Below are 115,343 nucleotides of genomic sequence, written 5' to 3' on the forward strand. Positions count from 1 at the left end.
CTGATTCCTTCCCGAACTCAGAGGTGAAACGCTGCTGCGGCCACGATAGTTTAGGGGTTGCCCTACGCAAAAATAGCTCGATGCCAGGTTTATTATTCAGTTAAACCCCTCTAGCTTACATCATAGCTAGGGGGGTTTTGTTTTGACTGATTATTGAAAACTAACTTCTTATATGATGTCCGGGCAATCAACCATAATAAAGAAGAAGGGTACAGTACTAGAGCGATCGCCATGCCAAAACGAATCACAATCCCCCTTCAGTTGGTGGCTCCTGCAATGCTTGCCACAGATACGCTTGTTGCACATCATCCAGCAATGGTTCGATACCACCTTGATTCTGATTGCGCTGGTCTCCTAATGTCTGTGGACCAATGCGGTTATAGCCCCAAACCAACTCATAAATCCAGCTACGACTGTATCCCGTCGCTGTGGCTACTTCTGCGCTACACAATCCTTTGGCTAGTAACCAAATAATTTGATAATGTGTTCGCTCGACTGGTTCTTTCGCTTGGCGGTATCGGGGTATCGGATCTCCAACTCTTCGATCCTAAGATGCCCCTCGATTGTGGAATGGTCGTAAAGTAGCAGACTGGATTGCAGGGCTGATTGGTCGTCGTGTCAGTCGTCAGCGAGGATGGGAATATCTCAAGCAGATGCGCTACCGATTGCGAGTTCCTCGCCCTGAACATACTCAACCAAGTCCTATAGAACAAGAGGAATGGAAAAAAAATTTGGTCAACGAAGTCGAACAGATCAAACTGACAAACCCAGACTGCGACGTGGAAGTGTGGGCAATGGATGAACAGACGCTCCTTCGTCACTACCGCTTCGCTAACGTGTTGGACTCAAACCAGTGATTCGTCGTATTTGGGTTGATGAATTAGCAGTAGCGATTGCAAACGTCAACTAGCGATTTCAATGGTTGTGGTTGCATGGTTTTGTTCACCCCAAATCTGGGCAAACCTATTGGTGGATTTTACCCTATGTCAATATCCAATTGTTTACCCGCGGACTTCAGGATTTTGCTCGTCACTTTCATATTGGTAAAACCAAAAAACTTGTTCTGGTTTTAGATCAAGCCGGATGGCACATCAGCAAGCAAGTCTCTGTACCAGAGGGTATCCATCTATCATTTCTACCGTCCCACTCGCCAGAATTACAACCAGCAGAGCGCCTATGGACACTTACCAATGAACCAATTGCCAATCGTAGTTTTGAAAATTTGGATGAGGTTGAGGAGGCTTTATTTCAACGCTGTCGCCAAATCATTGACCGTTGTGATTTTATTCGCGGTTTGACCAATTTTTATTGGTGGTCTGAATTTACAGCTTAATTATGGGTAATTAGCCGGACATTATATTATACCAATTCACGAAAAATCTGATACAGATAAAGCATCAAGAATAAAATCCCAACCTGTAATAGAAGCAACAATTGATGTGTTTAACTTCTCCAAACGCTTCCAAATAAATTCTCTTAATTCATCCAAAGTTCCAAAGCTTTCCCAAGTTAAATGTCTTTTAACTTCCTTCCACAATCTCTCAATTGGATTAACTTGGGGTGAAGCTCGCCGGGTAGAGTATCTACCCGGCAGACTTCACGTGTATGTGGGGGTTGAAACAATAAAATTATATTCTCTGGGAGCTGAAGATGCTGACTAAAATGAAAAGCTCCATTATCTAACTGAATAATATGTATATCTTGAGCATAATTTGCAGAAAAATTTTCTAAAAATATATTAAAACAAGCTGTATTTAAATGGGATAACTCCCAGATGAAAAACTCTCCAGTTAATGGTTCTACTAATCCATATAAATAAAAATTCTCTCGTTTCCATTCCATGATGCCGATAGGTTTAACACCTTTAAAGGTAATTAATCTCCCCGCTTCAGTTTTCAATCCCACACGGCTCTCATCTTCACACCAATATTTGATTCTTCTATTTTTATCTATTGGTCGTATGACGTGTTTTTTAATTACATCTAGGTATTGTGGCAGTTTTTTTTAAACTCTGATTCTGCTTCAGTAGTATGTTTGATACCTACTGCTCGCGGCACTTTTAGTTTCGCTTTCATTTGATAACGTACTGTCTCGTGTACTACTTTATATGAAGCTTCTATCCCCTCCACTGCTTTTAACCATGTTCGTATTTCCTCATAACTTTTGAATCCCTGCGGCTCTTTAAGTTCTTCCAAAAGTTGCTCTCGAACGTCAGAGTTTATAATTGGTGGTCGTCCTGAACCCTTTTTTCTTGATCCGAGACTACTTATTCCCGACTCTGTATAAGCCTTTTACCATCTTTGTACCGTTACCCTTCCTCTACCCAACATAACAGCTAAATCCTGTATTGTCTTTACCTGTCCTGTTTTCAGCAAATACAAAGCTTGAATACGTTCTTTACCTAACGCTGTTTTTTGTTGTCTCAACAGATTATGTAATTCCTCTGCTGATTCCAATATTTCTACTTTAGTGATTCCAGCCATCTTTACTCGTTAATATTTAGTCCTCAATTATCTGTATCAGATTTTTAGTGAAATGGTATTAGACAAGGCCATCACTCTCAGAGAAGCCGCTCTGCGTCTACCGGGCGTCTTCCCTACGGAACGCTCCGCGAACGCAGTACCCGTAGAGTAAGTAGCCACTGCTCCGACTTCTCTAACTTCTCTATGTGTTCATCTGTGGTTGATTACTTCTTCTGTGTACCTCACTGAGGTGAGAACTACTATAATCACTAAATTTTCTTATTAAACAGAGTTACTCGGCTAACTAACTTCAGTAAAGCTTGCCATGGGTCATCCTTACTTGTTTTGAGTTATCTGGCATCTGTTCTAGGCTTTTGTCAGCAAAATGCTTGTCCATGAGAGCAGAGACTTGTACAGCCTGAATCCGGCTATAGCGGCTCTTGTCTGGCATAACTAGATTGGGCCCAGCTTTACAGTTTTTCATACAGCCAGTGCCTTTGATAGTTACTTGGTCTTCCAAACCGCGATCGCTCAAAGCTGCCTCTAGCGCTTGACAAACTGCTTTGCCACCACGTTTCATGCAATCAGACTTCTGACACACCAAAATTGTGGTCTTTGTCTTAGTTGGTTTTGCTTTGGCGTTATTGATTGATGTTATTTCCTGTGGGTGGTAACTGGTGGCGTTTGTGTGGTGGAGCGAACTTCTCCCACTTTCCCACTCTCTATGCGCTGCCATCACACGCTCAGCTTTTAGTGTAACCTTGCCATTTTTCAAGTCGTGCTTTTTTGTACCTGTAACTTGCAGCCAAGTGCCTGGTGGCAATCGCAAATCAAAAGCAGCCCGTAAATGTTTAGCTAATTTAATATAACATTCACCATCAATAGTCCCCAATAGCAAGCCTTTAAGCTTATAGCCATCCTTGATATCAAAATCGAGAAACCTTCCCTCAAAGCAAAATTCTGATACTTCCGTTGTGTAGGATTCACTCATGTTATTGACCTATTTTTAACTAAAATAAGTTATCTAGCCAGACAGTCTCAGCAACGGTAGCTGCGAATTAAAACTGTTGGTAGCGGCTCTGCCAGCAGTTTTCAAGAGTCCAAATCATGTCTTGACGAGAAACTGTAAATCGCTGCATCACACTCCAAAGTTGAATAGCCGCCACAGGACTGCCAATTTCAACTCTCAATGGCTGGTTAGTTTCACACCAACAGGGGATATTTAGCTCCTGTAAGCGTTGATAAACTTGCCACCGATCTGCCCAATGCACCTCTACAATGTGCTTTCTTTCTTTTTCTGAACTAGACGATTTCAAGAGAATTGCCCTCAAAGTGCAACAAACTTGCAGTAACTACTGCACCTCAACTCCTTATGTTTAAAAATTTTAGGAGTGTAGCCTCTTAAATAAGGATACCTTAAGTGCAAACAATTCTCAGTAACTTTTAAAAAAATCTGCTCTTTGTAGGGTGTGTGCTAAACGACATCACTTACTTTAAATTTTTCAACCTAAGCACCGCAGTAGCTTCTATCTTTGAAGTTTAGATTCGGATTCGACCTAACGCTCATTGCTACTCTGTATGGAAGTTGTCCACTCTCTAAGAAACCGTTTTGCGTCTACTAAATAGACGTTACAAGTAGAGAAACCCGCCCATGCAAGTGTCCTATAGAAACTCTGCCGCTACGACAACTCCGTCCAGTGTTTGGTTGCTTCGTAAAAGAAACTGAGTTTTTCATTAGCCCCGACCCAAAATGGATACTTAGTCTTCTATCTTCCCCTTGATACGTATGCATATTAAAGGGTATATGTCAAAGATAGTAGTAGGTATACACCGCTTGATGGGTGTATTATCCTACGGTAGTGGAGTAAACTTAAGAGTTTTAATAGCCTAAAACTCAAAATACTATGATAATTATTGGGCTTGCTTTCATTTTTAAAATGTTAAGATGTAAAGACTAAGCAGTTAAAAACTATAACTGCTAAAAAGCGAGGAGAACAATGTCTGAAACGCAAACTGTATTACGGAATTTTGGTCATGTTTATGACAATCCGGTGTTGCTGGATCATAGTGTAACTGCTCCAGTTACTGAAGGATTTAATGTTGTATTAGCTAGTTTCCAGGCACTATACTTGCAGTATCAAAAACATCATTTTGTTGTTGAAGGCTCAGAATTTTATCAGTTGCATCAGTTCTTTAACGAGAGTTACGAAGAAGTGCAAGGACATACCCATGAAATCGGGGAGCGATTGGATGGACTGGGTGGTGTACCAGTAGCTACTTTTAGTAAATTAGCAGAACTAACCTGTTTTGAGCAAGAAGCCGATGGCGTATATTCTTGCCGTCAGATGGTAGAAAATGACCTAGCCGCAGAACAAGCCATCATTGGTGTGATTCGCCGTCAAGCCGCTCAGGCAGAGAGTTTAGGAGACAGAGCTACACGTTATCTGTACGAAAAAATTCTGTTAAAGACTGAAGAAAGAGCTTTCCATTTAGCTCACTTTCTGGCTAAAGATAGCTTGACCTTGGCGTTTGTCCAACCAGCTCAAAATTAAAACTCTCAAATCTAGATTGGTCTACCCTAAACTGTAAGAAAAGTTGAAGGACTAAGCTTCTAAAAAAATCTAAAAAATGGCAGAGAGTATCATCGTTACTTCTCTGCCATTTTTAATCTAATGAAACATAATGACATAATTAATATTTAATGTTGCAAGTTTTTAGCAATTAGCCTAGTTAAGAACTATTATTATCTGTATTAATTTACTTGTCATGAATAGCCAAACTTATATGTAATAAAATAAATTACTGATTTTTGCAAATCTTCATCAATATAAATAGTAATTATTTGCAAAGACTTGAAAGCTTTTACGCTCATTTTTAAATAAAAGTAGACATCAAAATGGAGAGAAAGACAGAAATTAATTCTTAACTTCTTGTATTCACTAATTTCCAACGCCAGCCGCCTGGTAAGCAAAGCGCACTTGACCCACTCTTGTCTTGTAGTTGATGCTAAGCGAAGGGGAAAACAACCTTTTGGGGAATACAAAAGTGGAGAGTTGGGGTTCCACATTTTTTACTTATGTTTTCCTCTGTGCGTCTCAAACCTGTAAAACTTAATAATAAACAGCATCATCAGGGGTAAAGACCCTTAAAATAATCAGGATTTGTATTCTCGTACTCTAAGGCAACCACTATGCCCCGCCGTGACGACCTCCGGAAGATTCTACTATTAGGTTCTGGTCCAATTGTGATTGGACAAGCCTGTGAGTTTGACTACTCTGGCACCCAAGCCTGTAAAGCGCTGCGAGAAGAAGGCTATGAAGTTGTGCTGGTTAACTCTAACCCCGCGACGATTATGACCGACCCGGAAACGGCTGATCGCACCTACATTGAGCCGTTAACACCGGAATTGGTCGAAAAAGTCATCGCCAAAGAACGCCCCGATGCCTTGTTACCGACAATGGGAGGACAAACAGCTCTCAACCTTGCCGTTACCCTAGCCAAAAACGGGGTGTTAGAAAAGTACGGTGTCGAGTTAATTGGTGCTAAGCTACCAGCGATTGAGAAAGCTGAAGATAGGAAACTGTTTAACGAGGCAATGGCAAAGATTGGGGTGGCTGTGTGTCCCAGCGGCACAGCTTCAACTCTAGAAGAATCCAAGGTGATCGCACGCCAAATTGGCACTTATCCCTTGATTATTCGCCCTGCCTTCACAATGGGTGGTACTGGTGGTGGTATTGCCTATAACCAAGAAGAATTTGAAGAAATGGCACAGGTAGGTATAGATGCTAGTCCTGTTTCGCAAATTCTCATTGACCAGTCTCTACTGGGCTGGAAAGAATATGAACTGGAAGTGATGCGTGACCTTGCAGATAACGTCGTGATTATCTGCTCCATCGAAAACGTTGATCCTATGGGCATCCACACTGGGGACTCAATTACCGTCGCTCCCGCGCAAACCCTTACTGATAAAGAATATCAAAGACTGCGGGATATGGCAATTAAAATCATCCGTGAAATCGGGGTGGAAACCGGCGGTTCTAATATTCAGTTTGCTGTCAATCCCGTTACAGGCGATGTAGTGGTGATTGAAATGAACCCCCGTGTTTCTCGCAGTTCCGCTTTGTCTTCCAAAGCCACAGGTTTCCCCATTGCCAAAATGGCAGCAAAGCTAGCGGTGGGCTACACCCTGGATGAAATTAAAAATGACATTACAAAGAAAACTCCCGCATCCTTTGAGCCGACAATTGACTATGTAGTGACAAAAATCCCCCGCTTTGCCTTTGAAAAATTCCCTGGTTCTGAACCAGTGCTGACAACGCAAATGAAGTCAGTAGGAGAAGCAATGGCAATTGGGCGGACGTTCAACGAATCTTTCCAAAAGGCGCTGCGTTCCTTGGAAACCGGACGCGCTGGTTGGGGTTGCGACAAACCTGAAAAATTACCTAGTGGTGAACAAATTCGCGCCCAACTGCGGACACCTAATCCCGATCGCATCTTCGCTGTGCGTCATGCCTTACAGCTAGGGATAAATATTGAAGAAATCTACGAACTCACAGGCATTGACCCTTGGTTCTTGGATAAAATGCAGCAATTGCTGGATGTGGAGAAATTTCTCAAGCGGACACCCTTGCAGCAATTGACAAAAGAGCAACTTTATCAGGTGAAGCGGGACGGATTTAGCGATCGCCAGATTGCCTTTGCTACCAAAACCACTGAAGATGAAGTTCGCGCCTACCGCAAACAACTAGGAATCATCCCAGTTTATAAAACCGTGGACACTTGTGCTGCTGAGTTTGAAGCGTTTACTCCGTACCACTACTCTACCTATGAAGAAGAAACGGAGGTTTTGCCAGCAACCAAGCCAAAGGTGATGATTTTAGGTGGTGGCCCTAACCGCATTGGACAGGGAATTGAGTTTGACTATTGCTGTTGTCATGCCGCCTATGCATTAAAAGGGGCAGGGTTTGAGACGATTATGGTCAACTCTAACCCAGAGACAGTATCAACAGATTATGACACAAGCGATCGCCTCTACTTTGAGCCGTTGACTAAGGAAGATGTCCTTAACATCATCGAAACGGAAAATCCTGTAGGGATAATTATTCAGTTTGGAGGTCAAACACCGCTGAAGTTGGCTGTTCCCCTTGAGCAATTTCTGAGCAATGATAACTCAGGATTAAACACTAAAGTTTGGGGTACTTCGCCGGACTCTATCGACATGGCAGAAAATCGAGAGCGGTTTGAAAAGATTCTTAAAAAGTTGAATATTGCCCAGCCGGCTAATGGTATAGCTCGGAGTTACGAGGATGCGCTGATTGTCGCCCAACGCATTGGTTATCCGGTAGTAGTGCGTCCAAGTTATGTTTTAGGAGGACGAGCAATGGAAATCGTCTATTCCGATACAGAGTTGGAACGCTACATGACCTTTGCTGTACAGGTGGAGCCTGAGCATCCAATTTTGATTGATAAATTTTTGGAAAATGCTATTGAAGTCGATGTCGATGCGATCGCTGACCACACCGGGCGGGTAGTAATCGGCGGTATTATGGAGCACATTGAACAAGCAGGAATTCATTCAGGAGACTCTGCTTGCTCGTTACCTTCTATTTCCCTATCACCAGCGGTTCTCAATCAAATTCGCGCTTGGACAGTGCAGTTAGCTCAAGCTCTGTCAGTTGTGGGGTTGATGAATATCCAGTTTGCCGTGGTTGGTGCTCAAGGTTATTCTCCCCAAGTTTACATTTTAGAAGCTAACCCCCGCGCCTCACGCACAGTACCATTTGTGTCTAAGGCAACTGGCGTACAGCTAGCGAAACTAGCATCCTTAATTATGTCAGGTAAAACCTTAGAGGAACTCGGCTTTACCCAAGAAATTATTCCTTCTCACATTGCTGTCAAAGAAGCAGTATTACCGTTTAATAAATTCCCCGGAACTGATACAATATTGGGCCCAGAAATGCGCTCTACTGGCGAGGTCATGGGAATCGATAGCGACTTCGGGCGAGCATTTGCTAAAGCAGAAATGGGTGCTGGAGAGCGTTTACCCTTGACGGGAACCGTATTTGTATCAATGAGCGATCGCGACAAAACTCCTGCGGTTTCTGTAATCAAGGAGTTTATTGATTTAGGCTTTAAGGTCATGGCTACAGTTAATACACGCCGAGTTCTTCAGGAACATGGGTTAGATGTCGAGTTAGTACTGAAACTCCATGAAGGTCGTCCCCACGTTCTAGATGCGATCAAAAACCAGAAAATCCAACTCATCATCAACACACCTTCAGGCGAAGAAGCTCAGACCGATGCTAGGTTAATCCGCCGCACAGCCTTAGCTTACAAAATACCTATTATTACCACGATTGCCGGGGCGAAAGCCACCGTTGCCGCCATCCGTTCCCTACAAAATACGACTTTGGACGTAAAAGTCATCCAAGATTACTGCGCGAGCCTTTAGCGGTTCTCTGAAGATAGGGGACTCCGATCTGGAGGAGTAGAGTGGGGAAATGATTTTCAATATCTCTTTCTCCCTCTCTTTTTTCCTTTCCCAGTCCAGCCTCATTGCGAGAAAAATTAAGCAATTGTTACAAGAGAATCATTATAGTTATCATTGAGATATTTTAACAAATATGAGGAATTTGAGGAATTTTTCTTTATCTAGATATTCATTCAATCGGCTTCTAGGAAGTCTTGAGAGTAATATTGGTAGTGCATGAAGTAGGACAATCAGGAAATTCGAGAATACAAAATTTCCAAAAATCTCTCATAAATGTTACAATTATTAATACTTATCCAATAGAAAAATGTTTAACAAGCTACCTTTTATCTAACTGTAGATACTTGTGAAAACAGGAAAATAACTGTAACTTCTAGCAGTTAGTAGCCCTAATTTGATTATTATGAGCAGCCGAGTTTATCGGGCGCGTGAATTGCAAACCATAGCATGGTTCCCAGCCTGACTGGGTAGCACCCTCTAAAAGCATCTATCTGTTAATGACCCTACCGCCAAACCCATCATTACCAAAGAGTAGCGCCATGAAGACCGCTCAGACAGCCACAGACCTCGTGCGGACTTACCTGCGTGAGATTGGCCGTGTGCCACTCTTAACCCACGAGGAGGAGATTTGCTATGGCAAACAGGTGCAACGTTCAACCAACTTGCACGAATCAAGAGAATCTCTTGCCACTCAGTTAGGTCGTGAGCCGACTATAGAAGAGTGGGCAAGAGCAACAAAGCTAGAACCAGCAGAGTTGAATGAGGCGATCGCAGACGGTGAAATTGCCAAGCGCAAGATGGTAGAAGCCAATTTGCGGCTCGTGGTGTCCGTTGCCAAAAAGTACATTAAGCGCAACGTCGATTTACTGGACTTAATCCAGGAAGGCAGCATTGGTATGCAACGAGGTGTAGAAAAGTTTGACCCTACCAAAGGTTACAGATTTTCCACCTATGCCTATTGGTGGATACGGCAAGCCATAACACGTGCGATCGCCGAAAAAGCTCGCACCATTAGGTTACCTATCCATATTACTGAGAAATTGAATAAGATTAAAAAAGCACAGCGGCAATTGTCTCAAAAACTGGGACGCGCTCCCACTGCTGCTGAGTTAGCCCAAGAATTAGAATTGACCCCTAAGCAAGTCCGAGAGTACCTAGAAAAGGCACGTTTGCCATTATCTCTAGATTTACGGCTAGGAGATAACTACGATACCGAACTCGGAGAAATGTTAGAAGATCCAGGCGCTTCTCCAGAAGAGTTTGTCATGCAATCTTCCTTATCTTATGACTTAGAGCGCCTAATGGGCGATCTTACCCCACAGCAGAAGGAAGTGATTACATTACGCTTTGGGTTAATCGATGGACAAGCGCTAACTCTTGCCAAAATCGGTGAAATTCTGAACATCAGCCGAGAAAGAGTACGGCAAATCGAGCGGGAAGCCTTAACAAAACTTCGTAAGTCTAAAGCCAACATGGATGAATATTTGGCAAGTTAGTCATTAGTCATTTGTCCTTTGTTGTTAATTTGTTACATGGGACAAGTGACCAATGACCAATGGGTGAGAAAATACGCTGACTTTGGTACGGTTACACCGACTTCCAACATATAACTAGCCTGTTACATTAGTTGACAGGAAGACTAAAAACACCGCAGCCAATAGTGGTATTGAAGGAGGAAAAAAGTGAGTAACCCGTCTAATAAAGTATCAGAGTTTTTTAATAGCGAATCAGAAACTAGCAATTTCTTATGGCAATACGTTAAATCCTTAAGTCCAGAGACAGTTACCCAGCTATCTAAACCTACTTCCTCTGAAGTTTTTCAAGTGATGGAACGTAACATTGTAGGACTTTTGGGGAACCTGCCTCCAGAAAACTTTGGTGTTACTATTACTACCAATAGGGAAAGTCTTGGTCGGCTTCTTGCCTCCGCTATGATTAGTGGTTATTTCTTGCGTAACGCTGAACAGAGAATGGATTTTGAAATTGCTTTACAAGGTACTGAAACCAACAACAGCGAAATCGAATAAGCATGTCAGCATGTCAAGTTTAAAAATCATATTTCCCTAATTCAAGCTGCGGTGTCAACGGTAGTGAATGAAGTAATTGGTTCAATGAGAGGCTTATCTCCAAATGATTAATACAGGCGCGTGGATAAATTAACAGCGGTAGATAATAATTGCAATAAATACAAACTCGGCAGCGTGCAAACTAACCTGCCGAGTTTTGTTATTATTCAAAACTTAAGAATCAGAATTAAAGGCTTCCCCTCTGCTTTCTCATCTTCTCATCTTTGCGATTAACTATGAATGAAACCAGTTCTTTCCCACCCCATAAAATTATTGGTGTTGCCATAATTTGGAATGATCAAGAGCAAATTTTAATTGATCGCCGTCGTCCAGAAGGAACAATGGGCGGTTTGTGGGAATTTCCTGGTGGTAAAATTGAGCTTGGTGAAACAATTAAAGAGTGTATTCAACGAGAAATTGCCGAAGAACTGGGAATAGTGATTGAAGTAGGAGAGCATCTGATCACTATTGACCACAACTACACAGACTTACGCGTTACCCTGACAGTACATCACTGCCGTCATCTGACAGGTATTCCTCAACCTCTGGAATGTGACGAAATTCGCTGGGTAAACTTGGAAGAACTAGATAAATTTACTTTTCCCAAAGCAAATGTGCAAATTATCGCTGCCTTGAAGCAGAGTAAGTAAGTAGACAGAAACTACACTTACGGAAAATCATCTGGCTGATAGAGTATTTTTCAAGTAACGTAGGCGTAATTTACAAGTAACAATCTATTAATTGCATCAGGTAGAGTCCCGTAATTTTCTACAATGATCGCAGGGACTTTGATAAAAGGTGTCAGCAAACAAATGCCTAAAACCGTTGCCGACGTGATGAGCCGCGATCCGATTGTCGTTCGGGCGGAAACTCCACTGAATGAAGCTATCCAAATTCTTGCAGAACGTCACATCAGCGGGCTACCTGTTGTGGATGATGTTGGTAAATTAGTGGGCATTATCTCAGAAACCGACTTGATGTGGCAAGAAACTGGTGTTACTCCACCCGCATACATCATGTTTCTTGATAGCGTTATCTATTTAAAAAATCCTGCTGAATATGAGCGTGACTTGCACAAAGCACTAGGGCAAACCGTTGGGGAAGTGATGAGTCAAAACCCTGTTACCATTTCTCCTGACAAAACTTTAAAGGAAGCAGCTCAACTCATGCACGATCGCAGCGTTCACCGCTTACCAGTGCTTGACAGCGCGGGTCAAGTAATTGGTGTTCTTACCCGTGGTGATATTATTCGGGCAATGGCAGCCAGTCAAGATTAGTTATTTGTCTATCAAGAGTCATTTGTTAAGAGTCTAGAGTGTTTTACCCTTGACTCTTGATTGTTCGTTTTAACACCTTTGAAAATCAAGGATAACTAAATGAGTATTACACCTGAGTCTGTTAAGCAATTGCTCAGTTCTGTGGATTTGGGCGATCGCTTGCGTGCAGTTAATCAAATCCGCCAACTGGAACCAGCAATTGGTTTTGAATTGGTTCAAGGTGCGATTGGCGATAGCAATGCTCGTGTCCGCTACTCGGCGGTGAGTCAGATGGATACACTTGGGTCACAGAATTTACAGTTATCTTTGGATATATTGCGCGATCGCTTGCTCAATGACCCGGAACCTGATGTACAAGCAGCAGCAGCAGACTGTTTGGGCGCTCTTAAACTGCATGAAGCTTTTGAAGACATGCAGCAGCTCTACCACACAACCGGTGAGTGGCTAATACAATTTAGCATCATTGCTACGTTAGGAGAGTTAGGCGATCCACGAGCCTTTGAACTACTCAAACAGGCGCTCTCGTCAGACAATGAATTGGTACAAACTGCTGCTATTAGTTCTTTAGGTGAGTTAGGAGATGTACAAGCAGTTCCCCTATTGGCTCCCTACGCTACTAATCCAGATTGGCAAATCCGTTACAGAGTTGTACAAGCTTTGACTCATTTAAATAATGCAGAAGCCAAATCTATATTAAAAACTCTGACTGATGATCAAGTAGAAGCGATCGCAACTGAAGCTAAAAAGTCTTTGCAATCAGCTTAAGTCTGTTTTTTCAAGACTAAGCTGATAAGCACTCAGTTTTGTCCGCTCTTTTGACAAATCGGTATTAGATTCAGGCTAAAGATGATATTTTTCTGTCCTCCTAGTGATTAAACGGAAATAAGGAGATAAGTTAGTCTCAGACCAATACTTTCCCTTATGAGCACTTCTTATGTCTTTTGTGGTCTGGCAAAAGAGTAAGAGGTAATATTTCAGCCTTTCCCCTTAACCAAAAGGTATTGAATCCTCTCCAATCGTGGAGGGGTTTTTTATTAGACTTCTTCAATCGTCGGGTACTTTTACAGGAAGTTTATTGTTTTGTTCAATTCTTTCTTAAAAAATTTTAATTACTGAGTAAAGATAGAGTAAGATTCCAGATTTGCGTATCTTTTGTTACTCTAGCTCAAGAATTGTGTGTAACATAAAAATATCCTAATTCAGTAATTCTTCGCTCAGTATTCATATAGAACAATTCGGTAATAAAGATTGCGTGAATATCATACTCAAGTATATGCACTTAGGTAAATGCCCGATTAGTATACAAATTATAGATAGGAAATAAGCACAAAACTTTTTTACCTAGAACATTACTAATCAGAGAAAAGAGAGTCTAATGAAAAAATTTACTATTTTAGCAACAACACTTGCAGCATCAACTCTTAGCTTAAGTCTGTTTGGTGGTATATCTGAAGCTCAAGCCACTTCTTTAGTTCCAACAACAGAAGGGGAAATTCACTTAACAAACGTTGATTGTCTGGTTGGCGTAAACTGTATTGAAACCAATCTCTTGGGTTATTCAGTTACCAGTTTGCCATATGACACTGATGGTATAAACCCACAGTATGGTCTGAGCCGTTTGTTTGTTGACCAAAGAACTACTGCAAACAACTATGGATTTGGAATTACTTTCTTATCACAGGATGAAGGCACAAACCCTTCTTTAGAGGAATATTTCTTTCGTCCAATAGTTTATCTGGCTGACACATCAAATGCTCAACCGGAAGGTGTTCCCGCTGAAAATGGTCGATTGGAAGTTGGTCAATACAAGTTCGATTTCGCTAACATCATCGGAGAATTGGAACTAACATTCTTTGATACCGAACAAAACGGTACTACGATTCTGAAAAAGAATGGCGTAGATTTCCTAGTGCCAATTGCAGCGGGATCTAACGGTAATATTAGGAAAATAACCTTAACAGATGTGCAATCGTTTGAAGTACAACTAGGTAGTATTGGTGGTGCATTCAATCATGGCGATGGTGTTAGCTTACAAGCCCGTGTACCTGAACCAGGAGTAACTGTAAGCCTGGGTGCTTTAGCACTAACAGCTTTATTCGGCTTGCAAAAACGTAAAAAATCCTCACAAGCAGTTTAATCTTGACAAAATAATTAATTTTGGATTCAACTGCTCGTATAAAAACTTATCCAGGTTAGTGCATCTATATTTCAGGAAAATCCTTGTATTTCACTTTTCAATTGAGTAGATAATAAGAACTAACTACCGCAATTAGTTATTCTATCTACTCAATTTTTTTATATGGAAAATCAAGGTTACGTGGAAAATTCCTTATCAAATTTTAAGCACCAAATACTTGTGGCCAAGTTGTTACCAAAAAAACTACAACTGCTGCGATCGCTAACAACCCCTGAATCAAATTCCCAATTAATGATCCTACCACAATTCCTATACCTGCCTTAATTGCCAACCCGAATTCACGCCGATAAAAGTACTCACCAATAATTGCTCCTAAAAGCGGCCCTAGTAAAATACCTAATAATGGGCCCCCAAAAGGCAACGCTGGCAATAATCCCAAAAATCCCACCACTAAACCAATAATTGCGCCAATTTGCCCCCACTTACTAGCCCCTGCTTGTCTTGCTCCTATGTAGCTAGCTAAAAAGTCTACTCCTACACTGAGGAGTAAAACGATAATTGTTACTATTAGTGGTATTTTGATAGCCGCGAATGAACTACTAGCGATTCCCCAAATGATAATTGCTATTAAAATTAAACTACTGCCGGGAATAGCAGGAACCACAGCACCGATTATACCCACTACCATTACGGCAACTAATAACCAATAAATAATTTGCATAAAATTTTAAATTTCTAAGTCATCTAGCAAATTGCAACTAAGAGTTACTTATAAATTAAATCTCAAAGAGGTAAAACAACTCAAGTCTGTGATTATACATCGTGGGTGCATTAAGATTGTTAGCAGACTCATTCCTTTAGGGATTACTCTAAAAAAGCCTAAAATTCCATCACAAAACTGGTTTCTCTAAAATAAATTTTGCACATATATTGGTTCACCCCTTGACTTCGTATTAAAGGGAGCTTTGTATAGTCTCTATCTCAATCGGCTAAAATCCATCTGCGATCTCTCTCGACTAGTCTTGGTAATTGTTGGTTGTGGCGATTAATTCAGTTATTTGGGAGATGGAATTTACACTTCATAAATTAGAGCTAAGAGTAACAGCTAATTTATCAGCAATTCCTCTAATCCAGTTTTCATCTTGTTTAGTGTAACTGCGAGGAGCATTAGCTGCCAAGATTAGGACACCTTGATCGCCAATTGGTTGACAAATTACACCTTGAGTGTTTTCTGGCAAATAATCAAATTCAATTTTACCTGGATATACGTACAACGCAACTAAATAAATCGGTTTTTGTGTTTCTAATACCCGTTTTAAGATTGCTCCTGGCGTTACTTCAGATTTAGTACCCAGAATACCGCGACGCAACAAAACTTGACCTTGATAAAAGACTACCAGCGATCGCGTAACTGTATTAGTCAATAACAAATGAGACGCCCAGGCTAGTTCTGTTTTCACGGCTTCTGGTAAATCTGCGGCTAGCACAAAACCTTCTTCCCCAATTAGTTCTACAGCATCAGGCGATCGCGGCTGTACTTGTTGCCAAATTAAACCCGTCAAAACTAACACCGCACTCAAAATAACACCAACTACATCTCCCCGCGCTTGGGATTCGGTGAGTTCGGGTGTCAACAAACGGTTAATCAGCAAAAGTACAGCACCTAACCCACCAACGACAATGGGCAGACGCCGCAAAACTCTATTAGGATCAGGTTTAGCCATTGTGTTCAAGGGTTAAGGGTCATGAGTCAAGGGTCAAAAGTCAAGGGTCAAGATTTATTTTCTTTATCTCCCTCATCTTCTCCTGCTCCCATCTCCCCATCTCCCCATCTTCTCATTCCTCCCCTGGCTCAATAATCCGCTGGAAAAGATAACCAGTACCTCGTGCAGTGAGAATTAATTCTGGGTTGCTGGGGTCATCTTCTAACTTTGCCCGCAAACGGGAAATATGCACATCTACTACACGGGTATCTACATGGCGTTCTGGTGTGTAACCCCACACTTCCTGCAAAATTTCTGAACGGGAAAAAGCTTCTCCAGAGCGGCTTACTAACAACTCTAGTAAGCTAAACTCCATACCTGTCAACCGAATGCGCTCATCACCTTTATAGACTTGTCGCTTATTCGTATCTATTTTGATATTGCCAACATGGATTACGCCTGAACTAGGAATACCAGAAGCACTGTTTTTGTCCACCCGCCTTAGTACAGAGCGAATTCGGGCTTCTAGCTCCTTGGGAGAAAATGGTTTAACTACGTAGTCGTCAGCACCCAGTTCTAGCCCCGTGATGCGATCAGCTACATCCCCCAAGGCTGTTAGCATAATAATAGGGACATCAGATTCCTTTCGTAATTCTTGACACACACCGTAGCCATCTAGCTTTGGCATCATCACATCCAAAACTACTAGGTCAGGATCGGCTTTACGAAAAGTTTCCAAAGCCTCTTCTCCGTCGCCAGCCGTCACTACATCGTAGCCAATCATGGAAAGGCGCGTTTCCAAAATCCGGCGAATGCTGGCTTCGTCGTCTACCACCAGGATTTTTTCTTTATGACTTTCCAAGTTTATCAACGCTCCTTCACTAAAATTTTACATGATTAATTTTTAATACCATAATATTAAGATATCATTCCATCAATTGATTTGGAAAAAGCTCTAACTACTACTATTATTAGGTTCTAGTTTTCTCTAAGAATTAAATAATAATTAAGATTATTGAATAAGATTTAAGAATGCCAAAGCCAAAAACCTTTTACGTTTGTAACGATTGTGGGGCAGAATCGCCTCAGTGGTTTGGCAAGTGTCCAGCTTGCGGGACTTACAATTCTTTAGAAGAACAGATTGCTATCCAGTCTTCAGTAGATATACCCAGTCGAGGAGGAGTGAGTAGTTGGCACGCCACGCAGAATAATGGTAAATCTGCTGCCAAACCACCTAAAGCGCGAGCTTCTTTGACATTTGAGCAAATTAGTGATCGCCAAGTAACACGCTGGGAATCCGGTTATGGAGAACTGGATCGGGTGCTTGGTGGTGGAGTTGTTCCCGGTTCTATGGTGCTAATTGGTGGTGATCCGGGAATTGGTAAATCTACCTTACTACTGCAAGTATCAAATCAACTAGCACAAAAATACCGTATCCTCTACATTTCTGGAGAAGAATCAGGACAACAGATCAAATTAAGAGCTTCCCGCTTAGGGGTATCAAAACCGCTAGATGTGAATAGTAATGGAAATAGCAAAGTATTAGAAGATACTGTTCAAGTAGAAACATCTGAAAGTATAGGTGCAGATTTATATGTATTGCCAGAAACAGATTTAGAAGAAATTTTGCGGGAGATAGATTCTCTAAGACCTAATGTAGCGGTAATTGATAGTATTCAAACGATTTTCTTTCCGGCTTTGACTTCTGCGCCTGGTTCAGTGGCCCAGGTAAGAGAATGTACTGCGGCGTTGATGAAAGTGGCGAAGCACGAAGACATCACAATGTTGATTGTAGGACACGTCACCAAAGAAGGAGCGATCGCCGGGCCAAAAGTCTTAGAACACTTAGTTGATACAGTGTTGTATTTTGAAGGCGATCGCTTTGCCTCCCATCGGTTATTGCGGACAGTGAAAAATCGCTTTGGAGCAACTCACGAAATCGGCATCTTTGAAATGGTGGCACATGGACTGCGGGAAGTTGCCAACCCTTCAGAGTTGTTTTTAGGCAACCGCGACGATCCTGCGCCTGGTACTGCGATTGTTGTTGCTTGCGAAGGAACTCGCCCCATTGTTGTCGAGTTGCAGGCTCTTGTAAGCCCTACTAGTTACCCTTCCCCCCGTCGTGCTGGTACTGGCGTAGACTACAACCGCCTAGTGCAAATTCTTGCAGTGTTAGAAAAACGGGTGGGGATTCCCATGTCGAAATTAGATTCCTACGTCGCTTCTGCGGGTGGATTGAGTGTAGTAGAACCAGCGGTAGATTTAGGAGTAGCAATCGCCATCGTTGCTAGTTTCCGCGATCGCATTGTTGATCCAGGTACAGTGTTGATTGGTGAAGTCGGTTTAGGCGGACAAGTGCGCTCAGTGTCACAAATGGAACTGCGATTGAAAGAAGCAGCTAAATTAGGGTTTAAACGAGCGATCGTGCCAAAAGGGACAAAATTTCCTGACCTTAATATCGAGATTTTACCAGTATCCAAGGTAATAGATGCAATTATCGCCGCCATCCCTCATCAAGAATTGACAGACGACGATTTAGAACCTGATGAAGAGTGACCATAGCTTCCTTGTCGTCAGATATCGCCCTCGTCAAGCCATGAATGAGAATTTATCGAAAATCCTCACAGAGTTACGCTGCTACCTGGAGACACTATATGGTGAAAAGTTAGCGCAAATCATCTTCTATGGTTATCAAGCAAGGGGAGATGCGCGTCCAGACTCAGACATTGATGTATTAATTGTGTTAGAGAAACCTGTAGATGCTGTAACTGAAATTGAGTGTAGCAGTCAATTCGCATCCAGCAGAAAAACAGTGGCTTTTTCCGTAATCTTCGTCGGGATGGAATTGCTGTATGACACCTGAACAACAAGCACTACTTGATAAAGCTGTCAGGAGTTTACAAGCTGCAAAAGTTCTTAATCAAAATAATTTACCAGAGTTTGCTGCCGCTCGTGCTTATTACACTATGTTTTAGGCAAAATATCTGCTTGCCAAACACCGATATTTATGGTGTGCCAAAATAAATATCAGTAAAACTACGGTTTTGAATAATGGCGTGGAATCCAAAGCAGCAGTTATTTGGCGATCGCTACATTATCGAAACAGAATTGGGTAGGGGCGGAATTGGCATTACCTACCTCGCCAGAAACCAAAGTGATGAGTTGCGCGTAATCAAAACTCTTCTAGACAAGTTTTTTAATGACCCTAACTGGATACCGCACTGCAACAAGTTACGGCAAGACTTCCGCGATGAGGCTTTAAGACTGGCTTTGTGTCACCATCCTCATATTGTGCAGATAGAAAATGTCTTTGATGAAGGTAATTTTCCCTGCATGGCGATGGAGTATATCGAAGGGCAAGATTTAGGTAAGCGAATCACTGAAAACGGTTCGAGATATTGAAAGGTTGTGGCTTAGATGGTTCACTTTAGCGGGAGAATTAATTCCTGTACCCACAGAGGAAGCCCCTGCTGCAACTGAACGAGCTATAATTGCTGAACAAGAAACTACAGAAGCTAAACAAGAAGCAGCTCAAGCCAGACAAAAAGCAGAACAACTAGCAGAACGTTTGCGTCAGTTAGGCGTGAATCCTAATGAGCTGGATTAATTATTGTAACTTCAGGTAACTTTTTTTTATTGTCTTATAAACCTTTGTTACCAATTAAGTTTTGCAACGCTTATAAGAAACAGTTAATAAAGGCGAATTGGTCGAAATTATTCGATACACGGCATAATTTTCTGCTCTAGAGGAATCATCTGTACTGAAAACTTCAATAGCTGATACTGAGGTAGCTATCTAATAACAACATTGGCTTGCATAAAGGTTAATTTTTGAGAGCGATCGCATATTGAACACTTGAAATACATATAATATTTATCTTTGGAAGTCTATAGCGACTTCAGTTTTTTTAGGAAAATTACACTGTCACTTCGTTTTCTTCTGTTACAAAGCTTAGTGCTAATCAGGTTACTAGAGAAGAATATCGGCAGATTGCGAAAAGTGATGACTGAAGCACCCGCAGACATTACCGTAGACACTGGTTGTGTTTCGGCTGCTAAAATATTTAAATACAAGTAGTATAAAAACAACTACTTAAAGCAAAATTGTCTATTTGATCACATAACACCATTAACAGATTGTAGAAAAGTACATTCTTTTATCTTAAGAGTGGTGCTAACCTCGATTTTAGGGACGATACAAGCTTTTATCGGCTAGAGTTTCTATCTTTCAACAAACCAAATAATCTACTAACAAAATCGCAAGGAGTGCGATGAAATGTCCCAATCTCCTTTAACAAGACCAGAAATAGCTCCCGGAACTCTAATTGATAACCGCTATATTATCCAAAAACTTTTGGGACAGGGAGGACTGGGACGAACATACTTAGCGTTTGATACTCGTCGCTTTAATGAAGCTTGTGTTCTCAAGGAATTTGCTCCCATTGGCACAGGGGAAAATGGACTGGAAAAATCTCGCAATTTATTCAAAAGAGAGGCAAAAATTCTCCATCAGCTGCAACATTCTCAAATTCCCAGGTTTTTAGCTTGCTTTGAAGGAGATGGCCGGTTATTCCTAGTTCAAGAGTATGTTGACGGCAAAACATATTCTAGACTGCTGGGAGAACTTCAAAGCCAGGGAAGAACTTTCTCGCAAGAGGAAGTCATACAGTGGTTAAAGAATTTGTTGCCTGTTTTGGAATATGTACACCAGCACAACATCATCCATCGAGATATTTCTCCTGACAACATCATGTTACCTGATGGCAAAGATATGCCAGTGCTGATTGATTTCGGTGTAGGTAAACAAATTGCCGACCTGAATGAGGGGAAAAACTCTAATCAAGTGACTTTTGTTGGCAAAATGTCCCTTGTAGGTAAAGTTGGATATGCTCCTCGCGAGCAGATTAGCTTAGGTTTATGTTCTCCCTGTAGTGATCTTTATGCTTTGGGGGTAACAACCATTGTATTACTTACAGGTCGAGATCCATCTCTGCTAATGGATCAGTACTCCTTAGAGTGGAAATGGCGTTGCTATACCTATGTTAGCGATGCTTTTGCTCAAGTACTCGATCGCATGTTAGCAGATACGCCTAACAAGCGATACCAAACAGCTAGAGAAGTTCTCACCGATTTAAAGCATCTTGGAGAACTAGAAGTAGAAAGACCTACAGCGTTTGTTCATTTGTCTCCTACCGTATTTATTCCCGAATCTCAAACTAAGGCGACAATCCCGCAGTCTTACAGCCAATTTGGAGAAACAATATTTAGTGTGCCTGCTAGCCCGCAAATAGACCGAATTGAACAACAACCTTCAATCAGCCCAGCCTTTATCAAACGTTGTCAGCAAGCGTTAGCTTACCACATTGGGCCAATGGCAAATTTAGTTGTAGAAGAGACATTAGCTCAAAATCCTCAAATTTCATCTTACCAATTTGTTGAACTCATAGCTCAGGAGATTTCCAACTTTCAGGCAGCTTTTGAGTTAAAAAAAAGCCTACTATCATAGTGTATTTAGACCTCTAATTAATTTAGAGATAGTTTTGAATTTTTTAATTACCCGTATTACCCTGAGATCGCTTAATTCTTTTCATTGCCATTTCTAAACTTAACTGCATTCGTTTAAAAGCCTTAGCCAAATTACCGATTTCATCATTAGAGAACTGCTCAAATTCAACATCCATATGTCCTGTGCTGACTTCTTCAGCCACACGAGTTATACGTTTGAGAGGCCTAACAACTTGTCGATTTAAGAAAAAGTTGACTAACAGAATAGCTGCTATAAAAACAGTTGAAACAATTAAGATAATTACCAAAGAAGAGTAATTGGCTTTGTTGATAACTTTATTCGCTGGCACTGATATGATTTGAGCGCCTATAATGTCATTCAACTTCCATCCAAATCCATTAGCTGTGCCATAAAGAGCAATCATACTTTGAGGTGCAGCTTCAGGGGTGCTGTGACACACTAGGCAGCTTTCTTCACGAATTGGTAATGGACGAGCAATATAAAAGATATCTCCACCAGGAATTGAGCGAAATCCACTCGTTTCTTTGAGATTTGGTTTTTTGATGAAACTTTCTACAATTTCTGTTTCAAAACTATCAGCTTTATCCCGCAGATTAGTAGGATTTAGTGTTGCTTCTTTATAAAAGAAATCGCGGTAGTCTGCTGTTTTTCGCAAAATCTCAAACACTTCTCGTGCTGAGTATGCAGGCACACTTTGTGGTAAAAACTTAGTTGTCAGTTTATCAGCTAACTCAGGATTAACTTGAGTATTGGTATATTGACGAACAGAACTCATAGTTTCCATAAGCATGAGAGCTGTTGAGGCAATATCTTGTCTGGCATTCTGTCTGAGCAAAGAAGAAAGAGCCAAACCACTCAAGCTCAAACCAAATACCAGAATTACAAGTAGCAGAATTGTAAATTTTTGTCTCAAATTCAGATTGTTTAACATAATCCAAAATTACTTACAATTAAAATTAACATTCCCAAACGAGCTTAAAGTCATCGTTTACTCTTATATAATATAAGCAAAAAAGTAAGGTTTTTAGCGAAAAGTTTGCACGTCTGGGTAACAGGAGCGCAAAAATTTTTAAGACAGCGAAAAGCTGCAGTTGAGTTAAAACTATTAGAGTATATCTAAAATATATTCTTGATAATAACAAGATATTTTTACCAGCGAAATTGTTTTTTTGGATGTTTGTATAAATAGGAGGGCGAGTCGTCATAAAGGGATATCAGATTGAGCAATCGCCTTGATTTTGACTAAACTTTTTTTGTCATGTCTACCCTTCAGTAACTTTTGTCATTTTAATCCCTCTTAATACAGTATTGTTTATTTATGTCCAGTCACTTCTTTGCAAACTCTTGTTAAATATGAAAATTAATAAAAATATTCTTTAAGCAACTAGTTTCCTCAAGGCTACAGCAATCCTATTTAAGTTATCAATAACTTGTGTTGTATGTTCTAATCTAGTGCCAATATAAATATCAGCATTTGGCAAGTATTACTAATGGTGTGGAATCCAGGAAAGCCTTTATTTGGAGGGCGTTACATTATTGACAGTCAACTAGGCGAAGGGGGAATTGGCATTACTTATCTAGCCAGAAATCAACGGGATGAACTGCGAGTGATTAAAACCCTCAAAGAAGAAATCCTCAATCACCCCGCCTGGATACTCCACCGCAATAAATTACGGCAAGACTTCCGCGATGAAGCAGTTAGGCTTGCTGTGTGTCACCATCCCCATGTAGTGCAAATAGAAACCATCTTCGATGAAGGGAATTTGCCTTGTATGGTGATGGAATACATTAAAGGCGAAGACTTAGGCCAGCGTTTGAGGCGCATGGGGGTACTCTCAGAAGCAGAAGCGCTGCTGTACGTCCGACAAATTGGTGACGCTTTGACATTAGTTCACTCTAAAGGCTTGCTGCATAGAGATCTCAAGCCGCGCAACATCATGATCCGCATAGATAAATCAGAAGCAGTGCTGATAGACTTTGGTATTGCCAGAGAATTTATTCCCAATGTAATCCAAAGGCATACCGCATATCGCACTCCTGGTTTTGCTCCACCGGAACAATATGAATTGGAAGCGCCACGAGGAGAATACATTGATATCTATGCCCTAGCTGCTACCTTGTATAATTTGCTAACCGCAGTTGTGCCAACGAATGCAGATGACAGACGTCAAAACATTCGCCTAGAACCACCACAATATTTTAATCCCAAGATCAGCAATAGGGTAAATCAGGCTATTCTGCGCGGCATGGATTTGGAGTCAACATATCGCCCCCAATCTGTACAGGAGTGGTTGGATTTATTAGATTCTGATACTGAGAATGATGTAGCATCACTCACACCTAGAGTAGTGATCGCACCCGGATTACACACCCCTATTGTACCAGAGCAGCCGAATTGGCAATGCATACACACCCTTAAAGGCCATTCCAGCATGGTCAGTGCGATCGCCATCAGCCCAGATGGGCAACTTGTTGCTAGTGGCAGTAATGACAACACTATCAAACTTTGGCAACTAGGAACTGGTAAGCTACTGCGTCACATAGGTCGTTGGTGTTCTGGCCATTCCAGCATGGTTCATTCCGTCGCCTTCAGCCCTCGTGAACAGCTCCTTGCTAGCGGTAGTTGGGATAACACTATTAAGCTGTGGCACTTAAATACAGGTAGAGAAAATAGTACTTTTACTGGTCATGCTAATTGGGTAAATTCTGTCGTCTTTAGTCCAGATGGCCAGGTTCTAGCTAGTGGTAGTGCAGACTGCACTATCAAACTTTGGTACGTATACACAAACAGAGAAATTCAAACTTTCACAGGTCATTCTGACTCAGTTTGGTCAGTTGCCTTTAACCTGGATGGACAAATTCTGGCTAGTAGTAGTGCAGACTACACCATCAAACTGTGGAACGTATATACAGGCAGAGAAATCCAAACTCTTACAGGTCATTCTTTTTTCGTCAACTGTATCGCTTTCAGCCCCGATGGACAACTTCTAGCTAGCGGTAGTGCGGACTGCACTATAAAACTTTGGCACGTACACACAGGTAGAGAAATTCAAACTTTCACAGGTCATTCTAATTCAGTTTGGTCAGTCGCCTTCAGCCCCGATGGACAACTCATAGCTAGTGGTAGTTGGGATAATACGATTAAACTGTGGCACATAGACACAGGCAAACAAATCAGCACACTCATAGGTCATTCTAACTATGTTAGATCTGTCGCTTTCAGCCCCGATGGACAAACTCTAGTCAGTGGAAGTGATGACGACACCATCAAGATTTGGCGACGGGGGTAATAAATAATTCATAATTTGTAATTCATAATTTGTAATACTTTGGCTACGCTCAGTACAAGTTCGTAATTTATAATTCATAATTCGTAATTCGTAATTCGTAATTTTGAATTGACATCTCTCTGTGCTTGGTGTATTTGGTAACTTTTAAACCTCCAGATAGACTTGCAATTGTCCGAAAATTGTCACAATAATGACTGCAAACGTTATTGTTGAACAATTAATTTTATGGGCTTTGGTATTGGTGATTTATTCTGGATTTTTCTTCTTCTCTCTTCCCTACAACCCATCTGGCAAAGACGTCAAGTAGAATATCGGCGCTTGCGTGCTTTACAGGAATTCCAGCAAGAGCGCAAAAGTCGGGTTATTTTGCTGATTCACCGCCAAGAGTCCATTAGCTTACTGGGCATTCCCTTATCGCGCTACATTACCATCGAAGACTCAGAACAAATACTACGAGCAATTCGTCTCACCCCGCCAGATGTCCCGATTGACCTAATTTTGCATACTCCTGGTGGTTTGGTATTGGCTACAGAACAAATTGCTAGAGCATTAATTCGCCATACCGCAAAAGTCAGTGTATTTGTGCCTCACTACGCCATGAGCGGTGGTACAATGCTTGCCCTCGCCTCTGATGAAATTATCATGGATGCCAACGCTGTCTTGGGGCCAGTTGATCCCCAACTGGGTAATTATCCAGCAGCGAGTATTTTGAAAGTGGTTGAAGATAAACCCATTGGTGAAATTGACGACCAAACTTTGATCATGGCAGACCTCTCACGCAAAGCTATTCAGCAGGTACAGCGGTTTGTACGGACTTTGCTCAAAGATAGTATACCTAAACAAAAGGTTCTGCCAGAAAACATTGAACCGATTATTGAAGCCTTGACAACCGGACGTGTCACTCACGATTATCCCATCACCATTGAAGAGGCCACAGAAATGGGGCTGCCCGTAACTGTCGGACTGCCCCTTTCTATTTATGAACTTATGGATTTATATCCACAGCCCCAAGGAGGGCGACCCACCGTCCAGTATATTCCTATGCCTTACAACGATCGCCGCCCAATTTTACCCACGCCTAAAGGCAGACCCTTAGAAGAACCAACTCAGAACACTTAAAACCTCAGAGTTAGTAATTGCTCAGGTAATGCTTAGGGTGTAACCGTTGGTGTTGGTGTTGGTGTAACTGTTGGTGTTTGTGTTGGTGTAACTGTTGGTGTTGGTGTTGGTGTAGCTGTTGGTGTAGTTGTTGGTGTAACTGTTGGTGTAGCTGTTGGCGTAGCTCTCGGTGTAGCTGTTGGCGTAGCCGTTGGTGTAACTGTTGGTGTAGCTGTGGGCGTAGCTCTCGGTGTCGCCGTTGGCTTAACTGTGGGCGTAGCTCTCGGTGTCGCCGTTGGCTTAACTGTCGGCTGGCTAAAGGCTTTCTTAGCTTCTTCATTCAGCTTTTGGCGGAGTGCTAAATTAGCAATTCCGGTTTCTTGCAGCTGATATTTTTTCTGAAATTCCTTCACCACCTCTTCCGTCCGTGGGCCATAAAACTGATCTCGGGGGAGGGGAGGATTTGGCTTAACTACTGCATTCAAATTTGCTTGCAGAATTTGCATGATGTTAGCGGCATAACCTTGGGTTTGTGGCCCTGCTATCCCATCAACTGGTTTTAGCTTATAACCCGTCTGAAATTCACGGATTGCTTTTTTAGTTTCTTCATCCGTCAATGGCGTATTTGTAACCTTGACGTTGTAACCTAATCCCCGCAATACAGCCCGAAATTGCTGTGGCGTATAATTACGTTGAATAGCTGCAAAACTGGTGTCAAAAACTACTAAGCTAGCAGTTATCAAGCAAGTTGTAGCAACTGACACGCTTGATTTTCCAAACTCACACCACATACTTAAAACTCCTTTGGATTAAATCAGCAGGATATAGAGATTAACAGATGCACCTTAAGTTTCTCTAACATCTTTTTTCTCTATTTTTAATGAATTTTGATTAATTTGTGAGCTATTTTTTAATTAAACGCTAAATTTATAAAAATATAGTTTTGTCATCTACCAAAAGAAAGACTTTAAATTAGAAGTAGTTTGGTTATAGAAAGACCTGAAAATAAATAACAAAGAGATGTGAAATCTAAAATATTCAAATTTGTATAATCTAAAACTAAAGAATGAAAACAGCAAAATTACCCAAGCAGCGTAACCTTTGGTTTGAAAGATTGATGGCAATTACTGCCACAGTAAATTTAGGTTTAGTTTTGTTTGATTTAAGTTACGTGCCTGGGCGAGATTTCTACTTGCGAAGACTTCCCCAAGTTACCCAGATTTATGATCAAATTAAAGGTATTGAACCCCATCGAGACACGAACAGATATCTGGAAACGGTAGCCGCCTTAGAAGAAGAAGTAAGCCAAGTAGGGTTACAGTCGCCTCAAGTAAAAACCAAGCTAGAGGAAATAAGGCGTCTGAGCAGCGAGATGATTGACAGCAATCCGTTTGCGGGAGTGGATAAGAGTGGTACTCTGGAAAAAATCAAAAATCGGATGCGCGATCGCACCAGAGAAGAATCTGCAAAACGGGCCTTTGCCACTTTTTGGAGTCAGCCGTACCTATCGCAAAATGGCTGGAAACAAGAAATTAATTTTTTTAACCAGAAAATTCGTCCCCTAATTGCCGTTAATTACTACCGCAGAATTGGGGAAAATGGCGAATTTATTGATGATTTCTGGATCATTGACTTACCGTTTGTGATTTTATTTGGCGTCGAATTGCTAGGGCGAACCTTCTCCATCAAACGCCAACATCCAGGTTTAAGCTGGTTAGAAGCAGTGTTGTGGCGGTGGTATGACCTGTTCTTGCTGATACCCTTTTGGCGGTGGTTGCGAATCATACCCGTATTAATTCGCCTCGATCAAGCGCGGATATTAGATCTTCATTTGGTGCGGCGGCAAATTCATCAAGGGATTGTTGCCAATTTTGCCGAGGAAATCACAGAAATTGTCGTAGTCAGGGTGATTAACCAAATCCAGGGTTCAATTCAGCGGGGTGAGTTAATGCGTTGGCTATTGCAAAAAGATAACCTGCGTCCCTACATAGATATTAATAACGTGAATGAAGTCGAAGCGATCGCAGGTCTTTTAGTGCAAACAATTGTCTATCAAGTGCTGCCCAAAATCCAACCAGAGATCGTTGCCATTTTGCGCCACAACATTGAAACTACCTTGCATCAAGTGCCTATCTACCGCAATCTCCAAAACTTTCCTGGCGTGGGACAAGCACAAAGCCAGCTCAGCGAACAACTGGCAACTCAAATCATAACTAACCTGTACAGCGCTCTCGTTAGCGCTGTCAAAGATCCTGTTGGTGCAAAACTCTCCGGTCAATTGGTACAAAGCTTCAGCGAAGCCTTGGGAGCAGAAGTGCAGAAAAAACAAGTACTCTCAGAAATTCAGAGCTTACTTTTTGACTTCTTAGAGGAAATTAAGCTCAACTACGTCCAGCGTTTATCCCAAGAAGATATAGACCAAATTATCGAACAAACTAGGCATCTACGAACACAAGCATCAGTTCCAACACTGGTAGATAAAGCGACTGCTCTCCCAAAAACTAGAAAAAGATAAATGCAGAGCAAGGGAAGCAACGAGAAGAGGAGCAGGGCGAATAAACTGACCCTTGACCAAATGACTCTTGACTATCAAAGAAATGCGCTAAACTCAAATTAGGGGCGAACTATCATGGTTCGTCACAAGACTTCTTGGAAGATATTCCTATCGCAGGAAGTGGGTCGATGCCCACTTTTTTTATTGAATTTTCGCATGACTCATCCCTTAGTCCCACAAATTATTGATTTGGCGACACCAGTAGCAGAAGAACTGGGGTTGGAAGTTGTTGGTGTAGTTTTTCACACTAACCAACGTCCGCCAATATTGCGGGTAGATATCCGCAATCCTCAGCAAGATACTGGGTTGGATGATTGTGAGAGGATGAGCCGTGCTTTAGAAGCCTTCTTAGATGCAGCGGAAATCGTTCCAGATGCTTATGTCTTGGAAGTGTCTAGTCCTGGTATTTCACGGCAACTAGTCACCGACAGGGAATTTATTTCCTTTAAAGGATTTCCTGTAATCATCTCTACTTCTCCACCCTACGACGGACAGCAAGAGTGGATTGGTCAATTAATTCGCCGAGATGAGACAAAAGTTTACTTAAACCAAAAAGGTCGTATAGTCGAAATTCCGCGTTCCCTAATTACTAGGGTGCAGTTGGATGAGCGCCAATAGGTGATTTTGGATTTTAGACTTTGCAGAAAGTCTGTAGCAAGATCCCGCAGGGTGCAGCGGCTTCTGACGCTCCTACGTCGCCTTAAGAGAAGCCACTCGTAGAAAAGCTTCTCGTAGAGAAGTCTTTAGGCTACGTTATCCGTTAACACAGTGGCTCAACTTTCCAAGACAGATTTTGGATTGAGGACTGGTGATGTAATTAGGTAATGGGAAATGGGAAACCGAGCCACAATTACCTATTACTAATCACCATCCCTTATCTAAATCTAAAATTTAAAATCCAAAATTGCGCTGGGTGCTTACATAAAACGTAAGGAGATTGCTTATGTCAATGGTTACTTTACCTGGATTAAAAGAATTAATTGAAAGTATAAGTCGCGAGCGTAATTTACCCCGTCTTGCAGTTCAATCAGCTATTAGAGAAGCATTACTCAAGGGTTACGAACGTTATCGTCGTGCCCAAAATTTAGAACGCAAACAGTTTGACGAAGATTATTTTGATAATTTTGAAGTAGAACTTGATATTGAAGGCGAAGGGTTTCGCGTTCTCTCCACTAAAACCATTGTCGAAGAAGTCAGCAACTCAGACCATCAGATTTCCCTAGACGAAGTTCAATTAGTAGCTCCTGAAGCGCAGTTAGGGGACTCTGTAGTGCTGGATGTTACCCCAGATCAAGGAGAATTTGGTCGCATGGCAGCGATGCAGACCAAGCAGGTACTAGCGCAAAAACTACGGGATCAACAACGTCAGATGGTGCAAGAAGAGTTCCAAGATTTAGAAGGAACTGTCTTGCAAGCAAGAGTTTTGCGGTTTGAGAGACAATCTGTGATTCTGGCAGTTACCTCTGGCTTTGGTCAGCCAGAGGTAGAAGCCGAATTACCCAAGCGGGAACAGCTACCCAACGATAATTATCGGGCAAATGCCACATTTAAAGTCTATCTCAAAAAAGTTTCCCAAGGTCAGCAACGGGGGCCGCAGTTGCTCGTATCTCGCGCCGATGCTGGTTTGGTAGTTTATCTTTTCGCCAACGAAGTACCGGAAATTGAAGATGAAGTGGTGCGGATTGTCGCCGTAGCGCGGGAAGCTAACCCCCCCTCCCGTTACGTGGGCCCCCGGACTAAAATAGCAGTAGACACTCTTGATCGCGATGTTGACCCAGTAGGTGCTTGTATTGGAGCACGGGGATCGCGGATTCAAGTGGTAGTCAACGAATTGCGGGGTGAAAAAATAGATGTGATTCGCTGGTCTCCAGACCCAGCAACATACATTGCCAACGCCTTGAGTCCAGCACGGGTAGACGAAGTGCGCCTGATGGATCCAGAAACTCGACAAACTCACGTACTAGTAGCTGAAGACCAATTGAGTTTAGCTATTGGCAAAGAAGGACAAAATGTTCGTTTGGCTGCCCGCTTGACTGGTTGGAAAATTGACATTAAAGACAAAGCTAAGTATGATTACGCGGCAGAAGATGCCAAGTTTGCAGCCTCACGAGCCAAATATCAACAAGAGCAAGAAGATTATGACATTGATTATGAGGAACTAGAGGACGAAAATCAAGAAGAATTAGAATTAGAGGATGATAATTTTGACACTAATAATGAGGAATAATTTACTAGCCTCTGGCGTTCTGGTAATGTTGAATGCATTGCCAGTCTTAACAATTACTTCTTGCAAGGTACCTTGATATAAGTAAAAATTGGCAAAAAAAACTTTTTTTACAACCAAACTGCTGACATAAGGTTGCAGAGAACCGATGAAACCAAATTATCGGCGCTGTACTAGTTGCCGCAAAGTAGGCTTAAAAGAAGAGTTTTGGCGGATTGTCCGCGTCTTTCCGTCGGGGAAGGTACAATTAGATATGGGCATGGGGCGTTCTGCCTATATTTGTCCGCAAGTGAGCTGCCTACAAGCGGCTCAAAAAAAAAATCGACTAGGGCGATCGCTACATGCATCAGTGCCAGAAGCACTGTATCAAACATTGTGGCAGCGTCTAGCCCAAAGCAATAGCCAAAAGAAAACTTAATTGGAACAACTTTGTGGCGGTAATCCAAAAGAGGAATTGTGCCGAAAGCCGAACTAATTGTGCTTTCATCACACCCTCTGCGATTGGTAGGGTTAGTGCCAAAATAGTAAATGGGTGTAATAGGCAAGTAGCTCTCCAATAAAAAGAGGGGCGAAGCAATACTCCCAACAAGATTTACTCAATTGTGTTGTGGAAGACTCAGAATCAGCAAAACAAGAAACTACAAAATGGCAACCTGGTAGCGCTCAGGCGCAATTCAGCGTCAACCGTCTTTCCTGGCGGGGACGCCAGCGTTAAATCGAAACATCTCTCTTTCCTGATTGGAGGCACCGACAAAATCACTAAGGGCAACCAAAAAACAGTAATCAAAGGATGGAGATGTCGCAAACCAGGCAACCATCCGCTAAAACTGTAAATTAAAGGGGAAGAGTGGATGAACAACGGCAAAGTTAGAATCTACGAATTATCAAAGGAATTGAATTTGGATAACAAAGAGCTATTAGCAATTTGCGACCAGCTCAACATTGCGGTCAAAAGCCATAGCAGCACGATTTCAGAATCGGAGGCAGAACGTATCCGTTCGGCTGCGGAAAAACTCGCGGCTACAAATGGAACACCCAAAAAGGAATTAGGTATAACTACTCATAAACCAAATTCGCCACAAAATGGCGGACGTAACCGACCTGCTCCACCTCACAAACAACAAATTTTGGAAATTCGTAAACCCAAAATATTGAGAAATCCTACCTCCAACGCCCCAGAGGCGTCAGTCGCTACCAATACCCAAGCTGCCTTGTCTGAAGCTAATCCTCCTTCACCTCCACGGCCCTTCGCTACACCTGTCTCACCCATGCAGCCGACGGCACCAATTCGACCTATAACCCGGAATCAGCCTGAAACCGCACAACAATCTACTGTCATAGATGCGGATCAAAAGCCTAATACAGATCAGACACCGGAAAAAACAGTTCCACCCAGACCAAAACCAGAAAAAGCTCAAAAACCGCAACTGGTTGCTCCACCGTCAAGACCATTGACAGAAGAACCGCAGGCAGATGAGCCGCAATCTCAGGCAGACAAACCCGTACTTAAACGCGATCGCCCACGGCGAGTCGAAGATGATCGCGATCAAGTCAAGCCAAAAGTCGCTAAGCTCACAACTGACCAAACCCCACAAACTGCACCGCAAAGACAGGGCCGTCCCACTCCGCCACCTGTCAAGCCAGAGCATAGGGTGAATAGGCCATCTGCACCAGCACCATTAGGAGAAGGGCAAAGACCCAGACCAGCACGTCCTGGTGAAGCTGTAGCAGCAATGCCAATAGCTACCCCACCCAGACAGATGTCAGGAGTAGCGGCGAAATCTGAAGGATTGGGTGATGAGCCAGTTGCACCCGATCTTCTCGATTTGAAACGCCCAACTCCACCCCGTCCCACTAAAGGTGGGAAAAAGTGGGTAGAAGAAGAAATCATTGACGAAGTCAAAGAAAAGGCAAAGGCCGGCGTCAAAGGCAAGCGAATCAAGCCGATACTTGATGATGAGTTTGAAGAAGAAGATTTACTGGACGAAGATGGTCTGGAAATACCAGCTACAGTCCAAGTTAGCCTTTCCATCGCCCGTCCTCCCAAACCCAAGGCTGCCCGACCAACACAGCCAATTGCCGCAGCGGTTGTGAGCACTCCAACTGCCAGAGGTAGTAGAAAGTCTAGTTACAACCGCGACCAAAACCGTCGTCAAGAAACCGAAATCAAGCGTGAGCGTCCAGAAAAAGTTGTAGTAACAGGCCCGCTGACAGTGCAAGAACTGGCTGACGTTATGGCCGTTGCCGATACGGAGATTGTGAAAATCCTCTTCCTCAAAGGCATGGCGGTGAGTATCACCCAAAATTTGGATATTCCCACAATTACTCTGGTAGGAAAAGAACTAGAAATAGAAGTCGAAACTGCTGAGCCAGAAGCAGAAGCTCGGAAAGTCACAGAAATGGTCAGTGCGGAAGACTTGGATTATCTCCACCGCCGTCCGCCAGTAGTGACGATTATGGGTCACGTAGACCACGGCAAAACAACTCTACTTGACTCGATTCGCAAAACCAAAGTAGCTGCTGGCGAAGCAGGTGGTATTACCCAACACATCGGTGCATATCATGTAGATGTGGAACATGAAGGCAAAATGCAGCAGGTTGTCTTTCTGGATACCCCCGGTCACGAAGCCTTTACAGCTATGCGGGCGCGAGGAACGCGGGTAACAGACATTGCTGTTTTGGTAGTGGCTGCTGATGATGGCGTTCGTCCTCAAACTGTTGAAGCAGTTAGTCATGCTCAAGCTGCCGGAGTGCCAATTATCGTCGCAATCAACAAAATCGATAAAGAAGGGGCGCAGCCAGAGCGGGTGAAACAAGAGCTTACCCAGTATGGTCTGACCTCAGAAGACTGGGGCGGTGAGACAATTATGGTTCCCGTGAGCGCGATCCGAGGCGAAAACCTAGATACGCTTTTAGAGATGATTTTGCTCGTAGCAGAGGTAGAAGAACTCAATGCGAACCCAGACCGCTCCGCTAAAGGAACGGTGATTGAAGCCCATTTGGATAAAGCTAAGGGAGCAGTTGCTACCCTGCTGATTCAGAATGGTACCCTACACGTAGGAGATATGCTAGTAGCTGGCTCTGCCTTTGGTAAAGTGCGAGCAATGGTCAATGACAGAGGCGCAAGAGTCGATATCGCTTCTCCCTCCTTTGCAGTTGAGGTATTAGGTTTAAGTGAAGTACCAGCCGCAGGTGACGAGTTTGAAGTCTTCGAGAACGAAAAAGAAGCCAGAACACTCGCAGCCGACAGAGCCGACAAACAACGCCAATCCCGCCTCTTACAGGGACGTGTCACCCTCACAACCCTCTCAGCTCAAGCACAAGAAGGCGAGTTGAAAGAACTCAACTTAATCTTGAAAGGAGACGTACAAGGTTCCGTGGAAGCGATTGTGGGAGCGCTCAAGCAAATCCCGCAAAACGAAGTCCAAATTCGGATGCTGTTGGCTACTGCTGGAGAAATTACCGAGACAGATATCGACTTAGCAGCTGCCAGTAACGCTGTGATCATTGGCTTCAATACCACCTTCGCCAGTGGAGCAAGACAAGCCGCCGATGAGGCTGGTGTGGATGTCCGGGAATACAACATTATCTACAAACTCTTGGAAGACATCCAAGATGCCTTGGAAGGTCTTCTGGAACCAGAGTTGGTGGAAGAACCCTTGGGTCAAACCGAAGTACGTGCCGTCTTCCCAGTCGGCCGTGGTGCGGTTGCCGGTTGCTATGTTCAATCTGGCAAGCTGATTCGCAACTGCAAAGTGCGGGTGCGTCGTGGCAATAAGGTCATCTATGAAGGCGTCCTGGATTCCTTAAAACGGATGAAAGAGGATTCTCGTGAGGTCAACGCCGGTTATGAATGCGGTGTCGGCATTGATAAATTCAATGATTGGGTTGAAGGTGACATCATCGAAGCCTACCAGATGGTGACTAAGCGCCGTACTCTCACACTGACGAAATAGTGCTGAGCAATGAGTGCTGAGTTACCGAAGTTTGGATCGCCGGAAGCCGGCGCTCCAACTTCTCGCTGACGTAAAAGTTAAGAGTGCTGAGTTTAAAACAGTTTTTAGTTCAAAACTCAAAATTCAAAACTTGAAAATCAACACTTAGTACTCAGACATCTGAACTTTGGTTATTCAGAACTCAAGACTGATAACTTGATATATGCCCTCATTTCGCTCTGAACCTATCTTGTGGATTCACGTTGCTGGATTGGCAACGTTGCCTATTTTTTTGGTGCTGTGCTTATTGTTCCTGTCTGTGGGTGACCCACTGTTGCCAATGTGGATGGAGCTGTTCCTAGTGGCCGCCATTGGTATTGTTCCTCTGCTGTGGATTCAGCTACGCCGCCCTTTTTATATATTTGCGATTTTGGGAATAGCCTTAAAACCAGAAAATCTGACAGAGAGGCAGCGAAAAATTCTCTGTTTAATTAATACAAAGTTAAATCGGATGCTATCGCTGCTAGCAGCAGTATTATTAGTATGGGTGCTGTGGCATCTTTATCAAGTTGCCCCAATGGTAGCCAATGTAGCTAAATTTTTACCACAATGGCGTAGTCTGGGGCTACTGCTTGCTGCTTTAGCTTTTTTAGCAAGTAATCTATTTTTACAAATTCCTGTGAGTGTCGCACGAATTTTAGTGACTAATGACACAGATTTTGCAGCCGCAGAACCATTATCTTTAGAAAAGATTAAGCAGGATTTCACAATTTTAGGGGTACGGGTTAATCGAATCTTGCCCCGTTTGGATCTGGAAGTTAAAACTGAGGAATGAGGAACTATGGCTCGAATTCCAGCTTCTAGCGATCGCCAAATTTCTCCTGATACTGAAATTTGGTACAACCTCAAGTACGCAATTTCTGCAAGTTCCGGCTTTCAACGCTGGCAGCTAGAACGCGATGCTCAATTACAGGGGCTTCGCCTGGAACAGCAGGTACAGCGGTATTTAAGAGAAACTTTAGAGACTTTAGCTTACTAAAAACCAAATAAATTTTCTAGGCTTGTTTGCAAGCGACGAAGTTGACGGTAGGCACTCTCCAAGCGATCGCCATCAGCTTCGACTTCTGTAGTGGGGTAATTTTCAATAATTTCGATTAACGACACTTGCCCATCTTGACTTGCAGAAAGAACCAAAGCAGCACGTATAGCCTGTCGATCTGCTCTGCGAGACGGTGTATGAATAACTTCACTAATTTGATCCAAAATAACATTACCAACCGGGCTATTGAGTACTCTATCCACAAACACAGGATTTACCTTCACTGGTTGAGTTAAATACTGACGAATTGCTCTGGGATTTTGTCGCGCCAAAGCTAAATTAACTCTTAATGAACGTGAGAGTTCGCCTGTTTGGGCAAAAGTGGATAGCTCCTCTACTGAAAGTGATTCACGGAAGATACCGTACTTGAGCACCATTCGTTCAGCAGCGAAGGCAGGAGCGCTGAAGATTAAAAGACAAGTGGTAAGGACTAAAACTAAGACTCGACGTAGGGCCAAAAATTGACAACGCATTTCCTTTAATTTCCAAAAGGGTTACTTTTACTGGATAATATTCCAGGAAAATTAGTTGTAGCATCTGGCTCTAGGTATCCACTCGCGGGTAATTTTCAGAAATCAACAGTATAAGTTCTGTGATCTATCTAAGGAATTTAGCTGAATTAGTGCTAATCATCCGGTATAGTTTTGCATGGGTTTTACAGCTACATGGCTGCTACCTTCAACCTTGTTCAACGTACCTTAATTCAGCACATCACAGACTTTAAAAATGAAATATCGGAGTTTTCACATTTCTCCAGCGAAAAATCGCCTTCTTTCTAGCAATCACCTCAAATCTACTTTACGTGTGGGAGCTGGACTAACGGCTTTGTTAGTTGTTTCTGGTGGCTCGATGCTACTACCTGGTGAGGTAAATGCTGGTGCTACTCACCAAGAAGCTATTGCCCCTACTCTCACAGCGCAAGTTCCTGCAAGTGCAACAGTTATTTACGTTAACTCGGCAACTGGTGCAGATACTACTGGTGCAGGTGCAACGGCAGCAGCACCCTACAAAACCATTACCTTTGCTCTCAGTCAAGCTCAACCAGGTACAACCATTCAACTGGCTGCTGGGAACTATAACCAGGAAAGTGGAGAAACCTTCCCACTGTTGCTTAAGCCAGGGGTAACGTTGCGAGGAGATGAATCGACCAAAGGTCAGGCAATGTTGATTACAGGTGGAGGTTTCTACACTAGTCGCACCTTTGCCAGACAGGATATTACAATTCTTGCCGAGCAAGATACTACGATCACAGGCGTGAGTGTCACCAACCCAAATCAGCGGGGTACAGGTGTGTGGGTAGAATCAACTAATCCCATCATCAAAAACAGTACTTTTACTAACAGTGTAAGAGAGGGCGTTTTTGTTACGGGTACAGGTAATCCCAAAATTGAAAATAATCTCTTTGTGCAAAACAAAGGTAACGGGGTTTCCATCGCTAGATCTGCCCAAGGAGAGATTCGGAATAACGTATTTCAGGATACGGGTTTTGGTCTGGCGATCGGTGGTACTTCCACACCCCTGGTTGTGGAAAATCAAATTGTCCAAAACCAAGACGGTCTTTTTATCTCAGAGTCAGCCAAGCCCATACTACGTAAGAATGTTATTCAGAACAATAAGCGGGATGGCGTCGTAGCAACTGTTAATGCTCTACCTGACCTTGGAACTAACGAAAATCCTGGTGGCAATCTCATCCGAAATAACACTCGTTATGACTTGAACAATGCCACCAAAACTAATCAGATTCTCGCTATCGGCAACGATATTGATCAGAAACGGATTTTAGGTTCAGTGGAATTTGTTGCCGCAACTGTCCCGGGCCAACCTGTCGCTTTTAAGGATGTGCCAGCAACTTATTGGGCAAAAGCTTACATCGAAGCCTTAGCCTCTCAAAATATTATTGCTGGCTTTCCTGATGGGAGCTTTAAACCCAATGAGCCTGTGACTCGCGCTCAATTCGCCACTATTATCACTAAAGCCCTGAAACCACCTGCTAAACGCGCAGGTATTGAGTTTAAGGATGTAAAAAACAATTTTTGGGCTTACGCCGCCATCAAATCTGCTTACCAAAGTCAATTTGTCTCTGGTTATCCCGATGGGAGTTTTAAACCACAACAGCAAATTCCTAGAGTGCAAGCATTAGTTTCATTAGCCAATGGTTTGGGCTTAACTGTCAACAATCAGAATGTCCTTTCCTTTTACACCGATGCTGCCCAGATTCCTAATTATGCGATCGCCCCGGTTGCTGCTGCAACTGCACGGCAACTAGTGGTCAACTATCCCACAGCTAAGCAACTCAATCCTAATCGTGAGGCGACGAGAGCAGAAGTTGCTGCCTTCGTTTACCAGGCACTCGTTAGTGCCGGACGTGCCCAACCAATTCCTTCATCCTATTTGGTAACAGTTCAGTAAACCTTTAGTTAGCATTAAAGCGCCAAGACTAACAAATTGTTAGTTTGGCGCTTTAAACATTTTGAGTTTTATTAAACTTGAGGTCTTTAATATAATTGACCTTATTTGAATTTTATTGAGTTAATATTCAGGGTCTTTATATTAGCTGACCCCGTTTGAACAGCTTCTAGTTTCCCAGAAATTTTTGCCTTTCGAGATTTCCTAATACTTTTTTTATTTTTTCTGTCTTTGATGTTTTTAACTTTATGAAAACATCAATAAACTTGAGTAATGTAAAGATAACATGAGGAAAAATAAAGTTACTCTTTTAAAAATTTGAGACTACCAACATCTAGGGGCGTCGTTGCCGCTGCTGCTCCCAGCGCCAAAGAAATACCATTAAGGCAACTATTCCTACCTGGAGTGCCAAGTTAGGTAAAGCATTGTCAATATCCCGTCCAGCAAGCAGTCGAAAAAAAAATATGAATGCGCCGAGCAAACCAGAAGCACCGAAAGCAATGTAAATAAATTGCCGCAATCCTCGATATGGGGTTGCCATTTCTGCTTTAAGGCGAGCATATTGTTCCGGGTTCAGGCGATTTTTGGTATTTGGTTCTGTCATGAGTAAATCATGCTATACTTTTAGACTGTGTACGCCGATGTGGCTCAGTGGTAGAGCAGCTGATTCGTAATCAGCAGGCCGTGGGTTCAAATCCCATCATCGGCTTTGATGAAAGTATTGCTCAATATTCAAAGTCTGACATAAGTTCAGCTTTTAACCAAAGCAATAGTTTGAACTATCACTCAAACTCTTTTTCGCAAAAGGCTTTTAACAAATCGATACAATTAGCGATCGCCCCTAAATGGGCAATTTCATAGCCGTGGGTATTTTGTGTAGGAAATGCTAAACAAGCAGCACGAGCAACATGACCAAACTTCATAGCGATCGATGCATCGCTACCAAATCCGCTTAAAGTTGCTAACTGTACTGGCATATCTAGATTTTTAGCACAATGGCGTAGTTGTCCATTCAAGGTCTCATCGTAGATGCCATAGGCGTCCTGATAAAGTAGCACAGGATTTTTGCCATCTTCAATTGGGTATTCGGTGGATAGCGGACAAATTTCTAAAGCAATCAAGGCATCTAAACGCTGATTTTGAGTAAAAAATAACGCTCCAATTGCCCCAACTTCTTCTTTTGCTGATGCTACTAGATAAACATCACTATCTGGCTGTTTTAGACTTTGAGTTAAGCCAAGCAGAATCGCAACAGAGGCTTTGTTATCCAGAGTGTAACTGGCGATATGGTTTTTTAGCCTAATTGGCAGCTTGCGATGCTTGCCAATTACCATTCTCGTTCCAGGTCGAATACCAGCTGCTTCTAATTCAGCAGTAGAGCGTTTTGTTTCAATCCAAGCATTTTCCCATTTAACAGGAGTATCTTCCTGTTGGACTTTTTGGGGGGATTCATGGGAAACGTGGCGTGAACCAAAGCTGAGAATGCCACTAATAGTTTCGTGATCTCCCAGTAAATCTACAACACCTTCACCGTAAACCCAAGGGTAAGAACCACCTAGCTTACGGACTTCGACGCGACCTTCATCACCAAGAGTTTTGACAATTGCGCCAATTTCGTCTTTATGGGCTGTGATTGCGATCGCTCTGTATGGATTTTTCCCAGGAATTTTTGCAATGATATTATCAGCGCGATCGCACCAAACTTCTACACCCAGATCTGTAAATCGCTGTAATAATAACTGGTTAATTTCGGCTTCTGCACCACTAGGAGAATGGTGCATTACCAATTCTTCAATAATTTGAAATAAGTGATCGTAATCCCGCATCAATGTATTAATTTGAAAAATCAATAATTACGTATTGAACGTAACAGACTTAGGTTTGCGATCGCTTTAACTTTAAAGCTTCAGCAGCCGATACACCTTCACCCTGAGTGCCAAAGTACCACAAAGCCGCAGCCGCTTCAGCGCGAGTTACTGGCTTTTTGGGTTGAAACAGCGTCGTATAACCAAACACCCGTCGAATATTTGATTGTTCACTGTTCTGGAAATCAGCCAGAACTGCTCTTAAAGCCTTAGGGTCAATTTTCCCCGCATCTTGGAAACCCCAGGTTTGCTTAACTGCATCTAAGTTGGCAGAAGGTAAAGCTTGACGGGTATCCAGAGGTAATTTCCACAGCAGCAATTGCTCCCGTGTTAAAGGTGCATCAGGACGAAACAAAACTGTTGTAGAATCTCCAGACAAAGGACTAGGAATTAACCCAGCTTCGGCTAATCCCTGAATTACTGGGAAATCAGGATCGGTTTTCGACACATCACTAAAAACTGGTTGAGTACTTTCTGATGCCAAACGAATTTGTTTAGCTGGATTGCTAGCATACATGGCATTATTAGCAGCAACTAGCCAACGGGCGTATTCCCGACGGGTAACAATCTTACCGGGTTCAAACTTGTTAGTTGTGGCGATATTACTCTTAGTAGGTTGTGATTCTATAGATAAAACACCTAATGCCGCTAAGTCTTGTACGTATTGCTGCCATTCTTGTGGTGCTTTATTCAGATCGTTAAATTCTTGAGTAGATGTAGCGGTAGGGGTTGTTTGGCTAGTAGATGTGCTTTCTGGCTGTGCTGCCAATTTTGTGGGTGACACCGGGCCAACAAACTGCGGATCTCCTGGTTTGGGAATTTCGTTAGTAGTTTCGTTAGGATTTGGAGATTGTACCGTTGCTGTACTATTAGGTGCGTACTCAATCCGTAATTCCGTGGCCGTTTGAGGTTGATTGGGTGTAGCGTTGGTGACTGATTGCGCCTGAATGGAAACCTTCAACAGCAAATCGTTGCGACGTGCTTCAAAAGTACCTCCTGCTTCATCTGTTGGCTGTTGTAAAATCTGCCAGTTATTTGTCTGAAACTGGCTACGATAAAAGTCGGCAATAAAATTGCTGGGATCAGAACTGAGCCAGCGAGTTGATATTCTGTTTTCTGAGCCGTTAGTAGGCGTAACTTCCTCTAGCTTGGCATTAGGATATAACGGGATATCTTTGGGAAAATCAGCCGGCAATTGAACTGTTGATTCGTTTTGCTGTGCTTGTGGATCGTTACCTTTAGCCTGCCCAAAAACAACTGGATTGTTTTGGAGTTGCGGATCTGCTGCCAAAGACTGCTCAAGGTTTTTGGCAATTGGATTGTTAGCACAGGCTGTTAATGAAGTGATTAAAACAGCTAAACTCAGAAAGACAGCTGGACGTTTACAGGGAAGCACAGGAAATCACAAATTGAGTTTCAATTCCTACCCTAGCGCAGACTGTCGAAATTTAATTTGCTTATGTATGAGTTTTTGCTAATAGCTTAGGACTGAGTTTGCAGCAAATCTCCAGCAATTGAGTAGCAGCAAGGGCTGGAGAAAAGTTCTCAGCGACATATTGACTAGACTGGAAGCCCCGTTTAATTGCTTCATCTGGATTATTCAGACAGTATCTCATACAACTGGCTAATCCTTCTGCATCTTCATTTTCAAAAAACAGGCTGTGTGGCCCAGCAACTTCTGGCAATCCTCCCATCTTTGAGACAATGGAGCAGGTTTGAACGCTAGAGGCTTCTAGCACTACGTAACCTGCTGGTTCTTGCCAGCGAGAAGGAGCGGTCAAAGCCAGCGCATCCTGAACTTTTACAAGTGCTTCGTGATTAGAAAGTTGACCCAAAAAATTAACGCAGCTTAAAATTCCTAAATCAGATGCTAGTTGTTTCAATTCATTAGCTTGTATTCCGTTACCAATTATTAAAACTTCAAATTCCTGATTTTCGTCTTTCAAAATTCGCACTGCTTTCAATAAAATATCAACTCCCTTACTTCCATCTAATCTGCCGACAAAAACAAATTTATATGGATTAGATAATAGTTTCAGATCCTTTGGCTGGTTTTTTTGGTTAATTTCTATGGGATTATATAAAGTATCTACTAACCAAGGAAAGGCGCTAGATTCGGCCAAAAAATTACTACAAGCTGTATGATAATCAGCTATTAGTGCAGTAAAAAGCCGGATAACTAGTCACATCCATTTTACGGCAGTGTACAATTTCCACTTTAAAGGATAGTTAGCTTTAGGTAATGTGTGTTTTAATTCTGCTTGCAGCCGTTTGCCAAATGTCATCTTCTCATAATTAATATGCGTTGTATGATAAAAAGAATAATGATATTTAATAACTATCTTTTTACCCAACGCTTTGCAAAGCATTGCAAAAACTAAGTTATTTGAATTCATGTGAACTATATCAGCCCAGGCAATATAGCTCAACCATTTCCTGAACTTGTCTTGTTTGGTGGAAATAGTTTGAATTTCATTTCCTCTGGTTTCAAGTTCTGGGATAATAGAATAAATATAAGTTAAAACACCAGCAATTTCGTTGTCAGAATGACGGTGCTGAATTAAAAGCTTCATACGTAAATCGACTATTCAAATATCTCTAATTAATAATGTAAATTTAATAGTTTAGCTTATTGAGTATATAAATTAGGTTTATTGATACTTATTTACTTAGATTAAGTAAGTCACCTCAGTTATAATTCAAAAATTTACCTGTAGATAAAATGATCTCTAAAAAAATGAGTAAACGGTAGCAAAAGCTACCGTATTGTCTTTGGTCTACAGCTATTAGGTCTTGATAATTCCCATGCTTATTTATAGAGTTCCCTAAAACTTCGGTAAAGTAACATTTGCAGAAAAAAACCTATAAATAAACCTAAAAGCCTCACTAGACATGAGCTATAGTGTTTTGGTGATTAAGGTAGAGTTCTCTAAATCTTAAACTTGGGATGCGATAACGATTAAAAACTCGCCAAAAAACGGTATGGCTGTCATCTACTGCTCAATGCACTAACTAGAAGCGATCGCCAACTACCTAAAGTGATAGACTAAGAATAAATCCCCCCTTAGCCTCATCCAAGGAGGGAAATCATAAATAACATTTTCTAACGCTGGCTTGCGATCAGTTCTGGAGACTATTCATCTGAGAATGGTAATCTGAATAAGGCAATACGCAAAAAATGTCAATTTTAGGCAATTCCAGACATTTAGCGTCAGTTTGCAGCTCTTAGGAATCGAGGTCATAGGCAAAGGGGTCAAGTGTCACAGCAATTTCTCTCGAATCTATAAATTGAGTTTTTGAGCGAAATCCTACTTGTGCTTTAGTCAAGAACTCAATTCACTAAGATGATAGCCAACCTATTACTGGAGACAGTTATAGCAATTATTGGCTAGAAGCAGACAAAAAGCAGTAAATTTGTGCTTGTGGCTTAGTCAATCGTTTAGTTAAGGCGGAATGTTTATGGAGAAATTAACTCTCAGGTTGCATAAAGATACCTTGATGTCAAAAATGCAAATTGTATAGGAGTATGAAAAATCTAAAATAGATATTAAATTGAGAACAAAGAACGACCATCGACAACTGTTAGTCCATTTTACTTTCCGTAAGCGTCGCCGGGTTGTTACCAGTGCTGAAACACGAATACATGCCAGTTTCCCAGGATCAGCCTATCTATTCCGAGGCTCCACTCCATCTGTTGCTGTTTGTTGATGGACGCCCAAAGTCCCGACAACAGGTACAACGAATCCGTGCTTACTTAAAAGAATTGCAGGCTGAGTATAGTTTTGAACTTGAAATCATTGATGTCGGGCAACAACCCTACTTGGCTGAACACTTTAGATTGGTAGCAACGCCAGCTTTAATCAAAATCCACCCGGAACCCCGGCAGATTTTAGCCGGGAGTAATATAATCGCCCAATTGAAAAATTGGTGGCCCCGCTGGCAGACTGCCATAGATGCTTACTTAAAATTACAGGAAGACTTACAAGTACGTATAGACGAAAATAGTCGGGTGACATCACCAAAATCTACAATCAGTTCTGTTGCTGTTTCCGCCGAATTCATCCGACTTTCAGACGAAATTTTTCGCTTGAAACAGGAAAAAGATAAACTCCAGGAGCAGCTACAGTTTAAAGATCGGGTGATAGCGATGCTGGCACATGACCTCCGCAATCCGCTGACTGCTGCCGCGATCGCTATAGAAACTCTCCAATCTAACTACAATTTAGATACAGGTGGGTTTATGCGCCTCAAACCAGCCATGACGGCGCATCTATTAAAGCAAGCCCGCAGTCAAACTAAAACTATTGACCGAATGATTACTGACCTGTTACACGTGGGTCGTGGTAATGATACTGAGCTGCCGATAATACCACAAAAAGTAGAGTTAGGCAAAGTTTGTCTGGATGTACTAGAAGAATTGCGCGATCGCTACACCGCCAAATCCCAAAATATACATACAGATATCCCCACAGACTTACCCCGTGTCTATGCCGATCCAGAACGTATACGGCAAGTACTGATGAATCTGTTGGACAATGCGATTAAATACACGCCAGAAGGCGGGAAAATTAGCGTTGCTGGACTACATCGTACTACCCAAAAAGTTCAGTTCAGTATTGGCGATTCCGGCCCTGGCATTCCTGTAGAAAATTGCGATCGCATCTTTGAAAATCACTTCCGTCTACAACGCGATGAAGGTACAGAAGGTTACGGCATTGGTCTTTGTTTATGCCAACGGATTATCCGAGCACACTACGGTCAAATTTGGGTAGACACTGCTCCCTATGGCGGAGCCTGGTTCCACTTCACATTGCCAGTTTACCCGTCTTAGTCAAGAGTCAAGGACAAATGACATCTTAGCTTGAAACAATGCGATCGCGTCCCTCGGCTTTTGCTCGGTAGAGTGCCTTATCCGCCCTCACAATTAAATCGGAAGGCGAGGATTCCCAAGTGGGAATAACGGTTGCCACCCCCATACTCAAAGTCACATACTGACTAACAGCAGATCCCTGATGAACAATTTGCAAATCTCTAACTCCTGCTTGCATCGCCGCGGCAACGTGAAGCGCACCAGATGCATGGGTATTTGGCATAATCACAGCAAATTCTTCGCCGCCATAACGCGCTAGTAAATCTTGATGTTTCTGCGCTTTACGATTTAAAACAGCACCCACCTGTTGTAAACAAATGTCCCCAGCAGGATGTCCATATCTATCATTATAAAATTTGAAAAAGTCGATATCACACAAAATCAGCGATAGAGGAGATTCCTCTTGTGCTAAATTAATCCACTGAGTATTGAGATAATCGTCAAAGCGACGACGATTAGCCAACCCAGTTAAGCCATCTACGTTGGCGAGGTGCTGCAAAGCTTGGTTTGCTGCCTCTAACTGCTTGTAAACTTGCGCTTGTTGCAGCAGTCGGCGCAACCGCTGGCGCAATACTGCCCAGTGAATTGGCTTGGTGATGTAATCGGTTGCTCCTGCTTCAAAGGCGCGGTCTACAGACTCTTCATCATTTAAACTGGTAATCATCAAGATGGGAGTACGCTCCCATAACTTTGAGATTACAGTACTACCAATAGCAGAGTCAGTATCAAACGTTGCCAGTGCTGAGATTAAATTATTTCTGGCAATCTGGAGTAACTGCCTACAGCAGCTAAAGCCATCCATTTCCGGCATGACAGCATCTAGCAAAACTATATCTGGTTTAACAGTCTCGTAAGCATCTAAACACTGCTTACCATCAGAAACCTCGACTACCCGATAGCCTTCTTTTTCCATAGCTTTACGCAACAGCAGTCGGATGGTCTTGTCATCATCAGCCACTAGAATTAGAGGAGGTTGCTTGGAAAGAGAAAATGGGCTTATGCCTGACATGAGTTGCGTTCCACAGAAAATGAAAGTATTGGGTAAGGGAAGCCAGGAAAAACCTTGTCTCTATAGCCAAATTGGCTGTGAGCAATAGTTTTATTGCAGCTATCAAACTCCCACTTGACAGACAATTTGATAGGAGAGATGTGAAAAACAAATGTGTGATGTGTGAAACTAGTGACTTTCGGAATTATCTTGAAAGGAAATTGTGTTGCGATCGCATAGGGGCCATTTATTGCTGAGCAATGTCAGATCTTGCACAAAAAGCATCTCTTGCTTCACAACCAACTTTTTCTGACAATAGACTGCTCGATTTTGAGCCAAACAAGCGCCAGATAACTAGGTTTCATAGACAGTGTATTTAGAATACAAAGGTAAATTTTACTTTTTTTTAGCTATGATATGTAGTATGAAATGTTAGTTTTATCATTCCCTAGTGACATAGTGAAATTGCAATTATCTTGTAATGTTATTGAAAACTTCAAATGGCCAGCTTAATTATTTAGTTCTGTAATAGTTTTAAAATTAAATAATATGAGATAAAGCTATTACTGCATTGCTATAACGAGATACTCAATACTACTAGTATTACTAAACTTAACCCAGTCAGATGGTATAACTGAATTTGACCAAATCAACTGATTTGGCAAGATGTATCAGGATCGAGAATAATTACACAAGGTGAAGATATATCTGAAGACAGAACTTTATTCTTGATTTATTTTAGGTTTAATACGCTAAGTAAAAATCCTTAACTGTATTCAACAATATATACATATCTATTGTAAAAATGATAGGCAACTTTTGTTATCCAAATTTGGTAGTTAAAATAATCTAAATCTAATCCATAAATGCTAAATTAAGATTATTGTGCCTAGCTACTTAAGACTTATAATTTATTGTTGAAGAACATACGAAATTGCCGTATTAATATGCGAAAACAGTAAAAAATTCGCACATAACAAGATTTTCGGAAAATGAAAGTTTATTAACATTTACCAGATTTCCTAAATGCCAGATCCATTAATGTATCAACAGGATGTGTTTGTCGTCTTAGAAACAAACCAACCAGAACAGTTTTTGACAGCAACGGAGTTATTAGAAAAGCTCAAAAGAATTCTTCAACAACTCAAATTTCAAGATTTGTCACCAGATTTGCAAAAGTTTGATGCTGTAGAAGCCCAAGCACAATATTTACTTGACACCAGTTGCGAGTTAGATGTTGGCCCTGGGCAATATTTGCAATGGTATGCAGTTCGCTTAGAAAAGTAATTTTTGAATCAAAAGTCAATAAACTTGCCTTGAAAGTCTATTTTTATTGTTCTCTGTGAGCGCATCTCATGGAGTCTCTTGCAAAAGTCTTAAAGTATCGTCAGACTCAAATCTAGGGTTATCCGAACAAAGCCTGATTTATTAGTCTTTTAGGTATGAAGTCCGCCAAGGCGGACTTCCCTGCGGGACGCTACGCGAACATTTTTATAGCTGCAACTTCGGTCTCGCATACTTTTATTGACTATTTATTAATCAACTCTTTTTGAGTAGTAATCAACGCTAGTTCAATTTTATTTTCACCTGGCTGTGTTATTTCAACATCCACTCCAGGCCCAAAAAAGCTAGTCATTTTTTCCTGCTTTTTTTGCCATACATCAATAGGTATCAAGGGCGAATCAAATTCTAAAATCAAGGTATAAGACCCATTAACTTCTGTTTCTCGTAACCCTGTGACTACTGGTCGTTCCTCATCTGTAGGACTCAGCCCCAAAAAAGAGAGTGCGGAATCTAGATGAGCATCTTGACCATAGCAGTATCGGGTAATGTCTTTGCGAATTTTATTTTGAGTAACAGTTGCTTGCTGCTCCCGCAGCATTAACATCGACGGTGTGGTAATTTGACTAAAGGGTATGGGCTTGAGTTCATTAGCTTTGAGCGCCAGCCCACCCAACAATAGAGGAATACCGTAAAAAAATCCTACAAGGTTGAGCGTGGCATTATTAGCAGCGTAGGCAACAAAGCCAATGATGGTTAATATGCTGCCGATAGTTAAACCGAGTGTTCCCAAAGAAATTTGGCGTAGCATGAGCTTAGATTACTATAAATTCTTAATACCTCAGTTTTATTATCATCGGCTATGAGTAACAGATTAGGGAAGAGTGTTGGCTTAAACTATTAGATAAGCTCATCTCTCCAGAGCGTTGGATTTTGAGTTAAGTTTAAACTTGATGATAGTTAAAGTTTGGAAGAAAATAATGGATATACAGACGTTAAAAGAGCGAATTGCTGTAGTGCAAAGTAAGCGCGAGTATCTGCTGAGTCTGCTGGAGCAACCAAACCTAGGAACATTAAAAATTGACGTAGATCAAGCTCTAGATGAACTAGACGAGTTAATTGATGAATTTAGGCGTACTATTCCGCAAACAGAAAATAATTAAGTCGAAATAGGCAGTAGTAAGGATAAAAAACTGCGTCGGTGTAACCGTCAACTTACGGCTCTACCGACGCCCTTCAGTACGATAATTCCCAAATCCCCAGAATTGAGCTAAGCCCAGGTTTGCCAAGCAATCATAGCTATATCATTTATTCTGCAACTAAATCATCTCCTGCACGCTGACCTAATTGTCTCACTAAAGCAATGAGTTCGGTCGTGGACACATCTTTTCTGCAAAAATTATCAAAGCTAGGCATTGCTGTTGTCTCCAGAATGCTTGTATCTTCCACCGAGGAGTAAGCAAGAATTTGAGTATTCGGAGATATGGCTTTTATATGACCAGACGCACTCCAACCATCCATGACGGGCATCTGTAAATCTAGAATAATCACGTCAGGATGGCAAAGTTTAACCATTTCTATAGCTTCTTCACCATTACTGGCTAAACCTACTACTTGAATATTTTCCTGACCAGAAAAAACCAATTGTAAGGTTAAACGAGTTAATTCGTGATCATCAACTACTAAAACGCGCAAGGTAGAAAGCTCGCAGGACAACATTAACATTCCAGGGAAATAAAAAACTACGTAGGGTAATCTTTAATAGTTTATGGGAACAAGTGCCAGCACTCACTCTATCCTATGGTTGAATAACTTGTGTATTGCCATGAAAAATAATTTAGATAACTCCAAAAAATTAAAGTTTTCTAAAAAAAACTAAGTTTAGCTAGTTGTCAAGCTAGAAAGAACTTGTTTTTTAATCAATCAAGTTTGAGGTTATGCCAGTTGAACGTAATGCCATATTCATGAGAGTTTTTTGTGAATTAGCTTCTGGACAATCGTCACCAGGACGCCGCTGAATGTAACTGCCATCAGATTGTAACTCCCAAGCTTGGCGATTATCTGCCAGCATAATTCCCATGATTTCTTGCAAGTCTTTGGCAATATCTGGGTCTTTCACTGGGGTAATTACTTCCACACGGCGATCTAGATTGCGGCGCATCCAGTCAGCACTACCGATATAGATTTCTTCTTGTCCATTGTTGTAGAAATAATAAATGCGAGAGTGTTCTAAAAAGCGACCGACAATGCTGATTATGTGAATATTCTCACTGATATCTTTGAGTCCTGGGCGTAAACAGCAAACGCCTCTAATAATTAGGTCAATTTGCACTCCAGCGCGGGAAGCTTCATATAAAGTGGCAATAATTTGTGGATCGACTAGGGCGTTCATTTTGGCAACAATGCGTCCAGTGAATCCATTTTGAACATTTTCGATTTCGCGGTGAATTAGGGCTAGAAAGCGATCGCGCATATTCACAGGTGCAACCAGCAACTCTCGATAAGACTTTTGCAAAGAGTAACCTGTCAAGAAATTAAATAGATCTGTGATGTCAGCACCCAATTCTTCGCGGCAACTGAATAATCCCAAATCTGTATACAGTCGTGCCGTTTTTGGATTATAATTGCCAGTGCCAATATGCACGTAGCGGCGCATACGGTCTTTTTCTCGTCGCACTACCATGACGGTTTTACTATGGGTTTTCAGCCCCACTAAACCATAGACAACATGAACTCCGACTCTTTCTAGACGCCTTGCCCAGTAAATATTATTCTCTTCATCAAACCGCGCCTTTAATTCCACCAATACAGACACCTGCTTCCCATTTTCAGCAGCGGCAATTAAAGCGTTGACTATGGGCGAGTCACCAGAAGTCCGGTAAAGGGTCATCTTGATGGCTAACACATTCGGGTCATGAGCAGCGTGGGTAATAAAGCGCACCACTGTTGCCGAAAAGGATTGATAGGGATGGTGTACTAGCAAATCCTTTTCTCGAATTACAGCAAAAAAGTCTTTTCCTTCGTCTACTTCCAGGACATCGGGGTCTAAACTTGGTTCTCTGAGCCGTTGCAGGCGTATAGGTACAACAGATTGTCGCGGTGGGTCTTTGAGTTCCGGTAGTGGCAATGCCATAAAGTACATCAAGTCCCGTAGTCCCAAAAGACCGTCTACTTCGTAAACATCCTTTTCTGTTAATTCCAAATCTTGCAATAATCGCGATCGCACTGGTTCAGGTGTCTGGGATTGAATTTCTAGTCGGACTGGACTCCCCCCCATACGCCGTTTTCGCAATTCCTGTTCGATCGCTAACAACAGGTCATCTGCTTCATCTTCTTCTAATACTAAATCGGCGTCGCGGGTGATGCGGAAAGGATGATACTCTTGAATAATCATCCCTGGAAATAGGGATTCCAAATTATGAGCGATCGCCTGTTCTAAAGGTACTCCAGTCCAGTGGATCGGTTTTCCGTCTTGCTGATCTCCTAACTCTGGCGGTATCGGTAAAAATCGCGGCAGAACGTTAGGGACTTTAACTCTGGCAAAAAATTCCTCTTCGGTGTCTGGGTTTTTGACTACAACTGCCAGATTCAAACTAAGATTGGAAATAAACGGAAAAGGATGACTAGGGTCAACAGCAAGGGGAGTTAGAACCGGGAAGATTTGTTCTTCAAAGTAGCCCTCTAAATGAGTCCGCTGTTTTTGATTCAAATCTATGTAATCCAGAATATGGATACCGTGACTTGCTAACAGGGGTCGAAGTACTTGCTCAAAATGTTGGTGCTGTTTTGTGATTTGGGGACTGAGGGTAGACCCAATATCGTCTAATTGTTGTTGTGGCGTGCGGCCATCAGGAGTTAACTGACTAACTTTTGCTTCTACTTGTTGCTTTAAGCCTGCAACGCGCACCATGAAAAACTCATCTAAATTGGAACTGAAGATTGCTAGAAACTTGAGGCGTTCGAGAAGAGGCGTGCGATCGTCACAAGCTTCATGTAACACCCTGCCATTAAACTCTAACCAGCTTAACTCTCGATTGATATAATACTGCGGGTCACTCAGATTGATGGGGGTCGCGCTCTTTTTGGATTTTACCATGATGACCTAGTATGAGGCAGGTGTCGCCCATTTAACTGGAGAATACAAACATAGTAAATTAAATAGGGCTTGAGCGGAACTCTGAGATCTTAGTTGTGTATGGCCGCTCCGTCTCTTTGCTTGCTACAGAGCAACAATGGATACAATATTTACACAATATATAATAAATAATTTTTCCTTCTATGGAGACGCGCTGTTTAAAGTGTCTCTATAGAAGGATGTGTCGCAATTATTAACTTGATATTGAACGCATCTTAGACTTGTACAAATTGGTAAAAGATGTATTGTTGCAGAAACAGAGTAACTTGTATCAAGCCTTGTTCTATGTGTCTTAATTACGAATTATGAATTAGTACTAGATGCATTTGTTTGGGGTTAGCTCGACATCACGGTTCAACAACATCATCTCAAGCTGAGAAATACGGCGATTTAAAGCGCCAATGACTTCTTGCGGATCGGAAGGCTTCTGTAACCACCACTTATTTCCTGCTGTTTTCAATGTCAGATTGCGTTCTTGGGTAAATTTATTAACAGCGACTCGAACACCAACATAATTTGGATCAGCATAATCATCCCCAAGCATCACGCCATTGGGTTTAAGTAATTCCCAATATTGAATTATGTCTGCATATACGTCGTCCGCTTCATGGCTAGCATCAATATAAATCAAATCAGCTTTTAAGTCTTTTTGTTGTAGCCATCGGGCAGCAATATTACTTGGCAATGGCACAGGCACAATTAAGTCATGTAGGTTGTTATACATGACATTTGCTAAAAATTGGTAGTAAAGTGTTGGCCAGCCATGCTTTCGGGACAAATTAATTAAACTAATGGAGCATTCTCCCGATAAATACTCTATTCCTCCAAGCCAGGTATCAATGCAAATAATTGTGCCGTCAATGTGCTTCTCTTGCAAAAGCTTTGCCATGTGAACAGCAGAAGCCCCCTTCCAAGTGCCAACTTCGATAATAATCTTGGGTTTGATTTGATCGATTAATTGACTAAATGAGGGATGGTTACTTCCCCAACCTTGCAAGTCTAGGGGATAATCGCGGTAGTTGAAATGCGCGTAGGGATTCTCTAAACCCAGCTTATCCGCAATTATTTGAGTTGAATCTTTGAATGCAGTTGCCTTACCGTTCTGTTCAAAGTCAACTAAAGAGATTTCCAAGACTGATGGTGCAGGAACAAAAGAATTGTCTTGGGCTGTGGTAGATACAGCCAGAGTATAAGCTTGAGTTAGGGATTCTTTTTCCCAAGGAAAACCTTGCGGATATTTAGTCTGCATGACAGCATTGCCTTGATGGAAAAATTCCAGTTTTACAGAAAACTTACCCATTCCTACCCGATAATTAAATGTGTAGAAACCAGTGGTATCACAGCGAGGATAGGCTTTGATCAATTCGTTGCACAGGGTAATATCTGGACTTGGAATGCCAGTTTCAGCAAATCTCACATAAAACAGGTGAGCATATTCGATAACTATTCTTTTTTTCAGAAAGTAGCAACTGGTGTCCACGTGATGATAGTCACCTTGGAAAACTTTCCATCGACCTAAACTTTCACAATTATCATAGGTTGCGAAAGTGCCATCTGCGTTTACTATTTTTCTCAATGCATAAGCCCAATCAAGTTGCTTTTCTTCGACAAGCTGAGCTAAGGAACTAATATGATTTGGCTCAAACCAGTTATCCTCATCTAGAAAGGCTAAATAATCCCCCTTGGCTAAGAAAGGCGACATGCCATAAATACGGTGTCCATTAAACCCATCCTTACCTGTAGCGTAGGGTAAACAAAGAACATGGGTTTGAGGTTTCTTAAACTCAATTTCCTGCAAAAGTTCTTGGGTTGCAGCTTCCCGCTCTTGACCATCGATGACAATTAAATGTTCAATGTGTGGGTAATCCTGATCTTGGACGCTTTGAATCGCCTGTTTTAACAAAGGATTACCTGTTACAGGGGTGATGATAGAAACTAGCATTGTGTAATTACCTCCAGGTGCGAATAGTTTGACCGCAGTCGTAAGCAATAATGGCAAGTTGGAAAAATCTAGCTATTTCGGTAATAGCGGCTTGATTTTCGTACAACACCGAAGCTCGTTTTTGGATTTCTTGCTGAATGTGGCTACGCCATTCCAAGTCATGCACGAGGCGATAGGCCATCTCAACATAGGATTGAGCGTCCCAAGCAACGCAATCCAGCAAGCCCATTTGTTGATAAAATCCATAAGTAAGCCGGCTACGCAAGTAATCTCCTGGCCAGGTGACAATAGGTAATCCAGCCGCAAATGCCTCTAAGGAAGTGTTACCACCTCCAAAGTGAATGGGGTCAAGCATGACATCCCCTAACATCAATAGCTGTAGATATTCTTCATAACTGAGCCGTCGCATAATGCAGATCCGGTTTGCCACATCGGGAATGGTTTCTACCCAGCGTTGGCGCAGTAGCTCATCCCAATGAGAGGAGATTCCTTCAAGCAGCACAAACCATCCCTGTGGATCACGCCGCAACAAATCTCCAATAATTTGGTCAAACTTTGGATGGAACTTAAATGAGCTTTGGGGACAGAGGTAAAGGGAACCTTCTGGAGGTAAACCAAAAGTTTCACGGCTAGCAGGAAGGGGTAGAGTTGGCTGGGTGTAATAAATTCCTGGTTGTTGCAGTCGGATCAGACGCTCGCTGTAATGATCCTGAGCATTATCAGATTCAAAAACCTCTGCTGAGAGAAAGTAATCCATGTTGGGGATACCAGTGGTAGAAGGGTGTCCCCAAGTCATACACTGAACTGGAGCCAGTCGCGCAAAAGCCAGGAAGTAAGACAAAGGAGCCATCCCAATGTCGGTATAAAACAGCAAGTCTAGTTCCTGTTCAGCAATTTGCTGGCGAGCCTTGACTAAATTGTTTTCCAAGGAAATAACACTATCCGCATAGCTACCAATTTTTGCGGTCATAGCATCCTTAAAATCAGGCAGGCGTAGCAAAATTACTTCAAACTGGTCACGAGGTAATTTATTAAGAATGCCTCCGTAGAGTTTACCCATTGTGTGTCCCCGGAGAAATTGGGAACAAAAGCCGATCCGCGATCGCTTCTTTATCGGACGATCGCCTTTACAATGAGGAGCAACCCAGTCCAGATTTGGGCAATTATTCAGGTAAAAGCGAGCTATTGTTGCTTGCAATTGGCGATCGTTGCGACCATGATAGGCTGGGTAAAAATTTACTCCTGAAGCAACACCAACCGGATCTCTGAGTGTGATTCCTTCACTGTCTAACGCTTGAATTTCATGAAGCAAGCGATCGCGCTCTTGATCAATTTCCTGGCAAGAACTGAGAATTATAGGCAAAGACAGGGCCCGTCGAACTCGAAGATTCGGATCGCGGCATACAGAATAGCCTCGTCGCAACACGTCTCTGCCTTCAGCAAGCTGTCCTTGAGAAATTAAAGCTTCTCCCAGGTGATAGTAAGTTTCAAACTTATCTGGCTCTAACTCCAGAGCTTGTCGCAGACTCTCAACCGCCTTATCTACTTTATTGGTATGGATATAAATCAGACCTTGTGCATAATGTAGATTGGCACATTTAGGATATTGCTCTAGACCTCGTTGGCTACAAAACAAGGCTTCCTCTATCCGAGACTGTTGACGCAGAAGACGACACAGACAAATCCAGGCATCCTGGTCAGTTAATCCCAAATTTAGAGCTTCTTGATAGCTTGTAATAGCCTTATCTATGCAACCCGTTAGCACAAAGATATCAGCTAAATTTTTATGGGCAAGGGCATAATGAGGACGCAACTTGATTGCTTGTTCAAAGTAATCGCTAGCCTCTTGCCATTTCATCCGCCGTTTGCAAATAATGCCCAGATTGTTAAGAGCTTCGGGAAAATCTGGTTTTAACTTTAGGGCTGTTTCTAAACACTCTGTTGCCTCTTCTAGTTGATTTTGTCGAGTTAAGATTAATCCCAAATTCCGGTAAGCCTCTGCATAGCTGGGAGCAATATCAATTGCTCGACGGTAACAAGCAATAGCTTCTTCAACTTGTCCTTGGTCTTTGTAAATATTTCCCAGATAATTATGGGCGATCGCTTCTTCTGGTGCTAGCTGAATTGCCTGTTTTAAATAGACAATAGCTTCTGCTAACATTCCCTTTGTTTTCAGGGTTGAACCTAAATGTTTGAGAGTATCAACATCATCGGGATTTAATGTTAAAGCTTGTCTGAATAGGGCAATAGCTTCATCTAGCTCCCCTTGCTGCGTCAACACTAAGCCCAAATTATTAATGGCTTCGAGATAGTTAGGGTTCAGATTCAAACCTTCTCGAAAACTGCTTATTGCTTCATCTAACTTGCCTTGCTCTCTGAGCAAAAGTCCTAAATTATTCAGAACTTCTGGAAAGTTTGGTTGCAAACGCACAGCTTGACGATAACAAGCAATGGCCTCCTCAACCTGTCCCTGGAGGGAAAATAACACTCCTAAGTTACTGTAAGCTTCCGCGTACTCTGGGTTGATATGTAGAGCCTGCTGAAATGCACCCACCGCTTCTTGAAGTTGACTACTCAAAGCTAAAGCGGTTCCTAGTTGGAAATAAAATTCTGGTGCATTTGGGCTTTTAGTAATTTCTTCTTGAAAGTAGGCAATAGCCTCTGAGTAATGCCCTTTGGTAAGCAAAGCAGTACCGTCACTCATGTATCTAGCCCTAAGTTTATAAAGAAGATTAAAAACATTACGCAATGTGCAACTGTTTCTAGAGCAAGCTTTTTAAAAGCGTAAGAGTTCCCTTTAGAGTTAGCTAAATGAGGATATCTCACTCAAACTAAATTGCAACAATAGCCTGATAATTTATATCTCAGGCTAATAGTTAAAGTCGTCTCAAGACGACTGGTAAGGGAATTCAGTCCACACTTTACGAACTTTCGCTATTCTCCAATCCTTTCAAGAGGATTAAACCCCATTGATGCATAGGTTGCAGTTCACTTAAGTGGACTTAAGCTATTAGCCAAGAATTAAATTTCTTGGCGGGAGATTGGGCAAGTGCAAGATTTGAATTATCCCTAACTCTCCTTAAAAAGCAGAGAACTCAAGAGAAAGTTGCGTATCGCGTAAATATTGCAAGCGTTACCTAGTACATCATCAAAGCTTAAATGTAACATCAGTACTTTTACTGAAATAAATTTACATTGTAGTTTTTCTTACACAAAATATTATGTATCAAGTAACTTACTTAAATACAGCGGTAGGATTTATTTGATTGTTATTAGTCTTATTAACTAATATATGCTCTATTTTTCTTAAAATTTTAGTACTAGCTTTCAAGCTCATATTAGAAATTATACTTGTTAGTACTTAAAATTTATCACCAATATATTTTTGCATTAATTCAGTATTTGTACTGAAACTTCTACCTAAAGTGAAAGCTATATTAAGAGCGCAAAGATACACAATAACGAGGAGTTCGTAAACATGAAAGTATCTGCAATTCTCAAAGGAAGCGTTTGTTTGTTAGGTTTGGTTGGTGCTGGTGGTTTGTTGGCAGAGCAAGCAAATGCAGATCAAGCAGCTGCTCGTGCTTCTGCTTCTGTTACCAGACCCGGTAGTGTTACTGAAAGCCTCAGTGGTGAAGTGCTACTGCCCACTGGTTATTATTTCAACGGTACAGGTGGCAACACTTTGACAGTTACACCTAGTTATAACAACCCAGGAACAACCAATCAATCCTTAAACGGTTTAGCTTTCAATGCTGGTACACCTGTAGCTACAAACAGCTCAGGCACAATTGCTGGTGTTGTTATCGATATGCTCCAAGGTGACAACACTGGTAACGTTAACGCTGCAACCATTGACGATGCAGCAGCTATTATCAAAGCCGCTGCTGGCGCTGATGGTCTAGAGTAGACTGGGTTTTGCACCACACAAGTTTACACACTATGAAAATCTGGGCAAAATTTCTACAAGAGGCGTAGATTAACTAAAGAAGGCAAGATTACAAATTTCAAGCTGGAATAATAGTTAATGCCTCTAGAATTCAAAAAATTGTCCGGGTTATCTACAAACTAGCAACTGCTAAATCTAGCAGTTGAGTAGGACACATGTAGGAAAGGGCAGTAGGAATACTGCATATCTTTTCTACATGTTTTCCACATGGCATTATCTAATACCATCTACCAAACCTACTATTTTATTCATGCAATAAATTAACTACAGTTAAAATACTGAGACGATTCCCAAAGTAAAGGTTATATAAGGCAAAGATACACAAAACACGAAGCTTGTAATCATGAAAGTCTCTGCAATTATCAAAAGTATTTCTCTGTTAGGTTTGGTTGGTGCTAGTAATTTGTTGATAGCACCCGCAAACGCAGGTCAGGGTGCTGCTCGGTCTGCTGCTTCAGTTACCAGACCCAGCGGTGTAACCGAAAGCCTCGCTGGTGAAGTGCTTACGCCTATTGGTTATTACTTTCAAGGAATACCAGCAGTTCCTACAATCCCTGCAATGCCTGCAAATCCTGGTACTAAGTTTTATGATCCCGGTACTGGTTCTACTCCTGTACCACCTGGGGCCACAACCACAATAATTGGTGGTGAAGAATTTTATCGACCTGGCTCATCCGGGCCATTTTTTCCCGTAGAGTTAGTAGGAGCATCGCCTGCAACCTCTGAAATACCTGGAATACCCGGTGCAACGTTAAAAGTTACACCCACTTACACTAACGCAGGAAAAACCAACGAATCCCTAAACGGTTTATCCTTCAATGCTGGTACGCCGACAGCAGTGAGTAGCGCAGGCACAGTTGCGGGTGTTGTTGTAGACGTACTTCAAGGTGATAATACTGGTGTTAAAGCTCCAACTATCGATGGTGCGGCAGCTGTCATCAAAACCGCTGCTGGTGCTGATGGCTTAGAATAGACTGAGCTTTGCACTGCACACTTTTACGACACCAGAAAAATCCGACAAAATTTCTATCAGAGGCGTAGATTAATTCAAGAAGGCAAGATACAGGTGTTAAGCCCAAAAAATTAAATTATGTAGGTTGGGTTGAGGAACGAAACCCAACGTTTCCAAGCCTTTGTTGGGTTTCACTCCATTCAACCCAACCTACTAGCACGTCAGCCTTAAAACGTTGGGTTCAAAAAACTATAAAATCCAAAATGAAACTATTCTATGATTACTCAACCCAACAAATTAAGCTTGTCGCGCTACTACAATTATTCTTGTTAAGCTGGAATCAGGATTAATGCCTCTAGAGTTCAAGAAATTGTTCGGGTTATCTATATATTAGTAACTGCTAAATCTTGCAGTTGAATAAAACATATGTAGAAAAGAGCGTCAGGAATACTACGCATTTTTCTACATATTTTTTGCATATTAATAGTTTTATTTAATACCATCTGTCTGACATCTTATCGTCCATGTACGATATATTTTTATACTACTTGCGCACCGAGAAACTTCAGTCTTACCACTGAAACCACTCCCAAATACGAAGGTTATATTAAGAACACAAAGATAAACAATACGGAGAAATTGTTAATCATGAAAGTATCTGCAATTCTTAAAGGTAGTATTGGTCTGTTAGGTTTGGTTGGTGCTAGTAACTTCTTAGTGGCCCCTGCAAATGCAGACCAAGCAGCTGCTCGTGCTGCTGTCTCAGTTACTAGACCTAGTTCTCTTACAGAAAGCATCAGTGGTGAGGTGCTTTTGCCTGATGGTTATTATTTCACAGGGCCATCCGGCGCAACTTTAACAGTTACACCTGTTTATACCAATCCAGGAACAACCAGTCAATCTGCAAGCAGTCTATCCTTCAATGCAGGTGGAAATGCAAGTACAGGTACACCAGGATCACTATCTGCTGCTGTTGTAGCTATTCTTAGAGGTGCTAATACTACCCCTGGTGTTAACGCTGTAACTATTGACGATGCATCGGCAATCATCAAAGCTGCTGCTGGCGTTGACGGTTTAGAATAAACTGAATTTCTATATACTTGAACAACAAGACTCCTAACTTTTTCGAGAAGTTGGGAGTCTGTTTTTTGTTCACATTAATAAACTATTATTTAGTCAAGTTTGATATTGATGGGTGAGCAAGTTCGTAGTAAGGACTTTAGTCCTTCTTTTAAAGCACTAAAGTCCTTACTACAAACCTTCAAAACTAGCTTGACAGACTACTACAATCACTGTCTACCTTGACTGTAGTTTATAAATCTAAAAATGGTTGTAAGCATTACGGAGAGAGAAGATTAGTATAATATTTTTATTTATTTTAAGCAATTATCATTAGCCAGATAAAAATAAATATCTAAAAACCCGGTTTCCTGTTCAGGAACCCGGTTTTTTTGTTATTGAATTACTTGAGTTTATTAAGTCATATTTAATACTACAAAAAATTTCAGTAGCGTATTACTCAAATCCTTCTTAAAAGTCATGATTATATTACAAATACAAAACCACGCGATGTCTAACTTTAATGCTGTCATTGTGAAGTTAATAACACTTTAGAAAAAGTCGTACATCGCGTAAAACCAAAAAACATCAAGAGTTCATAAATCATGAATAAACTATTTAGCCAATTATCTATAACAATCAAAGGAAGTGCCTGCCTGTTAAGCTTAGTAGGTGTGAGTAATTTCTGGGTAGCGCCAGCAAATGCGGAACAAGCTGTTGCTCGTGGTGCTGTTACAATAGTTAGACCTTCTGGTGCTTATCAAAGCTTGAGTGGTGAACTGTTCTTACCTGAAGGTATGTATTTCAACTCAGGAAGTAATCCTACTTTAATAGTTACACCTATCTTTACCAATTTAGGCACAAGTAACGAAAGTATAAAATCTCTTTCTATTTCTGCGGGAACACCTGCAAGTACTGCAACCATTGATACTAACCCATTTGTTTCTGTAACAGGACAAACAGTGGAGGCAGTAAAAAATGTAAACGAACTTGAAGATGCAGCAGCTCTCATTCAGGCGGGTAATGGAGTTCAAGGCTTATCAGGGGCTATGGAGTAGACTAGCTACTCTATGCGATTGATCATCTACGACACCAGGGGCATCTATGTTAATAAAATTAAAGTCGATAACCACCTTGAAGCTGAAGTTCAAATCCGCTATCACCTGTACCAATTCTGGTTTCTAGGAAAACATTATTGTCAGGGAAGTTATACTTTAAAATACCCCCGTAGTTGAAACCAGAAACTCTATTATTCAAACCTCTATTGCCCACACTGTAATTTTTGATATAAGTTCCAAGAGAAAAGTTTGAAATTACTCTATGTAAACCTTGTATTTCAAAGAAAGTTTCTTTACCTATCTCGAAACTTGTTTTCAAATTTAAACCACTACTAGTACTAAACTGTCCATTAAAAAGGACTAGTAATTCTCCATTGCTATTATCTTGAACAAATGCTATGCCAGGAGCTAAAGAATAGCCAAATTTCTTCTCCTGATGTTCAAAGAAGTAGCTAAGGAAAGTAGTAAAAGGATTATTTCTACTAGAGGCGCTATTCCAGGTAATTTTCAAGAATGGTACATGATTATCAATAGCTACAGGTTTTTTTGCTGAGTCGAACTGTACATAGGTTTTAATATAGTTAAGCAAAATATTAGTATAAATACCAATAGTTGGTTCTTCTAGTCCTAGATTATTGTTAGAAACACCTGGGGCTGAGTTTGCATCTATATTGAACCAAGTTCCTAAGTTAGCACTATAGTTAAAATCACCAGAAGAACCTGCTGTTAATAATTCAATTGTAGGTAACAATAGCTCACCAGAAAATCCTTTAAAGCTAGTGCCTATTTTATCAACTCTGGTGAGTTCCATATAATCGAATGCTAAATCAAATGTCCGAACGTTAAGCGGTACTACAGTATTATCGTTTGAACTAAAACTCTGTACAAATTGCCTGCCCTGAGAATCAGTTAAAATAATTTGTGCAGCAGAAGCTTCATTAATTGGGCTAATAGAAGTATTATCAAGAGGAACTGCAATTCCAGCGAAAGTCAGTGGGCCAAATTTTTCATTAGAAAGACTGAGATCAGAAAAGTAAGTATCACCTGGATCTAAAAGTTCAATATCTCTTTCTAGAAACTGAACTGCTCGTCTATGATTTCCAGTTCTCACTTGTAAAATGCTTGATTCGTTGGGATTAATTTTACTTGGTAGTGTGAAAGTTCCTGATACTTGTGCTAAACCACTAGCTGAATTGGCATAGGCTAAAGTACGATTAAGTCTTTGATTTATTTGTCGTCTTTGAAAAGGTGTTGCAGTTGTTTTTAAAGGGGCAAAACCTTCTCCATTCTCAAATTCTTGGCGTGCTTGTACTAAGCTTTGGTCAATTTGTTCGATTTGAATTGCTTCAAAAATTCCACCTAGTGCCATGCCTAATGTGGAATTAATGGTTTGCTTATAATCAATACTAACATCGTTTAAATTAGCCGTTATGGATAAACCTGGAGCAGCAAAAATATTAGAATAAGTAGCACTAATTTTTACAGAATCGTATTGAATAATACTACGATTATGGGGATAGCTGACGTAGAATCTATACCAATTAGAACTATCTTGTTCCTCAGATAGAGTTTCAGATGTGGGCGTCCTTTTTCCAAAAGATACCCAAAATAAAGAATTAAGATAATGTAAGTCTCTCTCAGTTTGAGAAAGGAAAGGATTGACTGCTATATTTAATAAATCGAAGTTATCGAATTTGCTACGTTGGGCAACTTTAATACCTGGTGCTGAAGTAACCGGAGCCGAAAAACCAAAACCTTCTCCAGTTATAATATCTCCCCAGAAAATGCCAGCTGCTTCTAGAACGTTATTAGGGATGATTTCTCCTTCTCGAAGTCTAATATTGCCTTCATCTAGGAGAGGTTTCAAGTCAATTGTAGGAAAGCCTTGGATAATTTGGGGGGTATTGCTAGCATCTAACGCTTGGAATAAAGCTCCACCACCATCAGGACTATAAGTTGAGCCGCTACCAATAATTGGTGTACGATTTTCTAAAACTGTGACGTTAGCACTTTCCAAATCAACACCACTATTAATCACAACCCTACCAGCAGGTACGCCTTCAGGATTAATCACCTGTCCTGCTACTGAGATTAGGGACAACTCATTATTATTAGCTTCCCCATTTAAAGCTTCAAAATCAGGAGGCAAACTGACGAGAGTTTGCAATCCCCAAAATGCTTGCGATGATGTAACATTTTGAGTGATATAAGTGTCAGTTTGTCTTCCTTGATAAAGGATACCTGCTTGCGAGCCTTTAGTATCAAATACTAGCCTATTGTTACTGGTAACCCAGTAAAACTGGTCATTTTTAGAAAAATTGGCATAAGTAAATTTATCAATAATCTGACTATCTTGTGAATCTCTAACACTGATATTTGTATCTACATAGTTTTCGTTTTCGTTTGGCTTAAACAATTGAGCATTAAAAGTAATATTATCTGTTGGATTAACAATCCAAGAATATCTATTAGCACTAGATGTCAGGGCATCAAGAATAATTTTTTTTTGCTTTTCTTGTTGTTGCTTTTTAGATTGGCGTAGTTTTTGTATTAGTATCTCTTGCGTTTGTGTATATGGTCTTCTTTCATTCAAATTTGATGGTTTAGTTGTATCTGGTTCAGGCTCATCCTCACCTTGCTCAGGTGGTTTGGGAGGTTGTACCTTAAAATCTTCAATTGGAATAACCTCAGCTATTATGAGTTTCGGTAACTGTTCTGTTTGTTGTGAATTAGATTTAGCATTTTTTAAATGCTGTTTTAACAGTGCTTGGCTTTGAGATTTTTCTAATTCATACAATTTTTTTTCTATAGTAGAAGCTGGTTGGAAATTTTCACCGGAATTTATAATTAAGCTAATACTGTTCTGATTGTCTAATTCTAAGGCGATCGCAAATGATTCATTCAATATAGATTTTGTTAAAATAGTAGGTAAGAGCAGCCAGAATAAAATAATTCGGATATTTATTGTAATTTTCATCAGTAGTATATGCCAGTAATCAATTTAACCAAAACCTTGCTGTTTTCCATAAAATAAATAATATTTTGCTTGACAAAGTTAACCAGATAACTTCTAGTTCAAATTCAGACATATCTAAGAGGAGTAAATTCAAATTAAACAGCTAAATTTGACCACCAATTTTGTTTGCAAAACAAAATTGGTAGCTATCAGATATAAGCTATTACTTTGATGTTAAAAAATCAGTGTTTACTGTTTGCTTTCATACACTAAGCAGTCATCTCGCCAATCTTGATATAGGTAACTGAAGAAAACAGACTTTTGTAACCTAGCTGTAAAGAGTCAAACAGTCTTAAGCAAATTCACTGCAACAAGAGTGTAATTCTTGAGTCTAATTTTATCCTCAGTAATATCACTGAAGTTAAACAAGAAAGCTCTAATTTAACCATATAAATACTTAGTACAGCTATGTTGAGTGAAAAAAGTGGAGTAAAAAAGTATGTTTCAAGCTACGCGTCGCCGCCTTGCTCTTTGGTATACTGCCGTCACTGCCGTACTACTACTACTGTTTGCCAGTGGTGTTTATTTATATGTCCGTAGTACACTGATTGAGCGGATTGACGATACCCTAAACCATGTAGTGGAAATAGTAGAGCGATCGCTCGTTATCGAGTCAATTAATTCCGATGTTGATAAATTCCGCATAAATGTAGAAGCCAGTTTTCGTAATAACGCTGACACTGTAGAAGATGATCACATCGACCTAGAATGGTTCAGTCCAACTGGTGAATTACTTTGGTCAACACTATCAGAACCTTTAAATATTCCCATTCATTTCAACCCTGCTGGTGAAACTGTGCGCGTAGTTAAGCAAGAGAGGGGGACAGGGGGAAATGAGCAACTTCTCACTCCTAACTCAGGACGAGCTAACGTTAACAGCACTCAAGGAGAAGTCAAATCGGCAGAACCCACCGATCTGAACTTCTCCCCAGGGGAGAAGCCAGGGGCGATGAGTGGTGACTCAGCCCTGTTATTGCGACAAGTAACACAGCGTGTAGAAGTCGGACGGCATGTATTGGGATATCTGCGTGTTAGTCATCCCTGGTTTGAAGTCACCAAACCCAGTCGTCAGTTGATATTTGATTTGGCACTGGGTACTGGATTAATGGTACTTTCCGTGGCTGCTAGTGGCTGGTTTCTTTCGGGTAAAGCAATGGAACCGGTTGGCGAGTCTTATCAACGTCTCAAACAATTTACCGCTGATGCTTCTCACGAACTCAGAAGTCCCATTACTTTAATTCAAACTAATGTGCAAGTTGCCCTTGCTGACTTGGAAGCACAGACAGAAGCCACTATTTCTTTACACTATCGGCAACAGTTAAAGGTGGTGGAACGCTTAACACAGCGTTTAGGTAAATTAGTCAATGACTTACTATTCTTAGCACGGCAAGATAGTGGTATTACCAAAGATATCTTTTCACCTTGTCCGCTGGATGCTTTGCTGATAGAAGTGGTAGAAGAACAACAACTGTTAGCTGCTGAACAAGCAATCACCCTTTCTCTAAAGTTAGTTGATCCTCCCGCTTCAGAAAGCAGTCTTGAATTGCTAGAGAATTGGTTCACATTTATAGGTAACTGGGATCAACTGGTGCGGCTATTTACAAATTTGATTGGTAATGCCTTGCGCTACACCCCTGCTGGTGGACGAGTAAATGTAGAATTGGCGCGTATTGAGGGGATAAATCGGGTGTCTGGACTACGTTACACCAGTGCCCAATTGCAAATCAAAGTCAGTGATACTGGGATTGGAATTCCACCGGAGGCTTTACCACACTTGTTTGACCGCTTTTATCGAGTAGATCCGGCGCGTACTCATAAAACTGAGAATAGTGCTACACAAAGCGCTACTGGTTCAGGATTGGGATTAGCGATCGCTCAAGCTATTGTCGAACATCATCAAGGTCAGATTCAAGTAGAAAGCACACTTGGTAAGGGCACAACATTTATTGTCACTTTACCAATAACTCTTGAGTCTTAAATTTTTAATTTAATAATTGTTTCCTGTGATAGATGCAGACGTTTAGTTTTAAATATTAATTTATATTGCAAAGGTTGAGAAATTAAACCATAATTCTAGCTTTTAAAAGTTTTATATTGCTACTGCTAGTTTATTTTTGGTGAAATTTTCTTTACCCATGACGCATTTATAAAAGTATTTCGGAGGGTTTAGATGCCACCAGTTCCCATAGAAGAAAAAGATACGGCTTTTTTAGAAAAGGTTAAGGCTAAGAGTGGTTTGGCAGATCTTTACGATGCTAGAGACTTAACCGAATTAGTATTCCGGGTGATGCGCGACTTGATGACTACCGAAGCTGCCGACCGGGTTGAAGAGGAACTGCACAAACCAGCCGAAATAACCGATGATAAATCGCTGCAAATGGAAATTGCAGATTTATGGCACGATACAAATCCGATTGTGGGATTCCTGAGCCGAGTACGTCCACCTTGGCAAGGGCCTGGTATCTTCAAAATTGATAGCGATCGCTTTTTGTTTCGGGTAGCAAATGAAGGTGGAATGCCACCAAATGTAGACCGTGAACAGGTGGTTAAGGCTGTTTTTTCTGCCACTAAAGACGAGTTATCCTCAGAACGAATTCAAGAAATTGCTAGCTGGTTGCCTGATAAAGTTCGTCAACTTTGGGAAGAAGCTTAATAAAGTTCAAAGTTAGGAGTTAGGAAATATTTCTTAACTCTTAACTATAACTATTGATTTATTTACCTGCTGCTTACGGCTTACAAATATACTTAAAAGCCATGTTCTTTCATATCTATAGTAAGAGGTAAAAATTTTATTTATTAGGTAATTTTAAGATTACTATTTATTTTAGATTTATTAAGTAACAATCAAATCTGAATACAGCATGCACAGCTAAATGGGTTTTCCTGCCCAATTCTAACTGCTGTTAAGTGTAGCAGTGTAAATGATGTAAATGAAGTTAAAATATTTTTCCCAGGAGGTAAAAATGAATAAAGATTATCTAAAGTTACGCAAATCGGCTGAGTTACTTGGCGCTATTTGTGGAGGATTACTAATGAGCTTGCCAGCAACTCCTCAAGCAGCAGTAGCACAGCAATCGACTCCCAGAGTCAACCCCTGTCCAAGAATTTTCTACGAAGAACCACATAACAGTCGGGTTGTAGTGCCACAGGGATGCCCTCCGAATGCTTTCACTCAACAACGCGAAGTACAAGGAGGGACTTCTAGTCAAGCAGTCCCAAGCCAACAGGTTCCGATTACAACTCAACCAGTAGCGCCAGAACAAGGTGTTTCAACTCCACAGGTTCCGACTACAACTCAACCAGTAGCGCCCGAACAAGGTGTTTCAATTACTCCACAGGTTCCCACTAGAACCCAATCACCATCACCCGAACAAGGTGTTTCAGTTAGTCCACCTACATCCCAATCGTCAATACCCGGACAAAGTGTTTCAACTCCACAGGTTCCGACTACAACTCAACCACCAGCACCCGAACAACAACAAGCCCCCAGCACTACGATCGCACTGGCGAATGGTAGAGTTAGTGTCAGGTTAGTAAATGACACTGCGGCTAATGTAACTTACGAAGTAATTGGTGATACAGCACCGCGATCACTAGAAGGTAAGTCAGATGTGATGTTGCAAGGTCTAAATGCGCCAGTAACAGTAACATTTCAACGGGAAGATGGCGGACTACTTAGAGCGATTCCTCAGCCTTCTTCGGAGCCAGGAATGTTAGAACTCAGACTGAACGAAGCAACTGACGTAGGTAAAGATAGAGGTACGATGCGGATTCAGCAAAATGGTGCAGTATTGTTGAATTAGTTAAACAAACAAAAAGATTCCCGACTTTTCTAAAAAGTCGGGAATCTAGGCTTTTTTAATCACCTTAACGCTTCTGAATTTTAGCCAGCTTACCTAGCAAAAATACTTCCCGCTTGTTGTCTTCTAAGTTCCGAGCCAGTGTAATCGCCCTTTCATAAAAATTGCGGGCAGTTGGATAATTACCCATTTGCTCATACAACTGAGCATAAGACTCAAACGATCTTAATTCTTCCTGGAGACTTTTTAATTCGTTAGCAAGTGCTAGGCGCTGTTCTAATAAGTCAAAGGCACGTTCATAGCGTCCTACAGCACTGTGAGCTGTAACTAAACCATCAATTGATCGTAATTGATTAGTGCGATCGCTCTTAGTTTTTGCTATCCGCATTGCTGCCCCATAAGTGCCAATCGTATCCTGATAATTTCCAGATGCTAAGTAGGCATCACCCAAATTATTCAGAGTATTAGCTTCACCGATAGCATCGCCAGTTTGACGGCGGAAAATTAAAGCATTTTCATACAGTTTAATCGCCTTGTTATAATCTCCCAATCTGGCAGTTACTAAACCTAAATTGCTCAAAGATAGCCCTTCTCCTTCAATATTTTTGACATCATGAGCAATTGAAAGTGCTTCCTCAATAGTTTTGCCAGCAGCAGCAAACTCCCCTTGTTGCAGTAAATATGTAGCGATATTATTTAGCACAAAAATCTGAGATTGAAAGTCTTTAGTATCACGAGCGATCGCTAATCCTCGTCGTAAAGCATCATCCGCTTCTTTGAAACTACCTAGCTGGACATAAGCCTTAGCAAGCAAATTATAAGTTAGACCTTGTGCTTTTAGGTCGCCAATTGAGTGATATATTTCCCGTGCCTGCAAGCAAGACGCAATTGTTTTATTAGCATATCCTAAAGCGTATTGTTGTTCAGCGATACGTAGCAAGCTGTCTGCTTCATCTCTTGATTGTCGCCCAACCGAACTATTTAAAGGGCGATGGAGTTGTTGCGTAATATCAACTGCACCCGCTGCTATGGGACTAAGCAAGAAAGTAAACAGTAAATAAAAAGTGCAAAATTTAAATTTGTCAACCTGGCGTAAGACATGGGTGACAGCCAAAATCCATAAACCATAGCGTCTTGAGTGAAGAGTTGGCTTTAAATCCAAAATATTATCCCCTAGCACATGCCGTTGTTTCATAAAACTTACCCCTGAAATTTCGGGTTTAAGTAGAAGGTCTAAGAAGAAGTTTTAATGTTTTAAATTGAAGACAATCAATATACGCGTTTGTACGTAAATCAAGATTTACTTAAATCATCGCTAAAGTAAATAGCGCGGATATCTACAGGTAATTTGTCTTCTAGCATACGATAGCCTTCTTGAAGAAAATTGGCTACTTCGATAGGGGCGATCGCTTCTCCTTCGGCTTGCAGATAAGCAGCGATTCTAGTTTCGCTCCAGTGGAAAGTCTGAGCCATCAACACGATTAATCGCAAAACTGGTTTTAGTTGGTCTAATGCTTGTTCTACATAGCACCATAGTGGTGGAGAAGTCGCCTGGAGAGAATAATGAATTGCTTCTGTGGGTGGTATTTTAATCTCGTTAATACAGAAAGCTGTCATATTGATCAACCAATTTTGCATGGTTAAGGCTTCTTCGCCTGATTCAGCGTTGGTTAAATTTAGTCCACCGAGTTCGTAGTAGATATGACGCCAAGTCAGAGCAAACAGATAATCTGCTTGCACAGGCGATCGGGCCGAATGCCGAATCAAGGTGTACACTATCGGACTATAGCGGCAAAAAATCACTGTAAAGTACTTTCCTGCCTCTGGATAGCGCTGAAACAGGGTCAGCAATTCATGGTCACTGTGATGAAACAGCGACTTAACTAGTGGGTGATTAGCTTCAGGAAAATGAGGAATTTGCACAAGCCTTTCGGTTGATAGTTGTTAAAATATCTTTGAGACTCATAGCCTCGTAGTTAAACGCATAATACTTGGTATTGCTCAGTTTGTAGCTGAGACTCACATCAGTTGAGTATTGATAAACTAAAAACAAAGACTTAATTTTAGTCTGAATCGACAATCATAAAAAGCGACTCCCTTATACAATCCTTGATTTGTTCATGGTTATAGCAGTTAGTGTGATATCGTTCCTGTTCAATCCTGTTATAGGCTCTTTTTTGCCTTCCCTGCCCTTGGATAGCCTGTTTTCCACCCAAGGCATTATGGTAATACTGCTGGCGGCGTATGCTGGCGCAATGTGGATGTTTCTTACTAGTGCCCCGAAAGTACACACCGTTATGGTGTCAGATTTGGAGATTGCACGACAGCTGTATGAAGGTCTGCTAGATTTACCAGCAGCAGATGTGCCTTTGCACTACTACTACAACTACGAACAAACTCTAGGCGCAACTGGGATCGATCCACTTTATATGTCCGCAAGTCCTACCATGTCAGGCAGGATGATGAATAATGCTAACGATGGGCTGTGGTATCAATTAAAGAAAAACATCCAGCTACACGTTATTACTGGCGCTAGTTTAGGCAACAAAAATCAACAACGCCACGTTTGTTTTGACCGTGACTGCTTGGAAATGATTTTAATGCGAGTTGAAACACGCGGCTTGAAGTTCAAGATTCGCAACCAGAAACCCCTAAATTTTTTGGTTAAGGATTATGAAGGGCGCGTTATTGAACTGGCTGAAGTTGCAAATTAGTTATTAGTCATTAAAAGTAGGGTGTGTTAAGGCTTTGCTTAATGCACCCTATATCTTTGTTTGTTCTACTGGCGTGACAAGCCTTAAATGTTGCAAAAAAATTGTAGGTTGGGTTTCGCGTTGCTCAACTCAACATAGATAAACGCACTATTTTAGCTATGTCACGCCACTACTTATTGCCTCAACTCAATTGTTCAAATTTAAATTTCCCTTTAATCAACTTGTTAAAGTATTGACCTCTAGACGGTGCATTGTCTAAGTCTTCCTTGACACTATGAGGTACTTTGAAATACTCGTAAACACTTCCACTATCAAATTCAATAGTTAGTGTTTGAGTTTTTGGATCGTAGCTAAATTCCTTAATCACGCTGCCTTCAGGCTTGAGTAATGGGAAGGCGATCGCATCCCGAATACTGGCACAATCAGTTAATAACATTACTAACCGATCAATCCCAATACCTAAACCACCTGTAGGTGGCATTCCATACTCAAGGGCAGTCAGAAAATCCTCATCTACGCCCTGCGCTTCTAAATCACCAGCGGCTTTTCTCTGGGCTTGTGCTTCTAGGCGTTCTCTTTGGTCGATGGGATCGGTAAGTTCTGAGAAGCTGTTAGCAGTCTCGCGCCCTACTATAAATAACTCAAATCGTTCCACCAAGCCAGGCTTATAGCGGTGAGGCTTTGCTAAAGGCGAAATTTCTACAGGATAGTCAATTACAAAGGTAGGTTGAATTAAATTGGCTTCTACCTTTTGCTCAAAAGCTTCATTTAAGAGTTTGCCAATCGATTGCACATCTTCTATAGCTTCAAGTCCAGCATTTTTACTTGCTACCTTAGCTTCTTCCAAAGTTTGGAAAGAATTAAAATCTAAGCCCGTAATTTCTTTAACTAAATCGTGCATTGTTACCCGACGCCAAGGTGGTGTCAAATCTATAGGTTCCCCTTGGTAGGTAATTTGCAGTGTACCGAGTACCTCTTGGGCGACAGTGGTAATAATCCCTTCTGTCAACGCCATCATATCGTTGTAGTCAGCGTAGGCTTGGTAAACTTCAATCGTTGTAAATTCAGGATTATGGCGAGTCGAAATTCCCTCATTGCGGAAAATTCTACCTAACTCAAATACCTTTTCAAAACCACCCACAATCAACCGTTTGAGATGGAGTTCTGTGGCAATTCGCAAATACAACTCCATTTCTAGGGTGTTGTGGTAGGTGGTGAATGGACGTGCATCTGCACCCCCAGCTTCACTTTGCAAAACTGGCGTTTCAATTTCTAGAAAATCCCGCTGTTCTAAATAACGGCGAATACCGGCAGTAATTTGGGCACGACGGCGGAAAGTTTGCCGCACTTCCGGGTTAACAATCAAGTCAACGTAGCGCTGACGGTAGCGCTTGGCAACATCTGTCAACCCATGCCACTTGTCGGGTAGGGGCAAAAGGGATTTCGTGAGGATGGTGTATTGTTTGACGTAGACAGATAACTCGCCCTTTTCAGTCCGTTTGATAGTACCTTTTGCTCCCAGGATGTCGCCGGCATCTGTGAGTTGTTTCAAATGATTAAAAGCATCGGCATCAATATCTGTCATGCCTTCTTGGATGCGATTTTTCTCTAGATAAAGCTGAATTGTGCCAGTTTCATCTTGCAAGGTGAAGAAAGCCAGTTTACCGAAAACGCGACGCGCCATAATGCGTCCAGCAATGGCAACTTCTAAATCAACTTCTTCACCATTGGGTAAATCGGCAAATTGTTCTTGCAATTGCGCTGCATGATGGGTAGATTCCCAACGATAGGCGTAGGGATTGGTTCCTAGCTGCTTAAGCTGGTCTACTTTTTCCAGCCTGGCGGCACGGATATCTTCTTCCGACATAGTAACGAACTAAATAGGGCAAGATTAATTATAGATGCTGCAAAAGTTGGCAGTAAGAGATATTTACGCTTTGCAGGCTACTTTCAGAATGCCATGCACAGACGCAAAGCGTCTTGTCGTCAGACATCGCCGCTAAAGGAAATGCACAATGACACAAACTAGAGTGCGCTTGTGGAATATAGATGAATATCACCGCATGTTTGAGACAGGTATTATTGCAGCCTATGAGCGTGTGGAACTGATTGAAGGGCAAGTAATTCCCATGAGTGCTAAAAATCCTCCCCACGCAGCCACAACGTTGTGTGCATCTGACTACCTCAAGCGCCTGCTAGTGGAAGTTGCCTTAGTTCGGGTACAAGATCCCATTCGGTTAAGCCAATACTCGGAACCTGAGCCAGATATTGCAGTTGTCCATATCAATCCCCGAAAGTATATTGACCACCATCCTGCACCCAATGAAGTTTTTACGTTGATTGAGGTAGCCGATACGACGCTAGAGACAGATCGTAAACAAAAAGCGCCTCTCTATGCTAAAGCAGGAATTATTGAATACTGGATTTTGGATGTAAATCAGCGTCAGGTTTATGTTTTCCGTGAACCTGGCTTGGAAGTTTACAATCAAGAATTTATTTTGAAAGAAAATGCAACATTATCTTTGATTGCATTTCCAGAAATAGAAGTCCAGATTAGTCAAATGTTTCCTTAAATTTCAAAACGGATTTTGTTTGACTGTTCATAGCTTAAATATCATCTAATTCAAGTTAACCGCTTAATTCTCAGCTTACTGATAAGTTCATGCACCATTAGCGCACTTGACACTTGTCTACAAACCAAATTGTAAACATTTAAATAGATTCAGGTGTATAAAAGCCTAAATGTGAACTTATCTACATCAAAAGATTTCCAACCTTTATTTTTGTCCTACTTGTAGCGAATATCGAGATAAGATTGCTTTCATCTTTAAGTTAGTAAATTGCATGATCGCATTTACAAGATCTTGCTGGTCTGGTTGCAACTTTAATGTTTCTAATGCTTGATAGAAGTTATTCCCAGAACGCAGTTTTTGAGCAAGTTGGGTACGTTGAGAAGAGCTTAAGACTGCATTAATCTCTTTGTTTCTACGTTGACGTACAGCCTGGAGTTGTTGGCGTTGTTGCGGAGTCAGGTTTATATCGGCAGTTGCGGCTGAGTATGTTACAGGGTTAGCAACTTGGGCAAAAATATCACCATAATTAGTATGGAGTTGAACTGGTGCAGCCAAAGTAATTCTAGGCAGGAAAAGGGTAAGAACCAGAATATTAGCCAATACAAACAGTCGTTTTGTCAAGTTAATTTTCATAATGCACTAACTCATGAAATAATAAATTTCACATAAAAATAGTGCTGAGTAGAAGAAAGCTAAATCAGGACGGGCTAAACACCCCGCTACTGCTAACAGCACTTAGTAATTAGCACTACTGTGATCTTTTCATTCTGTCAATTTCTTGTTGTAATTCTTCAATTTTACGGCGTAAAGCTTCAGCTTCATTTTCACTAGTTTGGGCTGCAACATTTACTGAGCCGGAAGCAGGCGATCGCTGATAATTTCCTCGGCGAATTTGCTGATATTCTTCTGATACTGCCCATTGCCGTAAATAGTGCAAGCGTTCCACAGCAAAAGGATGGCTCAGCATCGTTCCTTGCACGCCACTATACATTAAGAATTTATACACTTGATTCAGTCCATCTTCATCCAGTGCTTGATAACTTTCTGACTGACGAATAAACTCCTGTAAACTGCATTCATGGGCATATTTGATACTACCACCAGCAACTTTCATCATCGAAGACATCACTGGGTTCAAATCATCCATCACTAACAGTGCAGCGCGATCTGAAGATAACTCGGCTTTCCGCCGCCATTCAAAAAAGGCATAAATCAACCCTTGACTAAGAAAGTTTCCTATGCCAAAGGTTAATTCACCTAAGGCAGATGCAGCACTCATCGCCCACATCGCCATTTGAATTAAAATAGTATGACCACATTTAATGTGCCCCAGTTCATGGGCTAGTACCACCCGAATCTCGGCTTCGTCTAGTAAGTCTAGTATCCCTGTATTTATGACTATGTAAGGATTCTCTTGCCCCAATGCATAGCTATTTGCTTGGGGATCTTGTGAGACAAATAGTGTAGGCTCTGGATAAATATCCAAATCCCGCACACATTCCCGAAACATCTGGTAAATAGTGGAATATTGGCGCGGCCCGACTTGGATGGTGTTGCCCATTAGATAGACTAATTGAGGGCGTTCGTAGACAAATTCCACGAATTTACGAGCGATTAAATCAAATCCTGGTAAGTTTCGTAAAGCTTGCTCGGCTTGGCGATCCAGTGGATGCCTGAAGGCTTCGCTGGAAATTCCTGTGTAAGTTGGCATAATTCAGGGGGATTGGTGATTGGTGATTGGTCATTAGTCATTGGTTTTACAAGGGACAAATGACTAATGACAAGATAATAGAAATGGGGCTTTGTAAGTAAAAATCACTTTGTATGGGATTAAAAGCGTGTGATTGAGGCAGAAGTTCATTTGTCACTACATAACTTTTTGCGATCGCAGGCGGGTTTCCCTTCCTGGCCCCATCATTTGACGATGGCACGGTTGGTAGCACGCGCCTTGCGCTTAGGACGTAGCGCCTTAATCCAAGTAGGGGCAGTTTGTGGGTATCAAGGGCGCTATCGCACTAGTTTTGTTGCATCAGCATTGATGTGGCATGGGCCTGTAATTATTGTTGCCCCAGAAATAGTACAGCAACGTCTGCTACAAGTGGAAATTCCTCGGCTACAGCAGTGGCTACCAGCCAACAAGCCAATCAGGACAGGTGACACCTGGCCAGGTAGCGAGTTCCAAGGACTGTTGTTGACCACTCCAGAAGCTTGGTTAAGAGGTCAGTTGAATGATCGCGATCGTTTTCCTCATGGTATTCCCACAATAATTGATGGAGTGGATGATCTGGAAGATTGGGTGCGTCATCAGCTGACTCAATCTATTCAACCGCATGACTGGGATCAACTTATGCTCGCTTGTCCAAGCCAAGCTGAAGCAATTCGCTCTGCACGAGTGCAACTGACACACGAACTGTTCCAGCATCCTGCTAATCCTTATGAATGCTATCTGATTTCTCAACCAGAAGCCGAGATTTTAAGCCATCTTTATTCAGTATTGGAATCAGCCAATATCCCTGATGTCTGGAAACAGTTCTGGCAGCAATTTCAAAGCTTTAATGAAAATCTTTCTCCCTCATCTCCCCTTCTCTGGGCGACTATTGCCCGTCGTCAAGGTTTATTTTCTTTGCACTACGCCCCAATTGAATTAGCGGAAATACTTTCACCCATTTGGCAGCGGCAACCTGTAGTTTTAATTGGCAGCGCCTTAGAATCAGAAACAGAGGCTCCTCTTTTTTGCCAGCGCTTGGGTTTGGACGATTTAACTTGCTTAAAGTTTTCCTCGGATAGCCAAGCGGAAGCAATTCAACTGTATGTACCCTATAAGTTGCCTTTACCTAACACGCCAGAATTTCAAGCCGCATTTATTCACAAAGTCCGTACACTGGTTTGCCTAAGTGCTACATCGCCAGGATTGACGGTTGTGTTAGTGGGAGATGTGCCACTCAAGTCTCAAGTAGGGGCAATTCTGGCTTCAGAGTTTGGTTCGCGGGTGCAGGTGGAAAAAACTTGTTTGGACGAGAATGGTATTTTGGTCAGTGGTTGGGAATTTTGGCGAGAACATCAAACAGTCTTGCCTGCACCCCAGCTGTTAATCATTGCTACTTTACCCTTGCCATCTTTGGAAAATCCTCTTGTAGCTGGTAGGGTAGCTCACTATAAGCGATCGCATCAGGACTGGTTTCGTTTATTCTTGTTACCAGCTGCTTTGAATGAATTGCAACGCGCGATCGCGCCAGTACGAGAAAATCAAGGTATCGTTGCTTTACTTGATAGTCGCGTGGTTAACCGTAGTTACGGCGCTCAAATTCTTGCTGCTCTAAGTCCTTTAGCACGGATTAACTATCTTGACCCAAGTCTGTTTTCTAATACTAGTGAAGAAAATTCGGCGTAAGGTAAGTTGACAGTTATTTATTCTCTTGTACTGACTATTTACGTTTTGTCAACCGAAGCGCGATCATCTCATAGCAAGCGCTATTATCAGTTTGAGCAGAACATTCCAAGTTTCATCAACTGCCACATTTTCTATTTGCATTAGCAGTAAAATTTACAATTGCTGTTGTGCAAGTAATAAATCTGCCAGTATGAACCTAGAACCTACATTGAATTTTAAATTTTGAATTGCTGATTATGGGTGAAGCAAAACGTCGTAAAACCACACTTGGAGAGAAATACGGTCAAGATACTCGGATCTTACCTTGGGTTCCCATCACCAAAACTCAAGGTGAATTATTTGTCGCTTGGACTACTCGCGGTGCCTGGATAGGTATTGGTATTATGGTTGTTGCATGGGTGACTATCCGTTTTATCGGCCCAGCTTTTGGTTGGTGGCAAGTAGTCTTATAAGTATTTATATAGTTTTATGAATGGTTACACTGAAGAAGTATAACCGTTCATAAATAGACTTTCATCAAAAAATTGGTGGGAGTGTAGAATACCAAAAGTGAAAGTTAGTTGTTAATTGTTAGCAATTAATTATTGATTAATAACTGATAATTCAATACGCTTAGTGTTATGGCTAAAAACCATAAAATTAGTAGGTTGAGTAGAGCAGAGCGAAACCCAAGAATTATTTTTAACTTGACTGTAGTAACTTATAGTTAATAACTATTTTTGTTTGTTAGCAGCCAACTTTTGGTCTGTATCTTGTATTTCTAAAAGTTCTGGGATAGTTACAAAACGATAGCCTTGCTTTCTAAAATTACTAACAATTTCTGGTAAAGCTTGCACAGTTCTGGAACGATTACCACCACCATCATGCATTAGCACAATACCACCAGGTTTTGAATCTTTGATCACATTATTGATTAAGTTTGGTACAGTTGGCAGCTTGTAATCTATGGAGTCAGCTGACCACATCACTACAGTATATTTTTTGTTTTTGGCATAAGCAGCTAATCCATTATGTAGCATGCCACCAGGTGGTCGGAACAAAGTTGTTTTAGCACCTGTAACTTGATAAATTAGGTCTGTCGTACGTTCAATTTCAAAAGCAGCTGCCTGTGGATTGAAAAAATGATACCAGTGATGCCAAGTATGGTTAGCAATCACATGACCTTCAGTTACAATCCGCTTCCCTAATTCGGGATAATTTTTCAAGTTCTGTCCAACAACAAAAAATGTTCCTTTGATATTATTTGCTTTGAGAATATCTAATACTTGGTCTGTGGTCTGAGGCCAAGGGCCATCATCAAAAGTAAGAGCAATCACTTTTTGACCATGAGTAAGTTTTGCAGCCTTAATTATTACTCCTTGAAAACTTGATGGTACAGAGTAAGAAAGTCCCTTTGCTTGTGCTTCTTGTTGCCAAGTTGTGAGCATCGCCGCCTTTAATCCCTCAATGCGCTGCTGAGTTCCTACTTTCGCTGCTATATCTGTTACATATATATTCTGTCTATTCTGAGCCTCGGAGAAATTTGATTTTACAAGCATCATAAAACCAAGGCTGAAAGTACCGCATAATGCAAGCAGTGTGATTAATATTCCTTCCGGCCAGAGAAACGATTTATTGTTTTCCACTTCATAGCTCCTTCAAGGGTCGAACCATCGGTAAAAATTTGACGGTACGTTGTAGCACATTTTTTCTAGATACTCAAATACGCAGTTACTCTCTAAATAATCCTGAAAAATAGAAGAGAGATTAACAGTAATTAAAAAATCGTGAAGAAAATTATACAGATTTGACCGAAGTCAAAATTGGTTGGCTTTGGACATACGCTGGTTATATGGCAATTGGTACTATTTAATTTCAACTACGCGTCTATAAAAGGTAAAGTCTGCATTTCCAGACTTTCACCGTTAGCTTTAAGAATGAGCGTAATTGAATAATTAACCGCACTTCAATAACCATGCTACTAGGAGCCAAGTTATAACTCCTGTTTTTCCTCTAACCGCTAATTGCTTGTAGACAGTTTATCCGGGAGTCCGTAGCCTTACGGGTTTTGTGCCTCTGCCAATGAGGTGGGCTAGTGAATTATTGGATTAATATACAGAATTAACACAAGGGGTATAGTAACCGCCTAGAAAAAATCTAATGGACTAATAGTTCATTCTTGATAATGTATATTCTACTGTCTATGACTATTCCTTCCTTTTTAAGAAAAAGTTAAATTTTTAACATACTGATGTTGCCTTTGACCTTCTGAGAAATAAATAGACGCAAATCAAGTTAATATAGTTTCTCATTGCCAAGGGGCAGTTATTCGTTAACCTAGATACTGTTCACTCATTTACTAAAAATAATTTCATCGGTAGCTTCTTTCAGTTTTTGATACTGGTACATCAGCCTAAATTGCTTGAAACTTTTTGTTTGCTACTGTTTACCTCAAGTCAAGGAAGGCAATACATTATTAATAGTGCAATTCAATATGCAATGTTACCGTATTTATACGGTAATTGATAGGAACTTTATGAGAAAAGTGTTAAAATTGTAGCAGCTATCTCATATAGTTATTTCAGCATTAAGTGTTTCATGATAATGTCTTTTTTTTACCAACTATACTAGATAAATCTGTATTTTCGTGTTTAACAATGCATCTAAATTTAGTTAACAAAACCTCACAAAGCAGGCTGAAGAACTTTTATGAATTTAAACGTAAAATTATTTTTATTTCCCCAGAGTGACAGAAAAGGGCTAATTTCAGTAATCTTATTAAAAAAAACTGCCCTGCCACTCCAGTAAAAACTGACATCAGTAGTCAACTGAATGATTGCAGAGTCAAAGAAATTTCCTGTATATTTAATAGCCAGACGTTGGCAAATAGGTTCACTAAAAGTTATGAACCCTTACTAATAATGCTCCAGCACAAATATAAGGCTTATTTAGCTGGCTCTGATGTTTTAGTAAAGCCTCCAGTTTCCTTCAAAGTATAGATAGGACGTCCTTTAACTTCTTCATAAATACGTCCAATGTATTCGCCTAAAATCCCAATACAAAGTAATTGTACAGACCCTAGAAACAACATTGCAATTGTAATTAAAGTGAAACCAATTAATGGAGACACCGGGTCAAATAAACGCCAATATAGTACTAGCAATATCATGAATAAGGCTACACCAGCTGACAGCAATCCTATATAAGTTGCCAGTCTTAAGGGAACAGCTGAAAAGGAAATAATTCCGTCAACTGCTAATGCCCAAGATTTACCAAAAGTATATTTAACTTTGCCAGCAAAACGAGGATTTCGTTCAAAATGTATGGCTGTTTGACGAAACCCTATCCAAGCTCGTAAGCCACGAATGTAGCGGTTGCGTTCAGGCATTGCATTGAGAATATCTACCACTTGCCGATCCATCAAGCAAAAGTCTCCTGTATCAGCAGGTATGTCTACATTAGCTAGCCGCTGAAGAATGCGATAAAAAGCATAGGCAGTGAGACGTTTTAGCCAGCTTTCCTTTTGGCGAGATAAACGCTGAGCATAAACTACTTGGTAGCCCTGTTGCCATTTTTCAATCATCTTTAAAATTAGTTCTGGGGGATCTTGGAGATCAGCGTCCATGACGATAATACTTTTGCCTTGAACAAAGTTCAAACCAGCTGTGACTGCGATTTGATGACCAAAATTCCGAGCAAAACTGAGATAACGCACACGACGATCGCAATGGTGGAGTTCACGAATCATACTTAAAGAGCGATCGCGACTACCATCGTCAATCAAAATCAATTCTACTTCGCCATCTAACTGTGCTGTTACATTAATCAGACGCCGATACATTTCAGTGATATTTTCTTCTTCGTTATAAATAGGGATTACTAGAGAGTAGATTGGCTTAGTCACAGTTATTATCTAGTTTATGTCACCTTTAATCAGAGAGATTTACTGTAAAATAGTTGCTGTAATTTGTCATATAAATATAAATTTTTGTGCAAATGAATAGAAAAAATTATATACAGTTATAAAAGTGAATCAACCTATTATCAAAAAATTATTCCAATTTTAGATATGCGTCCATTCCGAGACAAAGAATGGCTATTGAGCTTGCTCGTGGGATCTCTGTTTTTGTGGCTGATATTTTTGGGAAATTCGCCCTTACGAGACTGGGATGAAGGTACAGTAGCACAAGTTGCCCGTGAAATTTGGCGTGCTCCAGTTGGTTCAATGCGTTGGCTTTACCCCACTTTGGGAGGTGAACCTTATCATAATAAGCCGCCTTTAGTACACTTACTAATTGCTTGGGCTTACTCAATTGGTGGCGTAAATGAGTGGACAACACGTTTACCTGGTGCGGTGTTAACTGCTTTGGGAGTGCCTTTGCTTTACTTGGTGGGGCGTTTGCTTTTTAACCAAAGCTTACCAGCTCTGTTTGCTGCTTTGGTTTACTTAACAATGTTGCCTGTGGTGCGTCACGGACGACTGGCGATGCTAGATGGTACGACTATTACTTTTTTCCTGCTGTTGTTGTTTTGTTTGCTGAAAGCGCATCAGAACCAACGGTATGCTCTAGGCGTGGGATTTTGTCTAGGGCTGATCACTCTGACAAAGGGAATGATAGTTTTGCTATTGGGAGGTATTGTTTGTTTATTTCTCTTGGTACGACAATTAACTTTATTAACAAGCCCTTATTTTTGGGTGGGAATATTTTTAGGAAATGCTCCAGTGATCGCTTGGTATGCTGCTCAATGGCAACATTATGGAAGTAATTTTTTACAAGTTAATTTTCAGGCCCAGACTTTTGCTCGTCTTGTACAACCTGTTGAAGGTCATAGCGCACCTCCTTGGTACTATTTAATTGAGCTACTTAAATATGGTTTTCCCTGGCTGTTATTTTTGCCGGGAGGGTTTTATCTAGCTTGGAAAAAGCGTCATACTACTTGGGGTTGTTTAATTCTGATCGGCACAATTGTTTACTTAGGAACTATATCTTTGATGAGAACAAAACTGCCGTGGTATGTTATGCCTGTTTATCCTTTTTTAGCTTTGGCAATTGGTGCTGAACTCAATGAATGGCAACAACATAGTTTTAAAACGCGAATTTTGGCAATATTATTTGCTGTTATAGCTATTGCAGGTTTAGGAGGTTGTGTTTACTTTACTATTGCAAATCCTCAGCCTATTTTAATTGTTATGAGTATAGTTTTAACAATAAGTATGAGCATCGTAGCATGGCTGATTGAACAGCGCGATCGCCAGTTTATTCCAGTTTTATTTACTGGGATATACTTAGTTTTAGGACTGCTAATGAGTTCACAATCATGGATTTGGGAGTTAAATGAAGCTTTTGCAGTTAAGCCAGTTGCTACATTAATTCGCAAGCATGTCTCACCAGGAACAACAATTTACACCTCTTTTGCTTATGGTCGCCCTAGTTTAGATTTTTATTGTGATTGCAAAGTTATTCCCCAAAGTTTGCCAATTTTAAAACAAAAGTGGTCAAATAAATCTTATTTACTCATAGATAATGCAAGTTTACAGAAAATAAATTTACCAGATAGTAACACTCTTGGTACTGCTGAAGATTTTACTTTAATTTCACCACAAATTAATTAAGATTTAAATATTATTACTTTTATGTATCAGATTTTGTATATTCTAACCAAGCCATTTGTCATGACCATAATTAATCCATTGTTGAACTAGTCCAATAACAGAAATCGAAATTAGCCACCACAAAGTGTGATATTTTGTTTTCCCAGGAATACAACGATATAAATATCCCAAAGCTACGAAAAAGAAGGGAACTGCAAATATATATCTTCCCAAGCTATGCAAACGATCTTGAGTAAAAAATATAATAATTGAGTGAGCGCTAGTAAAGTAAATACAAAACCAAAAAAGATAGTTACTCGCTAATGTTCTAGTGTAATTAGATATCAATAGTTTGTGTGAATTGTCTTGGAAAATTCTCTTTTTTAACCTTATAAAATTAAAAACATATAGGCAGATTAGCAGAGGTGGATATAATATTAAGATATTTTGACAAAACTTGTATTTAGGAACAAATGCATTTTGTGGTTGAATGAGTTTTAAATAAACAAAAATAATTGATAAAAATAAAATAATCAAAGGTAAATACAAACCTAAGAGGTCAATTAGCAAAGATTTAGGAAATAATAATAGTTCTAAATGTAGACCTAAAGCTTTTCCCCAGTTTTTTTGAGCATGGAAAGGAGCAAGAAAATCACCTCTAGTTTGTAGACAAAAACTTCCGTAAATAGAGTAACCTAACAATGCTGATATCCACATAGTCATAGATATTTTAAGCTCATATTTATATTTTTTGATACTAATTAATAAATTCCTCCAAGAATAAACTTTTAACTGCAAAATTTCTAATGTGAGCATTGTGATGATTGCTGCTGTGGTCGAAAAAAATATTTGGAGTAATACTGGTCTAGTTAAAGCCATCAAAAGTGTAACGGCGAATATAAAACAAAGTTTTATTTTTTCATCGAGTTTTAATTGTGGTAAGCAGACCCAAATAAGAAAGGTGCTAAGTGTAGCAAATAAGCTTTCTGTGTAACCTATAACTCGGAATATTGCCATAGGATTTAGAGTATAAGCTAAAACTAGCCAGAAAGTTAGATATAAGCGTTGTAAGCCTATTTTTAAAACCCAAAAAAGTAAAAAAGTAGAAATAAAGAATAATGTAGTGGCAACTATTAAAAAATAGTGTGCAGCCTGCGCTATAGTTTGTGGATGAAAAACATTACGGATGATAAAAGGCCAAAGGGGATAAAATGCCTGACAACTGGGATTTATAGCCATCTCAGCGTAAGCTTGTATATCCCAGTAGTAACTTTTATGGGGTAACTGTGGAGGAATTTCTCGAACTAATTGAGATGATGAAAAAAACTTATTAAAAGCATCAGGATAAATCAGCATCCCTACAGCAGTACAAAGGATAAATGCACTACATATTATTAAAGATAAAATTAAGATGATGAGTTTTTTTTGAGCTTTCATTTATTGCAGCAATACATATAATAAAACGAAAAATCCTACAGTAAATAATTAAGTTCTTATAAAGAAATACACATTATTGCGTTGATATTACAGCTTAAACTCTAGCTGAGTTTTAAGTTGATTTAACAAATTTTGCTCAAATTCTTGATTACTTGATAGACCATAGTGGCGAATATTAAGCAATATATAATTGAATATTTTTAAATTAACTTGTGAGGAATTTGATTGTATTAACTTAATTAATGGTCGATGGCTTAAATGCGGCGCAATCTCGTCTGTGGTGAGAACACTTCCCAAAGGTTGAACTTGGGCGCTCGCTTCTCGTGTAGCTTGCCAAGTATCTATAGATTCTAGATATCTTTCACCAAAGTAAGTAAATTTTGCTAGACTCACAAATGCCACTAAAGACCATAAGATAATGGCTTTTTTATGTTGTAGCAATCCTTTTCCTACTGCTAAGCTGGAAATTAGAGATAATAACAGGAATGGCAAAATTGGTAGAGAGTACCGATGCAGCAATTCTTTTTGAGGTTGGTAGTCGGCAAAAAGGTTGATAGCTAAACAGGGAATAGCACTAATTAAAAAAGAAGAAATAGGCGCTTGTCCTTGACTTATTAAGTAAACTGCTTGGTCAAAAATTCCTAAGTCCCAAGCAGTTGATTGAAATAGTTCGTGCCGTAAGCTACTAGAAGCGAATAAAACTAACGCACTTATACCAATCATCCAACCAACAGTACCAAGCTTCAAGTTTTTTTTCATTCTGTGAGTAATTTTATATAATTTGATTAATTTTTCACAAATAGAAATACATCATCACGTTGGTATGTTAACTGAAATATTGACTGATTTTTTAGTTTATTTACTAAGCCAAGAGCAGATTCAGAAGTATCTGACCAACCAGGATGGCGGACATTTAGCAATACAAAATCAAACGTATTTAATTCCTCGAATGATGGAACATTAGTAAATTTACACTTAATTAGTTTTCGCTGGCTTAAATGCGGAGCAATGTGTTCTGTGGTAAGTAGATTTCCTGATGACGAAACTAGAGCGATCGCTTCTCGTGTAGCTTGCCAATTATCCAGATATTTCAGATGTTGTGAGGCAAAAAAACCAAATTTAGCTAAAGCAAAAAACCCTACCAACGACCACAAAATAATTGCTCTTTGGGTTCGTAGCCATGTCCTCTCTACTGCTAAATTGTCAATTACAGCTACCATCAGAAATGGTATAACTGGCAGCGAGTAATGAAAAATCAAGTTTTTTTGTGATGGATGATTGGCAAGAATGTTGAGTACTAAACAAGGAATAGCACCAATCAAAGCTGTCACTTGAGGCAAAAGTCCCCAAATTACAGGTGCTAACAACAGAAGCAAATATTCTAAGTTAGTTAATGAAAAGACTTTTCCTAAGATTAGTTCTGGTTGAGACAGCAAAATCTTAGCCATTTCGGGGAAGGAGTTTCCCAGATAACTATACCGATAAAGATGACGTTCTAGTAACGCTGCTTCACTCCCGAAAAATGGGATGATCCCTTTATTAGCAATTAAAAACCAGGCAATACCACTAATAAGAGCGATCGCACCATATAGTCGCCGCTTTTCAAAAAAAAGTAACCAAACTCCCATCGCGGCAACTGTTAAAGATAATACCGCTTTACATCCCAACACTATAAGAATACTTAAACAAAACCATCCTACCTGACCTAGCCGTGCCGCTAACACCGCTGCCAAAAGTGCTGGGATGGCGATCGTATCTGGGTGAAAATCAAACAGATTGGCGTTATACACTAATGGATACAGCAGGTAAACTGCCACCATTGCTACTGCTTGGCTTTCTTTCAATCCAGCTTGACGGGCCAGATACCATGTAGGCAGAGCACCTAATGCCAAGGCGGCTGATTGCACTGCAAACAACCAGTAAACACTGGGATAGATTTTGTACAGCAAAGCCAAGGGATACAATATCCAAGCAGCATGGTCGCCAAGAATATGAAAACCCAAAAAAGAAGAAATCGGCGGTTGTCCCTGACTAATTAAGTAAACTGCTTGGTCAAAAATTCCTAAGTCCCAAGCGCCTGAATTAAACAGCTCGTGTCGTAAGCCGCTGGACGCGAACAAAATTAAGGCACTTATGCCAATCATCCAACCAACAGAACCAAGCTGATTCAGTGTTTTTCCCATTCCCCATTCCCCAGTCCCCAGTACCCAATCCTCTTCACCCTACCCAGCGTTCTTGGGCAAATCCTACAGCAATCTTGGCGAGTAATGTCATAAACAAGCCCAACATTAAATATCCCTGACGCGGATGGCGAGATAGCAGCATACCTATGGCTATACTCAGAGGCACAATCCCATAAGCAAGACGGCTCAAGGAGATAGTACCCCCAGAGGCTAGCAGCAGACCAATACCGCAAAAGCCATAGAGAACAGTAACGGGGGTCAGTTGCGTGCGTAATCGCCATAACATATAGCCTCCACCCAAGACCATAAACGCGTTCAGCAAGTTATTGGTCAACTGTTCGTTCGCCAGTATCAACAAAAATAAGACAAACGCGTAAAAGCCATAGACTACCTTCACAGAACTCAAATGTTTACGGTAACGCCATAAAAGATAACCACTGGCAAAAATTACGCCAAAGCATAAAGGATACCAGGGATCTTTAATAATCCCGCCAGATGAGTCTTTAATCCACCCAAATTGCCAATTGTTTGTGCCAAATGGAATTTGCATGAGCATATTTAACCAACCCTGCCAATCAAATCCTAAGGAGGGTCGCCATCCCCGCTGTGCTTCGATAAACGCTAAGGGATCGCCAAAAGAAATCGCACAATACAGACTAAATAAAAGTAGCCCAATAGCGGTAGCTAAACTAGCAACATAGGCAATAGGTGGTCTGCGTTCTTTCCAAGATGCGATCGCCAAGGCTGGAATTAGCGCCATCCCTGTGGGTCGTGTTGCTGTGGCCATTGCACCCCAAAAGGCAGTCCAGCCATACTGCTTTTGATCAAAGGCTCGTAAAGCAGCTGTACTCAAAAACAAATACAGCCCTTCTGTGTAAATCACCCCCGTAAACATAGACGACGGACACCAAGACAACACCGCAGTCGCCCACTGCGCGGCGCTGATCCCATAATGCTCTTTGACCCAAAAGTACAAGCAGTAAAGCGCTGCGAAAAATGCCAAATTGTTCACCAGCGTACCTGCCATTTCAAACGGCAAGCCCAACTTCATCAACACCCAGATGCTTAAGGGAAATAGGGGAAAAAAAGCTAGATTATGCTGTTTGCCGTCATTGACAAATTCATACCCGGAAGTGACGATCGCCCGGTAATGCATACTATCCCAAGCGTCAAAAACCTCCCAGCCAAAGCGCGGCACAATTCCCTCTACTGGTAACGGCAGATTTGGCGCAACCAGCAACATGGCAGTCAAAATAAATATTCGGCTGACAAGCCACATTATTGCAGGAAAGAAAAAATCATTTTTCCATAAAAGTTTTTTTATAACTATCTGAATTGCCATAGACTTGAGTGTTTCAACAGACTCCTTTATGCATCCTCTTACCTATGGCTGTAACACAGCAATTTATGAGTAACGTTTTGCACATTCAATCCTCTACCACTAAAAAGATCAGCACTTAGTTGAAAGTATTTCCTATTTAGTCATTTTTGCGAAAATTCTCAGCATTTATATTTATATATAGTATTTATGAACACATATTTTATCTATTTCCAGGAAAATTGAGCAACTTTGAGAAGAAGTCTATTGATTATGGCGATCGCTGTTATTAATGAGTCCCAAGCAATTTATAGTGGGAGTTGTCTGTAAATCCTGAAGCAATTGTGAAAGCGATTACTCTTGTTGGTTCCACTGGTTCTATTGGTACTCAGACTTTAGATATCGTCACTCAGTACCCAGATCAGTTTCGGATTGTAGGATTAGCAGCCGGGCACAATGTGGAAATGTTGGCTGCTCAGATTCGGCAGTTTCGACCAGAAATTGCTGCGATTTGCTCAGAAGATAAATTGCCAGCACTCCAAGAAGCTATTAAAGACCTTGATCCCCAACCGATTTTACTGGCTGGCGAAGCTGGAGTGATAGAAGTTGCCCGCTACGGCGATTCCCAAACGGTTGTTACGGGTATTGTTGGTTGTGCTGGGTTGCTACCCACCATCGCCGCTATTGAAGCTGGTAAAGATATTGCCTTAGCGAACAAAGAAACCCTGATCGCTGGCGGCCCTGTTGTTCTCCCCCTAGTGGAGAAACACGGCGTAAAACTACTACCAGCCGACTCCGAACATTCTGCTATATTTCAGTGCCTTCAAGGTGTGCCCAAAGCTGGCTTGCGGCGGATTTTACTCACTGCATCTGGTGGGGCTTTCCGAGATTGGGATGTAGAAAAGTTGGCAGAAGTAACGGTTGCTGACGCCCTCAAGCATCCCAATTGGTCGATGGGACGTAAAATCACGGTTGACTCTGCCACTTTGATGAATAAGGGCTTAGAAGTGATTGAAGCTCACTTCTTGTTTGGGTTGGATTATGACGATATCGATATTGTCATTCATCCCCAAAGCATTATTCACTCGCTAATTGAACTGCAAGATACTTCAGTTTTAGCCCAACTCGGCTGGCCGGATATGCGTTTACCTCTGCTGTATGCTTTATCTTGGCCTGAACGCATTTATACCGATTGGGAACGACTAGATTTAGTAAAAGCGGGAAATTTAACTTTCCGCGAACCAGATCACCAAAAGTATCCTTGTATGCAGTTGGCTTATGCTGTGGGTAGGGCTGGTGGCTCAATGCCGGCTGTATTAAATGCAGCAAATGAACAAGCTGTAGCGTTATTTTTAGAAGAAAAAATTCGGTTTTTAGATATTCCCCGGTGTATCGAATTGGTGTGCGATCGCCATCAAAATGATAACTGTGCAAATCCTTCTTTAGATGACATTGTGGCAGCAGATAAATGGGCAAGGCAAGAAGTTTTAATAGCAACTGAAAAGCTACAAACTCACTCGCGGATAATTTCTCTGCGATAAAATCGTTCAGCCTTCAGCTTAATGCTGAAGGCTAATAATCGTTTTAAAATGTCACTTGACTTTTATCTCTTATTTCAATCAGCCAAAAACACATTTATCTATTTATTTACAGCTAAGAAATTAAGCTTAATTTTTGTCTAAAATATACCTAATAAACTCTTAATTACGCAGAATATTTATATATCTACGACTAAATAAAAATTATTCAAAAATTTACAAAACAAGTTGTTTGACGTCTGAATTCTTTTTATATTTTCGGGTATAGTCGTTGTGGGATTCTCAAACAAAAAACCAAGTTTAGTAGTTTAGTTGTAAATGAGGATCATAACTTTTGTATTAGGAATTATTACCACAAGAAAAATTTACTCTTTCTAAATAAACCCTTTTTTACAACAGAGCGATTCTCAAGGAGTTATATATGATTGTTACCTTGATTGTAGCTTGGATCGTCTTTACAATATTGTGGAAATTGCTAAAAACAACCGTAAGCAATGCGTTGACTATTGCTGCGATCCTGGTCTTATTAAATATTAGTTTTGGTATTACTCCCCAAGATATTTGGCATCAGATAACTCAATTTGCTCAGAGTCTGTCACAAATTCAAGGTAGCAAGTAGTCAGGATGAAATTAGAAACGTCTATTTATTTAGGTAACGCGGAAACTTTTGCCAATGCATCCTTAAAACTTGCAGGTAACTGAGGCATAATCTTGCCTCTCTCGCGATCTAAAGCTACTAAAGTCACCTTGGCAGTAACGTACAATTGTTCTCCATCAATTGAAGCGATCGCATAATCCCAATTGATGCGGACACCAGTTACCTCAGCCATGCGGGTTTTTACGACCACTGCCATACCTAATTGAACTGAACGATGATACTGTATTGACAGTTCCACAACTGGTAAATCGCAGCCTAAAGCTACTAAATCAGCAAATTCAATCCCTATCGAGCGCAAGCATTCGATCCGCGCTTCTTCCATCCAAGCAATATATGAACCATGCCAGACAACACCTGCATATTCAGTATGGTGCGGTTGGACTCTAATAGGATATTCAAACCAACTCTCATAAGCCCTCAGTGATGGAGTATCAATAGCACTGATTGGCGGTAGTTGCGGTTGGCTAGGTTTTTTTTCTGACATCTTTAAGTTTCTAAGCAGCTAGAAATTTTCCAGATATTAAATAGCATAAAAGTCTATTGCATTGCAGAACTTATTGATTTAATATTTACAATTCTGAACGCAAAGAGTGTTTTGTTATGCTGCTTAATCTCCGCTACGTTAATCTGATAACTTTAACTGTATTTAGTTTACTAGGTTTTGGGATGGTGTACCCAGAAGGTAAACAAGTAACCTCAAATGCCAAGTTGCAGTACCACTACGGAGAAAAAGCTCAGGCTTCACCAATAACAATAGCCGATTAGAAATCGAGAAGCTCAACAAAGAGGCTATCGAGCAATTTCAGCGAAGGCGATTTCCAGAAGCATTACAGAGATTACAGAAAGCATTAGCCATAACTAGAGAATTTGGAGAACGCTCTTGGGAAGCCGTAACATTTAATAACATCGGGAGAGTATACCAAAGTCAAGGTCAGTATTCACAAGCACTACAATCTTATCAACAAGCTTTAGTTATTGATAAAGAAATTGGAGATGCTGTCCGCCTTGGCAAAACCTACAGTAATATTGGTTACTTATTTGATATCCAAAACAAACCAGATTTAGCTATTTTTTTCTACAAGCATTGCTTGATTAATCGTGAGAAAGCTCGCTTGAATCCATCAGCACTTTCTGTACAACAACCAGATGCTTACAGCATAACTGTTGCCCAGACATATCGCATTTTGGCAGAACGATTGCTTAAACAGGAACGTGTTGCTGAAGCGCAAAGAACAATGGATTTACTCAAAGTTGAAGAACTAGAGGAATATCTCCAAAATGTGCCAGGTAATCAACGCACTGCTAAAGGCATTGAGATTGTAACAAGAGAAAAACCAATTAAACAAAAGTTGGAACAAACTCTAGCTCAGGCTATTGTACTGGGTAAAGAACTGACAACATTACGTAAAATTTCTCCTCAAAAGCGATCGCCTCAACAAGAACAACGCATCGAGCAATTAGTATTAACTCAGCAGCAACAGTTAGAAGCATTTAATAAATTTATCACTAGTTCCGCTGTTACCGCACAGGTAGAGCAAATTAGCCGCACAGCAAGACAGCAAAATTTAGATTTAGAGAGTCTTAATCAAGTTCGGGATAATTTAGCGCGATTACCTCAAAAATCTGCACTTCTTTACCCACTGATTTTAAAAGATAGCTTGGAATTGGTTTTGGTAACTCCCGAATCTCCACCAATTCATCGCACCGTTGCTGTGACAAGCAAAAACCTCAGTCAGACAATTGTTGCTTTCCGCCAAGCTTTAAAAAATCCCAGTCGCAATCTCAAAACACCTGCACATCAATTATATGACTGGCTAATCAAGCCGATAGAAAACGACCTGAAGCTCTCAGGTACACAAACTCTAATTTATGCTCCAGATGACCAGTTACGCTACATTCCTATAACTGCTTTATTTGATGGGAAATGGTTAGTCCAACGCTTCAGCGTTAATCACATCACATCTGCTAGCCTGAGTAACTTGAACACCCCAAATCAATCTAATTTGCGGGTTTTAGCTGGTGCTTTTACTAAAGGTAATTATCAAATTAAAGTTGGTAATCGGCAGTTTGCTTTTGCCGGATTGCCATTTGCAGGGCGAGAAGTGGAAAGCTTATCAAAAGTAGTTCCTGAAACAAAGAAACTTTTAGACGATGCTTTTAGCCCCAAAGTCACTGTACCGCAAATGGATGATTATTCAATTGTCCATTTAGCTACTCATGCAGCTTTTGTAATGGGTAAACCAGAAGATTCATTTATTTTATTTGGGAATGGCGATCGCGTTAACCTCAGAGATGTCGCCACTTGGTCACTTCCCAATGTGGATTTGGTAGTTTTAAGTGCCTGCGAAACCGGCTTAGGAGGCTCGTTAGGCAATGGTGAGGAAATTTTGGGTTTTGGTTATCAGATACAAAAAACTGGTGCTAAGGCAGCAATTGCTTCCTTGTGGGCTGTGGATGATGGTGGTACGCAAGCATTGATGAGTGCTTTTTATGCTACGCTGCCATCAGGCAAGTTGACAAAAGCCGAAGCCTTACGACACGCTCAAATCTCTTTAATTACTGGAAAATGGAAGGGAAATCACAATACATCTACAGCAGCAGTTGGTGACTTCAGTCACCCGTACTACTGGGCACCCTTTATTTTAATTGGTAATGGACTTTAGCTATTGAGCGATCGCAACCTTTGTCAATAGTGATCGCGTCATCCTATGACAGATTAGTCTAAAATTGTAGAGCAAAAGTAGCAATTACTACTTTATAAATAAATATTTGATCCCATTGATAAAGCTTTCTTTGCCACAAAACAAACTGGCAAGTTTAAGGCAGAAACCCTGACAAAAATTTACACTGGTCTGATGATTCGGAAGCCCTGACCCGATTGTCTATAATATTGAACACCCTTAATTTTAATTGGCAATACGTTTTAATACCTTCGAGCTTCTAGCTCACAACCCTTTGGGTGAGATTTTAGCAAACTTGCAAAAAGATGTGACAGGCTAGCGATGAGCCAATTACTTAACGGTAATAGAGAATTGGTAATAGGCGATGTCAACCAAACCACTATTCCCCATTACCGATGATTAATTTCCAATTTGCCATCGACTCTTGGAAGCTTAATATTTCTTGGCAAGAGTTTTAGAAACTGTCCCAGTTTGCATGGATTGCTTGACAAGATTAGCTAATTCTTGTAACTGGTTAATTGCCTCTGCACCCTCTAACTTCATTAATTCGCGGTCATCCCGCATCTCCGTCCAAGTTATTCCGTAATCAGACACTAAAAACCGAATCAGGTGGTTATCACCCAAGCTAACCATAAATGATGCACTATTCATCTGATCACCACAGGTATAGCAGGACGCAGGATATCCACGTCGTTCTAGTACAATTGCCAAGGCTTGTAGGTTCATTACCAAGTCTTGGACGAATTGTCGGTGTTGATGTGCTAGTCTCAGAAACACTTTTGTCCTCCAGACACCACAGTCATTTGAGTCTCTTTTATATTTTCTTTAGATTTTCTCACCCATTGGTATTGTAAACTATCCATTACAATTCCAAGAAATAGATGAAGCCATTAATAGACTACCTTGCTTAGGGTAGTTGATAACGAATTTGACTGCCGTATCAAATTATTCAATTCGTAAACTCAAAATTTCAGACATAATTGCTAAACTTAGTTTTGTCTTCATAACAGTATTGTCAGGATAGATTATTACTGGCAGCTATCCGTTTTAAGAGTAACTTAAATTTGGCACTAGTCAACTACAGAAAAGCTACATATTCCATTTTTATGGGCAATGTGCAGTCAAATTTACTACTTAAAGAGGCTCTAACGCCACTTCACGCTGTTTTACTCCCTCTTGTTCATATCTTTATAATGTGTATTCTTTAACATAGATTCTGTATCACCAGATTCTTGGAGATACAAAGTTAAACTCTCCTATGTGAAGTTTAGCAAACGCCTGTACAGACTAAAGATTTAGATCTTAGCTAATTGCAATTTTTTATACATTTACTTGCTTAATGCATAAAAGTAAATGTAAAATCCACAATCGATAGATCTAATACTGAGAATAACCAAACTCCGAAGAGTAATGTTGCCATTTCGGCAATATTTTCAGCCTTCGGGGTACTTACCTAAAAAAGTTACATCAGTCACAGAAAATCTCATTCTGATATGAGGGCAGCGTCGGTAGAGGCTTTTTGATTTCATGAACTACACCCAGCTAAATTTGCTTGGGTGGGGTGTATTAATATTCAGGCCTAACGCATGTAGTTTATAATCCGTTAGTCTTGAGTCATAAGCAATTTCACATTCATACATGGGTAAGGGTTAAAGAGAAATAGCATCAGAAAAATTCAATACTTTTAACTTTTTCCCTTTACCCTTTGTCCGACTTCTGCAAAAAGTCTATTAGTCACTACAGCTAACCTAAATTAAATGACTAATGACTAATAGCTAAACTCCACTCAGTTGTTTTTTCAGCTTCAGCGTTGGGATTTGCTTCTGGACTATCAGCTTCAGAGGGTGGAACTAACTGCCAGAACTTCGGCAAGTATTCTTGCCAGTTTTGCAGAATCTTGTTTGCTTTTGGTGAACCAGTGCGTTCCACATGAGTTTTAATTAACTCTTGCAGTTGTTTTGCACCTGCTTCTGTAATCACCTGCTGTATTTTAACAATTTCTGGGTTGACCAACTCAGGAAATGAGCCGTCTTCATCCAAGAAGTATGCTAATCCACCAGTCATCCCAGCAGCGACGTTACGTCCAACCTTGCCGAGGACAACAATCACGCCACCAGTCATGTACTCGCAGCAGTGATCCCCAGCGCCTTCAATAACTGCTGTGCCTTTAGAGTTACGCACAGCAAAGCGCTCTCCTGCTAAGCCGTTGGCAAACAGGACGCCACCAGTAGCACCGTAGAGGCAGGTATTGCCCACAATCACATTTTGTGACGGGTCATAAGTAGCATCAGATGGAGGTGTGATAATGATTTCACCACCATGCATACCCTTACCTACATAGTCGTTGGCCTCACCTTCTAGCGTTATAACTATACCAGGGAGGTTGAAGGCTCCAAAGCTTTGTCCAACACTGCCTTGAAAGTTGAGGTTAATTTGTCCTTCAAAGCCGCTATCGCCGTACTGGGAAGCGATCGCCCCTGCTAAGCGTGTGCCTACTGTTCTGTCGGTGTTGACTATTGGGAAGGTTTTGGTGACAGTAGACTGTTTGCTAATAGCAGCTTTAATTTCGGGATCGGCAAGCAATTGATCATCTAAGACTACGCCGTTGCTGTGAACTTGTTCATGCATCAACCAACTGCGATTTTCTCTGGTATCTGGTAGCTGAAGTAAGCAGTCGAGGTTCAGCGCTTGTGTTTTAGTGAGTTTTGCCTCTTGGCGGATTTTTAATAAATCTGCACGTCCAATGATTTCCGACAAGGAATGGTAGCCGAGTCTTGCTAAGAGACTACGCACTTCTTCGGCAATGAAGTAGAAGAAGTTAACGACGTTTTCTGGCATCCCTGTAAACCGCTTGCGGAGTTCTTCTTTCTGGGAAGCGACACCCACGGGGCAGTTATTTGTGTGGCAGATCCGTGCCATGATACAACCTTCAGCAATCATGGCGATGGAACCAAAACCGAATTCTTCGCCGCCCATCAATGCACCTATTACCACATCCCAACCACTTTTAAATCCACCATCTACGCGCAAAATCACGCGATCGCGTAGACTATTTTGCATCAAAACGCGATGCACTTCGCTTAAACCGAGTTCCCAAGGTGAACCAGCATGTTTAATCGAACTAAGTGGGGATGCTCCTGTACCGCCATCGTGACCGGAAATCTGAATGATATCAGCGTTAGCCTTTGCCACACCTGCGGCAATTGTACCGATGCCGATTTCTGCAACTAGCTTCACCGATACCTGCGCTCTGGGGTTAATTTGGTGCAGGTCAAAAATTAGCTGTGCCAGGTCTTCAATGGAATAAATATCGTGGTGCGGTGGCGGCGAAATCAGCGTGACCCCTGGTTTGGAGCGCCTTAACATCGCAATATAGGGACTAACCTTGGGCCCTGGCAGTTGTCCACCTTCGCCAGGCTTTGCACCTTGGGCAATTTTGATTTCAATTTGTTTGGCGCTGCTGAGGTACGCTGGGGTGACACCAAAGCGTCCTGATGCAACTTGCTTAATCGCACTAGAAGCAGTGTCACCGTTCTGCAATCCTTTTAAATGCGGTAGGGTTGGCGAGTGACCAAACTCGTCTACATCATCTAGGACTGTGTAGCGCACTGGGTCTTCACCGCCTTCCCCAGAGTTGGATTTACCGCCAATCCGATTCATCGCGATCGCCAAAGTTTCATGCGCTTCTCGTGACAAAGCGCCTAAAGACATCCCACCAGTGCAGAAGCGCTTGACAATTTCACTAACTGACTCCACTTCTTCTATGGAAATTGGCGAGCGATTGCTTTGGAAATCGAGCAAATCACGCAAGGCTGTTACTGGTCTGCCTTGAAGATGCTTTTTATAAACTTCGTAATGGTCGTACTCTTTGCTATCCAAGGCCTTATGCAGAGCCTTTACCATTTCTGGGCTATTCATGTGGTACTCGCCACCAGGACGATACTGCACAAACCCCAGGTTTTCTAACTTCTTGGTCGTTACCGGGAAAGCCTTGACGTGGAAGGAAAGCACTTCATCTGCGAGTTCCTTGATACTCAAACCACCAATACGAGAAGTCGTACCACGGAATCCGAGTTCTATTAAATCCCTACCAATGCCAATGGCTTCAAAGATTTGCGCTGCTTGATAACTGGACAGCAAAGAAATTCCCATCTTGGAGAGAATTTTTAACAAACCTGACTCTACGGCTTTACGATAATTTCCTAAAGCTTGCTCTAGTGTGAGGGCTGGAATTTTCTGCAAACCCATTAACTTTTTAGTTTTGGGGTCAAACCACCAATCGCGCACCGTATCTAAAGCCATATACGGGCAAATTGCGCCTGCACCATAGCCAATGAGACAAGCAAAGTGATGTGTGCTCCAGCACTGGGCTGTATTAACAATCAGGGATGTTTTCATTCGCAACCCTTCGCTAATCAGGTGATGATGTACAGCACCCACCGCCAACAGGGGAGGAATGTATGTGTATTCAGTATCGAGGACAGGGCGATCGCTAAGAATTAAAATTTTCGCACCTGCTCGGACTGATTCAGCTGCTTGTGCTTGTAAAGACTGCACTGCTGCTTTCAATCCTTCGGGGCCGTTGGCAATTGCAAATAGGGTTGACAACTCAGCCGTGGCAAATCCCGACAGCTTAATTGCCCCTAACTCTGCTTCTGTCAATAGTGGTGATTCTAGCTTCAGTCTCCGGGCATATTCTGGCTTTGCCTCTAATAAGTTACCCCGTTCACCCAGTTCTACTTTCAAGGACATTACTAGCTTTTCCCGTAGGGGGTCAATTGCTGGGTTCGTCACTTGAGCAAAGCGCTGTTTGAAATAGTCATAAAGCAGGTGGGGTTTTGTTGAAAGCACTGCTAAAGGAATATCATCACCCATGCAGAAAGTTGGCTCTGAACCGGCGATGGCCATTGGTTGAATCACCATTTCTACATCTTCTGATGTGTAGCCAAAGGCTGTTTGACGCTGAAGCAAAGTTTGTCTGTCAATTGTCACTTGCTCCATATCATTTGTCATTTGTCCTTTGCCATTGCCATTGCCATTTGCTAATGAGGAATGACTAATGACTAATGACTTTAATTCTTGGCGATGCTGGCGCAACCATTCCCCATACGGTTGCTGCTTGGCGATGCGCTGCTTAATCTCCCAATTTTTCAGCACTTCATGGTTTACTAAATCCACAGCAATCATTTGCCCTGGCCCAAGTCTCCCTTTCTCAAGAATGCTGGCTTCTGGGAAATTCACTACACCTGCTTCAGAAGCGACGACGATGTAGTCATCCTTGGTGATCACGTAGCGAGCTGGTCTTAAGCCATTACGATCTAGTGTTGCACCAACTTTTTGCCCATCACTGAATACCAAAAGTGCTGGCCCATCCCACGCTTCTTGCAGACCACTGTAATACTCGTAAAAATCGACAATTTCTGGATAGTTCTGCAAAGAAGGCTGATTTTGGTAAGCCTCTGGAACCATAATCATCAAGCTTTCTGAGGGGCTACGACCAGAACGCACCAGTAACTCCAGCACGTTATCTAGAGTGGCGGAGTCGCTGTTGTCAATATGGACTAATGGCTTAAGTTCATTAATACGATCGCCCCATACCGAATGATTCAGGCTAGCTTCTCGTGCCATCATCCAGTTGATATTACCCAATAGGGTATTAATTTCGCCGTTGTGACCCAAAAGCCGCATCGGTTGAGCCAAGGGCCACTTGGGCATTGTGTTGGTACTAAAGCGGCGGTGATAAACAGCAAAGGCGCTCTTGTAAGCTGGATTTGTTAAATCGTTATAAAATTCTCCCAACACAGCAGAACGCACCATGCCTTTGTAAACAATTGTGCGGCTTGACAAAGAGCAGACATAAAATTCTTCTGAAATACTGGTTGCAGCCTTACTAATTCGGCGGCGAGTAATATACAGTTGCCGCTCTAGTTCATCACCACTTTTGTTAACGGAAGCTAGTAAAACTTGTTCAATCTGGGGTTGATTTTCTCTAGCTTGCACCCCCAGGAAATCAGATTGCACTGGCACTACTCGCCACCCCAGTACAGTCAGTTTTTCCTCAGCCGCTACTTGTTCAACTGTTTCCCTAGCTCTTTGTGCTGCTTCTTGGTCTGGCGGTAAAAATATCATCCCCACAGCCATATTACTGATGGATGACAATTCCCTCATCTTTTGGCCATAATCTTGCTGGAACAGCTCCCAAGGAATTGCTGTCAATATTCCTGCACCATCACCAGAGTCTTGGTCTGCGCTACAACCTCCCCGGTGTTCTAAGCAGGTCAAAGCATTTAAGGCTTTTGCCACAACTTCGTGGCTGGCATGATTCTGGCGATGAGCAATAAAACCTACACCACAAGCATCTCGTTCCTCTACCAACCACCTTGGTTCTCGGTAGGTATCTCGTGAGTCAACATTCGCTGTGATTTTCTGGTCTTGATTCATCGGTTTCTTGTTCATACCCTGTTCCTGAAGTGTTGAGTTACTAAATTTTGCGACTACTTATTGAGAAAAATTTCTTAATTTTAACGATGCACAAATACAGATTAATTACCGAAATTTAGGGAAAAAAAATTTTAACTTCGGTTTTACTTTTTAGTTAACCTGTGTTAAAATAGTTGCGTTATTTTTGTATGTGTTTATGCGGTGTTAAACAAGATACTTCTGTCCGGACATTATTCTCGCCCTGACAGACTGTTTTCTATAGTGTGAAGCTAAGTATTTTCTCAATTCCTTTTTCCAGATGCACCTTAGTTGCCAGGTAGAGCATATCTCGATCTACCTGAAATAAAACTAACATTGAACGCTGCACTACGTTTTCAAGCTAACAGTATCCCGTCCCAGTAATAAAATCAGCGTATTACAATATATACCCATTTGACAATTCCCAAATATTTCTGTTGCTGTCTAGAGTCTTGCTGCTTCACAACTGCTACTTGTTTTACTACTAACTAAACCTCACTGAAGTAGCATCAATAGCAGCGATCGCTAAGGATTGAATATCTTAATCTAGTTTTGATAACTAAAACCACCGTGTATGGTCTGGTCAGAACTAGTGCCAGTTCAAACACTTAGTTGTGGTATTTTTAGCGGCAAAATGCTTTTTTGGGTTGAAAAGTGATAACAAGCCAATATACATATTATCATACTTTTTCAAAAATAAACTCATGATTTTTTAATATTTCCCAACCATTAGTCTTTAGTTTGTTCCTTGGGTAATAGCTTTCACAAGTACCTAGTAAATTATGGTAAAAACGCCAAATTGTTACGGACAAGAACACCTTAGTACCATTACTAATCACGGCAATAGTAGGTTTTTCTGGTCAACTATGTCACCAATACTTTTGACAACACTGTGCTTGACTACTAACTATGCTACTAGTGCCCAAGAGTCCTCGACAAATGCCAAAGCAATACCAAGGTTGACCTCACAGTTGCCTACATCTCCTTTTTCAGGGGTGTTATCTTCTGGCAATCAAATTTCTCTCAATGGTCGCACATTACCAGGAACTTGGTTGCAGCGACCTGGAGGTAGTCAAGCGACAACTCATCTTAGTGACGGGGTATTTAGGCAATTAATTGGGGTAAATTTCTTAAACAGTAGTAGTCCAGCTAAACAACCAGTACAGTGGTTTTCATCCGTTACAAAGCCACTAGTTTTAACCACTAGGCTGCTGGGAGCATATCGCTATCTAGATATTACTAATTTTGCTAAAACAGCAGGATGGCAGATGCAAGCCAATGGCAACACCTTGGTGATTGTCACTCCAAAGGCGCAAGTGACCAATATTATTGAAAGTAAGCAATCTTCAGTCCCAACTGTTGCACCATTAGGGCAAGCTCGTATTTTGGTTGATTTAGATCGTCCAACTCCTTGGCAAATTACACAAGGCTTGGCAATCAAAAAACCCCAAACTCTACTCCTCGACCCAGATATACCTATCACCAAGCCAACTGCACCGCCAAATCGAGAGTGGACAATTACTCTAGATGGAATAGCCAATCCCGTCTTGATAGAACGCTACACCCCTTTACCACCTACATTACTGCCAAACCTGCTCAAACAAATATTACCAGTTACACCAACACCACCAATCCCAACAGCACCAGTTCTTGACCCGCTAATTCAAAAAGTAGAGGTAGTCAAGAATCAAACAATTATTCGTTTGAGTGTTCCCTTTGGTCAATCTCCTCAGATTAGTACTATCGCTAACCCCAATCGTCTTGTTATCGACATTCGACCCGACGCTTTAGAACAGCGGGATATCACTTGGGCGCCGGGATTACGCTGGCAACAGCGTTTTGTCAAGTTAGGCGCAGACCGCTTTCCTGTAGTTTCGTTAGAAGTTAATCCCGACAAATTTGGGCTGATGTTGAAACCCGTGTGGACGAACCCGGATACTCTTGCGGGTACTGCACCCCTAATTCAAACAGCACAGCGGTACTTGGCAGTAGCAGCAATCAATGGTGGTTATTTTAACCGCAATAATAGATTGCCCTTGGGTGCGATTCGTCGTGATGGTCAATGGTTATCAGGGCCTATTCTGAACCGGGGAGCGATCGCTTGGAACGATTCTGGGCAATTCTACTTTGGTCGTCTCACTTTGGTGGAAACTTTAACTACTGCAAATAACCTGCGCTTACCAATTCTTTTTCTTAACAGTGGCTACGTTCAGAGTGGCATTGCTCGTTACACACCAGCTTGGGGAACAACTTATACTCCCTTGACAGATAACGAAATCATCCTTGTTGTCCAGAAAGACCAAGTTACTAATCAGTTACCAGGTGGTAAAGCAGGAAATACCATCTTTCCGATTCCTCAAGATGGATACTTACTCACTTTACGCGGTAACGTTGCTACTACCTCATTACAGCTACCTGTAGGCACTACAGTCCGCATTACCAGCGCCACTGCTCCGGCTGATTTTAACCGTCATCCTCATATTGTGGGAGCAGGGCCGCTATTGCTGCAAGATCGTCAAATTGTCCTTGATGCCAAAGGCGAAAAATTCAGTGATGCCTTCATTGCAGAAAAAGCAATTCGCAGTGGTATTTGTACAACAGCAACAGGCACACTGATGATTACTGCCGTGCATAATCGTGCTGGCGGATATGGCCCTAGCTTGGCAGAACACGCACAACTAATGAAACTTTTGGGGTGTGTAAATGCCCTGAATTTGGACGGTGGTAGTTCTACCAGTCTTTACTTAGGAGGTCAATTACTCGACCGTTCTCCTAGTACTGCGGCCCGTGTTCACAACGGAATTGGTATTTTCTTGCAACCACGATAATGAAAGATGGGGTATTTGGACATTTTTTAAAGTTTGAAATAAGCTGCAACTTTAGTTGATGAAGACTTGGTGTAGACACAAAAATTTTAGTAGTGATGGTTTACACCATAACGTTTGATTTTGCTATCTTTAGCAAAGCTAGATTAAGATTGCTGATTTTCACGGTTGCAAGATCGCCCTAGATTTTTCATCAATGGTTAAGAGTACTAACGGTTTGTTATGTCTTCAAATGAGGTAACTATGGCTCAACATCAAGAAATGGCACAAACTACCACTCTGCCCCTACCCCCAGCCATCACTTCCAGAGGCGTTGCTGCAACTGAGCTGCGTCCCTGGGGTGCTTTTACAGTTTTGGAAGAAGGGCGCGGATATAAAATCAAGCGCATCGAAGTTAAGCCTGGACATCGCCTCAGTCTGCAAATGCACCACCACCGCAGCGAACACTGGATTGTCGTTTCGGGTACAGCTAGGGTGGTTTGCGGAGAGCAAGAAGTCCTCCTGAGCAATAATCAGTCAACCTATGTACCCCAATGTACGGCTCATCGTCTAGAGAATCCTGGCGTGATTCCCTTAGTGTTGATTGAAGTGCAAAATGGCGAATATTTAGGAGAGGATGATATTATTCGCTACCAAGATGACTATGCACGTACCAAAGATTAAAACTAGATGAGTGGCTCTGATATTATTCAGGAGCCACTGCGCTGCTTTTATTTGCACATACGCCAGAAGTCACCACCTTCAGAAGGCAGGAACTCCTGGCGTTGTAGCGTTAAAGTGATAATGCGATTGCTCTCATACGCCAGTATGTAGCCAGAATCAAGAACACTCATACAGATAAAGAGCAAACACACCAGACGCTCTTAATACTGGAAAACAGAATTTATTAGGCATTAATAACTGAAGACAAATATCTGAAATCGAATGAGAATATTCCTTACTTTATAGCTTTGGATGTAGCAGTAAACCAACAATAAGGAGTACAAGTGTCAACCCATCTGTAAGATTAAGATAGGGTTTTCAATGGCAAAAAACGAATTCCATGATTCATCTGAGTCAAGCAGCCGCCAGTGAGATTGGACGAATAAAGTCCAAACAACAGCCAAAAGGTTTGTTTCGATTGACAGTTAGACCCGGTGGCTGTTCCGGGTGGTTTTACGATATGTTGTTTGATGAAGCAGTAAAAGTGAGTGATCAAGTTTTTGACTTGAATGGTATTCAAGTAGTGGTAGATGCTGAAAGCTTAAATTACATCAATGGGTTAACACTCGATTATTCAGAGGATCTGATGGGTGGTGGTTTTCGCTTCCACAATCCCCAGGCGATCGCTACCTGTGGCTGTGGAAATTCTTTCTCTATTTGTCCTTCTTAGTCATGGGTAATTAATCATTAGTCTTTGAGCAAATAACAAACACAGAAGTCTAAGTAAAGGAAGGCTCTGTTCAAAACTCCTCCAAAGGGAGACGCTGCGCGAACGAGGACAAATAACAATTGACATAAAACCATCGAAAACGATATAATTAGGATTTGTTAAAACTTAGACAACCTAATGCAGCTTTACGCGCTGTAACTCATGCCAACCATACAGCAGCTAATACGTAATGAGCGCGAAAAAGCGCGTCAGAAAACCAAGTCCCCAGCTCTGAAGCAATGTCCTCAACGTCGGGGTGTTTGTACCAGAGTATACACAACTACGCCTAAAAAGCCTAACTCAGCTCTACGCAAAGTAGCAAGGGTGCGACTTACTTCTGGATTTGAAGTCACAGCTTACATTCCAGGAATTGGTCACAACTTGCAGGAACACTCAGTTGTAATGATTCGTGGCGGTCGGGTTAAGGACTTACCAGGTGTGAGATACCACATCATCCGTGGCACCTTAGATACAGCCGGAGTTAAAGACCGCAAGCAAGGTCGTTCCAAGTATGGAACCAAGCGCCCGAAAGAAGCGAAAAAGTAGGATTAGGCGATTAATCGCATCAAACACGATTAATCGTCTCTCTTAGATAGAAGCGCGTCAAGGGATAGAAAAACAAACAGCGCTTGCTTTTAAACAACAGTGATTATCGCTGATGTATCTGTTTCAGTAAAAGCTACACCTACACTAAGCGAGCAAGTGTAGAAAGTTTTAAGCAAAATACTGTAAGCGACAGCAGCATTAATATCTAGATATTAAGGTTTATAATGTTGTCGCCTTGTGTGTCTAGTTGCAGGCAGCAAGTCAAGTAGGTCAGCCTCGCTGCAACTGAAGAGGAAAAATATGAGGAATTTTAAGCGGCGGGTTCCACCGCTTTTAGTTTCCAGTGTCTGATAGCCTGATAGCATATAATTTCGTTGCCAAATCCGAATTAAAGGTGAAGTATGTCTCGTCGTGGTGTTGTTCAAAAGCGCCCAGTTCCGTCTGACTCCGTATATAACAGTCGCCTTGTGAGCATGATTATCAGACGGATTATGCGTCATGGCAAGAAATCACTTGCCGCACGGATTGTTTATGATGCCTTGAAAACTATTGAGGAACGCACTGGTAGCGGTGCCTTGGAAACCTTTGAAAGAGCAGTGCGAAATGCAACGCCTTTAGTAGAAGTAAAAGCTCGGCGAGTCGGCGGAGCAACCTATCAAGTACCAATGGAAGTGCGTTCAGACCGGGGTACTACCCTAGCACTGCGTTGGCTAGTGCAATTTTCAAGATCCAGACCAGGGCGCACAATGGCCAGTAAGCTGGCAAATGAGTTAATGGATGCTGCTAACGAAACTGGAAATGCCATTCGCAAGAGGGAAGAAACTCACCGCATGGCGGAAGCAAACAAAGCATTTGCACACTATCGTTACTAAGTAGAAAAACGATATATCGCAGTTTTATCAGCGGTGTATCGTTGATTTTTTCAAAAAGACGGTTTTCCGTAAAAGTATAGAATCTTAACAAAGAGTAATATACAAGATATCATGAGGCAAAAACTATAGGAGGTAGCTGTGGCACGTACGATCCCGCTAGAGAGAGTACGCAATATCGGTATTGCGGCGCATATAGATGCGGGCAAGACAACGACAACAGAGAGAATATTGTTTTACTCTGGAATAATTCATAAAATTGGCGAAGTTCATGAAGGAACTGCTGTAACAGACTGGATGGATCAGGAGCGAGAGCGGGGAATTACCATCACTGCTGCTGCTATTACTACCAGCTGGAAAGATCATCAAATTAACATTATCGATACCCCAGGTCACGTAGACTTCACGATTGAAGTTGAGCGTTCCATGCGTGTGTTGGATGGTGTAATCGCAGTATTTTGTTCTGTAGGTGGTGTACAACCACAGTCCGAGACAGTGTGGCGACAAGCAGACCGCTACAAAGTACCTCGAATAGCCTTCATCAACAAAATGGATCGTACAGGAGCGAACTTTTATAAAGTTCACGAGCAAATGCGCGATCGCCTGCGAGCTAACGCCATTGCTATTCAATTACCAATTGGTAGCGAAAACGAATTCCAAGGGATCGTTGATCTAGTGCGGCAGCGTGCATATATTTACGCTAACGACCAAGGAACCGATATCCAAGAAACAGATATCCCATCAGAATTGCAAGAGCAAGTAGAAGAATACCGCACCAAGCTAATAGAAGCGGCGGCGGAAACCGACGATACTCTGATGGCTAAGTACTTCGAGGGCGAAGAACTTACAGAAGACGAAGTTCGTACTGCCCTGCGTAAAGGCACAATTGCAGGGACAATCGTACCAGTACTTTGTGGCTCTGCATTCAAAAACAAAGGTGTGCAGTTGATGCTGGATGCAGTTGTAGATTACCTGCCAGCGCCAAGTGAAGTACCACCAATCCAAGGCATACTGCCAAATGGCGATACTGTCGAGCGGCGGGCTGATGACAACGAACCTCTAGCAGCTCTGGCATTCAAAATTATGGCTGATCCTTATGGTCGCCTCACATTTGTTCGCGTTTATTCTGGTGTCCTGAAAAAGGGCAGCTACGTCCTCAACGCTAGTAAGAATAAAAAAGAACGAATTTCCCGCTTAGTTCTCATGAAGGCAGATGACCGACAAGATGTCGATGAACTGCGAGCGGGTGATTTGGGAGCAGCTCTGGGATTGAAAGACACCTTGACAGGTGACACAATCTGTGATGATGCATCACCAGTAATTCTGGAATCCCTATTCATTCCTGAGCCTGTGATCTCGGTGGCGGTTGAACCCAAAACCAAGAACGACATGGACAAGCTGTCCAAGGCTCTGCAATCTCTTTCAGAAGAAGACCCCACCTTCCGTGTCCACGTCGATCCGGAAACAAACCAAACCGTGATCGCAGGGATGGGAGAACTCCACCTAGAAATTCTAGTAGACCGGATGTTACGAGAATTCAAAGTGGAAGCGAATGTCGGCGCGCCGCAAGTAGCTTACCGCGAAACGATTCGCAAACGTGTCTCCAAAGTAGAAGGCAAGTTTATCCGTCAAAGTGGTGGTAAAGGTCAATATGGTCACGTTGTGATCGATTTGGAACCAGGAGAACCCGGTACTGGCTTTGAATTCGTCTCCAAAATTGTTGGTGGTACAGTACCTAAAGAGTATATTGGCCCCGCAGAACAAGGAATGAAAGAAAGCTGCGAATCCGGTGTCCTGGCTGGATATCCGTTGATTGACGTCAAAGCGACGCTAATTGATGGGTCATACCACGATGTAGACTCTTCGGAAATGGCTTTTAAAATCGCTGGATCGATGGCGATGAAAGAGGCTGTGCTGAAAGCTTCACCCGTCCTCTTAGAGCCTATGATGAAAGTTGAGGTTGAAGTTCCCGAAAACTTCCTTGGGGATGTCATGGGCGACCTTAATTCCCGTCGTGGGCAAATTGAGGGAATGGGATCTGAGCAGAGCATTGCCAAAGTGACTGCTAAAGTCCCGTTGGCAGAAATGTTTGGCTACGCCACTGATATCCGGTCGAAAACCCAAGGTCGGGGCATCTTCTCAATGGAGTTTAGCCACTACGAAGAAGTGCCTCGCAACGTGGCTGAGGCAATCATTGCTAAAAGCAAAGGGAACGCTTAATTAGAATAAGGAAATGAGCATTCATGGCACGCGCAAAGTTTGAAAGGAATAAACCCCACATCAATATCGGTACGATTGGCCACGTTGACCACGGCAAAACCACGTTAACGGCAGCCATCACTATGACCTTGGCAGCTATGGGTCAAGCTATAGCTAAGGGCTATGATCAAATCGATAACGCGCCAGAAGAAAAGGCACGGGGTATTACTATTAATACAGCCCACGTTGAGTATGAAACCGAAAATAGGCACTATGCTCACGTAGACTGTCCTGGACACGCTGACTATGTGAAGAACATGATCACCGGTGCTGCCCAGATGGATGGAGCTATCCTCGTAGTTGCTGCTACCGATGGCCCTATGCCCCAAACCCGTGAACACATCCTACTGGCAAAACAGGTCGGCGTTCCTAGTCTGGTTGTCTTCTTGAACAAGGAAGACTTAATGGATGATCCAGAACTTCTGGAACTAGTGGAACTAGAACTTCGGGAATTGCTTTCCAGCTATGATTTCCCTGGTGATGACATTCCCATTATCAAAGGCTCTGGTCTACAAGCGTTAGAAAAAATGACCTCTAACCCCAAAACTCAACGGGGTGAAGATCCTTGGGTAGATAAAATCTATGAGCTGATGGATGCTGTAGATTCCTTTATCCCCACTCCTGAGCGGGATATAGATAAGCCCTTCTTGATGGCTGTAGAAGACGTGTTCTCGATCACAGGTCGTGGAACTGTGGCTACTGGTCGGATTGAACGTGGTAAAGTCAAAGTCGGCGATACGGTTGAACTAGTGGGTATTAGAGATACTCGCAACACAACCGTAACTGGAATTGAGATGTTTAAGAAGAGTCTTGATGAAGGTATGGCTGGAGATAACGCCGGTGTATTACTGCGGGGTATCCAAAAGGCTGATATTGAGCGGGGTATGGTGTTAGCTAAACCTGGTTCAATTACCCCTCACACTCAATTTGAAGGTGAAGTGTACGTCCTTACCGAAAAAGAAGGTGGTCGTAAAACCCCATTTTTCTCTGGCTACCGTCCCCAGTTCTACGTACGGACAACCGACGTAACTGGCACTATTAAGACCTTCACTTCCGATGATGGCAGTGAGGCAGAAATGGTAATGCCAGGCGATCGCATTAAAATGACCGTAGAATTAATCAACCCGATCGCTATTGAGCAAGGAATGCGCTTCGCTATCCGCGAAGGTGGTCGTACCATTGGTGCTGGTGTCGTCTCCAAAATCTTGAAGTAACACCTTTTTGCTCTCATAAAAAAGGAGCAGAGATGGTATTAGTACCTCTCTGCTCCTTTCTCTTCCCTTCATTTTAGGTACTGGTGATTGGGTATTGGTTTCCCAGTCCCCAGTCTCCAGTTCACATTCCCCTATTACTCAGAACCTGGACAATTAAAGATGGCAACTCTACAGCAGCAGAAGATTAGAATTCGTTTACAGGCTTTTGACCGACGCTTATTGGATACATCTTGCGAGAAGATTGTAGACACAGCTAACCGTACTAATGCTACAGCCATAGGCCCAATTCCTTTACCAACAAAACGGCGGATCTATTGTGTGCTGCGATCGCCTCACGTAGATAAGGATTCACGAGAACACTTTGAAACCCGTACTCATCGTCGGATTATTGACATTTATCAGCCTTCTTCTAAAACTATTGATGCCTTGATGAAACTGGATCTACCATCAGGTGTGGATATAGAAGTAAAACTTTAAATTAGTCATTAGTACTCCGGCAAATGACCAATGACATAGACGCCTTAGCAGCTTCCCGCTGGTAGTAAAAATGACATTAGTATGAATATTTATCTGGCCCTGAAGAAATATATCTCAGGGCTTTTATTTAGCTACTAAACAAATGTTAGAATATAAACAAAGTACGGGAAAAGCAGAGAAAAATAAATTTTAAAGATTAAGTTTATACTGAGATAACAATGACATCCTCTTCTAAAATTGCAGTTCGTGAACTACCTCTGTTCCCGTTACCTGAAGTAGTTCTATTTCCCACTAGACCATTACCCCTGCACATCTTTGAATTTCGCTACCGAATCATGATGAACACGATTTTGGAGAGTGATCGAAGGTTCGGGGTCTTAATGGTTGATCCAGCTAAAGGTGGGATTGCAAATGTTGGCTGCTGTGCGGAAATAATTCATCATCAACGATTGCCAGATGATCGCATGAAAGTGTTGACTTTGGGGCAACAAAGATTTCGTGTATTAGAATATGTTCGTGAAAAACCTTACCGCGTTGGCTTAGTAGAGTGGATTGAGGACCATCCACCTGTCAAGGATTTGCGACCTTTGTCTTCCGAAGTAGAACAACTGCTACGAGATGTCGTGCGTCTATCAGCCAAATTAACCGAACAAAACATTGAGCTACCAGAAGATTTGCCCGATTTACCAACAGAGTTATCTTATTGGGTAGCGAGCAATCTCTATGGTGTTGCCCCAGAGCAGCAGTCATTGCTAGAAATGCAGGATACTGTGGCTCGTCTAGAACGGGAAGCAGAAATTTTAACTTCTACTCGTAATCATTTGGCCGCTCGCGCTGTACTCAAAGAAACCTTTAATCAGAAATAGAGACAAGTTATATTAAGTCTCTACTGATTTTTAAAACATTGTAAGCGCCAAAGATTTTCAAAATTTCTGTATAAACGGATAAATCTGCTAGAGCAGATTTAATCTGTGCTGAGGTGGCATCTGTTTCGAGATCAACGAAAAATAAATATTCCCCTAGCGATCGCTTCGTTGGACGAGATTCAATCCGGCTGAGGTTAATCCCCAATTGAGCAAATACTTGTAGGGGTTTAAGTAGAGCTCCGGGTACATTAGCAGGCGTACTGAAAGCCAGCGATGTGTGACTAGGACTTATTGAAGACATACGGTAATTAGCGTCTACTTCACCCTGACTTACCACCCAAAAGCGAGTACAGTTTTCTGGATAGTCGTTAATACTATTGGCAAGTATTGGCAGATTGTAGAGCTGAGCAGCTCTGCTAGATGCGATCGCCCCTACCGTTCTATCATTTTCCAAGTGCTGTAGCGGCTCAGTTGTGGAATTAGTAGGAATCAACTGCACAGTTGGGAGAAACATCTCTAACCATCCCTGACATTGTGCTAAAGCTTGCGGATGAGAATAAACAGTTTTAATACTATCCAAGCTAGTCGCGCAGGAAATTAATGCATGAGCGATGGGCATAACCAAAGCCAACTGAATACGCAGACTGTCCAACTGCCACAGCGTATCCATTGTCATAGTTACACTGCCTTCAATAGAATTTTCTACTGGTACAACGGCCAACTGAGTTTGTCCAGAGGCAACGGCTTGGAGGGACTGAGCAATACTGGGATAAGGGCATAAGATAGCTTCAATTCCTGTCCTTTTGACTAACCAATTGACATAAAAAATAGCTGCTTGTTCTGCGTAAGTACCAGGAGGCCCTAAATGAGCAATAGATATAGTCATGGTGTTTATTAGTTATCTGTTAAATTTATAGACTATATCGCATACAAGGCTAGCTTTTATCAACCGAGAATATTAGTTTGATTATTTCATGGAACTACGTTCTGCTCTTTTGAGTAGCGCAGTGATAAAGTTTATAATTGTATTCGCCAGCAGATTTCCCATATTGGTGATCAGGGACACAGCGCTGAGATTCTAGATCGACTTGAGTACGGAATTCAACTAACCACAGGTCTAGAGGTCGTGGGATTTCAATGAGTTTTTCCTGAAATGTTTGCAGGGCGTAAGTATAAGTTTTAGTCTGTGGATCTTTGCCAGCCAGGTAAAACTGCAAATTTTGGATTGGTTGATGTTGGAATTCCCAAGCTAACCCCATCATTCTGCCAGTTTGCCCGTGGTGCAAGTGAGTTGTAGCAATCAACACATTACCTTGAGAGGCTTTTTGGATGATAGAGGCAAGGACATCAGGGCGTTGATTTTGCAGGTAGCCCAGATTCCAGGTTGCTGTCGCTCCCCCAAACACTGCCATCAGCCAAATTATGCTCACCGCAACTTTTCCATTCACCAGCAGCCAGAATCTCTGCTTGTGGTGGTTTAAATTTTTTACTCGGTTCCAACAGCCTGCCAATGCAGCACCCAAAAGTAAAATTACTGCCGGGGCATAGAAAAATTGGAACCGGGCAGCTAAAGTTAAGTCCATTCCTAAGCCGTATGTGAAACATAAGCACAAGGCGATCGCTCCAAGGATATACCCAATCAAAATTTGAATAGCTAGATGGGTATCAGGGTATTGCTGCTGGGTTTTCAACCCATAAGTGAGATTAGGCAGGCTCCAAAACAAAAACAGCAAAGTTACCATACCGGAAACAACTACAATCGCCAGGGGTAAGTTTGTGAGTGCAGAAGGTAACAGCAACAGCATACTGATAATCCAAAGCAGTAGTCTCCCGATTGGTTCTATCCATCTAACCTGAGCATTGCTACCTGCAACCCAGTTTGTCAGATCACTACCAGAAATATTTTGCAGGGTAGGAACCCAGACCAAGCATCCGATGAGAGTACCCATAGCAACTATCGAAATACGCCACCAATTAAGTTGCATCGGGTTATTCTGCTGCATTTTTAGCCAAATTTGCCCCAGCAATACAAAGCCTTGAACACAAAGAGTCAAGGTGAAAAAAAAGTGAGTTGCTACCCCTAAACTGTTCACAGCTACCCAGGCTAAAACTATCCATATAGATAGAGATTGCCGCTGATCGATGGTCTGAATTGCTTTGACAAAGCAACACAGAGAAGCAATTACTAGCAAAATCGCTAAAGTATAATGTCGTGCTTCTCTAGCCAGGAAAACAGTGTATGGTGAGACTGCCATCATCGCTGCTGCCATTTGACCTACCAACCTGGAGCGAAAAGCTAAATAGCCAAAGCCAAATATGGCAGGAATCGATGCAACCCCAAACAAAGCACTGAGCGATCGCGCTACCCAAATTGAGACGAGTTCCCCTGTGGGAGAAAACATTTTCATCCAAAAATGTGCCACCGCAAAGTAGATCGGCGGATGATTACTCTCATCAAACAGATGCCTAATAACTGCACTAATTCCAGCCGTGGGGATAGGTTGCAGTGGTTGCAACAGAACATCTGAACTGATGACCTGATTGAGTGGTACAGTGTGGAAACTATTGCCTAAGCTAAAAACTAGCGTTGCACACTCATCAGTCCAAGGTGGTAGAGATGCTAGACGCAAAAAGCGTAGACCAGTACCAATAGATAACCATAGCAGCAGTAGCAGTAAGTGATAGCGGTTTTTCATTAATGCTATGTAGACTTAAGTTTATCTCTCTCAAGAGAGTAATCATAATTTCTCAAACTGTCTAAATAATGAAGGATAACTATAAGCAAATATAGCTTTAAAAAAAATCAGTCTTGATAAATATTTCTTTGATTGAATTAAAAAAATAAACATAATAAATTAATTAATAATAGAAGTATCAAACAATTACTTCCTTCAACTCATGGCTACCAAGTTTATTGCTTCTCAATCGGTGGAAATTGCTGTTCCACAGCAGCCTATTCCTATTCAGCACTACTTGCGTCAGCCTCCACGTCTGGTTAGAGCTTTAGTTGATAACAGTCGTATTCAGCAGCTTTCCGAGGAAGTATTTCGCTTGAAAATGCGTCCTATGACTTTTATGTCATTAAGTATTCAACCCACCGTAGACATGAGGGTGTGGGCAAAATCAAATGGAATAATTTATTTGCGATCGTTAGGTTGTGAAATTATTGGTGTCGAGTATATTAATCAGCGCTTTGCTCTAAACCTAAAAGGATATTTATCTCCCAAAGAACTAAGCACTGGAACTCGCCTACAAGGGAGAGCCGATTTAGAAGTGCAGGTTGATCTGCCACCGCCATTTTCCTTCACTCCCAAGCCGATTTTAGAGGCAACCGGTAATGGTTTGCTCAAGAGTGTGCTGTTGACAGTTAAGCAACGTTTGCTACATCAACTTCTAGCTGATTATCGCCACTGGGTGATATCACAAACTAAAGATAAAGGGCTTGACGATGACAGTACTGAATTGCCAATACTGAATCCTGAGTAGTTATTTAATTACTCAGGATTTTAATTTGGCAAGGACGAAAAGACTTGCGATGCAGGGGTGAAGAACCGTATTGTTGCAGAGCCAGCAAATGCCGCTGGCTGCCATAACCTTTGTTACGCGCTAAATCGTACATGGGGTATTTTGCTGCTAGGCGCAGCACCAAATCGTCGCGCCAAACTTTAGCAACAATGCTAGCAGAAGCAATAGTGAGCGATCGCTCGTCCCCTTTGACTATTGTTTGTTGCGGTATTAGCAAGTTTTTCACTGACTGATTGCCATCAATTAAGCAGAGTACAGGCTGTACCTTCAGCTTTAGCACAGCCCGCTTCATTGCTAGCAGTGTTGCCTGCAAAATATTCATTTGGTCAATTTCAGCAGTTGAAGCAAAGCCGATTTTCCAATCTATGGCTAGTCCACAAATTTGCTGCGCCAACTCAGTTCTACGAGAACTAGACAACTTTTTACTGTCTTTAATTCCAGCTGCCATCAGTTCTGGCAAAGCATGATCTGGTAATATCACTGCTGCCGCAACTACAGGCCCAAATAGAGATCCTCGCCCTACTTCATCCACGCCTGCAAGCAACCCTTGAATACCTGACAAGGTGGAAAACTCCAGCCAATTTGATTCGCTCAAGGGTGCTGACGCACAAACAGCAGCGGCAGTTTGCTCTGTTTTTACCATAGAGTAACGTTAGCTTTCATCAAGGGTGGATGTGCCTTCATCTAACGCAGAAGAACGACGACGACGGCGACGGTTAGCAGTAGAGGCGCTATTAGCTTCACTTTCATCTGCGTTTGCGTTGGTGGCGGAGCCTCTGGCAGAAAAGCGTCCCGAAGGGTTCGCGGTAAAACCTGATTCCTCTATTGTGATTGTCTCTTGTGGCAAGGATTTCTGTTCTAACTCAACTCGTGGTGTAGGTAGGATCGGTGCGCTTACTTCAGAAGTTGCTCTTTGAGCAACAGTTGAGTCTAAGGTTGATTCTGTTGGTGTAGTTGAAAGTTGTCCAGGAAGGGTAACGTTAATAATTACAGATTTAGGATTTTTAACCTCCCGATTCAAACGCACCAATGGAGAGACTCCCATCAAGGCAAAGACATCTTGTTCGTCTCGTGTCATTTCCACAGAAACAATCTCTGGCGGTTCTACAACTGGTTTAACTGGTTCTGCCTTGGTAACTGTAACTTTAGTCCGTTCTGTTCTTTCACTCCAACCGGGTTTACCAAGGCTAGGTGCGGGTATCTCAGATGTTACTCCTAATTCTTCATCAGCATCAAGGTCTAAGTCTGGCTCGTTAACAAAAGACAGTGGATTAGCAACAACCCGCGTTTCATCTTTTCCATTTACCCCATTAATACCAATCCGATGACGGCGGGTACGGGTACGACGTTTGTTGTTATCGCCTAGTTCTTGATAGCTAGGATGATTAATCAGATTCAGAGCACCCAATTCAGAGTCAGCATCGAATGCTTCCCCAAACCCATCGTAGGTTTCTCGTGGTTCCGTGAGGCGGGCAACTGGCTGACGTGGTTCTCTATGAGGTGGCGATACAAAACGTTCTGGTATTTCTACTGGTGTTGGCATTCGGTTTTCGCCTTCTCCAGGCAAACGCACAGTATGCCCCAAACCGCCACAAGTGGGGCAAGTTTCACCAAACAATTCGTAAATATTTTGACCCTGACGCTTGCGGGTCAGTTCTACCAAACCTAGCTCAGTTAGTTGAGCAATCTGGGGACGAGCTTTGTCTGCTTTGAGTGCTTTATTAAAGTGTTCTAGAACTTGCAGTTGGTCACGGCGCGATTCCATATCAATGAAATCTACGACGATTACCCCCGCAATATTCCGCAAACGCAACTGGCGAGCAATTTCTGTTGCAGCTTCGCAGTTTGTCCACAGAACTGTTTCTCTGGCTGTTGCCGATCGCGTGAAAGAACCAGAGTTGACATCAATTACTGTTAATGCCTCAGTCGGTTCAATGATGATGTAGCCTCCAGAAGGTAGGTCTACTCTAGGTTTCAAGGCTTCTCGAATCGCAGCGCTGATGCGGAAGTACTCTAAAATTGGAGAGCGATCGCGGTGATGGTCTATCAACAATCCTTGCGGTGTTTGACCTCCGCTCCAGTTCTGCAAATACTGCTTCACCCGCTTCAAGCCAGTACTGGAATCCACTACAATCCGATTCACATCGGCGCCGTACATATCTCGCAATACACGCTGGATAAAGTCATCGTCTCGGTTGAGTAGCGCTGGGGGACGGGTAGAGTGCGCTTCTTGCTGGATAGACTCCCATTGCTTTTGTAGCACTTCCAAGTCTTCCATAATTGCTTCTTCGGGTTTGCCTTCTGCTTCTGTACGCACAAGCAAACCCATCCCCGCAGGCTTGATCAAAATCGCCAGTGCCCGTAAGCGGTTGCGCTCGCTTTCACTCTTAATCCGCCGGGATAAATTTACACCTCTGCCGTAGGGCATCAGTACTACGTAACGTCCGGGCAAGGTGATGTTACCAGTAAGCCGCGGCCCTTTTGTCCCTGTTGGCTCTTTCATCACTTGCACCAAAACTTTTTGCTGTGGTGCTAATAATTCTGTAATTGCCGCAGCAGTACGCTTTAGCTTCAATGGGCCCAAGTCAGTTACATGAATAAAACCGTTGCGCTCTGGATCTCCGATATTAACAAAAGCAGCATCTATCCCAGGTAATACATTTTCCACAACACCTAAGTAGATATCACCTATTTGGTGATGACCTGTGGCAACAACAAGTTCTTGTATTTGGTCTTCAGAAAAGACGGCAGCAATTTGATGCTGCTCCGCGATAATAATTTGTTTTGGCATTCAATTTCCTCAAAAATTGGCAGCGCCAATGTAGCTCTGGAGGTTTGTTACGCCTTTCGCCCCTGCCAGCCCCAAAAGCGCTACTGGTAATAAAAATTGCGAATCTCGGCTCAAAGTCAAAGAGCTGTTGATGCTGTAATTGCGTTTACACGCCTGATTAATCCAGAACGGCTGCATATTGTTTAAGTAATTAAATCAACCGTCCGTGGTTGATTTTTGATGCAATACCTTCACCAAAGGAAGTCCTGAGTTGAAAGTTCTAAGTCCTCGAACTTCTGAGGAGCGGAAGCCGCCGCTCAGAGTTTTTGCTGAGTGAGCTTTTGAGTCAGGACGCTTGATTTGAAAGCAACCGACTGAGTTCTTAAGAAAAAGAAACTATTTCTGTTTTCTATTCCCTGTAGTTATCTTTAGGGTTACACTCAGCAACACCAGTCCGCTCAACGGAGGTAACCCTCGTACACGGCTGGATCCTTAGTACTCAGCACTACTGTAGATTAGGCATTCAGCAGTTGTTTTAAAAGCATAGAGAAATAGTTGCCGACGGAGCCTGCTGTTAGTTACTGATTCACAAGTTAGCTATACAGAGAGTGTTCTTTAATCTGCCTCAGTTTGTCTGGGATAAAATCCTAGAAGTTGCACTCTAAATATCTTTGCTTTCGCCCCCTAATTACGAGGGTAGTGAACCAGTTGATTCAATGCAGCGCCAGAAATTTCTCTTCATCCCATTCTAACGCAACCTTGCTAAAAATCAATTCTCATGATATGCCCTATCAAGACAACTACTAGCAAGTTGCCCTTCAGGGATTATACCCTTAAAATTAGCCGATTGCGATGGATATGTAAGAGTTGAAAT

At 41.7% G+C, this 115,343-nt stretch carries 92 protein-coding genes, 1 tRNA gene and 4 pseudogenes (1 of these 97 running past the window's edge); 54 read left to right on the plus strand and 43 right to left on the minus strand.

The window, feature by feature from the left end:
* Positions 1–244: 244 nt before the first annotated feature.
* Positions 245–451, minus strand: coding sequence for a hypothetical protein (locus HCR01_RS19550; protein ID WP_226889455.1), 207 nt, complete (start codon positions 449–451; stop codon positions 245–247).
* 112 nt (positions 452–563) lie between these two features.
* On the opposite strand from HCR01_RS19550, the pseudogene HCR01_RS38830 reads away from it, so the two are divergent.
* Positions 564–1,333, plus strand: a pseudogene (locus HCR01_RS38830) (IS630 family transposase); the annotation flags it as partial.
* Positions 1,334–1,509: 176 nt separating this feature from the next.
* Here HCR01_RS38830 and HCR01_RS19565 read toward each other — a convergent pair.
* The 5 genes from HCR01_RS19565 to HCR01_RS19585 form a co-directional block, all read right to left on the minus strand.
* Positions 1,510–1,899: a hypothetical protein gene (locus tag HCR01_RS19565; protein WP_264299924.1), complete on the minus strand. Its 390-nt coding sequence runs from the start codon at positions 1,897–1,899 to the stop codon at positions 1,510–1,512.
* Between the two features lie 83 nt (positions 1,900–1,982).
* Complete coding sequence (locus HCR01_RS19570) at positions 1,983–2,270, minus strand: helix-turn-helix domain-containing protein (RefSeq protein ID WP_193197909.1); 288 nt, start codon at positions 2,268–2,270, stop codon at positions 1,983–1,985.
* A 21-nt stretch (positions 2,271–2,291) separates the two neighbouring features.
* Positions 2,292–2,483 carry a hypothetical protein gene (locus tag HCR01_RS19575; protein ID WP_193197781.1) on the minus strand — a complete coding sequence of 64 codons (192 nt, stop codon included), beginning with the start codon at positions 2,481–2,483 and terminating at the stop codon, positions 2,292–2,294.
* Positions 2,484–2,772: 289 nt separating this feature from the next.
* Entirely contained in the window at positions 2,773–3,453 is a 681-nt protein-coding gene (locus tag HCR01_RS19580) for a (2Fe-2S) ferredoxin domain-containing protein (RefSeq protein WP_193197782.1), read from the minus strand.
* Between the two features lie 67 nt (positions 3,454–3,520).
* Positions 3,521–3,778, minus strand: a complete 258-nt coding sequence (locus HCR01_RS19585) for an Asr1405/Asl0597 family protein (protein WP_191758856.1) — start codon at positions 3,776–3,778, stop codon at positions 3,521–3,523.
* A 681-nt stretch (positions 3,779–4,459) separates the two neighbouring features.
* Between HCR01_RS19585 and HCR01_RS19590 the strand changes: the two genes are divergently transcribed.
* From HCR01_RS19590 to HCR01_RS19625, 8 genes are all read left to right on the plus strand, one after another.
* On the plus strand, positions 4,460–5,014 hold the full coding sequence (locus HCR01_RS19590; RefSeq protein ID WP_193197783.1) for a Dps family protein: 555 nt from the start codon (positions 4,460–4,462) through the stop codon (positions 5,012–5,014).
* Between the two features lie 638 nt (positions 5,015–5,652).
* The gene (gene carB, locus HCR01_RS19595) at positions 5,653–8,913 is read left to right on the plus strand and encodes a carbamoyl-phosphate synthase large subunit (protein ID WP_193197784.1); all 3,261 of its coding nucleotides are present in this window, start codon (positions 5,653–5,655) and stop codon (positions 8,911–8,913) included.
* 578 nt (positions 8,914–9,491) lie between these two features.
* Positions 9,492–10,448 (plus strand): RNA polymerase sigma factor, RpoD/SigA family, encoded by a 957-nt coding sequence (locus HCR01_RS19600; RefSeq protein ID WP_193197785.1) that lies wholly within the window; start codon positions 9,492–9,494, stop codon positions 10,446–10,448.
* A 186-nt stretch (positions 10,449–10,634) separates the two neighbouring features.
* Positions 10,635–10,979: a DUF760 domain-containing protein gene (locus HCR01_RS19605; protein WP_193197786.1), complete on the plus strand. Its 345-nt coding sequence runs from the start codon at positions 10,635–10,637 to the stop codon at positions 10,977–10,979.
* Between the two features lie 275 nt (positions 10,980–11,254).
* Positions 11,255–11,668 carry an 8-oxo-dGTP diphosphatase MutT gene (mutT, locus tag HCR01_RS19610; protein WP_193197787.1) on the plus strand — a complete coding sequence of 138 codons (414 nt, stop codon included), beginning with the start codon at positions 11,255–11,257 and terminating at the stop codon, positions 11,666–11,668.
* A gap of 162 nt (positions 11,669–11,830) precedes the next feature.
* Positions 11,831–12,295, plus strand: coding sequence for a CBS domain-containing protein (locus HCR01_RS19615; protein WP_193197788.1), 465 nt, complete (start codon positions 11,831–11,833; stop codon positions 12,293–12,295).
* Between the two features lie 99 nt (positions 12,296–12,394).
* Complete coding sequence (gene nblB / locus HCR01_RS19620) at positions 12,395–13,060, plus strand: phycobilisome degradation protein NblB (protein ID WP_193197789.1); 666 nt, start codon at positions 12,395–12,397, stop codon at positions 13,058–13,060.
* Positions 13,061–13,670: 610 nt separating this feature from the next.
* Entirely contained in the window at positions 13,671–14,432 is a 762-nt protein-coding gene (locus HCR01_RS19625) for an LEVG family PEP-CTERM protein (RefSeq protein ID WP_193197790.1), read from the plus strand.
* A gap of 202 nt (positions 14,433–14,634) precedes the next feature.
* Here the strand turns inward: HCR01_RS19625 and HCR01_RS19630 are convergent, their stop codons facing one another.
* The 3 genes from HCR01_RS19630 to rpaB form a co-directional block, all read right to left on the minus strand.
* The gene (locus HCR01_RS19630) at positions 14,635–15,153 is read right to left on the minus strand and encodes a DUF456 domain-containing protein (protein WP_193197791.1); all 519 of its coding nucleotides are present in this window, start codon (positions 15,151–15,153) and stop codon (positions 14,635–14,637) included.
* A gap of 358 nt (positions 15,154–15,511) precedes the next feature.
* Complete coding sequence (locus HCR01_RS19635) at positions 15,512–16,156, minus strand: cofactor assembly of complex C subunit B (protein ID WP_193197792.1); 645 nt, start codon at positions 16,154–16,156, stop codon at positions 15,512–15,514.
* 112 nt (positions 16,157–16,268) lie between these two features.
* A complete protein-coding gene (rpaB, locus tag HCR01_RS19640; protein WP_191758845.1) occupies positions 16,269–16,997 on the minus strand; it encodes a response regulator transcription factor RpaB in 729 nt (242 codons plus the stop codon).
* Between the two features lie 170 nt (positions 16,998–17,167).
* Here rpaB and radA point away from each other — a divergent pair, with 170 nt between their 5' ends.
* From radA to HCR01_RS19665, 6 genes and pseudogenes are all read left to right on the plus strand, one after another.
* A complete protein-coding gene (gene radA, locus HCR01_RS19645; RefSeq protein ID WP_193197793.1) occupies positions 17,168–18,691 on the plus strand; it encodes a DNA repair protein RadA in 1,524 nt (507 codons plus the stop codon).
* Positions 18,681–18,998 carry a nucleotidyltransferase domain-containing protein gene (locus HCR01_RS19650; RefSeq protein WP_226889456.1) on the plus strand — a complete coding sequence of 106 codons (318 nt, stop codon included), beginning with the start codon at positions 18,681–18,683 and terminating at the stop codon, positions 18,996–18,998. Before radA ends, HCR01_RS19650 begins: the two co-directional genes overlap by 11 nt.
* Complete coding sequence (locus HCR01_RS40050) at positions 18,988–19,110, plus strand: hypothetical protein (RefSeq protein ID WP_264299925.1); 123 nt, start codon at positions 18,988–18,990, stop codon at positions 19,108–19,110. The genes HCR01_RS19650 and HCR01_RS40050 overlap by 11 nt, the downstream gene beginning before the upstream one ends.
* A 76-nt stretch (positions 19,111–19,186) precedes the next feature.
* Positions 19,187–19,525 (plus strand): annotated as a pseudogene (locus tag HCR01_RS19655) (protein kinase domain-containing protein); the annotation flags it as partial.
* Between the two features lies 1 nt (position 19,526).
* Positions 19,527–19,742, plus strand: a pseudogene (locus tag HCR01_RS19660) (Uma2 family endonuclease); the annotation flags it as partial.
* Positions 19,743–20,411: 669 nt separating this feature from the next.
* A complete protein-coding gene (locus tag HCR01_RS19665; protein WP_193197795.1) occupies positions 20,412–21,641 on the plus strand; it encodes a serine/threonine-protein kinase in 1,230 nt (409 codons plus the stop codon).
* A 43-nt stretch (positions 21,642–21,684) separates the two neighbouring features.
* On the opposite strand, the gene HCR01_RS19670 is transcribed toward HCR01_RS19665, so the two are convergent.
* The gene (locus HCR01_RS19670) at positions 21,685–22,593 is read right to left on the minus strand and encodes a DUF3365 domain-containing protein (RefSeq protein WP_193197796.1); all 909 of its coding nucleotides are present in this window, start codon (positions 22,591–22,593) and stop codon (positions 21,685–21,687) included.
* A gap of 559 nt (positions 22,594–23,152) precedes the next feature.
* Here HCR01_RS19670 and HCR01_RS19675 point away from each other — a divergent pair.
* Both HCR01_RS19675 and HCR01_RS19680 read left to right on the plus strand, forming a co-directional pair.
* A complete protein-coding gene (locus HCR01_RS19675; RefSeq protein WP_193197797.1) occupies positions 23,153–24,952 on the plus strand; it encodes a serine/threonine-protein kinase in 1,800 nt (599 codons plus the stop codon).
* A 225-nt stretch (positions 24,953–25,177) separates the two neighbouring features.
* A complete protein-coding gene (locus HCR01_RS19680; RefSeq protein WP_193197798.1) occupies positions 25,178–26,071 on the plus strand; it encodes an SDH family Clp fold serine proteinase in 894 nt (297 codons plus the stop codon).
* A gap of 32 nt (positions 26,072–26,103) precedes the next feature.
* On the opposite strand, the gene HCR01_RS19685 is transcribed toward HCR01_RS19680, so the two are convergent.
* The gene (locus HCR01_RS19685) at positions 26,104–26,841 is read right to left on the minus strand and encodes a peptidoglycan-binding protein (RefSeq protein ID WP_193197799.1); all 738 of its coding nucleotides are present in this window, start codon (positions 26,839–26,841) and stop codon (positions 26,104–26,106) included.
* A 275-nt stretch (positions 26,842–27,116) separates the two neighbouring features.
* On the opposite strand from HCR01_RS19685, the gene HCR01_RS19690 reads away from it, so the two are divergent.
* The 7 genes from HCR01_RS19690 to HCR01_RS19720 all read left to right on the plus strand — a co-directional run bounded on the left by HCR01_RS19690 (position 27,117) and on the right by HCR01_RS19720 (position 35,802).
* Positions 27,117–28,565 (plus strand): hypothetical protein, encoded by a 1,449-nt coding sequence (locus HCR01_RS19690; protein ID WP_193197800.1) that lies wholly within the window; start codon positions 27,117–27,119, stop codon positions 28,563–28,565.
* 195 nt (positions 28,566–28,760) lie between these two features.
* Positions 28,761–29,222: a ribosome maturation factor RimP gene (gene rimP, locus HCR01_RS19695; protein ID WP_193197910.1), complete on the plus strand. Its 462-nt coding sequence runs from the start codon at positions 28,761–28,763 to the stop codon at positions 29,220–29,222.
* Positions 29,223–29,547: 325 nt separating this feature from the next.
* Entirely contained in the window at positions 29,548–30,831 is a 1,284-nt protein-coding gene (gene nusA, locus HCR01_RS19700; RefSeq protein ID WP_193197801.1) for a transcription termination factor NusA, read from the plus strand.
* A 145-nt stretch (positions 30,832–30,976) separates the two neighbouring features.
* Positions 30,977–31,246 carry a YlxR family protein gene (locus tag HCR01_RS19705; protein WP_193197802.1) on the plus strand — a complete coding sequence of 90 codons (270 nt, stop codon included), beginning with the start codon at positions 30,977–30,979 and terminating at the stop codon, positions 31,244–31,246.
* Positions 31,247–31,679: 433 nt separating this feature from the next.
* Positions 31,680–34,784, plus strand: a complete 3,105-nt coding sequence (infB, locus tag HCR01_RS19710; protein ID WP_193197803.1) for a translation initiation factor IF-2 — start codon at positions 31,680–31,682, stop codon at positions 34,782–34,784.
* Positions 34,785–34,986: 202 nt separating this feature from the next.
* On the plus strand, positions 34,987–35,598 hold the full coding sequence (locus tag HCR01_RS19715) for a low-complexity tail membrane protein (protein ID WP_193197804.1): 612 nt from the start codon (positions 34,987–34,989) through the stop codon (positions 35,596–35,598).
* 6 nt (positions 35,599–35,604) lie between these two features.
* Entirely contained in the window at positions 35,605–35,802 is a 198-nt protein-coding gene (locus HCR01_RS19720) for a hypothetical protein (RefSeq protein WP_193197805.1), read from the plus strand.
* On the opposite strand, the gene HCR01_RS19725 is transcribed toward HCR01_RS19720, so the two are convergent.
* A complete protein-coding gene (locus HCR01_RS19725; RefSeq protein WP_193197806.1) occupies positions 35,799–36,335 on the minus strand; it encodes an alpha/beta hydrolase in 537 nt (178 codons plus the stop codon). The two genes, HCR01_RS19720 and HCR01_RS19725, sit on opposite strands and share 4 nt — an antisense overlap.
* Before the next feature lie 253 nt (positions 36,336–36,588).
* Between HCR01_RS19725 and HCR01_RS19730 the strand changes: the two genes are divergently transcribed.
* Positions 36,589–38,271 carry a DUF1565 domain-containing protein gene (locus HCR01_RS19730; RefSeq protein ID WP_193197807.1) on the plus strand — a complete coding sequence of 561 codons (1,683 nt, stop codon included), beginning with the start codon at positions 36,589–36,591 and terminating at the stop codon, positions 38,269–38,271.
* 331 nt (positions 38,272–38,602) lie between these two features.
* On the opposite strand, the gene HCR01_RS19735 is transcribed toward HCR01_RS19730, so the two are convergent.
* Positions 38,603–38,872, minus strand: a complete 270-nt coding sequence (locus HCR01_RS19735; RefSeq protein WP_193197808.1) for a DUF3493 domain-containing protein — start codon at positions 38,870–38,872, stop codon at positions 38,603–38,605.
* A gap of 33 nt (positions 38,873–38,905) precedes the next feature.
* On the opposite strand from HCR01_RS19735, the gene HCR01_RS19740 reads away from it, so the two are divergent.
* Positions 38,906–38,977 (plus strand) — tRNA-Thr (locus tag HCR01_RS19740).
* A gap of 73 nt (positions 38,978–39,050) precedes the next feature.
* On the opposite strand, the gene HCR01_RS19745 is transcribed toward HCR01_RS19740, so the two are convergent.
* The 4 genes from HCR01_RS19745 to HCR01_RS38840 form a co-directional block, all read right to left on the minus strand.
* Positions 39,051–40,094 (minus strand): M42 family metallopeptidase, encoded by a 1,044-nt coding sequence (locus tag HCR01_RS19745; protein WP_193197809.1) that lies wholly within the window; start codon positions 40,092–40,094, stop codon positions 39,051–39,053.
* 49 nt (positions 40,095–40,143) lie between these two features.
* Positions 40,144–41,529, minus strand: coding sequence for an S-layer homology domain-containing protein (locus HCR01_RS19750; protein ID WP_193197810.1), 1,386 nt, complete (start codon positions 41,527–41,529; stop codon positions 40,144–40,146).
* A gap of 61 nt (positions 41,530–41,590) precedes the next feature.
* Positions 41,591–42,256, minus strand: a complete 666-nt coding sequence (locus tag HCR01_RS38835) for a glycosyltransferase family 4 protein (RefSeq protein ID WP_226889457.1) — start codon at positions 42,254–42,256, stop codon at positions 41,591–41,593.
* 60 nt (positions 42,257–42,316) lie between these two features.
* Positions 42,317–42,706 carry a hypothetical protein gene (locus HCR01_RS38840; protein WP_226889458.1) on the minus strand — a complete coding sequence of 130 codons (390 nt, stop codon included), beginning with the start codon at positions 42,704–42,706 and terminating at the stop codon, positions 42,317–42,319.
* Between the two features lie 1,052 nt (positions 42,707–43,758).
* Between HCR01_RS38840 and HCR01_RS19760 the strand changes: the two genes are divergently transcribed.
* A complete protein-coding gene (locus tag HCR01_RS19760; RefSeq protein WP_193197811.1) occupies positions 43,759–44,964 on the plus strand; it encodes a histidine kinase in 1,206 nt (401 codons plus the stop codon).
* 25 nt (positions 44,965–44,989) lie between these two features.
* On the opposite strand, the gene HCR01_RS19765 is transcribed toward HCR01_RS19760, so the two are convergent.
* Complete coding sequence (locus tag HCR01_RS19765; RefSeq protein WP_193197812.1) at positions 44,990–46,012, minus strand: response regulator; 1,023 nt, start codon at positions 46,010–46,012, stop codon at positions 44,990–44,992.
* 1,005 nt (positions 46,013–47,017) lie between these two features.
* On the opposite strand from HCR01_RS19765, the gene HCR01_RS19770 reads away from it, so the two are divergent.
* Positions 47,018–47,278: a chlororespiratory reduction protein 7 gene (locus tag HCR01_RS19770; protein WP_193197813.1), complete on the plus strand. Its 261-nt coding sequence runs from the start codon at positions 47,018–47,020 to the stop codon at positions 47,276–47,278.
* Between the two features lie 241 nt (positions 47,279–47,519).
* On the opposite strand, the gene HCR01_RS19775 is transcribed toward HCR01_RS19770, so the two are convergent.
* The gene (locus tag HCR01_RS19775) at positions 47,520–48,083 is read right to left on the minus strand and encodes a DUF2854 domain-containing protein (protein ID WP_193197814.1); all 564 of its coding nucleotides are present in this window, start codon (positions 48,081–48,083) and stop codon (positions 47,520–47,522) included.
* A gap of 169 nt (positions 48,084–48,252) precedes the next feature.
* Here HCR01_RS19775 and HCR01_RS38845 point away from each other — a divergent pair, with 169 nt between their 5' ends.
* Entirely contained in the window at positions 48,253–48,435 is a 183-nt protein-coding gene (locus tag HCR01_RS38845; protein ID WP_162396892.1) for a hypothetical protein, read from the plus strand.
* A 145-nt stretch (positions 48,436–48,580) separates the two neighbouring features.
* Here HCR01_RS38845 and HCR01_RS19785 read toward each other — a convergent pair whose 3' ends face one another.
* The 4 genes from HCR01_RS19785 to HCR01_RS19800 all read right to left on the minus strand — a co-directional run bounded on the left by HCR01_RS19785 (position 48,581) and on the right by HCR01_RS19800 (position 56,053).
* Positions 48,581–48,997 carry a response regulator transcription factor gene (locus tag HCR01_RS19785; RefSeq protein ID WP_193197815.1) on the minus strand — a complete coding sequence of 139 codons (417 nt, stop codon included), beginning with the start codon at positions 48,995–48,997 and terminating at the stop codon, positions 48,581–48,583.
* Between the two features lie 190 nt (positions 48,998–49,187).
* Positions 49,188–51,368, minus strand: coding sequence for a polyphosphate kinase 1 (gene ppk1, locus HCR01_RS19790; RefSeq protein WP_193197816.1), 2,181 nt, complete (start codon positions 51,366–51,368; stop codon positions 49,188–49,190).
* Between the two features lie 355 nt (positions 51,369–51,723).
* Positions 51,724–53,349 (minus strand): class I SAM-dependent methyltransferase, encoded by a 1,626-nt coding sequence (locus HCR01_RS19795; RefSeq protein WP_193197817.1) that lies wholly within the window; start codon positions 53,347–53,349, stop codon positions 51,724–51,726.
* A gap of 7 nt (positions 53,350–53,356) precedes the next feature.
* Complete coding sequence (locus HCR01_RS19800; protein ID WP_193197818.1) at positions 53,357–56,053, minus strand: tetratricopeptide repeat protein; 2,697 nt, start codon at positions 56,051–56,053, stop codon at positions 53,357–53,359.
* A 774-nt stretch (positions 56,054–56,827) separates the two neighbouring features.
* On the opposite strand from HCR01_RS19800, the gene HCR01_RS19805 reads away from it, so the two are divergent.
* The 4 genes from HCR01_RS19805 (at position 56,828) to HCR01_RS19820 (ending at position 60,367) form a co-directional block, all read left to right on the plus strand.
* Positions 56,828–57,259 carry a hypothetical protein gene (locus HCR01_RS19805; protein ID WP_193197819.1) on the plus strand — a complete coding sequence of 144 codons (432 nt, stop codon included), beginning with the start codon at positions 56,828–56,830 and terminating at the stop codon, positions 57,257–57,259.
* A 382-nt stretch (positions 57,260–57,641) separates the two neighbouring features.
* Positions 57,642–58,271 (plus strand): hypothetical protein, encoded by a 630-nt coding sequence (locus HCR01_RS19810; RefSeq protein ID WP_193197820.1) that lies wholly within the window; start codon positions 57,642–57,644, stop codon positions 58,269–58,271.
* Positions 58,272–58,898: 627 nt separating this feature from the next.
* Positions 58,899–59,333, plus strand: coding sequence for a hypothetical protein (locus tag HCR01_RS19815; RefSeq protein ID WP_193197821.1), 435 nt, complete (start codon positions 58,899–58,901; stop codon positions 59,331–59,333).
* Positions 59,334–59,914: 581 nt separating this feature from the next.
* A complete protein-coding gene (locus HCR01_RS19820; RefSeq protein ID WP_193197822.1) occupies positions 59,915–60,367 on the plus strand; it encodes a hypothetical protein in 453 nt (150 codons plus the stop codon).
* 58 nt (positions 60,368–60,425) lie between these two features.
* On the opposite strand, the gene HCR01_RS19825 is transcribed toward HCR01_RS19820, so the two are convergent.
* Positions 60,426–63,344 (minus strand): hypothetical protein, encoded by a 2,919-nt coding sequence (locus tag HCR01_RS19825; RefSeq protein ID WP_193197823.1) that lies wholly within the window; start codon positions 63,342–63,344, stop codon positions 60,426–60,428.
* A 478-nt stretch (positions 63,345–63,822) separates the two neighbouring features.
* Between HCR01_RS19825 and HCR01_RS19830 the strand changes: the two genes are divergently transcribed.
* From HCR01_RS19830 to HCR01_RS19840, 3 genes are all read left to right on the plus strand, one after another.
* Entirely contained in the window at positions 63,823–65,361 is a 1,539-nt protein-coding gene (locus tag HCR01_RS19830; RefSeq protein ID WP_193197824.1) for a sensor histidine kinase, read from the plus strand.
* A 192-nt stretch (positions 65,362–65,553) separates the two neighbouring features.
* The gene (locus tag HCR01_RS19835) at positions 65,554–66,036 is read left to right on the plus strand and encodes a DUF2267 domain-containing protein (protein ID WP_162396899.1); all 483 of its coding nucleotides are present in this window, start codon (positions 65,554–65,556) and stop codon (positions 66,034–66,036) included.
* Between the two features lie 310 nt (positions 66,037–66,346).
* On the plus strand, positions 66,347–67,186 hold the full coding sequence (locus HCR01_RS19840; RefSeq protein ID WP_193197825.1) for a hypothetical protein: 840 nt from the start codon (positions 66,347–66,349) through the stop codon (positions 67,184–67,186).
* A gap of 64 nt (positions 67,187–67,250) precedes the next feature.
* Here HCR01_RS19840 and HCR01_RS19845 read toward each other — a convergent pair whose 3' ends face one another.
* Positions 67,251–68,378, minus strand: coding sequence for a tetratricopeptide repeat protein (locus tag HCR01_RS19845; RefSeq protein ID WP_193197826.1), 1,128 nt, complete (start codon positions 68,376–68,378; stop codon positions 67,251–67,253).
* A 98-nt stretch (positions 68,379–68,476) separates the two neighbouring features.
* A complete protein-coding gene (locus HCR01_RS19850; protein WP_193197827.1) occupies positions 68,477–69,106 on the minus strand; it encodes a sigma-70 family RNA polymerase sigma factor in 630 nt (209 codons plus the stop codon).
* A 197-nt stretch (positions 69,107–69,303) separates the two neighbouring features.
* On the opposite strand from HCR01_RS19850, the gene HCR01_RS19855 reads away from it, so the two are divergent.
* Positions 69,304–69,897, plus strand: coding sequence for a glyoxalase-like domain protein (locus HCR01_RS19855; RefSeq protein WP_193197828.1), 594 nt, complete (start codon positions 69,304–69,306; stop codon positions 69,895–69,897).
* A 181-nt stretch (positions 69,898–70,078) separates the two neighbouring features.
* Here the strand turns inward: HCR01_RS19855 and lysS are convergent, their stop codons facing one another.
* Entirely contained in the window at positions 70,079–71,764 is a 1,686-nt protein-coding gene (gene lysS / locus HCR01_RS19860; protein ID WP_193197829.1) for a lysine--tRNA ligase, read from the minus strand.
* A gap of 148 nt (positions 71,765–71,912) precedes the next feature.
* Between lysS and HCR01_RS19865 the strand changes: the two genes are divergently transcribed.
* Positions 71,913–72,470, plus strand: a complete 558-nt coding sequence (locus tag HCR01_RS19865; protein ID WP_193197830.1) for a Uma2 family endonuclease — start codon at positions 71,913–71,915, stop codon at positions 72,468–72,470.
* A 204-nt stretch (positions 72,471–72,674) separates the two neighbouring features.
* On the opposite strand, the gene HCR01_RS19870 is transcribed toward HCR01_RS19865, so the two are convergent.
* Together HCR01_RS19870 and HCR01_RS19875 are read right to left on the minus strand one after the other, a co-directional pair.
* Positions 72,675–73,103: a hypothetical protein gene (locus HCR01_RS19870; protein ID WP_193197831.1), complete on the minus strand. Its 429-nt coding sequence runs from the start codon at positions 73,101–73,103 to the stop codon at positions 72,675–72,677.
* Between the two features lie 115 nt (positions 73,104–73,218).
* Positions 73,219–74,181, minus strand: coding sequence for a M48 family metallopeptidase (locus HCR01_RS19875; protein ID WP_193197832.1), 963 nt, complete (start codon positions 74,179–74,181; stop codon positions 73,219–73,221).
* Between the two features lie 129 nt (positions 74,182–74,310).
* On the opposite strand from HCR01_RS19875, the gene HCR01_RS19880 reads away from it, so the two are divergent.
* Both HCR01_RS19880 and HCR01_RS19885 read left to right on the plus strand, forming a co-directional pair.
* Positions 74,311–75,861 (plus strand): helicase C-terminal domain-containing protein, encoded by a 1,551-nt coding sequence (locus HCR01_RS19880; RefSeq protein WP_193197833.1) that lies wholly within the window; start codon positions 74,311–74,313, stop codon positions 75,859–75,861.
* Between the two features lie 236 nt (positions 75,862–76,097).
* A complete protein-coding gene (locus HCR01_RS19885; RefSeq protein WP_193197834.1) occupies positions 76,098–76,313 on the plus strand; it encodes a DUF2839 domain-containing protein in 216 nt (71 codons plus the stop codon).
* A 261-nt stretch (positions 76,314–76,574) separates the two neighbouring features.
* On the opposite strand, the gene HCR01_RS19890 is transcribed toward HCR01_RS19885, so the two are convergent.
* Complete coding sequence (locus HCR01_RS19890; protein WP_193197835.1) at positions 76,575–77,486, minus strand: polysaccharide deacetylase family protein; 912 nt, start codon at positions 77,484–77,486, stop codon at positions 76,575–76,577.
* A gap of 1,298 nt (positions 77,487–78,784) precedes the next feature.
* Positions 78,785–79,744, minus strand: coding sequence for a glycosyltransferase family 2 protein (locus HCR01_RS19895; protein WP_193197836.1), 960 nt, complete (start codon positions 79,742–79,744; stop codon positions 78,785–78,787).
* A 165-nt stretch (positions 79,745–79,909) separates the two neighbouring features.
* Between HCR01_RS19895 and HCR01_RS19900 the strand changes: the two genes are divergently transcribed.
* Positions 79,910–81,454, plus strand: coding sequence for an ArnT family glycosyltransferase (locus tag HCR01_RS19900; protein WP_193197837.1), 1,545 nt, complete (start codon positions 79,910–79,912; stop codon positions 81,452–81,454).
* Positions 81,455–81,496: 42 nt separating this feature from the next.
* Here the strand turns inward: HCR01_RS19900 and HCR01_RS19905 are convergent, their stop codons facing one another.
* From HCR01_RS19905 to HCR01_RS19920, 4 genes are all read right to left on the minus strand, one after another.
* Positions 81,497–82,870: a mannosyltransferase gene (locus tag HCR01_RS19905; RefSeq protein ID WP_193197838.1), complete on the minus strand. Its 1,374-nt coding sequence runs from the start codon at positions 82,868–82,870 to the stop codon at positions 81,497–81,499.
* A gap of 87 nt (positions 82,871–82,957) precedes the next feature.
* Positions 82,958–83,629: a DUF2079 domain-containing protein gene (locus HCR01_RS19910; protein ID WP_193197839.1), complete on the minus strand. Its 672-nt coding sequence runs from the start codon at positions 83,627–83,629 to the stop codon at positions 82,958–82,960.
* A gap of 26 nt (positions 83,630–83,655) precedes the next feature.
* Positions 83,656–85,053 carry a DUF2079 domain-containing protein gene (locus HCR01_RS19915; protein ID WP_193197840.1) on the minus strand — a complete coding sequence of 466 codons (1,398 nt, stop codon included), beginning with the start codon at positions 85,051–85,053 and terminating at the stop codon, positions 83,656–83,658.
* A gap of 34 nt (positions 85,054–85,087) precedes the next feature.
* Positions 85,088–86,395: a mannosyltransferase family protein gene (locus HCR01_RS19920; protein ID WP_193197841.1), complete on the minus strand. Its 1,308-nt coding sequence runs from the start codon at positions 86,393–86,395 to the stop codon at positions 85,088–85,090.
* 320 nt (positions 86,396–86,715) lie between these two features.
* Here HCR01_RS19920 and dxr point away from each other — a divergent pair, with 320 nt between their 5' ends.
* Both dxr and HCR01_RS19930 read left to right on the plus strand, forming a co-directional pair.
* Positions 86,716–87,912 (plus strand): 1-deoxy-D-xylulose-5-phosphate reductoisomerase, encoded by a 1,197-nt coding sequence (dxr, locus tag HCR01_RS19925; protein ID WP_193197911.1) that lies wholly within the window; start codon positions 86,716–86,718, stop codon positions 87,910–87,912.
* A 418-nt stretch (positions 87,913–88,330) separates the two neighbouring features.
* On the plus strand, positions 88,331–88,528 hold the full coding sequence (locus HCR01_RS19930; protein ID WP_193197842.1) for a hypothetical protein: 198 nt from the start codon (positions 88,331–88,333) through the stop codon (positions 88,526–88,528).
* Positions 88,529–88,553: 25 nt separating this feature from the next.
* On the opposite strand, the gene HCR01_RS19935 is transcribed toward HCR01_RS19930, so the two are convergent.
* Positions 88,554–89,051, minus strand: a complete 498-nt coding sequence (locus tag HCR01_RS19935) for an acyl-CoA thioesterase (RefSeq protein WP_193197843.1) — start codon at positions 89,049–89,051, stop codon at positions 88,554–88,556.
* Between the two features lie 116 nt (positions 89,052–89,167).
* On the opposite strand from HCR01_RS19935, the pseudogene HCR01_RS19945 reads away from it, so the two are divergent.
* Positions 89,168–91,230 (plus strand): annotated as a pseudogene (locus HCR01_RS19945) (CHAT domain-containing protein).
* A gap of 450 nt (positions 91,231–91,680) precedes the next feature.
* On the opposite strand, the gene HCR01_RS19950 reads toward HCR01_RS19945, so the two are convergent.
* Positions 91,681–92,025 carry a DUF1815 family protein gene (locus HCR01_RS19950; RefSeq protein WP_191758788.1) on the minus strand — a complete coding sequence of 115 codons (345 nt, stop codon included), beginning with the start codon at positions 92,023–92,025 and terminating at the stop codon, positions 91,681–91,683.
* A gap of 984 nt (positions 92,026–93,009) precedes the next feature.
* Positions 93,010–97,704 (minus strand): glutamate synthase large subunit, encoded by a 4,695-nt coding sequence (gltB, locus tag HCR01_RS19955; protein ID WP_193197845.1) that lies wholly within the window; start codon positions 97,702–97,704, stop codon positions 93,010–93,012.
* A gap of 785 nt (positions 97,705–98,489) precedes the next feature.
* On the opposite strand from gltB, the gene HCR01_RS19960 reads away from it, so the two are divergent.
* From HCR01_RS19960 to HCR01_RS20000, 9 genes are all read left to right on the plus strand, one after another.
* Complete coding sequence (locus HCR01_RS19960) at positions 98,490–100,535, plus strand: phosphodiester glycosidase family protein (RefSeq protein ID WP_193197846.1); 2,046 nt, start codon at positions 98,490–98,492, stop codon at positions 100,533–100,535.
* Positions 100,536–100,775: 240 nt separating this feature from the next.
* The gene (locus HCR01_RS19965) at positions 100,776–101,195 is read left to right on the plus strand and encodes a phosphomannose isomerase type II C-terminal cupin domain (RefSeq protein ID WP_193197847.1); all 420 of its coding nucleotides are present in this window, start codon (positions 100,776–100,778) and stop codon (positions 101,193–101,195) included.
* Positions 101,196–101,574: 379 nt separating this feature from the next.
* Positions 101,575–101,904: a HesB/IscA family protein gene (locus HCR01_RS19970; RefSeq protein ID WP_193197848.1), complete on the plus strand. Its 330-nt coding sequence runs from the start codon at positions 101,575–101,577 to the stop codon at positions 101,902–101,904.
* 201 nt (positions 101,905–102,105) lie between these two features.
* Entirely contained in the window at positions 102,106–102,489 is a 384-nt protein-coding gene (gene rpsL / locus HCR01_RS19975; protein ID WP_086687982.1) for a 30S ribosomal protein S12, read from the plus strand.
* A gap of 401 nt (positions 102,490–102,890) precedes the next feature.
* Complete coding sequence (rpsG, locus tag HCR01_RS19980; RefSeq protein ID WP_191758783.1) at positions 102,891–103,361, plus strand: 30S ribosomal protein S7; 471 nt, start codon at positions 102,891–102,893, stop codon at positions 103,359–103,361.
* A 138-nt stretch (positions 103,362–103,499) separates the two neighbouring features.
* The gene (gene fusA / locus HCR01_RS19985; RefSeq protein ID WP_193197849.1) at positions 103,500–105,578 is read left to right on the plus strand and encodes an elongation factor G; all 2,079 of its coding nucleotides are present in this window, start codon (positions 103,500–103,502) and stop codon (positions 105,576–105,578) included.
* Positions 105,579–105,601: 23 nt separating this feature from the next.
* A complete protein-coding gene (gene tuf, locus HCR01_RS19990) occupies positions 105,602–106,831 on the plus strand; it encodes an elongation factor Tu (RefSeq protein WP_193197850.1) in 1,230 nt (409 codons plus the stop codon).
* Between the two features lie 159 nt (positions 106,832–106,990).
* Positions 106,991–107,308 carry a 30S ribosomal protein S10 gene (gene rpsJ / locus HCR01_RS19995; RefSeq protein ID WP_008232935.1) on the plus strand — a complete coding sequence of 106 codons (318 nt, stop codon included), beginning with the start codon at positions 106,991–106,993 and terminating at the stop codon, positions 107,306–107,308.
* Between the two features lie 218 nt (positions 107,309–107,526).
* The gene (locus HCR01_RS20000) at positions 107,527–108,174 is read left to right on the plus strand and encodes an LON peptidase substrate-binding domain-containing protein (RefSeq protein ID WP_193197851.1); all 648 of its coding nucleotides are present in this window, start codon (positions 107,527–107,529) and stop codon (positions 108,172–108,174) included.
* Positions 108,175–108,181: 7 nt separating this feature from the next.
* Here HCR01_RS20000 and pheA read toward each other — a convergent pair whose 3' ends face one another.
* The gene (pheA, locus tag HCR01_RS20005; RefSeq protein WP_193197852.1) at positions 108,182–109,060 is read right to left on the minus strand and encodes a prephenate dehydratase; all 879 of its coding nucleotides are present in this window, start codon (positions 109,058–109,060) and stop codon (positions 108,182–108,184) included.
* Positions 109,061–109,154: 94 nt separating this feature from the next.
* Positions 109,155–110,870, minus strand: coding sequence for a glycosyltransferase family 39 protein (locus HCR01_RS20010; RefSeq protein WP_193197853.1), 1,716 nt, complete (start codon positions 110,868–110,870; stop codon positions 109,155–109,157).
* 202 nt (positions 110,871–111,072) lie between these two features.
* On the opposite strand from HCR01_RS20010, the gene HCR01_RS20015 reads away from it, so the two are divergent.
* A complete protein-coding gene (locus HCR01_RS20015; RefSeq protein WP_193197854.1) occupies positions 111,073–111,660 on the plus strand; it encodes a DUF1997 domain-containing protein in 588 nt (195 codons plus the stop codon).
* Positions 111,661–111,664: 4 nt separating this feature from the next.
* Here HCR01_RS20015 and HCR01_RS20020 read toward each other — a convergent pair whose 3' ends face one another.
* The 3 genes from HCR01_RS20020 to HCR01_RS20030 form a co-directional block, all read right to left on the minus strand.
* A complete protein-coding gene (locus tag HCR01_RS20020; RefSeq protein ID WP_193197855.1) occupies positions 111,665–112,342 on the minus strand; it encodes a ribonuclease HII in 678 nt (225 codons plus the stop codon).
* Positions 112,343–112,351: 9 nt separating this feature from the next.
* Positions 112,352–114,490 (minus strand): Rne/Rng family ribonuclease, encoded by a 2,139-nt coding sequence (locus tag HCR01_RS20025; protein ID WP_193197856.1) that lies wholly within the window; start codon positions 114,488–114,490, stop codon positions 112,352–112,354.
* A gap of 804 nt (positions 114,491–115,294) precedes the next feature.
* Positions 115,295–115,343, minus strand: partial view of a TIGR03960 family B12-binding radical SAM protein gene (locus HCR01_RS20030; protein ID WP_193197857.1) — the 3' portion only. The gene runs 2,672 nt beyond the window's last position; 49 of the gene's 2,721 nt are visible here — the last part of the coding sequence; the start codon falls outside the window, past its right edge — the gene reads right to left on this strand; its stop codon occupies positions 115,295–115,297.

Source organism: Nostoc sp. MG11, from assembly GCF_014904695.1.
Taxonomy (GTDB): Bacteria; Cyanobacteriota; Cyanobacteriia; order Cyanobacteriales; family Nostocaceae; genus Komarekiella.

Excerpts from the sequence above, each read along its gene's own strand:
- HCR01_RS19575 (WP_193197781.1), bottom strand. The coding sequence starts at position 2,483 with ATGGCTGGAATCACTAAAGTAGAAATATTGGAATCAGCAGAGGAATTA.
- HCR01_RS19580 (WP_193197782.1), bottom strand. The coding sequence starts at position 3,453 with ATGAGTGAATCCTACACAACGGAAGTATCAGAATTTTGCTTTGAGGGA.
- HCR01_RS19590 (WP_193197783.1), top strand. The coding sequence starts at position 4,460 with ATGTCTGAAACGCAAACTGTATTACGGAATTTTGGTCATGTTTATGAC.
- carB (WP_193197784.1), top strand. The coding sequence starts at position 5,653 with ATGCCCCGCCGTGACGACCTCCGGAAGATTCTACTATTAGGTTCTGGT.
- HCR01_RS19600 (WP_193197785.1), top strand. The coding sequence starts at position 9,492 with ATGAAGACCGCTCAGACAGCCACAGACCTCGTGCGGACTTACCTGCGT.
- mutT (WP_193197787.1), top strand. The coding sequence starts at position 11,255 with ATGAATGAAACCAGTTCTTTCCCACCCCATAAAATTATTGGTGTTGCC.
- HCR01_RS19615 (WP_193197788.1), top strand. The coding sequence starts at position 11,831 with ATGCCTAAAACCGTTGCCGACGTGATGAGCCGCGATCCGATTGTCGTT.
- nblB (WP_193197789.1), top strand. The coding sequence starts at position 12,395 with ATGAGTATTACACCTGAGTCTGTTAAGCAATTGCTCAGTTCTGTGGAT.
- HCR01_RS19625 (WP_193197790.1), top strand. The coding sequence starts at position 13,671 with ATGAAAAAATTTACTATTTTAGCAACAACACTTGCAGCATCAACTCTT.
- HCR01_RS19630 (WP_193197791.1), bottom strand. The coding sequence starts at position 15,153 with ATGCAAATTATTTATTGGTTATTAGTTGCCGTAATGGTAGTGGGTATA.
- HCR01_RS19635 (WP_193197792.1), bottom strand. The coding sequence starts at position 16,156 with ATGGCTAAACCTGATCCTAATAGAGTTTTGCGGCGTCTGCCCATTGTC.
- radA (WP_193197793.1), top strand. The coding sequence starts at position 17,168 with ATGCCAAAGCCAAAAACCTTTTACGTTTGTAACGATTGTGGGGCAGAA.
- HCR01_RS19650 (WP_226889456.1), top strand. The coding sequence starts at position 18,681 with ATGAAGAGTGACCATAGCTTCCTTGTCGTCAGATATCGCCCTCGTCAA.
- HCR01_RS40050 (WP_264299925.1), top strand. The coding sequence starts at position 18,988 with ATGACACCTGAACAACAAGCACTACTTGATAAAGCTGTCAGGAGTTTA.
- HCR01_RS19665 (WP_193197795.1), top strand. The coding sequence starts at position 20,412 with ATGTCCCAATCTCCTTTAACAAGACCAGAAATAGCTCCCGGAACTCTA.
- HCR01_RS19670 (WP_193197796.1), bottom strand. The coding sequence starts at position 22,593 with ATGTTAAACAATCTGAATTTGAGACAAAAATTTACAATTCTGCTACTT.
- HCR01_RS19675 (WP_193197797.1), top strand. The coding sequence starts at position 23,153 with ATGGTGTGGAATCCAGGAAAGCCTTTATTTGGAGGGCGTTACATTATT.
- HCR01_RS19680 (WP_193197798.1), top strand. The coding sequence starts at position 25,178 with ATGGGCTTTGGTATTGGTGATTTATTCTGGATTTTTCTTCTTCTCTCT.
- HCR01_RS19685 (WP_193197799.1), bottom strand. The coding sequence starts at position 26,841 with ATGTGGTGTGAGTTTGGAAAATCAAGCGTGTCAGTTGCTACAACTTGC.
- HCR01_RS19690 (WP_193197800.1), top strand. The coding sequence starts at position 27,117 with ATGAAAACAGCAAAATTACCCAAGCAGCGTAACCTTTGGTTTGAAAGA.
- rimP (WP_193197910.1), top strand. The coding sequence starts at position 28,761 with ATGACTCATCCCTTAGTCCCACAAATTATTGATTTGGCGACACCAGTA.
- nusA (WP_193197801.1), top strand. The coding sequence starts at position 29,548 with ATGTCAATGGTTACTTTACCTGGATTAAAAGAATTAATTGAAAGTATA.
- HCR01_RS19705 (WP_193197802.1), top strand. The coding sequence starts at position 30,977 with ATGAAACCAAATTATCGGCGCTGTACTAGTTGCCGCAAAGTAGGCTTA.
- infB (WP_193197803.1), top strand. The coding sequence starts at position 31,680 with ATGAACAACGGCAAAGTTAGAATCTACGAATTATCAAAGGAATTGAAT.
- HCR01_RS19715 (WP_193197804.1), top strand. The coding sequence starts at position 34,987 with ATGCCCTCATTTCGCTCTGAACCTATCTTGTGGATTCACGTTGCTGGA.
- HCR01_RS19720 (WP_193197805.1), top strand. The coding sequence starts at position 35,605 with ATGGCTCGAATTCCAGCTTCTAGCGATCGCCAAATTTCTCCTGATACT.
- HCR01_RS19725 (WP_193197806.1), bottom strand. The coding sequence starts at position 36,335 with ATGCGTTGTCAATTTTTGGCCCTACGTCGAGTCTTAGTTTTAGTCCTT.
- HCR01_RS19730 (WP_193197807.1), top strand. The coding sequence starts at position 36,589 with ATGAAATATCGGAGTTTTCACATTTCTCCAGCGAAAAATCGCCTTCTT.
- HCR01_RS19735 (WP_193197808.1), bottom strand. The coding sequence starts at position 38,872 with ATGACAGAACCAAATACCAAAAATCGCCTGAACCCGGAACAATATGCT.
- HCR01_RS19745 (WP_193197809.1), bottom strand. The coding sequence starts at position 40,094 with ATGCGGGATTACGATCACTTATTTCAAATTATTGAAGAATTGGTAATG.
- HCR01_RS38840 (WP_226889458.1), bottom strand. The coding sequence starts at position 42,706 with ATGAAGCTTTTAATTCAGCACCGTCATTCTGACAACGAAATTGCTGGT.
- HCR01_RS19765 (WP_193197812.1), bottom strand. The coding sequence starts at position 46,012 with ATGTCAGGCATAAGCCCATTTTCTCTTTCCAAGCAACCTCCTCTAATT.
- HCR01_RS19770 (WP_193197813.1), top strand. The coding sequence starts at position 47,018 with ATGCCAGATCCATTAATGTATCAACAGGATGTGTTTGTCGTCTTAGAA.
- HCR01_RS19775 (WP_193197814.1), bottom strand. The coding sequence starts at position 48,083 with ATGCTACGCCAAATTTCTTTGGGAACACTCGGTTTAACTATCGGCAGC.
- HCR01_RS38845 (WP_162396892.1), top strand. The coding sequence starts at position 48,253 with ATGGATATACAGACGTTAAAAGAGCGAATTGCTGTAGTGCAAAGTAAG.
- HCR01_RS19785 (WP_193197815.1), bottom strand. The coding sequence starts at position 48,997 with ATGTTAATGTTGTCCTGCGAGCTTTCTACCTTGCGCGTTTTAGTAGTT.
- ppk1 (WP_193197816.1), bottom strand. The coding sequence starts at position 51,368 with ATGGTAAAATCCAAAAAGAGCGCGACCCCCATCAATCTGAGTGACCCG.
- HCR01_RS19795 (WP_193197817.1), bottom strand. The coding sequence starts at position 53,349 with ATGCTAGTTTCTATCATCACCCCTGTAACAGGTAATCCTTTGTTAAAA.
- HCR01_RS19800 (WP_193197818.1), bottom strand. The coding sequence starts at position 56,053 with ATGAGTGACGGTACTGCTTTGCTTACCAAAGGGCATTACTCAGAGGCT.
- HCR01_RS19805 (WP_193197819.1), top strand. The coding sequence starts at position 56,828 with ATGAAAGTATCTGCAATTCTCAAAGGAAGCGTTTGTTTGTTAGGTTTG.
- HCR01_RS19810 (WP_193197820.1), top strand. The coding sequence starts at position 57,642 with ATGAAAGTCTCTGCAATTATCAAAAGTATTTCTCTGTTAGGTTTGGTT.
- HCR01_RS19815 (WP_193197821.1), top strand. The coding sequence starts at position 58,899 with ATGAAAGTATCTGCAATTCTTAAAGGTAGTATTGGTCTGTTAGGTTTG.
- HCR01_RS19820 (WP_193197822.1), top strand. The coding sequence starts at position 59,915 with ATGAATAAACTATTTAGCCAATTATCTATAACAATCAAAGGAAGTGCC.
- HCR01_RS19825 (WP_193197823.1), bottom strand. The coding sequence starts at position 63,344 with ATGAAAATTACAATAAATATCCGAATTATTTTATTCTGGCTGCTCTTA.
- HCR01_RS19830 (WP_193197824.1), top strand. The coding sequence starts at position 63,823 with ATGTTTCAAGCTACGCGTCGCCGCCTTGCTCTTTGGTATACTGCCGTC.
- HCR01_RS19835 (WP_162396899.1), top strand. The coding sequence starts at position 65,554 with ATGCCACCAGTTCCCATAGAAGAAAAAGATACGGCTTTTTTAGAAAAG.
- HCR01_RS19840 (WP_193197825.1), top strand. The coding sequence starts at position 66,347 with ATGAATAAAGATTATCTAAAGTTACGCAAATCGGCTGAGTTACTTGGC.
- HCR01_RS19845 (WP_193197826.1), bottom strand. The coding sequence starts at position 68,378 with ATGAAACAACGGCATGTGCTAGGGGATAATATTTTGGATTTAAAGCCA.
- HCR01_RS19855 (WP_193197828.1), top strand. The coding sequence starts at position 69,304 with ATGGTTATAGCAGTTAGTGTGATATCGTTCCTGTTCAATCCTGTTATA.
- lysS (WP_193197829.1), bottom strand. The coding sequence starts at position 71,764 with ATGTCGGAAGAAGATATCCGTGCCGCCAGGCTGGAAAAAGTAGACCAG.
- HCR01_RS19865 (WP_193197830.1), top strand. The coding sequence starts at position 71,913 with ATGACACAAACTAGAGTGCGCTTGTGGAATATAGATGAATATCACCGC.
- HCR01_RS19870 (WP_193197831.1), bottom strand. The coding sequence starts at position 73,103 with ATGAAAATTAACTTGACAAAACGACTGTTTGTATTGGCTAATATTCTG.
- HCR01_RS19875 (WP_193197832.1), bottom strand. The coding sequence starts at position 74,181 with ATGCCAACTTACACAGGAATTTCCAGCGAAGCCTTCAGGCATCCACTG.
- HCR01_RS19885 (WP_193197834.1), top strand. The coding sequence starts at position 76,098 with ATGGGTGAAGCAAAACGTCGTAAAACCACACTTGGAGAGAAATACGGT.
- HCR01_RS19900 (WP_193197837.1), top strand. The coding sequence starts at position 79,910 with ATGCGTCCATTCCGAGACAAAGAATGGCTATTGAGCTTGCTCGTGGGA.
- HCR01_RS19905 (WP_193197838.1), bottom strand. The coding sequence starts at position 82,870 with ATGAAAGCTCAAAAAAAACTCATCATCTTAATTTTATCTTTAATAATA.
- HCR01_RS19910 (WP_193197839.1), bottom strand. The coding sequence starts at position 83,629 with ATGAAAAAAAACTTGAAGCTTGGTACTGTTGGTTGGATGATTGGTATA.
- HCR01_RS19915 (WP_193197840.1), bottom strand. The coding sequence starts at position 85,053 with ATGGGAAAAACACTGAATCAGCTTGGTTCTGTTGGTTGGATGATTGGC.
- HCR01_RS19920 (WP_193197841.1), bottom strand. The coding sequence starts at position 86,395 with ATGGCAATTCAGATAGTTATAAAAAAACTTTTATGGAAAAATGATTTT.
- HCR01_RS19930 (WP_193197842.1), top strand. The coding sequence starts at position 88,331 with ATGATTGTTACCTTGATTGTAGCTTGGATCGTCTTTACAATATTGTGG.
- HCR01_RS19935 (WP_193197843.1), bottom strand. The coding sequence starts at position 89,051 with ATGTCAGAAAAAAAACCTAGCCAACCGCAACTACCGCCAATCAGTGCT.
- gltB (WP_193197845.1), bottom strand. The coding sequence starts at position 97,704 with ATGAACAAGAAACCGATGAATCAAGACCAGAAAATCACAGCGAATGTT.
- HCR01_RS19960 (WP_193197846.1), top strand. The coding sequence starts at position 98,490 with ATGGTAAAAACGCCAAATTGTTACGGACAAGAACACCTTAGTACCATT.
- HCR01_RS19965 (WP_193197847.1), top strand. The coding sequence starts at position 100,776 with ATGGCTCAACATCAAGAAATGGCACAAACTACCACTCTGCCCCTACCC.
- HCR01_RS19970 (WP_193197848.1), top strand. The coding sequence starts at position 101,575 with ATGATTCATCTGAGTCAAGCAGCCGCCAGTGAGATTGGACGAATAAAG.
- rpsL (WP_086687982.1), top strand. The coding sequence starts at position 102,106 with ATGCCAACCATACAGCAGCTAATACGTAATGAGCGCGAAAAAGCGCGT.
- rpsG (WP_191758783.1), top strand. The coding sequence starts at position 102,891 with ATGTCTCGTCGTGGTGTTGTTCAAAAGCGCCCAGTTCCGTCTGACTCC.
- tuf (WP_193197850.1), top strand. The coding sequence starts at position 105,602 with ATGGCACGCGCAAAGTTTGAAAGGAATAAACCCCACATCAATATCGGT.
- rpsJ (WP_008232935.1), top strand. The coding sequence starts at position 106,991 with ATGGCAACTCTACAGCAGCAGAAGATTAGAATTCGTTTACAGGCTTTT.
- HCR01_RS20000 (WP_193197851.1), top strand. The coding sequence starts at position 107,527 with ATGACATCCTCTTCTAAAATTGCAGTTCGTGAACTACCTCTGTTCCCG.
- pheA (WP_193197852.1), bottom strand. The coding sequence starts at position 109,060 with ATGACTATATCTATTGCTCATTTAGGGCCTCCTGGTACTTACGCAGAA.
- HCR01_RS20010 (WP_193197853.1), bottom strand. The coding sequence starts at position 110,870 with ATGAAAAACCGCTATCACTTACTGCTACTGCTGCTATGGTTATCTATT.
- HCR01_RS20015 (WP_193197854.1), top strand. The coding sequence starts at position 111,073 with ATGGCTACCAAGTTTATTGCTTCTCAATCGGTGGAAATTGCTGTTCCA.
- HCR01_RS20020 (WP_193197855.1), bottom strand. The coding sequence starts at position 112,342 with ATGGTAAAAACAGAGCAAACTGCCGCTGCTGTTTGTGCGTCAGCACCC.
- HCR01_RS20025 (WP_193197856.1), bottom strand. The coding sequence starts at position 114,490 with ATGCCAAAACAAATTATTATCGCGGAGCAGCATCAAATTGCTGCCGTC.